The sequence below is a fragment of the Sphingomonas sp. P2_B6 genome, assembly GCF_056404755.1.
Window position 1 is genome coordinate 1 of record NZ_JBFUDK010000008.1, and the last position, 113,349, is coordinate 113,349.

The following is a 113,349-nucleotide window of genomic DNA, read 5'->3' on the forward strand; positions in this document are numbered from 1 at the left end:
ACCGGTACAGCAGATTATCCCTGATCCCCAACTCGAGCGACAAGGCTGACACCCGCTCGCCCGACTCAATCCGACCCAAAACCCACAGCTTGAACCCCCGGTCGTGCCGTCGTCGATGGTCCTTCGACATTCTTGCCCTCCATCCAGAGAGCTCTCTCTTATTTCATGTCTCAGTCTAGGGGGTCATTCCAGGGTAGCATCAGCTGATCAGCCGCCGCAGCGCCGCGACGGTATCGGCTTCCGCCGCAGGCTTGTCGTTGCGGATTCGGGCGATCCGGGGGAAGCGCATCGCGACGCCCGATTTGTGGCGCTTGGATTCGTGGATCGAATCGAACGCGATCTCCAGCACCAGCGTCTTCTCCACTTCGCGCACCGGGCCGAAGCGGTTGAGCGTATGGCCGCGCACAAAGCCGTCGAGCATCTTCAGCTCCTCGTCGGTGATGCCCGAATAGGCCTTGCCCACCGGCAGCAGCTCGCCCTCGTCGGTCCAGCAGCCGAAAGTATAGTCGGAATAGAAGGAGGACCGCCGGCCATTGCCGCGCTGGGCGTACATCATCACGCAATCGGCGGTCAGCGGATCGCGTTTCCATTTGTACCACAGGCCGACGCGCCGGCCGGTGACATAGGGCGAATCGCGGCGCTTCAGCATCACGCCTTCGATCGAGGCGTCGCGCGCGCCGGCGCGGATGCCTTCCAGCGCCGTGAAATCGGCGGCGTCGATCACCTGGCTGACATCGAACCGCTCGGAGTCGAGCTGTGTGGCGAAGGTCTCCAGCCTAGGGCGCCGCGCCGACCAGGGCAGCTCGCGCAGATCCTCGGCGCCGTCGAACAATATGTCGTAGAGCCGGACAAAGGCGGGATAATCGGCCAGCATCTTCGCCGAGACGATCTTGCGGCCGAGCCGCTGCTGCAGCGCGTTGAAGCTCGCCGCGCCGCCGCCTTCCTCCAGCGCGCCGCCCTGGAAACTCCCCTTCACCATCAGCTCGCCGTCGAGCACGCCGGGCGTGGTGAAGTCCCGCGCGACCTCGGGGAAGCTGCCGGTGATGTCGTCGCCCGCACGGCTGTAGAGCCGGGTCTCGCCAGCGACATGGACGATCTGGACGCGGATGCCGTCCCATTTCCACTCCGCCGCATAATCGTCGAGGCTGAGGCGCAGATCATCGAGCGGATGGGCGAGCATGAACGGGCGGAACACCGGCACGTCCGCGGCGGTCGGCTGCGTTCCGCGGCCCTCGGCCCAGGCGAACAGCGACGTATAGGGCGGGGCGATGCCGTGCCACACTTCCTCGACGGCCTCGACATCGAGCCCGAAGGCCTGGGCGAGCGCGGTCTTGGCGAGGCGCGCCGAGACGCCGATGCGCAGCGCCCCGGTCGCCATCTTGAGCAGCGCGAAACGCTCGTCCGCATCGAGCCGGTCGAGCATGCCCGCCAGCGCGGCCGGCGCGTCGGAGCGGGAAAGCGCGCCCAGCCGGTCGACCACCTGCGCGACGGTCAGCGGCTCCCCGTCCTTCGGCGGTGTCTCGGGCGCGGGCCAGAGCAAAGCGACGGTCTCCGCGCTGTCGCCGACATAGTCGCGGCTCATGCGGAACAGCACGGGGTCGACGCGCTCCTCGATCAGCGCGCGGATCATTGCCGGCTTGATCGCGGGGAGGTCGAGATCGCCGGTCAGCGCCGCCATCGCCCAGCCGCGATCGGGATCGGGCGCCGCCGCCAGATAATCGGCGATCAGCTTCAGCTTGGCATTGCGGGACCGGGTGTAGATCAGCCGGTCGAGAAGGTCGGCAAAGGCACGCATCAGGTGCGGAACATGGCGCGGGCGTCGGGGTTCCGCCAGCATCATCGCGCTGGCGCCGCGCGGCGGCTCGTTTATGCTCGGGCGGTGCGCCGTCTCCTGCTCGTCCTCGCCTCGCTCCTTGTCCTTGCGCTCCTGCTGTTCGGCTGGGGCCTCCTCAACGCGCGGGCCGACCCCGTCGTCCGCCGCGCGACGCTCGCCCTGCCGGACTGGCCGGCCGGCGCGCCGCCGGTGCGCGTGATTCTGTTCAGCGACGTGCATATCGCCAGCGCGACGATGGACTCGGCTCGGCTGGCACGCATCGTCGGGCGGGTGAACGCGCTGAAGCCGGATCTCGTGCTGATCGCCGGCGATTTCGCTTCGGGTGACGATCCGGCGCGCGCCGCGGCGATGGCGAACGGGTTGTCGCCGCTGGCCGGTCTGCGCGCGCGCCTGGGCGTGATCGCAACGCTCGGCAATCACGACCATTGGACCGATCCCGCGCTGATCGGCCGCGCCCTTGAAGCGGCCGGCGTGACGGTGCTGGACAATCAGGCGGTGCAACGCGGGCCACTCGCGATCGGCGGCGCCGGGGATGCCTATACGCGGCATCAGGACCTGCCGGCGCTGCGCGCGGCGATGCGTCCTCTCGCCGGCGCCCGCATCATCCTGACTCACTCGCCCGACCTCGCGCCTCAGCTACCGGCCGACATGGCCCTGCTGCTCGCCGGCCACACGCATTGCGGGCAGATCGTGCTGCCGCTGTACGGGCCCGTCACGCATGTTGCGGCACCGCGCTATCGTTGCGGCATCGTCCACGAAAAAGGCCGCACGGTCGTGGTGACCGGCGGCCTTGGCACCAGCGCGGTGCCGCTCCGTTTCGGCGCGCCGCCGGACCTGTGGGTGCTGACCCTGGGCCCGGCGCCGCGAGCCTGATCTAGTCGATCGCGTTCTTCACGCCCTTGCCGGCGAGCAGACCGAGCACGAGCAGCACGACGAACACCGCGATCGCGACGAAGAACAGCAGCTTGGCGATGCCGATGAAGGTGCCGCCCAGCCCGCCAAAGCCGAGCAGGGCGAGAACGACGCCGATGACGAGGAAGATGATGGCCCAGCGAATCATGTCACTCTCCTTGAGTATGAGAGCGAAACGATCCGCCGGGCCGGCTTGTTCCGCGATCAGCCCTTCCGGCTTGCCTCGAACAGGAACCAGGCGCGCTCCTCGGCCTCGTCGGTCCAGGTGTCGAGAATGCCGCTGGTCGCATTGTCCTTGGCGGTGTCGACGATCTCCTTCGCCTCGCGCAGGCTCTCGACCAGCTTGAGATTGTCCTCGCGCAGTTCGGCCAGCATGTCCTCGGCCGAAACGAAGGGCGCGTCATTGTCCTTGATCGTCTGGTGGCGCGAGATGTCGCCGATCGAGCGCAGCGTGGTGTTGCCGGTCTTGCGCACGCGCTCGGCAATGGCGTCGGTCGTGGCGAAGATCTGCGCCGCCTGGGCGTCGAGCATCAGATGGTAATCGTGGAAATGCGGCCCCGACACGTGCCAGTGGAAATTCTTGGTCTTGAAATAGATCGCGAACGAATCGGCGAGAATGCCGTTCAGCGCCTCGGCGACGGTCTTGGCGGCGTTGCTCTTGATGTCGGTGGGGGTTTTCAGCGGAGCGGCGGGATCGGCCATGGTGTCTGTCCTCGGTTCGGTTTCGTTGCGAGAACGGTCCGATAGCGCAAACGCTCCGCGTTCGCTTCCGTATTTGTACCGATCAATGCAATCGATACGCTAGATAAGACGCGGCGCCCGAATCCCATGGCCCTCGTCCCGTTCGGGGAGAAAACGCGTCCCGATCGCCCCGAACAGGGTGTCGGGTCCCGTCTTAGGGTTGACATATCGACGACTCTCCGCCATCGGGCAGGGCTTGAGAGCGGCGGCTTGTTCGCCGCTTTTGCTTTTTCAGCATACAGGATTTCAGGTCATGGCAAAGCCGACCACCGTCAAGATCAAGCTGCTCAGCTCGGCAGACACCGGCTTCTTCTACGTCACGAAGAAGAACCCGCGTACCAAGACCGAGAAGCTCAGCTTCAAGAAGTACGATCCCGTCGTGCGCAAGCATGTCGAGTTCAAGGAAACCAAGATCAAGTGATCTTGCCGGCGGCGTAAGCCGCCGATCGGTCATCCCGGCGCTGGCCGGGATCCAGAGCCGCGAGGGGTGCCTTCGCGGCTTTTTCCGTGTCTACAGCAAAGCCGCCACCGCATCGACGAAGCGGACCAGCGAGATCGGCTTGGACACATAGGCGTCGGCGCCCACTGCGCGGATGCGTTCCTCATCCTCGCGGCCGGCATAAGCGGTCACCGCCATGATCGGGATCGCCTTGAGCGTCGCATCGGCCTTTAGCTGGCCGATCAGCTCGAACCCGCTGACATGTGGCAGCTGGATGTCCATCACGATCAGATCGGGCATGAAATCGCGGGCGCGCTCGACCGCCTCGCGGCCGTCGCGCACGGGCTCGGTCACATATTCATGTGCGCGGAGCAGGTCGCAGAAAAGCTTCAGGTTGAGTTCGTTGTCCTCGACAACGAGCACCTTCTTTGCCACGTGCGCGCATTCCCCATTGTTCCGGATCGCTGATAGGCAATGCGCGCGCCAGAGACAAATCACGATGCCGCCGCCCTTGCGCTGCAGGCGCTTGTCTGGACCCTAGGCGAGCCGGCCCGGGCGGAGCGGCTGCTCGACACGACCGGTCTCGACCCGGCCGAGCTGCGCGTCCGGGCGACCGACCCGGCGGTGCTCGCCGCGACGCTTGTCTTTCTCGAAGCCTATGAGCCCGATCTTGTCGCCTGCGCCGCGAGCCTCCAGGTGAAGCCCGAAGCGATCGTCGCCGCCCGCCGCGCCCTGGAGTCCGAATGAAACCCCTGCTGATCTGCGATTGCGACGAAGTGCTGCTCCACATGGTCCGCCATTTCGGCGTATGGCTGGGCGAGACGCACGATATCGAGTTCACGCCCGATGGCGCCGATTTCGCGACGAACATGAAGCGTCGCGACGGCACGCCCGCGCCTAGCCGCGAGGAGATGTGGGGCATGCTCGACCAGTTCTTCCCCGCCGAGATGGACCGCCAGACCCTGGTGCCGCACGCCCGGGAGGCGCTGGCCGCGCTGTCGGAGATCGCCGATGTGGTCATCCTGACCAACCTCACCGATATCTGCCGCCAGCCGCGCATCGAGCAATTGGCGAAGTTCGGCATCGCGCACCGCGTCGAATGCAACCAGGGCGGCAAGGGCGGCCCGGTGGCGCGGCTGGTCGCGGAGCATGGCGATCCGGTCACCGTGTTCGTCGACGATCTGGGCGTGCATCATGATTCGGTCGCGAAGCACGCGCCGCAGGTCCACCGGCTGCACATGATCTCCGAGCCGGCGATGGCGCCGAACGTGCCCAAGGCGGCGGCCGCGCATGCGCGGATCGACGACTGGCGCGAGGCCGAGGCATGGATCGCGGCGCGATTCGCCGCCGGGTTGCCTGCGGACTGATCGCGTCGAGGCTCCCGGCTTGTCGCGGCGGCGTCTTTCCTGCATCCGCGGAGGCGATACTCCAGACTGAAGGGGCGTTGTTTATGACCGATCGAATCGACCGCAAGCTGGCTGAGCTCGGCCTCAGCCTTCCCGCCCCGGCCGCGCCGGTCGCGTCCTATGTCCCTGCGGTCGAATCGAACGGCATCCTCTACGTATCGGGGCAGCTGCCGTTCAGGGACGGCGCGCTGATGACCGGCCGGCTCGGCGAGGATGTCGATCTGGCGTTCGGGCAGGAGGCGGCGCAGCGTTGCGCCCTGATGATCGTCGCGCAGATGAAGGCCGCACTGGGCGGGCTTCACCGGGTCGAGCGGATCCTGAAACTCGGCGTGTTCGTCAACTCCGCGCCCGGTTTCACGGACCAGGCCAAGGTAGCGAACGGCGCCTCGGACCTGTTGTTCGCGCTGTTCGGTGAGCCGGGCCGTCATGCCCGCAGCGCGGTCGGGGTGCCGGTCCTCCCGCTCGGTGTGGCGGTGGAGATCGACGCGATCGTGCAGCTCGCCCAAGCCTAGGGGCGGGCCGGGCTCAACGCGGCTCGGGCCGCAAATCGCCGGCCGCGATCGTTGCGTCGGCGCCTTTCGGGATGACGAGCTCGAAGCTGGTCTTGTCGGTATCGGTCAGCGTGATCCGCCAACGCCCCGGCGCCAGCCCGGTCGCGCCGAACCGGCCCGCGGCGTTGGTGAACAGGGCAATCGGTTCGCGTTCGGGATGCGCTTCCTCGGTCGCGGTGCCCGCCACCAGCGCGATCGGTGCGCCGTCGGCGCCGAGCAGCCGCCCAACCGCGCTGGCCATATAGTCCGAACCCACCGTCAGCCGGTATCCGCCGCGATAGGGCGGCAATAGCCGGAACGATCCCTCGCCGAGATTGGCGCCGAGCGGCGCATCGGGCGCGGTCACCTGTACATTACGTTCGCTATAGCTGCTGAGGCTGGACTGGAGTGCGGTGCCGAGCGCGCCCGTTTCCGCGGTGGAGAATTTGCCATAGGCATCGACCAGCACGTCGGCGCCGCGCAGCGAGGGGTGCGCGCGCACGATGGCGAAGCCGTCCTGGACCGGGCGGCCGATCGAAAAGGCGCCATCGGCCATCGCCAGGGCGGTGCCGAAGCGCAGCGAGGATCGCTGTGCCGTGGAACGCGCGAGATCGGGCGCGAACGTGCTGAAATGACTGAACCCCAGCTCGGCCCGATTGGTGTAATAGGAGCCGTTGACGCTCGCCCCGGCACCGCTGTCGCTATGCTCGATATCGGCGTTCAGATTATACGCGCCGGTGCCCGATCCGCTATAGGTCTGGTAGGTCAGCCGGCCGCGGTTGTCGCGGCTGTCATAGTCGGATCGCAGGCTGGAGGCGCGGTCGAGCCGGTAGGTGAGCGAGAGAAACGCGCCGATGCGATGGCCGCGACCATCGCGCTCATAGCTCAGGTCTCCGGTGAAACTGAGGTCGGGGCTGATCCGCCAGCCGCCGGTCGCGCGGATGCTGCCGACATTGGGCTCGCCGTCGCGCCCCTTTGAATAGCGCAGGTCCAGCCCGGCATAGACCGCGTCGCTGATCGCGCTGTTGTAGCTCATGCCGGCGATATAGCGGTAGGGATTGAATGGCACGCCGGTGCCGATCGGTGCGAAATGGCGGCTTCGCGCCTCGAACGACACCGACAGCGCATCGGCCCGGTCGCCGCCGCGGGTGATCGTCCGCTGGAAGGTCATGATCCCCGCCCAGCCCGGCCCCACGCCCTTGACCCGGGAGGCCGAGGCGAAGCCGCCGAACGACCCGACCGGAGTCGCCACGACCGTCTCCACCCCGCCCATCCATCCGCGGTTGTCGGCCTGAGCGTTGGCGCCGAGCGTCAGCCGGTCGCTCACGCCGCGGCGGTAGAAACCGCTAAAGGCAAGGTCGCCGCTATAGACCGGGCCTCGTGCGCCGGTGGGCGCGAGCGTCCCGGCATAAAGGCCGAACTCGCTCAGGCCAGTGGCAAGCTGCGCCTGATCGAGGAAGATGTCGAAGTCGAACGACTGCGTGCGCCCGGCATCGTCCGTGATGGTGAGCCGGACATCGTTCGCGCCCTGGGTGAAGGGGAAGTCGCGCAGGTCGAAACTGCCCGGATCGAGTTCGAGCCGCCGCACCAGCTGGTTGTTGACGCGCACCTCGACGGTCGATCGCCGGTCGAGCTGGAAGCTGCGATTGCCGCGCGGCCGAATGATCGTCTGCGGATCGAGCAGCGAATAGAACCGGGAGATCGACAGGCCGGCAATCTCGGGCGCCGATTGAAAGCCGCGTGCGAGCGTCTGCAGGTCGCCGCCGCTCCAGCGCACCAGATTGTGCCGGTCGTCATAGACCAGCCGCGTGCCGCGCCGCTGCAGGTCGGGGCCGGCCCCGCCCGCGCGCCAGTTCGCCTCGCTCTCCAGCACCACGCCGCCGGCGCGGATCGCCCCGTCGAGGAAGGTGACCGGCGCGGCAATGCCCGAATCCGGTCCCTGCTCCACCCAGTCAAGCGATCCCCGGATGTTGAGATAGGCGCTGAGGCCGGCCGGCGCGACATAGGTTACCGGTCCGCGCGCGTCGCTGTCGCGCAGGGCGACCGACCGGCTGGCGCGGCTCGCCGCGGCGATCTCGAGCGTGATCTGCAGGGCCTGCGGATCATAGCGAATGCCCACACCGATACCCTGGAGATCGGTGCGGTCGAGCGCGTGCCGCGCGGCGAGCCGGGCGCGCAGCGTCGCGATCAGCGCCGCTGCGATGCGCGGTTCGATCAGGGCCAGCAGTCGATCGGCGGAGAAGCTGGCGCGGCCGGCCGTATCGAGCGTGACGGTGGTGTCGCCGAGATAGGCCTGCCCGTCCATCACCGGCGCGGTCAGCACGATCGCCCGGCCGGTCGGGTTGATCGCGCTCGCGTCCGCCCCGGGATCGAGGACCACGCGCGCCTGCGCCGGATCGGCGGTCTGGGCACGCGCCGCAGCCGGGAACACGAGCGCGGCGAGCATGAGCGCTCCCGCGGCAACCATCGGGTTCATGCGGTAAGCGATGCCTCAGGCATCGGGCGTGAACTGCGCTTCGACTCGCCCGTCCGCCTGCGGCAGCCGGACGGCGAGGGTCATGCGCCGCGTCTGCCCGCCACCGATCAGGCCATAGCCGATCGTCTGCTGGAGATCGGGGCCGGTGAGCTGGGTGCGAAACACTTCGCGACCGTCAGGGGCGAACTGCACGATGCGGACTCGTCCATGCGAGAGATAGCCATGCGCCGCCGAGCTGTTGGTGACCGTGATCACGGGCGCGGGGCTGCCGTCGGCACCCTTGCCGATCTCGGCCGAGGCGATCGTCAGCGCCGGCTTGGCGCCTTCGGGCGAGACGCTTACCAGGACCTGGAAATTGTACAGCAGCTGGATGTTCGACTGCGTTTCGTTGGTCTGGACGGGGAGCTGAGCGACGGTGAGGAAATAGTGCTTGCTCTGCGCGAGCGCGGGATCTCCGACATATTGCACGCGGAAATTCTGGCGTTGGCCGGGCTGGATCAGCGCCTGGGGCGGGAAGGCGGCAAGCTCTCCTGAGTCATGGCCGGTCGCCTTCACGCCATCGGCATTGAGCTCGAGCGTCTCGATGCGGAGTTCGACCGGCAGCGGCTTGTCGAAGCTGTTCTCGACCGTCACCACCTGGCTCATGCCCCGGCCCGAGGTGGTGAGATCGATCACCACTGGCTGAACGGTCATCGCATAAACGGCCGTGGAGATGCCCAGCACCGCCAGCAGGGCGATCAGCCCGCCGATGAAAGATCTACGCTGCAACGTCACGAGCCTACTCCTACACGCTTCGCACCCTGTCGTCGGACGCGGCGGCGGGATGATGGACCCATGCGCCGTCGCCGCCAAGGCAGGAAAAGCGCGGGTCTTGCTTGAGGTGTCTGCGGGGGCGGTTTTCACCGCCCCCGGCAGGATGTCATTTCGGCAAAACGACCCGGACCTTGTCCGGCGGAACGCCGGCGTCGAGCGTCGTCGCCAGCCGCTCATATTCGGCGGCCAGGAAAAGAAGGTCGGCGCGTTCCTCACCGGTGGCGCAGAGCGCCCGTGCACGAAGTTCGGCCGCCAGGGCCTCGGGGTTTTGCAGATCCATTCGACAGACGGGGTTTCCGGCAAGCCCCGCCCCTGGAAGGGCTTGCCGGAAATACCCGATCACGCGGTCGGAGCGATCGTGATCTCGACCTTGCCCGCGTAGGTGCCGGCATCGAGGACAGCGGTCGAGTCAGCGGTGACGCCGCTGCCGACGGTCAGCGAGATGTTGTTCGACACCGAAGCGAGGCGGTCGCCGACCTGGCCCGACGTGGCGCCCGTGCTGAGCGACTGGTCGGCTACGCTGGTGGTGCCGCCCTTGGCGCCCATCGCAACGACGGTCGCGGTGTAGTGGACGGTGTTGGTGTAGCCGTTCGGCGAGTTGGTCGCGGCAGCGTTCACCAGCGGCTTGGCGTCGACCGAGATCTTCGGGTTGGAGCCGTTGCACTTGATGGTGAAGTTGCGGGTCAGGCCGCCCGTATTGCCGGCGAAGGCGGGGTCGACGGTGCCGTCGGTCTTGGCGAGTTCGCCCAGCGTGATGGCGCCGGAGATCGGGGTGGCCGCCGAGCAGCGTGCCGCAACGGTGCCGGTCACGTCGACCGAACCGGTCGCATCCGCAAAGGCAGGTGCCGCAGCGAAAACCGAACCGATGGTCAGGGCGGAAAGAACGAGCTTCTTCATGTCAAATCTCCTTGATCACTTGGGGCCCCTCGCCCCGACAAGGCTCATTTGCCCGGGATCGACCCGCGACCCCATTTAGCTGGCGGTGAAAAGCGACCTAACTTCCAGCGCAACCGGCTATACCCAAGGATATAACAGGGGCGTTCAGAGACCCGCGCAGTTGGTCGCGGCAGAGGCGGTGACGATCGGCGTGAAGGTGATGCTGATCACGTCGCCATAATTGGGGGCGGGGGTCTTGCCGGCGCCGCCTTCCTGCAATGTCGCGCGCAACGCGAGCGTGCCCGCCTCGCCGCCGATCCCGGCCCGGGCGCAGGTGCGCGCGCCGAACGCGGCGTTGGAGGCGACGTCGCGGCCGAGGAAGCGGGCGCTGTAGCGGATCGTCTGGGCCGAATCGGCGAGGTTGCCGCCCGGGAAGGTCAGCCGGAAATCATTCTGCGAGCGCATCTTCACCTCGAATGGGCCGGAGCTGCGCACGCGCAGCGCGTTGGCCGCCGAGGTGGTGAAGCGTTCGGGTGCCGCCTGGACCGCGGCGGTGGTCGCATCCCCGATCTCGCCGAAGTCCAGCGCCGATCCGGCATAATAGGCCTGGAGCGCACTGACGGTGTTGACGTTGATTCGGATCGCCGCGCTGTCGCGCACCGGTACCGGCAAGCTCAACAGCCCCCCTTCGCCCGAGCAGATATAGAGAATGTCGAAGATGATCGGCTCGCCGGCCGACAGATCGGTCCCCGGCGGGACGGAGACCCGCAGGTTGAGCGGCGTCGACAGATCGGACGCGAACAGGTTCCCGAAGTCGTAGCGGATCTCGCCGGCCGCGCCGGCGCCATTGTCCTTCGAATCGAGCGATCGCGGCCGGCCGGCGGTCGACCCTTCCGAATAGAGCACCGGATAGCCGCGATAGGTCACGTCGAGGGGTGGCGTCCCGGACGGGGCGGTCAGGATCAGGCTCACTTCGTTGGTCCGGCCCGTAAGCAGCCCGCGGTTGCGGCGGAGTATCAGCGGAATCGTCACCTCGGACAGCCCGGTCGGCGAAAAGGGATCATAGGTGATGCTGGCGGGCGCGGTCGCGCTGCCGGTCACCCCACAGACGATCGAAAGCTGGCTGTCGGCGCTTGCCGGCGAGGCATATGCCAGCGCGGACATCAGGCCCGTAATCGCAATTCCCGCCGTCCGAACCCTCATAAGGGAGGTGATACGAGAATCTCCAGCGCGGTGCGACCCGATAGTTGTGCAGCGGTTGCGAGGTCCGTCTCGATCGCCCGGACGGTGCCGTCGGCGTCGAGTATCCGGATCAGCAGCCGGGGCATCGTCTGATTGCATGTCACGGCGAGCCCGGGTGAGCGCGCGACCGAGCCGGGCAACGCTATCGCCGGGGCCGTCGCCCAGCATCGCGGCGCGACATGCCCATAAATATCCACACGATCGTTCGCCCGGGCCGAGCCGGGCAATGCCAGAGCCGGTAAGCACGGCGCGACAATGGAGAGTGCCCAACTTGCGTAGGGCAGGGTGCGACCTCGACGAGAAGGGCCCCATTTCATACTGCGACATCATACACACCTGAAGCCGTAAACAAACCATCGCGCGCGATACTTACCCGAATCTTAAGGAGCGATGCCGACCGTGATCGTCAGCGTGTCGGAATAGCGTCCTGCCATCAGCTGGGCATTGCCTGCATAGGCGGGCGCGCTGACCCGCAGATAGGATCCATTGGCCTTGGTGGAGGCAGCCCCCAGCCGCAGGCCGGCGGCGCTGGCCGTCCCGGCGAAGCTGCACGTGCCGCCTGCGGCGAGGTTCGCCGCGTCGCACGATGCCGAGGCGCTGGTGCCGTTGTCGGCGACGACGCGCAGCGCGACCTGATAGGGCGCCCTGGTTTCATACCCGGCCGTGGCGGTGCCCGCCTGCATGGTCATCCCGCCATTGGCCGATGACACCGCGATCCGCGAGGCACCGCTGCAACTGAGCTGAATCGCGAAATCCTTGCTGAACCCGGTCTGGTCGAAATCGGCGCGGTCGATGCTGCCCGTGGGCGCGCCCCCGGCGGCAAAGCCGCAACGGCCGCGCACGGAAGCCCGGACCTCTACCCCCACTTCGACGCTGTTTACCGCGCCCTGCCCGGCGGCATAGGCGGTAACCTGGGCATGCGCCGGCTGGATGATGGCGCACAGCGCCACCAGCATCGCCAGTCCGAACATGCAAAACCGAGTCATCAACCGCCTGTCGAGGGGCGGTTCGATACCGCCAGTCTGGCGGCAGATGGGCCGGCCCCGCGCGTGAGGCCATTCAACCGGCGGTACGAAGCGCGCTTACCAACGGGCGAAAGCGCCTATCTCTTTCGATATAGTCGCCCGGGATTCTCCCTATCCCTCGCGCCCCTGCACCAACAGGATCAGCTCGGTCCGGCTGCGCACGCCGAGCTTCTCGAAGACTTTGTGGAGATGGACCTTGACCGTCCCCTCGGTCAGCCCGAGTTCGTCGGCGATCTCCTTGTTGCGCAGGCCGCGCTGGGCAAGCGAGGTCACCGCCCGCTCGCGCCCGCTCAGCGCTTCCAGCGGATCGCGCGCCGTATCGGGCGACATCGCCAGATCCATCGCCCGCTGCATCACCTCCTGGTCGAGCCAGCGCCGCCCCTGCACCACCGTCTCGAGACAGGTCAGCAGGTCGCGCGGTGCGGTCGATTTGATGACGATGCCGTTCACACCGAGCTGCATCGCCTCTTTCGCGGCCTGATCGTTCATGCCGCTGGTCAGCAGGATCACGGGCCGGTTGTCGCCGCGGTTCCGCAGGATGCGAAGCACGTCGAGCCCGGTGCGCTCCGGCATGCTGTTGTCGAGGATCAGCATGTCCGGCCGCGCGTGCGCCAGCGCGTCGAGCGCCGCCACACCGGTATTCACGGCGGCGACCACGTCGAAATTTGACTTGTCGAGGAGGATCTCGATGCCTGAGAGAGTGAGCGGATCATCCTCCGCCACCAATACCTTGGTCATCCCACCCTTACGCTTATACTTATTCTCGGGTGCCGTTCTTAACACCGACTCCGGTCAACGAGCGAGCGCAAATCTTCATCCGTTCCCTGAACGGGGAAAATGGTGCCCAGAAGAGGACTCGAACCTCCACGGCCTTGCGACCGCCAGCACCTGAAGCTGGTGCGTCTACCAATTCCGCCATCTGGGCACGGGGTAGGGCGCGGGCCTTAGGGGACGCTTGTGCGGCTTGTCAACACGGGTGTCGCACGGCATGGGGGCGGCTCACGCATGGCAAGGCACTGAGGCATGAAGAACAGGCTGGTTACGCTGATCGGCGGCGGGGGTTTTCTCGGCCGCTATGTCGCGCAGGAACTGCTCGCCGCCGGCGCGCGCCTGCGAATCGCGCAGCGCGATCCGCGCGAGGCGCTGTTCCTGAAGCCGCTGGGCGGCCTCGGTCAGACCCAGTTCGCCGCAGTCGACGTGCGCAAGCCCGCCAGCATCGCGCGGGCGGTGCAGGGTGCCGATGCGGTGGTGAACCTGGTGGGCGTGCTCAAGGGCAATTTCCAGGCGGTGCATGTCGACGGCGCACAGGCCGTCGCCGAAGCCGCAGCCGCGGCGGGCGTGCCGGCGCTGGTGCACGTCTCCGCGATCGGCGCCGATCCCGCGAGCCCGTCGGCCTATGGCCGCTCCAAGGGCGAGGGCGAGGCGGCGGTGCGTGCTGCCTTCCCGGCGGCGACGATTCTGCGGCCGTCGCTGATATTCGGCCGCGAGGACCAGTTCGTGAACCGATTCGCCGGCATGATCGCCTTGCCGGTGGTGCCGGTTCTGCGCGCGGGCGTGAAGCTCCAGCCGGTCTATGTCGCCGATGTGGCGCGGGCCGTGGTCAACGCGCTCGGCGGCGAGGGCGCCCAGGGCAAGACCTTCGAGCTGGGCGGGCCGGACGTCCTGACCATGGGCGCGCTGATTCGCTGGATCGCCCGCGCGGTCGGCCGCGAGCCGTCGATCGTCGAGGTGCCGGATGTTGTCGGCGGCCTGATCGCGATGGGGGGCTTCCTGCCCGGCGCGCCGATCACGCGCGACCAATGGCAGATGCTGCAGCAGGACAATGTCGTCGCGGCGGACGCCGAAGGGCTTGCCGCACTCGGTGTGTCGCCGACGCCGATGGATGCGGTCGCGCCGGCCTGGCTCGTGCAATATCGCCGTCATGGACGATTCGGAACGCGCGCCGCCGCGTGACCTGATTCTGGCCGGGTAATCAGTCGCGGCAGGCCGCCGCAAAAGGGGGAATGCGCGTGGACCTGATCATCATCATCCTGCTCGGTATCGTCGAGGGGGTGACCGAATTCCTCCCCGTCTCCTCGACCGGGCATCTCATCCTCGCCGGGCGGCTGTTCGGCCTGCCCCAGGCGGATGCGACCTTCGACATCGTCATCCAGCTCGGCGCGATCCTGGCGGTGGTGGTGCTGTTCTGGGGACGCTTCATGGGCGTGTTGCAGGGGCTGCTGAAGCGCGATCCGGGTGCGATCCATTTCACCCGCAACGTCCTGCTCGGTTTCCTGCCTTCGGCGGTGGTCGGCGCGCTGGCTTATGGCTCGATCAAAGCAGTGCTCGAGGCGCCGGTGATCGCGCCGATCGTGGTGTGCGTCGCGCTGATCGTCGGCGGCGTGCTGATCCTGATCATCGAACGGCTGTCGAAGCGCGTCACCGCCGCTTCGGTCGAGGCGATGACCTGGCGGACCGCGCTTGGCATCGGCGTCATCCAGTGCGTCTCGATGATCCCCGGCGTCAGCCGTTCGGGGGCCACGATCATGGGCGCGCTGATGCTCGGCGTCGATCGCGAGACGGCGGCGGAATATAGTTTCTTTCTGGCGATTCCGACCATGCTCGGGGCGACCACGCTCGCGCTCTACAAGGGGCGGCATGAACTGGGCGACGCACACCTCACCGCGATCGCGATCGGCTTCGTCGTGTCGTTCATCGTCGCGCTACTGGTGATCCGCTGGTTCGTCTCCTTTGTCGGCAGGCATGGCTTTGCGCCCTTTGCCTGGTACCGAATCATCGTTGGCGCCGCGGCGCTGGCGTGGTTGTTGATATAAGGCCGATACGGAACAAATATTTGCAATTACAGTTTAGAATGGGGTCAACGCAGCAATAAATGCGGCAAGATAGGACAGTATAGCTTACCTATATAGCGGATTCTACGTGACATTCGCCTGGAGAAACGCTAGCGCCACCTCGATTTTACGAGGCGGGCGAGCATGGCTGACGGCAACACATTGAAGTTCGTGGACCGGGCACAGTCCTATCCGGGCAAGCGCCCGGCCAAGCCGCGCGCGGAGGATTTCCGCGAGATCGCCGATCGCTATGCGCCGATCGCCGCCGAGGAACAGGCCGGGCGCTGCTCGCAATGCGGCGTGCCCTATTGTTCGGTGCACTGCCCGCTGCACAACCATATCCCCGACTGGCTGCGCCTCACCGCCGAGGGCCGGCTGCGCGAGGCCTATGAGCTGAGCAACGCAACCTCGACCATGCCCGAAATCTGCGGCCGCATCTGTCCGCAGGACCGGCTGTGCGAAGGGAATTGCGTGATCGAATTCTCCGGCCACGGCGCGGTGACGATCGGGTCAGTCGAAAAGTTCATCACGGACACAGCCTGGGAAGAAGGCTGGGTCGAGCCTCTGGTGCCGGGTCCATCGCGCGGCCAGTCGGTCGGCATAATCGGGGCCGGGCCGGCCGGGCTCTCCGCCGCCGAATATTGCCGGGTGATGGGTTATGACGTGCATGTCTACGATCGGCACGATCGGGCGGGCGGTCTGCTGACCTATGGCATTCCCGGCTTCAAGCTGGAGAAGCATGTCGTCACGCGCCGGGTCGATCGGTTGAAAGCCGGCGGCATCGTGTTTCACGAAAGCTTCGAGGTCGGCCGCGATGCGACCTTGGACCAGCTGCGCCAGCGTCACGACGCGATCCTGATCGCAACCGGCGTATACAAGCCTCGCGCGATCAAGGCGCCGGGCGTCGGCAGCGCGGGCGTGGTCGAGGCGCTCGACTATCTCACCGCATCCAACCGCAAGGGCTTCGGCGACGCGGTGCCGGACTTCGACAATGGCAAGCTCGATGCCGCCGGCAAGAATGTCGTGGTGATCGGCGGCGGCGACACGGCGATGGACTGCGTCCGCACGGCGATCCGCCAGGGCGCGACGTCGGTGAAGTGCCTGTACCGCCGCGACCGCGCCAACATGCCGGGGTCGCAGCGCGAGGTCGCCAATGCCGAGGAGGAAGGCGTCGAATTCGTCTGGCTCTCCGCACCCCAGGCGTTCGACGCCGGCGAGGCGGTGACGGGCGTGCACGCGACGAAGATGCGGCTCGGCGCCCCCGACGCGAGCGGCCGCCGCGCGCCCGAGGCGGAGCCCGAGAGCGGCTTCACGCTGCCGGCCGACCTGGTGATCAAGGCGCTCGGTTTCGACGCCGAGGAACTGCCGGCGCTGTTCGGTGCGCCGGAACTCGGCGTGACGCGCTGGGGCACGTTGCTGGTCGACAACAAGACCTTGATGACCTCGCTCGATGGCGTGTTCGCGGCGGGCGACATCGTGCGCGGCGCGAGCCTGGTGGTGTGGGCGATCCGCGATGGTCGAGATGTCGCGACGACGATGCACAGCTGGCTGAAGGCGAAGGCCAAGGCAGGGAAGAAGGCGGCATGACCAAGATGGATACCGAACGCGCCCGCCTCGCCGAGGTCGGCATGTACCGCCCCGAATTCGAATCGGATGCCTGCGGCGTCGGCCTGGTCGCCGCGACTGACGGCACGCCGTCACGCCGCGTCGTCCAGTCGGCGATCGATGCGCTGAAGGCCGTGTGGCACCGCGGCGCGGTGGATGCCGACGGCAAGACCGGCGACGGCGCCGGGCTGCATGTCGACCTGCCGGTCAAGTTCTTCGACGACGCGATCAGCGCCTCGGGCCACAAGACCATGTCCAACCGGCTCGCGGTCGGCATGATCTTCCTGCCGCGCACCGATCTCGGCGCGCAGGAGGATTGCCGGACGATCGTCGAGAGCGCGATCATCGAGGAAGGCTATACCATCTATGGCTGGCGCCAGGTGCCGGTCGACGTGTCGGTGATCGGCCAAAAGGCGCAGGCGACCCGCCCCGAGATCGAGCAGATCATGATCGCCGGGCCGCTGCCGGAGGAGCAGAGCGCCGCCGAGTTCGAGAAGAATCTCTATCTCGTCCGCCGCCGGATCGAGAAGCGCGTGATCGCCGCGCAGATCCAGGGCTTCTACATCTGCTCGCTGAGCTGCCGCTCGATCATCTACAAGGGCCTGTTCCTCGCGGAGAGCCTTTCGGTCTTCTATCCCGACCTGACCGACCAGCGCTTCGAAAGCCGCGTCGCGATCTTCCACCAGCGCTATTCGACCAACACCTTCCCGCAATGGTGGCTGGCGCAGCCGTTCCGCTGTCTTGCGCACAACGGCGAGATCAACACGATCCGCGGCAACAAGAACTGGATGCTCAGCCACGAGATCAAGATGGCGAGCCTCGCGTTCGGCGAATATTCAGAGGACATCAAGCCGGTGATCCCGGCCGGTGCGTCCGACACCGCCGCGCTCGACGCCACCTTCGAGGCGATCTGCCGCTCCGGCCGCGACGCGCCGACCGCGAAGCTGATGCTGGTGCCCGAAGCCTGGGGCCCGAAGGGCGAGATGCCCAGGGCGCATCTCGACATGTACAAATATCTCGCGAGCGTGATGGAGCCGTGGGATGGCCCGGCTGCGCTGGCGATGACGGATGGCCGCTGGGCAGTGGCGGGCATGGACCGCAACGCGCTCCGCCCGCTGCGCTACACCCGCACCTCGGACGGCCTGCTGATCGTGGGTTCGGAGAGCGGCATGGTGGTCGTGCCCGAATCGACCATCATCGAGAAGGGCCGGCTCGGGCCGGGCCAGATGATCGCGGTCGACCTGGACCGGGGCGTCCTGTTCAAGGACCGCGAGATCAAGGACCAGATCGCCGGCGAGGCCGATTACGCGACGATGATCGGCAATTTCCTGGGCGTGAACGATCTGCCGCCGGCACCGAGCGATTCGACCGTGCGGTTCGAGCGCGCCGACCTCACCCGCCGCCAGGTCGCGGCGGGGCAGACACTCGAGGACATGGAGCTGATCCTGTCGCCGATGGTCGAGGGCGCCAAGGAAGCGATCGGGTCGATGGGCGACGATACGCCGCTCGCGGTCATCTCGGACAAGCCCCGGCTGATCAGCCAGTTCTTCCGGCAGAATTTCAGCCAGGTCACCAACCCGCCGATCGATTCGCTGCGCGAGCGGCACGTGATGTCGCTCAAGACCCGTTTCGGCAATCTCGCCAACATCCTAGACACCGAGGACCGGCGCGACGGTGTGCTGGTGCTCGATTCGCCGGTGCTGACCGGGGCCGACTGGGCGCGGCTGAAGAGCTTTTTCGGGCCGAAGGTCGCCGATATCGACTGCACCTTCGAAAGCGGCGGGGGGCCCGAGACGCTGCGTGCCGCGATCGCGCGCATTCGTGCCGAGGCCGAACAGGCCGTGCGCGAAGGCAAGAGCGAGATCTTCCTGAGCGACATGAACATCGGGCCGGACCGGGTCGGCATCGCCGGCGTGCTCGCGGCGGCGGCGGTGCACACGCATCTCGTGCGCCGCGGCCTGCGCTCCTATGCCAGCATCAACATCCAGACCGCGGAATGCCTCGACACGCATTATTATGCAGTGCTGATCGGCGTCGGCGCGACGACGGTGCATGCCTATCTGTCCGAAGCGTCGATCGTCGACCGGCACCAGCGCGGGCTGTTCGGCGACCTGAGCATCGAAAAGTGCCTCGCCAACCATCGCCATGCGGTCGACGAGGGGCTGCTCAAGATCATGTCGAAAATGGGGATCGCGGTGATCTCCAGCTATCGCGGCGGCTATAATTTCGAGGCGGTCGGGCTGTCGCGCAGCCTGGTCAACGATCTCTTCCCGGGCATGCCCGCGAAGATCTCGGGCGAAGGCTATGCCTCGCTGCATCTCAACGCGGCGCTCAGGCACGAAGCCGCCTATGACGAAGTGGTGGTGAATCTGCCGATCGGCGGCTTCTACCGCCAGCGGCATACCGGCGAGACTCATGCCTATTCGGCGCAGCTGATGCATTTGCTGCAGACCGCGGTCGCGACCGACAGCTATTCGACCTATCTGCAATTCTCGCGCGGGGTGGAGGCGCTGCCCCCGGTCTATCTGCGCGACCTGTTCCAGTTCAACTACCCCAATGAGGGTGTGGCCATCGACCAGGTCGAGGCGATCACCGAGATTCGCAAGCGCTTCGTCACGCCGGGCATGTCGCTCGGCGCGCTCAGCCCCGAGGCGCACGAGACCCTGGCAATCGCGATGAACCGCATCGGCGCCAAGGCCGTGTCGGGCGAGGGCGGCGAGGACAAGGCGCGCTACGCGCCTTATCCGAACGGCGACAATGCCAATTCGGGTGTGAAACAGATCGCGTCGGGCCGGTTCGGCGTGACGGCTGAATATCTCAACGCCTGCGACGAGATCGAGATCAAGGTCGCGCAGGGTGCCAAGCCCGGCGAGGGCGGGCAGTTGCCCGGCTTCAAGGTGACCGAGTTCATCGCCAAGCTCCGCCATGCGACGCCGGGGGTTATGCTCATCTCCCCGCCGCCGCATCACGACATCTATTCGATCGAGGATCTGGCGCAGCTCATCTACGACCTGAAGCAGATCAATCCGGTCGCGCGCGTCTGCGTGAAGCTGGTCTCGTCGGCCGGTATCGGCACCGTCGCGGCGGGCGTCGCCAAGGCGCATGCGGACGTGATCCTGGTGTCCGGCCATGTCGGCGGCACCGGCGCTTCCCCCCAGACCAGCATCAAATATGCCGGCACGCCGTGGGAAATGGGCCTGAGCGAGGTCAACCAGACTCTGACGCTCAACGGGCTGCGCGGGCGGATCAAGCTGCGGACCGATGGCGGGCTGAAGACCGGACGCGACATCGTGATCGCCGCGATTCTGGGCGCCGAGGAATTCGGCATCGGCACGCTCAGCCTGGTCGCGATGGGCTGCATCATGGTGCGGCAATGCCATTCCAATACCTGCCCGGTCGGCGTGTGCGTCCAGGACGAGCGGCTGCGTGCCAAGTTCACCGGTACGCCGGAAAAGGTCATCAACCTGATGACCTTCATCGCCGAGGAAGTGCGCGACATTCTGGCCCGGCTGGGCTTCAAGAGCCTGGATGAGGTGATCGGCCGCACCGAGCTGCTGCGGCAGGTCAGTCGCGGCGCCGAGCATCTCGACGATCTCGATCTCAACCCGATCCTCGCCAAGGTCGATGCGGATGACGACCAGCGGCGCTTCAGCCTGTCGGCGTGGCGCAACGAAGTGCCCGACAGCCTCGATGCGCAGATGATCAAGGATGCGGCGGCGGTGTTCTCGCGCGGCGAGAAGATGCAGCTGACCTATTCGGTGCGCAACACGCACCGCGCGGTCGGCACGCGGCTGTCGAGCGAGATCACGCGCACCTTCGGCATGTCGAAGCTGGCCGACGGGCATGTCCATGTCCGGCTGCGCGGCGCCGCCGGCCAGTCATTGGGCGCGTTCCTGTGCAAGGGCATCACGCTCGAAGTGTTCGGCGACGCGAACGACTATGTCGGCAAGGGCCTGTCGGGCGGCATCATCGCGGTGCGCCCGGTGGTGAGTTCACCGCTGGCCAGCCAGGACAATACGATCATCGGCAACACCGTGCTGTACGGCGCGACGTCGGGCAGCCTGTTCGCGGCGGGCCAGGCAGGCGAGCGTTTCGCGGTGCGCAATTCGGGCGCGACCGTCGTGGTCGAGGGCTGCGGCGCGAACGGGTGCGAATATATGACGGGCGGCACCGCAGTGGTGCTGGGGCCGGTCGGCGCGAACTTCGGCGCCGGCATGACCGGGGGCATGGCGTTCGTCTATGACGCGGACGGCAGCTTCGAACGTCGCGCCAACCCGGAGAACATCGTGTGGCAGCGCCTGTCGTCGATGCATTGGGAGGCAGTGCTGCTCAACCTGGTGCGCGCGCACCATGCGGCGACCGACAGCAAATGGTCGGCGGCGCTGCTCGACGATTGGGGCCGGGCGATCGATCGCTTCTGGCAGGTCGTGCCGAAGGAAATGCTGACCCGCCTGGCACACCCGCTCGACGACCGGTCGGAGATGGTGGCGGCGGAATAGGCGCCGGGACGCCCAACTTGTGCTCACGTGGCCGGGCTCGGTTTTCGTCGATAGCCAGTATCGACGGAAGGATTGCGGTTTCGGGATGGGTTTAGACGATCGCCACCGCCTCGACCAAATCGTCCGTCATCATGCCTTCCCCCGCCCGGCCTGTCGGCCTAACAGAGCCATATGTGGCAGCTTTATCAATTCCCCCTGTGCCCCTTCTCGCGCAAGGTCCGGCTCCTGCTCGGTGAAAAAGGCGTCGGGTACGATCTCGTCCTGGAGAACCCGTGGGACCGGCGCGACGAATTCCTCGACATGAATCCGGCCGGCCAAGTGCCGGTCATGGTCGATCCCAAGCGCAATATCCTGCTCATGGATTCGATGGCGATCTGCGAATATCTCGAGGAGACGGTCGACAAGGCGGCGATGATCAACGGCACCGCGGTCAACCGGGCCGAGATCCGCCGGCTGGCCGCATGGTTCGATACGCAATTCTTCCAGGACGTGACCGCTCCGCTGCTCGGCGAGCGGATGATGAAGCGGATCGTGACCAGGGACGCCCCCGACGCGCGCGTGCTGCGCGAAGCGATGAAGGCGGCCGAGCGGCATCTCGACTATACCGATTATTTGCTCGACCATCACAATTGGGTGGCCGGCGCGACGATGAGCCTCGCCGATCTCGCCGCCGCCGCGCAGATCTCGGTCGCCGATTATCTCGGCGGGATCGACTGGAAGGGGCATGAGCAGACCGCGCGCTGGTATCGCGGCTTCAAGAGCCGGCCGAGCTTTCGTCCATTGCTGTCCGAGCGGATGACGGGGATCAACCCGCCCAAGGAATATGACGACGTGGATTTCGACTTCTAGGTCTGATCCGGCCGGGAGCGGGGTCGTTCTGCTCAGCCCGAGCGTTCTCTTCCTCAATGGCGGCAGGCTCTTCCAGGCAGCGGATTCGCATCGGCACGGCGGGCTGGTCGCTGTACAAGCCGCCTGCCGGGCGCTTCCCGGACACGGGCAGTCATCTCGAACGCTATGCCGCGATCTTCGACGCCGTCGAGATCAATTCGAGCTTCTACCGGCAGCACAAGCCGGAGACCTATGCGCGCTGGGCGGCGAGCGTGCCGGCGGGCTTTCGGTTCGCCGTGAAGCTGCCCAAGGCGATCACGCACGAGCGGCGGCTGATCGATTGCGACGACCTGCTTGCACGTTTCGCCGGAGAGGTTGCTGGGCTCGGGGAGAAGCGTGGGCCGCTCCTTGTCCAATTGCCGCCCACGCTCGCCTTCGACGCCATGGTCGCGGATCGGTTCTTCAGCCTGGCCCATGACCTGCTGGGCGGAACGATGGCGTGCGAGCCGCGCCACGCCGACTGGTTCACGCCCGAGGCCGATGCGCTGCTCGTCGAGCACCGCGTGGCCCGAGTCGCCGCCGATCCCGCGCCGGTAGCCGGGGCGGGCGAACCGGGCGGATGGACTGGTCTCCGCTACACGCGGCTGCACGGCGCGCCGCGCGTCTATTGGTCGGCCTATGACCTGGCGGCGGTCGAGCGGCAGGCTGTCGCGGCCCGCGCCGCGGACGTCGAGAGCTGGACGATCTACGACAATACCGCGTCAGGCGCTGCGCTCGGCAATGCGCTGGCGATGCGCGATCTCGTGACCAGTTAGCCGTCGAGGCTGCGCGAGGCCTGTTCGAACATGTCCTTCGACAGCCCCGGCGTCGCCACGATCCGCTCGAGTTCCGCGCGCATCAAGGTGCCGCGTGCCTCGTCGAAACGGCGCCAGCGGCCGAGCGGCGGGATCAGCTTCGCCGCGGTCTGCGGGTTGAGCTTGTCGAGCGCGATGAGCTGGTCGGCGACGAAACGATAACCCTCGCCCGAAACGGCGTTGAACGCCCGCTGGTTGACACTGAACGCCCCGACCAGGGAACGGGCGCGGTTCGGGTTGGCGAGGGTGAAGTCGCGGTGCCGCGCCAGTTCCCTGACGCTCGCCAGCGTGTCGTCGCGTGACGACAGCGCCTGAGTCGAGAACCATTTGTCGAGAACCAGACCATTGTCCGAATAGCGATTGTAGAAGATGTCGAGCGCGGCGATCCGCCGGTCCGAATTGCCGTTGACGAGCGTGGTCAGCGCGCCCTGGCGATCGGTCATGTTGTCGGCTGCCTCGAACTGGGCAAAGGCGAGCGCGGCGGCCTCGTCGCCGCCACCCGCCGCGATATAGCCGAGTGCGACGGTGCGCAGCCGGCGCAGGCCCTTGGCGAGCGGCGAATATTCGAACTTCGTTGCCCGGGCGCGCTCATATTCGGCGCGCCATTTCGCCTCGAGCGTACGGCCGATGTCGCGGCGCAGCGCTTCGCGCGCGGCATAGATCGCCTCGGGATCGACCAGCTTCATCTGGTCGCCGATGAAGCTTTCCGACGGCAGCAGCACTGCCTCGGCCACAAAGGCGCGGTCGAGATGGGGGTCATCGAGCGTATTGGCGATGGCGGCGATGACCGGCGCATGATCGGCGCGACCCTGGCTGACCGAGCTGACCAGGGTGTCGAGCATCAGCTGCTGCATCGCCTCGTAGCGCGCGAAAGGATCGTCGTCATGTGCCGAGAGAAAGGCGAGATCGGCGGCGGAGCGATCGGTCTCGATGACGACCGGCGCGGTAAAGCCGCGGTTGATCGACAGGACCGGGCGTTCCGCGACGGTCTCGAAGGTGATGCGCTCCTCGGCATCGGTCAGCTGGATGAGCTGCTCCGGACCGATCGGGCGCGCACTGTCGGCACCGAACAGCTTGAGCTTGAGCGGGAGGACCATCGGCAGCTTGTCGGGCTGGCCCGGGGTCGGGAGGACGCGCTGCGACAGGGTCAGGGTGGCGCGGCCGCTACCGGCGTCATGCGCCAGCGACGCCGTCACGCGCGGCGTGCCGGCCTGGCTGTACCAGCGGCGGAACTGAGTCAGGTCGATCTCGCCGCCTTCCTCCATGCACGCGACGAAATCCTCGCAGGTCGCGGCGGTGCCGTCGAAGCGATCGAAATAAAGGTCGGTGGCGGTCCGGAAACGCTGGGGCCCGAGCAGGGTCGCCATCATGCGGATGACTTCGGCGCCCTTGTTATAGATCGTCGCGGTGTAGAAGTTCGAGATTTCGAGATATTCGTCCGGCCGGATCGGGTGCGCGAGCGGGCCGGCATCCTCGGGAAATTGCGCGGCGCGCAGGCCGCGTACGTCTTCGATGCGCTTGACCGCGGCGGAACCCTGGTCGGCGGAGAAGCTCTGGTCGCGAAAGACGGTGAAGCCTTCCTTCAGCGAGAGCTGGAACCAGTCGCGGCAGGTGACGCGGTTGCCCGACCAGTTGTGGAAATATTCATGCGCGACGACCGCGGCGATCGCGTCGAAATCATAATCGGTCGCGGTATCGGGATCGGCCAGGATGTAGCGCGAATTGAAGATGTTGAGACCCTTGTTCTCCATCGCGCCGAAGTTGAAGTCGTCGACCGCGACGATGTTGAACACGTCCAGATCATATTCGCGGCCATAGACCCGCTCGTCCCAGGCCATAGCGGTCTTGAGCGCTTCCAGCGCATGGCCGGTCTTGGCGACGTCGGCGGCGCGCACCCAGATGCCGAGCGCGACCTCGCGGCCCGACCCTGTGACGAAGCTGCCGCGATTGGCGACGAGGTCGCCCGCGACCATCGCGAAGAGATAGCAGGGCTTGGGGAAGGGATCGTGCCATTCGGCCCAATGGCGTCCGTCGCCGAGATCCCCCTCCTCGACCGGATCGCCATTGGCGAGCAGCACCGGGAAGCGTGCCTTCTCCGCCGTCATGCGCACCTTGTAGCGGCTGAGCACATCAGGCCGGTCGGGAAAGAACGTGATGCGGCGGAACCCTTCCGCCTCGCACTGGGTGCAGAGATTGCCGCCCGAGGCATAGAGCCCCATCAGCTGGGTGTTGCGATCGGGTGCGATCTCGACCTCGGTCTCGATCGTATGCGCCGAGCCGGAGAGCGGGATGACGAGCGTGTCGTCGTCGAGCGCCCAGTCATTGATCGTCTTGCCGTCGACCTTGACCGACAAGGGGGTCTGGCCGCCGCCATCGAGGCGGAGCGGCGCGTCATGCGCGCCGTTGCGGATGATGTGCAGCACGGCCTGTACGCGCGTCTTCTCCGGCGCGAGGTCGAAATCGAGCGAAATTTCCGGCACCAGCCAGTCGGGCGCCTCATAATCCTCGCGGCGCGTGACATGGGGCAGGGCGGTGGCGGTCTGGACGTCGAGCATGTCGCTGGATGTAGGGGCGCGCTTTCGCTCGTGCCACCGAAATCGCCGCCCGGCCTGCCGCACTTGCGCAGGCGCATGGCGGTGCTAGGCCGTCGTTCATGATCCTGACGGTACAAGGAAAAGGCATGTTTCGTTCGGTTGGCGCGATCGCGCTGATGAGTTTTGCGGGCGCTGCGCCGGCCCAGACGACCCCGGCACCGACGCCTCCCACCGCCCCGGTGAAGGATGCGAAGGCCATCAACGATATCGTCAACGCGGTGCTCCCCGACGACCAGGCGGCGATGAAGGCGCATGTCATGTTCCTCGCCTCCGACGCGATGCGCGGGCGCGAGGCGGGCAGCCCGGAATTCGACATCGCGGCCGAATATGTCGCGGCGCAATTCTACGCGGCGGGCCTGCGCCCGGCGGGCGACAATGGGGGTTATCTGCAAAAGGTGCCGCTCGTCACCTATCGCGCCGCCGACAAGGGCGATCTCGTGCTGACCCGCAAGGATGCCGAGCCGCTACGGCTGGTGTTCGGCGACGATTATGTGCCCAGCGCCTATGCCGGCGCCGCGTCGACCGTGATCGACGCGCCGGTGGTGTTTGTCGGCTTCGGCATCGTCGCGCCGCAATATAAGCGCAACGACTATGCCGGTGTCGATGTGAAGGGCAAGATCGTCGCCTATCTCGGCGGCGCGCCCTCGAGCTTCCAGAGCGAGGAGCGCGCGCATTTCTCCGGCGGCACGACCAAGGCGATATACGCCCAGTCGCGCGGGGCGATCGGCACGATCCTGATCCAGCCGCGCCCGCTCGGCGCGGCGGCGCAGAATCTTGACCGCCCGCGCGTGACCTGGGGCAAGCCCGATGGCACCGGCGATGCGCCGGGCGCGCCGCAGCTGGCGACGATCAGCGACATGGGTGCGGCCAAGCTGTTCGCGGGCGCGAAGACGCCCTGGGACGCCATCGTGAAGCGCGCCACCAATGCCGAGACGAAGTTCAAGGCGGAGCAGCTGCCCGGCAGCCTGGCGATCGCGGTGAAGACGGCGTTCCAGCAGGGCATGAGCAGCAATATCGCCGGCATGATCCCCGGCAGCGACCCGAAACTCGGGTCCGAAGTGGTCGTGCTCTCCGCCCATCTCGACCATCTCGGCGTGCGCCCGGACATGAAGGGCGACAATATCTTCAACGGGGCGGAGGACAATGCCGTCGGCATCGCCTCGCTGATCGAGGAAGCCAGGCGCTTCAAGGCGAGCGGTAAGCCGCCGCGGCGTAGCGTGATGTTCCTGGCCGTCACTGGCGAGGAAAAGGGGCTGGTCGGTTCCGACTATTTCTCGAAGCACCCGACGGTGCCGATGAACCGCATCGTCGCCGATGTGAATCTCGACATGCCGATCCTGACCTATCGGTTCGAGGACATGACGGTGTTCGGTGCCGATCGGTCGACGCTCGGGCCGATCGTGAGCAAGGCAGTCGCTTCGGTGGGCGTGACCATGTCGCCGGACCCCGATCCGGCGCAGGGCATCTTCGTCCGGTCGGACCATTATCGCTTCGTCCAGCAGGGCGTGCCCTCGGTGTTCCTGTGGCCGGGCCAGGCCGGGCCGGGCAAGGCCGCGACGGCCGAGTTCTTCGCCAAGCGCTATCACCAGCCCTCCGACGAGGTGTCGCAGCCGATCGACTGGAGCCAGGGCATCCGCTTCGTCGACGCGAACTATGCGATCGCGCGCGAGATCGCCGATGGCGACCAGCGGCCGCGCTGGAACAGGGGCGATTTCTTCGGCCTGCTCTATGACGGGTACGGCGCGAAATAACCGCGCTGCTCGTCTTCGGCCTCGGCTATTCGGCCCGGGCGCTGGCCGCCCGGCTGGGCGCCAGGGGCTGGCACGTGACCGGCACCAGCCGCGATGGCCGGCCCGGAACGATCGCGTTCAGCGACCGGGCGGCGGTGACGGCGGCGATCGCCGGGACGGATTATATCCTGTCCTCGGTGCCGCCCGAGGGTGAGGCAGATCCAGTGCTGGCTGCCTATGGCCCGGCGCTGGCCGGGGCCGACGCATGGCTCGGCTATCTCTCCTCGACCGGCGTCTATGGCGATGCCGGCGGCGCCTGGGTGGACGAGGGTTCGCCGATCGGCGGCGGGCGGCGCGGCGCCCGGGCGACGGCGGATGCGTCCTGGCTGGTGATGGGGGCTCGTGTGTTTCGCCTGCCCGGCATCTATGGCCCCGGCCGCTCGCCGCTCGACCGGATCGCCGAAGGGCGGGCGCACCGCATCGACCTGCCGGGACAGGTGTTCAGCCGGATTCATGTCGACGATCTCGTCTCGGGCGTGATCGCCGGGTTCGACGCGCCGGCCGGGGCGTATAATCTCGCGGACGATCTGCCGGCGAGCCAGAATGCGGTGATGGCGTGCGCGGCGCGGTTGCTGGGGCGCGATCCGCCACCCTTTGTGGCGATCGAGACCCTGTCGCCCCCGGCGCGCGCCTTTTACGACGAGAACCGCCGGGTCGCGAACGGCAAGGCAAAGCGGGTACTCGGCTGGCGCCCGCTTTACCCGGATTACCGGGCAGGCCTGCGCGCCCTCAATGCGATAACCAGCCCGGCACCGGTCAGCGCCGCGCCGCCTCCGGCGAGCAGTGACCAGCGATAGCCCTCGAACAGGGTCGAAAAGAACATGGCGATCACCGGGATGATCACGCTCGAATAGGCGGCCTTGGCCGGGCCGATCACGCGCAGCACCCCGTAATAGAGCGTGAAGGCCAGAGCCGAGGCGACGATGCCGAGATAGAGCAGCCCCAGCAGATAGAAGAGGCGCGGCTCGATCACCGGCGGGCCCGCGACTGCCCAGGCGATGACGGCCTCCATCGCTGCGCCGAGCAGCATGGCGATGCCGAGCGTCGGCGCCATGGGATAGCGCCGGGCGGTCTCGGTGCCCTGCAGGACATTGGCCGTCGAGGCCGAGAGCACCGCCAGCAGGGCGACGCCGATGCCGGTCAGCGCCGCGCGCGGTCCATGCGGATCGAATCGGGCCTCATGCACGAACAACAGCGCGACTCCCGCCATTGCGATGATCGATCCGATGATGAGCTGCCGACCCAGCCGCTGGCCCAGGAAGACGCGGCCGAGCACGGCGTTGGGGACGAGCAGCAGGGCGAACACCACGGCGACGAGGCCGGAAGTGATATAGGTCTCAGCACGATAGACGAAGTTGAAGTTGAGACAGAACTGGGTGAAGGCCAGTGCCGTGACGAACAGCCAGCCGCGTCCGTCGAGGCGCACCGTCTCGCGCTTCCATGCCGCATAGGCCAGCATGGTCAACCCGCCCACGGTGAAGCGATAGGCGACCGACCAGTTGAGCGGCACCACGCCGAGCTGGTCGTTGATCACGATCCAGGTCGAACCCCAGATCAGGGTGACGATGCCGAACGGGATCAGCACCGCGAGGCGCGTCGATTGCGGGGCGGGCTGATCGGACATACGCCTGCCCTAGCGCCGGCGCGATAGGGGCGGCACCGGCGATTTCCTTGTCGGATGATAAGCTGCGTCTATCAAAGCGCCGCGATCGCGTCGGCGAGCGGCCGGATATCCTCTTCGCGCTGGTTCCATGAAATGACCAGCCGCGCCTCGCCGGGACCCCAGTCGTAGAAATCGAAGCCCAGCGCGCGGAGACTCGCCGCTTCCTCGGGCGAGACGCGCAGGAAGACCTCGTTCGCCTCGACCGGATTGACCAGCCGGTCGCCGGCGGCGCGCGCCAGCAGCGCCGCGCCGGCATTGGAGGTGCGGGCATTGTCGAGCCACAGATCGTCGGCGAGCAGCGCGAGAATCTGCGCCGCGAGATAGCGGCCCTTGGACAGCAGCAGCCCGGCGCGCTTGCGGCGATACAGCGTCGCGGCGGCGAGATCGGGTTTGAAGAAGATCAGCGCCTCGGCGCTCATCCCGCCATTCTTGACGAAGCCGAAGCTCAGCGCATCGACACCTGCCCGCCAGGTCAGGTCGGCGGGCGAGCAGCCGAGATGGGCGACGGCATTGGCGAAACGCGCGCCGTCCATGTGCAGGCCGAGACCACGGGCTTTCGCCAGATCGCCGATCGCGGCGACGTCGTCGGGCGAATAGACCAGGCCATATTCAGTCGCGTTGGTGATCGAGATGGCGTGCGGCTGGACCTGGTGCACGTCGTCGCGGGTGGCATCGAGCACGGCCCGGATCGCGACGGGATCGAGCTTCGCGCCGGGCCCCTCGGCGAGCAGCAGCTTGGCGCCGTGGGTATAGAATTCCGGCGCGCCGCATTCGTCATTCTGGATATGTGCGTCACGGTGGCAGACGATCGCGCCGTGCGGCGGGCACAACGCGGCGAGCGCGAGGCAATTGGCCGAGGTGCCCGACGGCACCCAGAGCGCACGGACATCAGCCTCGAACAGGTCGGAGAACAGCCCGTCGAGCTGCTTGCTCCAGGCATCGCCGTCATAGGCGGTGTCGAGCACATTGGCCTCGGCCAGCGCGGCGATGACGGCCGGATGGACGGGAGCGGCGTTGTCGGAAAAGAAGCGCATGCCCGGTGCCTTGCTGCGCGTCGGGCGACGCGTCAACTCACCTTAGACCCAGCCGACTTCGTCGAGCAGGGCGCGCCGTTCATTTTCGCTGAGGCGAAGTGCAAGACGGCCCAGTGTCGGTAGTTTCTTGCGGATCGCGATCACCCCAAGCAGTGCATTCAGCAGGGTCTCGTCCGTTGCCGTCGCGAGCATGCTGACGGCGGCCGCGAAGATCGACTGCCAGGCCGCCTCATAGTCTTCGATCAGCCATGCCGGAAGCGGTGGGTTGCCGTCCACGCCGCGCCGTTCCTCGATCGTCGCGACCAGGGCAAAGCCGTTCCAGTCCGCGGTCCGGCCGTCCATGATCAACCGGGCGATCTCGGGCACCGCGGCATAGGATGCCTCGCCGACATCTTCCTGATGGAATAGCTCTTCCCACAATTCGTCCCAGGCCGGACCCGGTGGCTCGCCCGTTTCAATGCGCCGCAGGGCAGGGCGCGGGTCATACGGGACACGATAGCCGCCCTTTAGTGACGACCATCGTTCATCCGACGGATCAAGGCTCATTGCGGCTCCTCGTCCTCGGGATCGCGGGGCGGGGCGCGGTCGTCGCGGCGCGGGCGGGGATCGCCATTGTCGCGGTTCGAGCGATTGATCTCGATATTGCCGTCGCGGCCGATATGCAGGTCGAGCCCAAGCCCCTGCAGCTGCCCCTCTACGGGAGACAGGATCGCGTCGGGATCGATGACATTCTCCGCGTCCGGATCGACCTCGTCGGCGGCCGGTTCGGCGGCCTGGGCCGGGCCGACGCCGAGCGCCTGCTGCATGAAGTCGCGCCATACCCGTGCGGGGATGCCGCCGCCCGACAGGCCGGGATTGGGCGTGTTGTCGTCATTGCCGACCCACACGCCCGTGATGAGCCCTCCGGCAAAGCCCAGGAACAGCGCGTCGCGATTGTCCTGGGTGGTGCCGGTCTTGCCGAAGGTATCGACCGACAGCGCCGCCTGGCGCCCGGTGCCCGATTCGGCCGAGGCCGAGAGCAGGTCGAGCATGTCGTCGCGGATGCGGCCGGTCAGCGGACGCGACCTCGTGGTCAGCGCCGCATACCAGCTCTGGTCGCGCACTTCCTCCAGGCCGCGGGCAGCGATCGGATAGGATTCGGCCGCGAACGCCGCATAGGCGGAGGTCAGTTCGAGCAGCGACATGCTCGAGGTGCCGAGCGCGATCGTCGCCTCGCTGGGAATAGGGGTGGTGATGCCGAGGTCGCGCGCGGCCTTGATGACGTTCGCCACGCCGACCTTCTGGATCAGGCGGGCCGCCGCGACGTTGCTCGACCTGGCAAAGGCCTGGCGCAGCGTGATCGGGCCGAGATAGCGGCCGTCGCTGTTCTTGGGGGACCAGTCGGCGATGGTGATCGGCGAATCGTCGATCATCGAATCCGGGGTCATGCCGCTGCGCAGCGCCGCCAGATAGACGAACAGCTTGAAGGCGGATCCGGGCTGGCGCCGCGCCTGGGTGGCGCGGTTGAACGGGCTGTCGGCATAGGATTTGCCGCCGACCATCGCGACCACCCGGCCGTCGGGGCGCATCGCCACCAGGGCGATCTGGGCCTGGCGCAGGCCGGCACGCCTGACCGCGCGCTCGGCCGCATTCTGCAGGCGGCGGTCGAGCGTGGTCTTCACCGTCGTCTCGGTGACAATCTCGCCGGCGCGGTCGCGTGCCTCGGGCAGGACCCAGTCGGCAAAATAGGTGCCATCGGGCAGCGGCTTGATCCGGTCGACGGCGAGGCGCGCCGGGCGGACATCCGCGGCGGTCGCCTTGTCGATGAAGCCGGCCGCGGCCATGGCGCCGACCACGAGCTTTTGCCGGTCGCGCGCGCCCTTGAGGTTGACGGTCGGGGCAAGCTTCGACGGCGCCTTGACCAGCCCGGCAAGCATCGCCGCCTGACCGATCGACAGCGCGCGCGGATCGCGGTTGAAATAATGCTTCGCCGCGGCGCTCAGGCCATAGACGTTGTCGCCGAAATAGACGTTCGACAGATAGCGCGAGAGGATCTCGTCCTTCGACAGCCATGCTTCGAGCCAGAAGGCGATCATTACCTCTCGCACCTTGCGCGCGGCCGTCCGGTCCGAATCGAGAAAGGCGTTCTTGGCGAGCTGCTGCGTGATGGTGCTGCCGCCCTCGCGCACCCGGCCCCGGCTCATATTGTGGACGAAGGCGCGGATGATGCCCTTGGGGTCGATGCCCCAATGCGAGCGGAAGCGCCGGTCCTCGATCGCGAGAAAGGCGTTGGTGACGTTCCTGGGCAGTTTCGCCGCGTCGACCGGGGCGCCGATGATCGCGCCGCGCCGCGCGATCGGCGATCCGTCATCGGCGAGCAGGGTGATGCTCGGCGGGGTCAGGGGCTTCAGCGACTGCGACAGCGGCGCGGTGACCGCGAGCCAGCCGACCGCCAGCACGAACAGGATGATGAGCGCGCCGATGCCGCGGGTGAACCAGCGCCAGTAATTGCGTCGCGGCGCCCCTGGCAGGTCGGTCGGGCGAGGCTCGGCCTGCTCGGGATAGTCGAACCGGCCGGAATAGGCAGGCGGGGGCAGGTCCTCGGTCAGGTCCAGCGAGGAATTGCCCTGCGACGACGCGGGTTCGAAAGGATAAGGACGCATGGCTCCTGTCAGTCCGTTCCCGGTTACGCCGCCCGGAGGTGTGTTAGCGTAATATGACAGTTGCCGCAAGCGTTCGACATGATGCGCATCCTAGCAGGCGCGGCCCGGTCATGCGAGCGTCGACCATAGGGGCATTGAGGCCGTACCGTGCAGCGGCTATCTGGATGCGGTGCAGCGCCGCACCGACAAGGATGCCGAATGACCGATATCGCCACCGCCGCATCGCCGCTCGTCGTGGGGATCGGCGGCACGATCGGCGGCACCTCCTCGACCGAGCGGGCGCTGCGCATCGCGCTCGACGCGGCGTGCAAGGAGGGGTTTCGTACCCGCATGTTCGGTGGCGCCGACATGGCGCGGTTGCCGCTCTACGATCCGCGCGCGACCGAACGGACCGAGCAGGAGCGCGAGTTCGTCGATACCGTGCGCCAGGCCTCGGCGCTGATCATCGCCAGCCCGGGCTATCACGGCAGCATCTCGGGCGTGGTCAAGAACGCGCTCGACCTGCTCGAAGAGACGGCCAAGGACGAACGGCCCTATCTGGCGGACATGCCGGTCGGGCTGATCGCGACCGCTTATGGCTGGCAGGCGACGGGCAGCACGATCGCGGCGCTGCGCTCGATCGTCCATGCGCTGCGCGGCTGGCCGACGCCGTTCGCCGCGGCGATCAACACCCAACTGACCAAGTTCGACGATGACGGCGGGAGCAGCGACCCCGCGGTGTTCGAGCAGCTCTGCCTGGTCGGTCGCCAGGTCGCGCGGTTCGCCCCGATCGCGCAAAACGGCTGAGGGTGGGTGGCTGAGGGCATCCACTGGCCGAAAGGCTTGGCGCCGGCCGACGCGCCGATCCATGTCGTCAACCGCATCGAGACGGTGACCGCGCCGGAGATCGTCTGGCGCCGGCTGATTCATGCGGCCGGCTGGCCGGCCATCTATGCCAATGCGAGCGACGTGGCGATCGAGGGCGGCGGCGCGGACCTGTTCGCGGGCGCTCGGTTCAGTTGGAAGACCTTCGGCGTGGCGCTGCGCAGCGAAGTGAAGGAATTCGAGCCGGAGACGCGGATCGCCTGGGTGGCGGAGGGGATCGGCGTGACGGCCTATCACGCCTGGCTGATCACGCCGTCCGGGACGGGGTGCTCGATCCTGACCGAGGAGACTCAATACGGGCTGGTCTCGCGGGTCGGGCGGCTGCTGTTCCCGACGCGGATGGAGCGCTGGCACCAGCGGTGGCTGGAGGCGCTGGCCTCTTAAAGCCCCTCCGCTGAAGGGAGGGGCTTGAGAAGTCACCGCGTCGGCACGGGCTCCTCGCCCGAGTAATCGTAGAAGCCSCGKCCSGTCTTGCGGCCRARCCAGCCGGCYTCGACATATTTCACCAGCAGCGGCGCGGGGCGGAACTTCGGGTCGCCGGTGCCTTCGAACAGCACCCGGGTGATCTCCAGGCAGGTATCGAGGCCGATGAAATCAGCGAGCGTCAGCGGGCCCATCGGGTGGTTGAGGCCGAGCTGGCAGGCGAGATCGATATCGGGAATGGTCGCGACGCCCTCGCCCAGCGCGAAGCAGGCCTCGTTGAGCATCGGCATCAGCACGCGGTTGACGATGAAGCCCGGCGCATCATTGGCGCGGACGACCTTCTTGCCGAGCGCCCTGGCGTATTCCTCGACGAGATTGACCGTCTCGTCCGAGGTGGCGAGGCCGCGGATCAGCTCGATGAGGCCCATCACCGGCACGGGATTGAAGAAATGCACGCCGACGAAGCGCTTCGGGTCGGGCGAGGCCTGGGCGAGGCGCGTGATCGGGATCGACGAGGTGTTCGAGGCAAGCACCGCCTGATGGCCGAGCACCTTGCCGACCTCGGCGAAGATCGAGCGCTTGATCTCCTCGCGCTCGGTCGCGGCCTCGATCACCAGCCCGCAGGAGGACATGCCGTGCACGCCGTCGATCGGCTCGATCCGGGCCAGCGCCTGGTCCCGCGCGGCGGCATCGATCTTCTCCTTGGTCACCAGCCGATCGAGCGCCTTGGCGATGCCCGCCTTGCCGGCCTCGGCGCGCTCCTTCGAGACGTCGGTGAGCAGGACATGGAAGCCTGCCTGCGCCGAGACCTGCGCGATGCCCGCGCCCATCTGCCCCGCTCCGATCACGCCCACCGTCTGCATTGCCTGCTCTCCGAATACCGAATTTGCACCGCTCCTATCGACTCGCGCGCCGTGCCGCTAGGATGATGGGATGATCGGATTGTTCCTCCTCTTCGCCGCGGCCGATGCCGCGACACCGCGCGCCGGGCCCATCAACAGCTTCGGTGACTGGGCCGTCGCCTGCGACAATGTCCGGGTGTGCGAGATGACATCGCTGATCCCGGAGGACGAGGAGTCTGACGGCAGCGATTCGGGCGCTTCCTTCTCGGTTGCGCGCGCGGCAGGCCCCGGCGGCGGCTTTTTCTTCGAGCTATCGACCAATGGCGGCGTCGCCGGACCGGTATCGGTGCGGATCGACGGCAAGCGGATCGTCGATGGCAATGTCGCGAACGATGGCATGACGCTGGCCGGCGACGCCGCGGAGCGGATCGTCGCGGCAATGGCCAATGGCAAGAGACTCACCCTGAACAGGAAAGCGGGCAAGGAAGTGGCGCACGCCTCTCTGGCGGGTTCTGCCGCCGCGCTGCGGTTCATCGATGCCGAACAGGGCCGTGCGGGAACGGTGACGGCGGCGGTCGCCAAGGGCACGAAGCCGGCCAGCGCCGTGCCGCCCGTCGCAGCGTTGCCGAAAGTGCGCTCGATCGCACCGTCGGGCGTCGCGACAAAGGTCACGCCGGCCCTGATCAGGACGATGCGGTCGTTGTCGGGGTGCGAGACCGAGGACGGGCAGAGCAACGATCCGATCATCGGCAATGCGATCGGCGGGGGCAAGACGCTGGTGCTGCTGCCATGCGGGGCGGGGGCGTATAATTTCTCGACCGTGCCGTTCGTCGTCGCCGCGGGCAAGCCGGTGATCGCGCGCTTCGATTCGCCGCCCGGATGGACGCTGGCCGAGGGCACGCCGACTCTGGTCAATGCCGATTGGGACGCGAAGCTCGGCCGGCTCGGCAGCTACACCAAGGCGCGAGGCCTGGGCGATTGCGGGTCGAGCGAGACCTATGTCTGGGACGGGACGATGTTCCGGCTGATCGAGGCGACGCAGATGGGCGAGTGCCGCGGGTCGATCAACTGGCTGACGATCTGGCGGGCCACGCCCGTTCGCTGACCCGTTTCACCTGATTCATCGGGCGGATTTTTCTTCATCTGTTATGTTGGACTCGGGGTCCGGATTTTCGTTGCTGATTCAAGGCTCTAACCTGCTTCACCTGTTACCGGCATAACAGGTGAGGAACAGGTGGATAAGAGGTGCCGGACCAGGCTCTGTTACGCATACCGACGATGAGAAAGATCCAGCACCGGTCGGTTGGGACTGGCCGGCTGGATCAGGATGCTAGCGGATTTTCGAGGCAGTTGAATCGACGAGAGAACGACGCAGCACGCACACCCCTCCCGCTTGCGGGAGGGGCTAGGGGAGGGCCTGTCCTCCCAGTCAGGTTTATCGATCGTGGACAGGCCCTCCCCCGACCCCTCCCGCAAGCGGGAGGGGAGAGTCAGGGCGCGAAGCGCGCCGGCTGGGCTTCGGCGAGGATCACCGCGAACAGGCCGTCCGGGTCAGTCCATTCGGCGATCGGCGTCCAGCCACCTGCGCGGAGCAGGATGCGGCCGTCGCGCCGGCCGTATTTGTGGCTGTTCTCGGTGTGGATCGTCTCGCCCGCCGCCATGGAGAAGGGGCGGCCCTCAATGGTGAAGCTGATGTCGCGGGTCGCTTCGAGATGCATTTCGATCCGGGCGCGATCGTCGTTCCAGATCGCGCGGTGGCGAAAGGCCTCGATCGGCAGGGTGCCGTCGAGCTCGCGGTTGATCCGCTCGATCAGGTTCAGGTTGAACGCAGCGGTTACACCCTGGGCGTCGTCATAGGCCGAGACCAGAACCTGCTCGTCCTTGATCCGGTCCATGCCGATCAGCAGCATCGATCCCGTGCCGAGCGATTCCTTCATCGCGCGGAGCAGGTCGACCGAGCTGTGCGGGATCATGTTGCCGATGGTCGAGCCCGGGAAGAAGCCGAGCTTGGGCAGGTCGGCGACCGAGGCGGGCAGGGCGATCGGGCGGAGGAAGTCCGCCTCGACCGGCAGTACCGGCAGGCCGGGAAAGGCGGCGGCAAGGCCCGCCGAGGATTCGCGCAGGAAATCGCCGGAGATGTCGATCGGCACATAGGCGGCGGGGTTTACGCTGCGCAGCAGGATCGGCGTCTTGGTCGAGGAGCCCGAGCCGAATTCGACCACGGCGCGGCCTTCGCCGGCAAGCGTCGCGACTTCCGGGCAGGCGCGGCGCAGGATCTCGGTCTCGGTCCGCGTCGGATAATATTCGGGGAGTTCGGTGATCGCCTCGAACAGCTCCGAGCCGCGCCGGTCGTAGAACCAGCGCGCAGGGATGGCGCGGGGCCGAGTCTCGAAGCCGCGCAAGACGTCGGCGCGAAAGGCGGGGTCGGCAAGGGTGACGTCGCCGTCCTCGATTTCCTGTTTCAGCATGTCAGAGATCCTTGGCCAGACGCACGCCGGTGAATTGCCAGCGCTGGTGGGGATAGAAGAAGTTGCGGTAGCTCGCGCGGCCATGGCCGCGCGGCGTGGCGCAGGAGCTGCCGCGCAGGACGAACTGCCCGCTCATGAACTTGCCATTATATTCGCCGACCGCGCCCTCGGCGGGTTTGAAGCCGGGATAGGGACGAAAGGCGCTGCCGGTCCATTGCCAGACATCGCCGAAAAAGGCCGGGCCTTCGGTGGCCGGACGCGGTTCGATCGGGCCCGCGCCGTCGAGCTGGTTGCCGCCCGATGGATCGAAGGCGGCAGCGGCTGCTTCCCATTCGAATTCGGTCGGCAGGCGGGCGCCGGCCCAGCTCGCATAGGCATCCGCCTCGTAGAAGCTGACATGCGTGACCGGCGCGGCGGGGTCGATCGGGCGGCGGCCATCAAGGCCGAACCGCGTCCATACGCCGTCCTGCTGTTCCCAATAGAGCGGCGCCGTAATTCCCTGCGCCTTCACCCAGGCCCAGCCGTCGGACAGCCAGTGGCGCGGATCGGCATAACCGCCATCGGCGATGAAACTGGCCCATTCGCCATTGGTGACGGTGCGGTCGGCGATGGCGTGCAGGGTGAGCAGCGCCTCGTGGCGCGGCCCTTCGCAATCGAAGGCGAAACCGTCGCCGCCATGGCCGACCTCGACGATCCCGGCCTTGCCCTCAAGCCAGCCGATCGGGCCGGGCATCGCGACCGGTACCTTGCGCCCGGCGGGCCAGATCGCCGGTTCGAGCGGGTTCTGTGCCATCAGATGGAGCATGTCGGTGACCAGCAGCTCCTGATGCTGCTCTTCATGATGGCAGCCGAGCGTCAGCAGATCGAGCGCGGCATCGGGCAGACCGGGCAGCGCGACACGGATCGCGGCATCGACATGGGCGCGATAGGCCAGCACTTCGGCGAGGCTCGGCCGGGTGATCATGCCGCGGCGCGCGCGGCTGTGGCGCTGGCCCTCGGCCTCGTAATAGCTGTTGAACAGGAAGGGGAAACGCTCGTCGTGCAGCCCATAGCCGGCGACGAAATCGCGCAGGATGAAGGTTTCGAGGAACCAGGTGGTGTGCGCGAGATGCCATTTCGCGGGGGACGCATCGTCCATCGACTGGACCGTCGCATCTGCGTCGGAAAGCGGAGCGACCAGCGCTTCGGTCAGCGCACGGACCTTCGCGAAGCGCGTCGCGAGGGCGTCCGTTTCGGCCTGAGGCTCCGAGTTTGTTCGCATTCTGTTCCCTTTCCAGAACGCATCGGCCAAAGTCAAGCCAGGCTAGGGCTCCTTCGGATCGCGGGACGCACCCGGAATCCACAGAACGTCGCCACCCGCGTCTTTGTTCACGCGCCTCGCAGCGACGAACAGATAGTCAGACAGGCGATTGAGATAGGAAAGCGCGAGCGGATTCAAAGGGACAATCTGCCCAGCGGCAACGGCGGTACGCTCAGCGCGCCGGGAAATGGCGCGGGCGAGGTGAAGCGCGGCGGCCCCTGCGGTGCCGGCGGGCAGGATAAAACTGGTCAGCGGAGCGAGATCGGCGTTCATCGCATCGATCTCCTCCTCCAGCCGCACCACCTGCGCCGCGACGATGCGCAAGCTCATGTCGGTCGGTGCGAAATCCTCGCCTGGGGTGGCGAGATCCGCGCCGAGATCGAACAGGTCGTTCTGGATGCGGGTCAGCGCGGTCGCATATCGGCCCGGCCCGAGCGCCGAGATCGCCACGCCGATCGCGCTGTTCGTCTCGTCGACATCGCCGATCGCGGCCATGCGCGGATCGTTCTTGGCGACGCGCGACCCATCGACCAGGCCAGTGGTGCCGTTATCGCCGGTGCGGGTGTAGATCTTGTTGAGCTTGACCATGCCGGTCGACCGACGGTCAGGTCTTGCCGGCGAGGAACAGGATCAGCACGACGATCACGATGGCGATCGCCTGGAAGAAGATGCGATATTGCATCGCCTTGTTCGACTGGAGCGCGGCCTTGGATGGGCCACCATCACCCTTCACTTCATTACTGGCATTGAGCAGGAAGACCGCAAGGCCGCGGACCAGCATGGCGAGGGTCGCGAGCATCGCCGCGATCAGCAGGATGAAAAGGAAGGTGCTCATCGGCTTTATCTAGGCTTCCGACACCCGAAAGCCAATGGGCAGGTGCCCGGCGCGCAGGTCGTCGGCGAGCGCTCGCCCATCCACCCCCGCCGCCCGCATCGCCTCGAGCGTCGGCGCCTTGTTGCGCTTGGCCAGCCGTTCGCCACGATCGTCGGCGAGCAGGGCGTGGTGGCGATAGACGGGCACCGGCAGGCCGAGCAGCGCCTGGAGCAGCCGGTGGACATGCGTCGCGGCAAACAGGTCGCGCCCGCGCACCACATGCGTGATGCCCTGCGCCGCGTCGTCGACGGTGACGGCGAGATGATAGCTGGCCGGCGCGTCCTTGCGCGCGAGGATCACGTCGCCATGGATCTCCGGCGTCGCGACCACGTCGCCGATGAGCTCGTCATGCCAGACCAACCGACCGTCGTGACGGAACTGGTCGGGCATTTCCTCCGCCGCCGGGGAGAGCAGGTCGAGCGCGCGCGCCATGTCCAGCCGCCATGCATGCTGCTCGTCCGCCTGCCGCCGCGCGCGCACATCCTCCGCAAGATGGCGGCAGGTGCCGGGATAGAGCGACCCGGCGTCGCCGTGCGGGGCGGACAGGCTCGCGGCGATCTCGGCACGGGTGCAGAAACAGGGATAGAGCAGCCCCAATGCCTTCAGCCGGTCGAGCGCCGCGGCATAGACACCGAGCCGTCCCGACTGGAGCAACACCGGCCCGTCCCAATCGAGCCCGAGCCAGGCAAGATCGCGCTCGATCGCGTCGATATAGTCGGGCCGGCTGCGGGTGCCGTCGATATCCTCGATGCGCAGCAGAAAGCGCCCACCTGCCCCTTTCGCGCGGTCGTGCGAGAGGATTGCCGACCAGGCGTGGCCGATGTGCAACAGCCCCGTAGGGCTGGGCGCGAATCGGGCGACGATTTCGCTCAAACCGGCTCTTGACCGCGAGTCGCGGGCTGTGCTGTCATCACGGCGTCATCCTAGTCGGCAATGGCCGCGCCAGGAAGCAAAGGGGGTCGTTCGCGTGTACCATCCCGATCTGATCCGTCATCCGGACAGTTGCCCTGCGCTTGTGTTGAACGCCGATTACACGCCGCTCAGCTATTATCCGCTCAGCGTATGGCCGTGGCAGACCGCAATCAAGGCAGTGTTCCTCGACCGGGTCGACATCGTCGCGGAATATGAGCGCGAGGTGCGTAGCCCGAACCACAAGATCAAGCTGCCTTCGGTCATCGCGCTGAAATCCTATGTCCGGCCGAGCGCCTTTCCGGCTTTCACCCGGTTCAACCTGTTCCTGCGCGACAAGTTCGAATGCCAATATTGCGGGGCAGGCAACGACCTGACCTTCGACCATGTCGTGCCGCGGGCGCAGGGCGGGCGCACGACCTGGGAGAATGTCGTCACCGCCTGCGCGCCGTGCAATCTGAAAAAGGGCGGGCGCACGCCGAAACAGGCGGGCATGCCGCTGCACATCGGCGCGATCCGGCCGACCAGCTGGCATCTGCAGGAACATGGCCGGCGCTTCCCGCCCAACTATCTGCACGATACCTGGCATGACTGGCTCTATTGGGACGTGGAGCTGGAGGCCTGAGGTCGGTTCCGCTTTCATTGGCACAAGCGTCATGCCGGACTTGTACCGGCATCCATTTCTCCTCCCGCGCTGACGGTGTTGGTTGCACGATGGACCCCGGAACAAGTCCGGGGTGACGGAGGATGGGCCGATGTTTTGGGCCCCTGGCTTCGTCTCTGGTTGACCCCGGCTCTACCGCGCTGCAGCATCCGCTCATGGCCGATCTCCCCTCCATCGCGAACAATCCCGACATCCGCTTCCTGGGCAAGCTGCTCGGCGACGTGATCCGCGCCTATGGTGGGGAGACGCTATTCCGGCGCACCGAATATATCCGCGCGGCCTCGGTCGACCGGCATCGCGGGGTGGCGGGCAAGGATGCGGTCGATCTCGGGCTCGACCGGCTGAGCCTGGACGAGACGCTCGATTTCGTGCGCGGCTTCATGCTGTTTTCGATGCTCGCCAATCTCGCCGAGGACCGGCAGGGCGTCGCCGCGGAAAAGGGGGCGGATGTCGAATCCGCGCTGAAGCGGCTGGCGGACGAGGGGATCGATCACGACGCGGTGATGGCGCTGCTCGACCATGCGCTGATCGCCCCAGTGCTGACCGCCCACCCGACCGAGGTACGGCGCAAGAGCATGATCGACCATCGCAACCGCATCTCCGAGCTGATGACGCTCAAGGATGCCGGCCTCGCCGAGACGCCCGAGGGCGATGCGGTGGACGAAGCGATCCTGCGCCAGATCGCCTTGCTGTGGCAGACGCGCGTGCTGCGCAAGGAGCGGCTGTTCGTGGCGGACGAGGTGGAAACGGCGCTGAGCTATCTGCGCGACGTGTTCCTGCCCGCGCTGCCGGCGCTCTATCAGCGCTGGGACCGGGCGCTTGGCGAACGCGCGCCGAGTTTCCTGCGACCGGGGAGCTGGATCGGCGGGGATCGCGACGGCAATCCCTTCGTCACCGCCGACTCGCTCGAGATCGCGCTGGCCAAGGCGTGCGAGGCCGTGCTCGGCCATTATCTCGACGCCGTGAACGCGCTCGGTGCCGAGCTGTCGATCTCGACCGGCATCACCGAGGCCGATGACGGCGTGCAGGCGTTGGCCGCTGCGAGCGGCGACAGCGCCCCCAGCCGCGAGGACGAGCCCTATCGCCGGGCGCTGTCGGGCATCTACGCGCGGCTCGCGGCGACGCATCTGGCGCTGACCGGCAAGCCCGCGCCGCGCCCGGGGGCATTGCATGGCGAACCCTATCCCGATCCCCAGGCCTTCCGTGCCGATCTGGTCACCATCGCCCGGGCGCTGCGCAAGGGCGGCGGCGGGGCGCTTGCCTCGGGCGGGGCACTGGGGCGGCTGATCCGCGCGGTCGAGACCTTCGGCTTCCACCTCGCCACGCTCGACCTGCGCCAGAACAGTGCCGTGCTGGAGCGGGTCGTGGCGGAGCTGCTCAAGGTATCGGGGGTCGAATCCGACTATCTCGCGCTCGGCGAGTCCGAGCGCGTCTCGCTGCTGCGCCATGAACTGTCCAACGCACGGCCGCTGTCGAGCCCGTTCGAACCCTATTCGGACGAGACCAATTCCGAGCTGGCGATCATTCGCGCCGCGGCTGACGCGCATGCGAAATATGGGCCGAGCTGCATCACCCAGCATATCGTCTCGATGGCGCAGTCCGTCTCGGACCTGCTCGAGGTCAATGTGATGCTGAAGGAATTCGGCCTGTACCGGCCCGGCAAGGTACCCACCGCCGCGATTATGGCGGTGCCGCTGTTCGAGACGATCGGCGATCTGGAGGCGGCGCCGGGCATCATGACGGAGTGGTTCGCTTTGCCCGAGGCCGGTGCGATCACCCGTGCGCGCGGTTTCCAGGAAGTGATGATCGGCTATTCGGATTCGAACAAGGACGGGGGGTACATCACCTCGACCTGGTCGCTGTCCAAGGCATCGACTGCGCTGAAGCCCGTGTTCGACAAAGCCAGGGTGGGCATGCAGCTGTTCCATGGCCGCGGCGGCGCGGTGGGGCGCGGTGGCGGATCGGCCTTTGCGGCGATCCGCGCCCAGCCGACCGGCACGGTGCAGGGGCGCATCCGCATCACCGAGCAAGGCGAAGTGATCGCCGGCAAATATGGCACGCGCGAGAGCGCGATGACCAATCTGGAGACGATGGCTTCGGCCACTCTGCTCGCCAGCCTGGAGCCCGATGCGCTGTCACCCGCGGAAGCCGCGCGGTTCGGCGCGGCGATGGATGCCCTGTCGGGGAGTGCCTTCAAGGCCTATCGCGACCTGGTCTATGGCACCGAGGGTTTCCGTACCTTCTTCCGCCAGATGACCCCGATCGCCGAAATCTCCGGCCTCAAGATCGGTTCGCGCCCGGCGAGCCGCACCAAATCGGACCGGATCGAGGATCTGCGCGCCATTCCCTGGGTGTTCAGCTGGGCGCAGGCGCGGGTCATGCTGCCGGGCTGGTACGGCGTCGGCCAGGCGATCGCCGGGTTCGAGGACAAGGGGTTGCTGGCGGAGATGGCGCAGGGCTGGCCGTTCTTCGCCGCGACGCTCGACAATATGGAGCAGGTGATCGCCAAGTCCGACATGGACATTGCCGAGCGTTATGCCGCGCTGGTCGAGGACCGGGCGCTGGCGGATTCGGTGTTCGGGGCGATTCGCAGCGGCTGGCAGCAGACGCATGACGGGCTGCTGGACGTGACGGGCCAGTCGCGCCTGCTGGAGAAGCATCCCGCGCTTGATGCGTCGATCCGGTTGCGGCTGCCCTATATCGAGCCGCTGAACCTGTTGCAGATCGAGCTGATGAAGCGGCATCGCGCCGGGGAGACGGACACGCGGATCGGCGAGGGGATTCTCCTGTCGATCAACGCGATCGCCACGGCGCTGCGGAACAGCGGGTAAGGTTTCCCTCTCCCCTTGTGGGAGAGGGAAGGGGCCCATCGCTCTTGCGATGGGAAGGGTGAGGAGGACACGAGAAGCTCGCGAGCCTCACTCCCCCTCACCCTTCCGTCGCTTCGCTCCTCCTTCCCTCTCCCACAGGGGGAGAGGGATTCAAGAACGGCGCCGCCAGCTCCGGCCGCACCCTGAGCAAGCGCCCCGTCGCCCGGTCGAGCAGCGCCCAGGTCGATACCGCCTCCACCTTCACCTTGCCGTCGGCGCCGGTGAACCGCACATGGCGGTCGAAGCGGGCGCCCCGGGGCGGTTCAGGCACCCAGGTTTCGCCCGTGACCGTCTCGCCCGGACCGACATTGCCGCGGTAATCGATCTCGTGCCGGGTCACGACCCAGATATAGGCTTGCTGCTGTTCGGCGGTCGCGATCGCCGCCCAATGCGCGACCGCGATGTCCTGAATCCACTTCACCCACACCGCATTGTTGACGTGGCCGAGCTCGTCGATGTCGGCCTCGGTCGCGGTCCTGGCGAGGGTGAAGACCACTATCCCTCGACCCCCATCTGCCACAGCACGAAGGCATGCTCCTCGGCCGCTTCCCGCAGACTCTCGAACCGGCCCGATTTGCCGCCATGGCCGGCGCCCATATTGGTCTTGAGCAGCAGCAGATTGTCGTCGGTCTTGGTAGCGCGGAGCTTCGCCGCCCATTTGGCCGGCTCCCAATAGGTCACGCGCGGATCGTTCAGCCCGCCCGAGATGAACATCGGCGGATAGGCCTGGGCCTTGACCTGGTCATAGGGCGAATAGGAGCGGATCAGCTCGAACGCTGCCTTGTCCTCGATCGGGTTGCCCCATTCGGGCCATTCGCCCGGCGTCAGCGGCAGTGACTCGTCGAGCATGGTGTTGAGCACGTCGACGAACGGCACGTCCGCGATCACCGCCCCCCATAGCTCGGGATCGCTGTTGACCACCGCGCCCATCAACTCGCCGCCGGCCGAGCGGCCGGCGATGGCGATCCTGCCCGCGCTGGTCCAGCCGCCGGCGATCAGGCCCTTCGCCACATCGACGAAATCGTTGAAGCTGTTCTCGCGCTTCTCCAGCTTGCCGTCGAGATACCATTGCTGGCCGAGATCGTCGCCGCCACGGATATGCGCGATGGCATAGGCAAAGCCGCGATCGAGCAGGCTCAGCCGCCCGGTCGAGAAACCCGGCGGGATGGCATAGCCATAGGCGCCATACGCATAGAGGAAGAGCGGGGCTGAGCCGTCCCTGGGGAAATCCTTCGGGTAGACGATCGAGACCGGCACCTCGGTACCGTCGCGCGCGGTGATCTTCAGCCGTTCGGTGCGATATTTGTCGGCGTCGTAGCCCGAGGGGATTTCCTGCACCTTGAGCGTAGTCAGGATGCCGGTCGCGACGTCATAATCATATTCGGTGCCGGGCGTGACCATGGATTCATAGCCGACGCGCAGCACGTCCATCGCATATTCGGGGTTGTTGCCGAGGCCGGCGTCATAGCTCGCCTCGGGGAAAACGATGCGCTGCGGGGCGATCGACGAATCGTAGCGGTGTATCTCGATCTGATCGAGACCGTCCTCGCGCCCGTCGACGATGAAGAAGTCGCGGAAACAGTCGACGCCGGTCATGTAGAAATGCGCCGACGGGCCGATCAGCTCGGACCATTCGCCTGGATTGTCGATCGATGCGGTGCACAGGCGGAAGTTCGGATCCAAGTCATTGGTGTGGATGAACAGCGTGCCGTCATGCTCGTCGACATCATATTCGCGGCCGGCCTTGCGCGGCGAGACGCAGATTGGCGTGGCGAGGACATTGTCGGCGGAAAGCAGATAGACTTCGCTCGTCACATGGTCGCCGCTGGCGATGACGATGTATTTGCGCGAGCTGGTTTCGCTGACGCCGACGCGGAAACCCTCGTCCGCTTCCTTGAACAGCTCGATATCGTCGGCGATGGGCGTGCCGAGCTTGTGCAGTCGGGCATTGTCGGTGCGCCATTGCTCATTGGCGAGGCCGTAGAGGAAGCCGCTGTCGTCGGCGGTCCAGACGATCTCCGACAGCATGCCGGGGATGACGTCGGGCAAATGCTCGCCGGTTTCGAGATTCTTGACCCGGACCTCGAACCGTTCCGAACCGTTATCGTCGATCGCATAGGCGAGCAGCCTCGCGTCATTGCTGACCGAAAAGGCGCCGAGACGGAAATATTCCTTGCCCTCGGCCAGGGCCGGCTCGTCGAGGATCAGCTCATCGGGGCCGCCGGCGACGGGCTTGCGCCACCATTTGCGATACTGGCCGCCAGTCTCGAACGCCGTCCAGTAGAGCCAGTCGCCGTCCTTCTGTGGAACCGAGGAATCGTCTTCCTTGATGCGGCCCTTCATCTCTTCATAGAGTCGGTCGGTCAGCGGCTCGTGCGGCGCCATCACTGCCTCGAAATAGGCATTCTCCGCCTCGAGATAGGCAAGCACCTGCTTGTCGGTGACCTCGGGATAGCCGGGGTCCTTGATCCAGGCATAGGGGTCTTCGATCGTGATGCCGTGCGTGGTGAAGCTGTGCGGACGGGTCTCGGCGACGGGGGGTGTGGGCGTATCGGTCAAGTCAAACTCCGTTCGGGCTGAGCTTGTCGAAGCCCTGCCCTTTCTTCTAACCGTCTAAAGAGGAAGAACAGCCCTTCGACAAGCTCAGGGCGAACGGAGACTGCAATGTCCAGCTACCAGGATCGCCTTGCCGCCCTTCGCGACCAGCTGAAGCGCGATCGGCTCGACGGGTTCGTCGTGCCGCTGACCGACGAGCATATGAGCGAATATGTCGGCGCCTATGCGCAGCGGCTCGCCTGGCTGACTGGTTTCCAGGGATCGGCCGGGAGCGCGGTGGTGCTGCCCGAGGAAGCGGCGATCTTTACGGACGGGCGCTACACCTTGCAGGTGCGCGAGCAGGTCGATGGCCGGCACTGGGACTATGTCTCGGTGCCTGCGACGAGCATCGCGATGTGGCTCGGCGCGCATGCCGCGGCCGGTGCGCGCGTGGGTTATGATCCGTGGCTGCACACGCGCGGCTGGGTCGAGGAAGCGCGCAAGGCGCTGGCCGAGCGCGGGGCGGAGCTGGTCGCGGTCGACACCAATCCGGTCGACGCGGTGTGGCCCGACCGGCCGCAGCCGTCCGATGCGAAGCTCGCGGTGCAGGACGATGACCGCGCCGGCAAATCCTCGGCCGAGAAGCGCGCGGCAATCGCCGACTGGCTGGCCGAGCGCAAGGCCGATGCGGTCGTGCTGTCCGCGCTCGATTCGATCGCCTGGACCTTGAACGTGCGCGGGCAGGATGTGGCGCATACGCCGGTCGCGCTGGCCTATGCGATCGTCGATGCCGATGGCACCGCCGACCTGTTCGTCGCGCCGGAAAAGGTGGGCGACGCAATGCTGCACCACCTCGGCAATGCGGTGCGGGTAAGGGATCGCTCGGCGTTCGCCGAGGCGCTCGGTGCCTATGCCGGCAAGCGCGTCGCCGCCGATCCGGAACGCGCGGTGTCGGCGATCTTCTCGCGGCTGGAGGCCGGCGGCGCCACCGTGTTGCCGCTGCGCGATCCGGTGGTGCTGGCCAAGGCAATGAAGAACCCGGTCGAGATCGCCGGGCACCGCGCGGCTTCTGTGCGCGACGGCGCGGCCCTGGCGCGCTTCCTGAAATGGGTCGAGGAGGAAGCGCCCAAGGGTGGGCAGACCGAACTGTCCTGCGTCGCGAAGCTTCAGACATTCCGCGAGGCGACCGGCGAGCTGCGCGATACCTCGTTCGACACGATCTCGGCGACGGGGGCGCATGGGGCAAGCCCGCATTATCATTCGACGCCCGACTCGAACGCGCCGCTCGAACCCGGCCAGCTTTATCTGGTCGACTCGGGCGGCCAATATGCCGACGGCACCACCGATGTGACGCGCGTCCTGCCGATCGGTACGCCCAGCGAGGAAATGCGCGACCGCTTCACTCGCGTGCTCAAGGGGCATATCGGCCTCGCCACCGCGATCTTCCCGCCGGGCACCAATGGCGGGCAGCTCGATTCGTTCGCGCGCCGGCCGCTCTGGGAAGCGGGACTCGATTTCGCGCATGGCACCGGCCACGGCGTCGGCGCCTATCTGGCGGTGCATGAAGGGCCGCAGCGCATCGCCAAGCCCAATTATCCGGGCGGCGGGCCGTCCGAGCCCTTGCGCGTCGGCATGATCATCTCGAACGAGCCGGGCTATTACAAGGCGGGCGAATACGGCATCCGCATCGAGAATCTCATCCTGGTCGAGGAGCGGCTCATCCCGGGTGGCGACGAGCCGATGCTGGGTTTCGAGACGCTGACCTTCTGCCCGATCGAGCGCGCGCTGATCGTACCCGGCCTGCTGACGGTGGCCGAGCGCGACTGGCTGGACGCCTATCACGCGAAAGTGCTGCAGATTCTGGGGCCGGAGATGACGGGCGACGAGCTGGCATGGCTCCAGGCGAAATGCGCGCCTATCGGCTAGGCTCGTCCTCGCGCGGTGCGGGCGGCGAATCGCTTGCCCGTGCCTGGGCCTTCCGCTTCCGCAGATTCTCGCGCAACGCGGCGGCCAAGCGCGCCGCTTTCTCGTCCTTGTCGGCCATATCGCCTTATCCAGTGGCCGCTTCGCCTTGACAATCCCGCCGCCCTCGTCTCTTAGGCGCGCTCCGCCGATGGCCGTGAAGGCTCCCGGACCGGAAATGCTGCCGTAGCTCAGTGGTAGAGCGCATCCTTGGTAAGGCTGAGGTCGTGAGTTCAATCCTCACCGGCAGCACCATTTTTCCCTTTGGCATGACCTGTTGAACGCCCCTCAAGGGACCCCGCCGATGAGATCCGTCGCACCCGTTGTTGCGAATGAATCGCAAGCCGCTTAGCGTGGCGGAAATAGCTGGCGGACAGGCATTTTGAACGAACAGGAACCATCGCACCGGACCTTTGGCGCGCTGCGTGTCGGTTGGCTGCTGCTCGGATTCCTGTTCGTCGCGCTCGGTATCGTCGGCGCGCTCCTGCCGTTGATGCCGACCACCATCTTCCTGATCCTGGCGGCGGGCTGTTTCGCCCGTTCGTCGCCGCGGCTCGAGGCTAAACTGCTCGATCATCCCCGGTTCGGCCCGGGGCTGCGTGCCTGGCGCGCGGAGCGGGCGATTCCCCGGCGGGGCAAGATCGCGGCATGTGTCGGCATGGCCGTCGGACTCGCGCTGTTCGTGGTCGGCGTCCATCCCGGACTGGTCGTGCTCGGGCTGGTCTCGATCGCGCTTCTGCTCTGCGCGGCCTGGATCCTGTCGCGCCCGACGGCGCGCCAGTCTTCGTGAGCAACAAGGGAGGACCTGTGATGACCCCTCGTCTCTTTTCCGCATTGCTCGCATGGGGACTTATCGCGTCGACGCCCGCGGCGGTCGCCACGCCGGCTGAGGCCGGTCAGGCCGCCCAGCAGGACGAGGCCGCGCGCGCCGGGATCAGCCAGGCGATCGGTTCCTATTTCCAGGGCCATGCGACGGGGGACCCGTCGCATTTCCGCAAGGCCTTCCTCCCGACCGCGCATATCGAGGGAATCCGGAACGGCGCCTTCACCTCCTGGACGCTCGACGCCTATTGCGCGCTGTTCAAGGGAAGTCCGGCGAGCGACGAAGCGGCACGGACACGCACCATCGATATCATCGACATATCGGGTAACGCCGCCATGGCCAGGGCGACGCTCGATCACGGCGCGATGGTCTTCACTGACTATTTCGTGCTGCTAAAGGTCGATGGCGAATGGCGGATCGCGAACAAGGTCTATTACGGCCATCCGGGGCGCGGCACCGGCTGAGGATTGGGAAGAGGACCGGGCAGCGATGGGCGACATCTGGCTCCGATCGCGTCTCTATTGGGCTGTTACGGGCAACCGCTCGACCCGGAACCAGTCGGCATCGATCCAGCCGCGCGCGCTTCCCGGCGCGGCCCGGCTGAAGCTGAACAGCGCCGGGCGCGATCCCTTCCACCAGGAGAAACGCGCGAGCGGAATGGCGCCCCCCATCGAAGTGAAAGCCTTGCCGTCAAGGCTGTAGCTGTAGTGGACCGTCTGTTCGATCCCGATCTCGGCGCGCAGTTCGATCGCGTTTGCTGCGATGGCCGGACCCGGCACCTCGTCGCCTTCGATGGCGAGTGTGACGTGCGCCGCGCTTTTGTCGCGCACCACGCCGATCCAGCTCGGGCGGACGCCGAACAGCGCGAGGCCGGCGCGCTGGCCGTCCTTCATGCCCGTGATGTCGATCCTTGTGGTGATGCGGCTCGGGCCTTGCAGGATCTGGGTCAGCGTATTGCGCGCCGTGACGAGATGCTCGGCGGGGCCTGCACCAAGGCGGAGATAGCCAGCGCGTTTGGTGAGGCTCCAGGCGCTGTTGTCGGGGTTGTGGTTCCACTCCCATTGCGGGCCGAGCCTGGCGCCCGCGAATTCGTCCGAATCCTGCAGCCGGTCGCGGGTCGGCGGGCTGCCGGTGTCGGGCATGGCATGAGTCGCGACTGGCTGGCCGCTGGTCTTGCCGGGGATCGGATCGCCCATCACCGGCCAGTCGTCGACCCAAGTCACGGGCTCGAGATGCACGATGCGCCCGAACGCGCCGGTCGAGTTGAAATGGGCGAACCAGCCTTGGCCCGACGGCGTCTCTACCCAGCCGCCCTGATGCGGCCCTTCGAGTCTGGTCGAGCCCTGTTCGAGCACGACGCGCTGTCCATAGGGGCCGCGGATGTTGCGCGCCCGCAAGGCGACCTGCGCGCCCTTCTCCACCCCGCCGAACGGCGCGAAGATGTAGTAATAGCCGTTGCGCTTATAGAATTTGGGGCCTTCGAGGATCGGCAGGTTGACCTTGTCCTCGACGATCACCTGTCCCGCATCGAGCACGCGCGTGCCGTCCGGGCTCATCCGGTGGAGGATCAGCGGCCCCGCGCCGTGGCGCGAATGGACCAGCCAGGCCTGGCCGTCATCGTCCCAGAAGGGGCAGGGATCCTCCAGCATCTTCTGGTCGATCACCTTGACCGGCGCGCTCCATGGCCCCTCCGCGCGCGTCGCGGTCGCCATGAACACACCCTCGTCGATCGTCGCCCAATAGACGTAGAATTTGCCTGCATGATGCCGGATCGACGGTGCCCAGACGCCGCCCCCGTAACGTGTGCCGCCAACCGGCTTGGAGATCTTGTCGGTCAGCGTGTGCGGACCGGGCATGTCATAGTCGGGTGCGAAGGGCAGTTTCGGCAGGACATGGCCGATGATCGTCCAGTGGACGAGATCGCGCGACTTCAGGATCGGAATGCCCGGCGAGAAATGGAAGCTCGAGGCAATCAGATAATAGTCGCGGCCGACCCGGATCATGTCCGGATCCGAATAATCGGCGAACAGGATCGGGTTGGTGTAGGTCGCCCGCGGGGCGGCCGCTCCCGCCAGCGACGATAGCAGCCCGGCGGCCGCGAAGGAGAGCAGGCGCCTCATAGCGCGAGGCTGTTGCCATATCCGATGACGATCGTCGCCAGCACCAGCAGCCCGACGCCACCCCATACGGTCGCCCGAATGCGCGGCGCGGCATCCTTCCATTCGCGAAACGCAAAGCCCCAGAGCGTGCCGAAGATGATGATCGACGCCATGTGCAAGGTCCAGGACGAGAAGCCGAAGCGCCCCATCTGGCTCTCGCCCATGGTGTAGAAGAAGAACTGGAAATACCAGGCCGTGCCCGCGACCGCGCAGAGCAGGAAATTGACCAGCAGCGGCGCGCCGACCGCGTCGCCGCCACCGACCCATTGGTTCGCGCTGCGGTTCTTCAGGATCAGCCAGGCGCACCAGATCGCGTTGGTGATGAGCCCGCCGAACATGACGAGGCACAGGATCGGCAGGCCGGTCCAGAGCGGCCCGGTGCCGGCCGCGGCCGACAGCGCCTTGATTGGCTCGCCCGCGGCGAGGCCGAACGCGAAGCAGGAGGACATGATGCCGGAAAAGACCGCGACCGCGATGCCCTTGCGGAAATCGAATTCGGCGACCGCGGCGGCCTTTTGCTCGGGAGAGAGCGCGGCATCCTTGCGCGCGCCAGCCATGGCGACGACGATGATGCCGGCCATGGTAATGACGAGGCCGAGCAGGACGATGTTGCCGCTCGGCGTATCGAGCAGCTTGGCGGCGAAATCGCCTTGGAACAGCGGCGGGATCAGGGTGCCGAACACGGTACACAGGCCCAGCACTACCGCCATGCCGAGCGACAGGCCGAGATACCGCATGGTGAGACCATAGGTCAGGCCGCCGAACCCCCAGAGCATCCCGAAGATGATCGGCCAGACGATCACCGGGGTCGGCGCGGCGCCGAGCACGCCCAGCAGGTCGTTCGTCTGGATGCTCGCGAAGAACCACGGCGCGAGCAGCCAGGAAAAGATGCCGCCGGTCAGCCAGTAGATTTCCCACGACCAGCGCTTCACCGCGCGATAGGGCACGTAGAAGCTGGCTGAGGAGAGCCCGCCCAGCCAGTGGAACAGGACGCCGAGGAGCGGGTTCGCGTTCATGTGGTTCTCCCGGTGGCCTGGCTGGCCGATCCATAAATCATCGTCGTTCCAGCCTTCTTCCTTCCCCGGCGAAGGCCGGGGTCCAGTGGGGAGGCACAAGGGAACGGACGGCGCACGTCGCCACCAACGTCCCTCAACTGGACCCCGGCCTTCGCCGGGGAAGGAGTGGTGGCGGTGCTAAACATCCAGCCCAAGCCGATAAATCCGGTTGGCATTGCGCGCGAACAGCGCACGCTGCTCGTCCTCGCTGAAATCCGCGACCGCATCCGCCAGCGCACCCAGGGTCGTGTCGAAATCGGCGAACAGCCGGTCGGTCGGAAAATTGCTCGCGATCATCGCGCGGTCAGTGCCGAAAATGTCGATCGCCTCGCGCACCCGGTCCCGCACCGCGCCCGCGGTGAAAGGCCGATAGACGAAGCCGAGGCCGGAGATCTTGATCGAGACATGCGGCAGCCCCGCGACCGTCTTCATCGCCGCGCGCCAGCTCTCATCGCAATCGACGCCCATGCCGGTGTGGTTGACGATCACCGGCGTCCCGGGATGCCGCTCGATCAGCCGGGAAAGGCCGGCAAACTGGTCGGGATAGGCCTGGAGGTCGAACGACAGCCCGTACTTCGACAATAGTGCAAAGCCCCGAGCCCAGGCGCCGTCGCCGGTCACGTCCCGCGCGGTATAGGTCCGGTCCGGGTCGCTATGCCAGTTCACGATATGCCGGATGCCGCGCACGTTGCCCCGGCGGGCATGGTCGGCCAGCAGCGCCTCGACGCCCGGATCGTCCAGGGCGGCATTGGCGACGATGCCGTTGGGCATGCCGCGCACATCCGCCATATCCTGCAGCCAGTCGGTCTCGGCGAGCGGATTGGCGGCGCCGGCATCGAGATGCACCATCCCGACGACATTCCACTGCGCTGCCTCGGCCAGATAATCGTCGAGCAGCTGGTTGCGCGCGATGCGCTGCGTGTTCCCGTTGGGCCCGCTGTCCGCAAACGGCGGCGACAGCCATGCGTAGCGATCCCGGGACAGGTCCCAGAGATGCACATGCGGGTCGATGAACGGCAGGTCGCGCACTCTATTCCTCTCCCGGGTTGCTCATGGGCCACGCCGGCTATTGCCGGTCGCGGGGCTGGCCGAAAACGATCAGAAAGTGGTCCGTCCGCCCGAGGTGTCGAAGGTCGACGCAGTGGTGAAGCTGCATTCCTCCGAAGCCATGAAACAGACCATCGCTGCGGTCTCCTGCACTTCGCCGAGCCGGCCCATCGGGATCTTGGACAGCATATACTCGACCTGGCTCTTCGGGAGCTGCTCGAGGATCGGGCTTTCGAAGGTCGCCGGCGTCACCGCATTGGCGATCACGCCGCGCGTCGCCAGCTCCTTGCCGAGCGATTTGGTCAGGCCGATCACCGCTGCCTTGGATGCGGAATAGGCCGAGGCGTTGGGATTGCCTTCCTTGCCCGCGACCGAGGAGACGTTGACGATCCGGCCATAGCCGTTCGCCACCATGTGCGGCACGACCGCGCGGCAGCAATAGAACAGGCCGTTGAGGTTGACGTCGATCACATTCAGCCAGGAGTCGATCGGATAAGCGTCGACCGGCGCGGTCGCGCCGGTGATGCCGGCCGAGTTCACCAGGATGTCGATCCGCCCGAGCAGGCTCATGCTCTCCTCGGTCGCGCGCTCCACCGCTGCATTGTCGGCGACACTGAAGGCGATGGCGGCGACCGCACCGACATCCTCCTTCGCTTCGTTCGCCCAGTCCGCCTGCATATCCCATAGCACGACGCGCCCGCCCTCGGCGACGATGCGGCGCGCGACCTCACGGCCGAGCCCCGACGCGCCGCCGGTGACGATCGCGGTCCTTCCTTCGAATCGGCCCTGGTACGATGTCACGCGGCGGCTCCGTTCGGGTTCCAGGCCACCACGTCCTGGCGCTGCCGGCCGAGCTTCTCGATGCCAAGCTCGATCACGTCCCCCGCCTTGAGGAACCAGGGGGTCGGCTTCTGCCCCATGCCGACGCCCTTGGGCGTGCCGGTGGTGATGATGTCGCCGGGTTCCAGGGTCATGAACTCGCTGACATAGGAGACGAGCTTGGCCACGCCGAAGATCATCGTGCTGCTGCTGCCATCCTGGACGCGCTTGCCGTTGACCTCGAGCCACATGCCGAGATCCTGGACGTCACCGACCTCGTCCTTCGTCACCAGCCAGGGGCCGACCGGACCGAAGGTGTCGCACCCCTTGCCCTTGTCCCAGGTGCCGCCGCGCTCGAGCTGGAAGGCCCGCTCCGACACGTCGTTGATCGTGCAATAGCCGGCGACATGGTCGAGCGCCTTGTCCTCGGTGACATAGGAAGCGCGCGTGCCGATCACGACGCCCAGCTCGACTTCCCAGTCGGTCTTTTCGGATCCGCGCGGGATCATCACCGGATCGTTCGGGCCCTGCAGGCAGGAGATCGCCTTGGTGAAGAAGATCGGCTCGGCCGGCTCGGGCAGGTTGGATTCGGCGGCGTGCTCGGCAAAGTTCAGGCCGATCGCGATGAATTTGCGCGTGCCGGCGACGGGCGTGCCGTAACGCGGCGATCCTTCGACCAGCGGCAGCGACGCCGGGTCGATCGCGGCGAGCTTTTCCAGGCCGGCGGGCGAGATTTCGGCGCCGCCGATATCGGTGACATGGGCGGAAAGGTCGCGGATATGTCCGTCGCTATCGATCAGACCGGGCTTTTCCTGGCCGATAGGGCCGTAACGCAGCAATTTCATGGGGAGGATTCCTCAGTGAGTATAAGGGCGGTGGAGCGGGATATCGCGATTGAGCTCCACACCAAAGCCGGGTTTGTCGAGCGCCGAGGCGCGCATACGGCCCTTGTCCGGAATCGGCTCGCCGAGCAGCTGCGGGGCGAACATCGGCACCACCTCGGTCGGGCCGGGGTGCATCATCAGGAACTCGGCGAACGGGCTGTTATGCCGCGTGATGACGAAGTGATAGGAATAGACCGAGGAACCGTGCGGCACGACCATCTTGCCCGCAGCATCGGCCAGCGCCGAGATCTTGAGCAGCTCGGTCACGCCGCCGCACCAGCCGACATCTGGCTGGATGATGTCGCAGCAATCCATCTCGAGCAGCATGCGGAAGCCCCAGCGCGTCGCTTCATGCTCGCCGGTAGTGACCAGCATGCCCTTGGGCACGTTGCGCTTCAGCTCGGCATAGCCCCAATAATCGTCGGGGCTGATCGCTTCCTCGATCCATTTCAGGCCGTGCTCGTGCGCGCGGATGGCGAGGCGGGTCGCGTAGTTTACGTCGAGCGCCATCCAGCAATCGAGCATCAGCCAGAAATCGGGCCCGCATTTCGCGCGCATGTCGGCGAGCGCGGCGATGTTCTTGTCGAGCCCTTCCTCGCCCTCGGCCGGGCCGTGGTGGAGCGGCAGCTTGCCGCCGATGAACCCCATCTCCTTTGCCAGATCGGGCCGCGCGCCGGTGGCGTAGAATTGCAGCTCGTCGCGCACCGCGCCGCCGAGCAGATGATAGACAGGCTCCTGCCGCAGCTTGCCGAGCAGGTCCCACAAGGCGAGGTCGACGCCGGAGATGGCGTTCACCACCAGCCCCTTGCGGCCATAATATTGAGTCGAGAAGTACATCTGGTCCCAGATCTTCTCATAGTCGGTGGGCGAGCGGCCTTCGAGGAAGCGGGCGAGATGCTTCTCGACGATGAACGCCGCGGGCTCGCCGCCGGTCGTGACCGCAAAACCGATCGTGCCGTCAGCGGCTTCGATCTCCACCACCAGGGTACCGAGCACGTTGATGCCGAAGCTGCGCCGCGACTGGCGATATTCGGGATAGCGGCTCATCGGCGTGGCGATGTGATCGTCGATCCAGTGGCCGTCGCCCTGGTCGTGATAATCGGCGCCGCCGCCGCGCAGTACGAAGGCGCGGACATGCTTGATGCGGGGCAGGGTCATGCGGGCTCCACCGACAAACAAGCGCGCACCGTGTCGAGGATAGCTATAGGCGCGGCGTACCAGCATTTGGTACGCAAACACGCCGCCTGAAGCGGATCAGATTGCACGCCTGCTTCCTCTCTCGCGTTTTACCGCTTGATAAATTCCAGAATATGGGAAAGAATATTATTAGATGAGAAACGCTCCGTCAAATGCTGATTTGGCCGACAAGGCATCGGATGCGACCGGCGACGCCAAATCCCAGCCGGGCAGCCAGACCTTGCTGCGTGGCCTCGACGTGATCGACGCGGTCATCGACGGCCCGATCACGCTCGCCGATCTCGCCGCCAGGCTCGGCCTCACCCGCTCGACCACGCACCGCCTGGCGACCGCGCTGATCGACCGGCGCTATCTGACGTTCGTGCCGCGGCTCGGCTATCATTTCGGGCCCAAGCTGCTCGAACTCGGTTTCCATGCGCAGCAGCAGACCGATCTCGTCCAGGTCGCGCGGCCGCATCTGGAGGATCTTGCTGCCGCGACCGAGGACACGGTGCATCTCGGCGTGCTCGACAGCGAACGCGCGCTCTATCTCGACAAGATCCCCGGCCGCCGCCGCGTCGAGATCAGCAGCCGGGTTGGCGATCGCCAGCCGCTCACCTCGACCGGCCTCGGCAAGGCGCTGCTGCTCGACGACGATGCCCGGAACTGGCGCACGCTGTTCGAGGAGGATCAGGCCGCCGGCTCGCCGCCCGCCGATTATGCGGTGTGGGAAGAACGGATGCGCGACTATGTCGCCGTCGGCCGCGCGTTCGATCTCGAAGAGAATGAGGATCTGATCCGCTGCGTGGCGGCGCCGATCCGCGGCGTCAGCGGGCAGATCGTCGCGGCGATCAGCGTGTCGAGCGCGGCGCAATATATGGCGGACGATCGCATGCAGGCGCTGTCGGACGATGTCCGCGCCACGGCGATGGCGGTCAGCCGCGATCTCGGCTGGTCCGAAGGCGCCGTCCGCCGCACCCCGCCGCGCTCGCGTCGATAGATCGAACAGGAGAGTTTCGTGCTGCTTCAGGGCAAGACCATGCTCGTCACCGGCGGGTCGGCCGGGATCGGCCGCGCCGCCGCGATCGGCGCCGCGCGGCACGGTGCCGATGTGGCGATCAACTATCTGCACGACGATGAGGGTGCGGCGAGCTGCGTCGCCGAGATCGAGGCGCTGGGCCGCCGCGCCTTCGCGCTGCACGGCGACGTCGCCGATCCGGAGACGGCCAGCGCCTTTGTCGACGGTGCGGTGGCCGCGCTGGGCAAGGTCGACATCTTCGTCAACAATGCCGGCATCTGCCCGTTCCACGCCTTTCTCGACATGCCGGTCGAGACGTTCGAACGGACCATGAAGGTCAATCTCCACGGCGCCTATTTCATGGTCCAGGCAGCGGCGAACCAGATGGTCGCGCAAGGGACGGGCGGGTCGATCGTCGCGGTCTCGTCGATCTCGGCACTGGTCGGCGGCGAGTATCAGACGCATTACACGCCGACCAAGGCCGGCGTGCATTCGCTGATGCAGTCCGCCGCCATCGCGCTCGGCCGCCACGGCATCCGCTGCAATTCGGTACTGCCCGGCACGATCCTCACGGACATCAACAAGGACGATCTCGCCGATCCGGCCAAGCGGGCCTATATGGAAGGGCGAATCCCGCTGGGCCGGCTCGGCCAGCCCGACGACCTTGCCGGACCGATCGTCTTCCTCGCTTCCGATCTCGCGAACTATGTGACCGGGGCGGCCTTGCTGGTCGACGGCGGCGCGTTCGTGAACCTGCAATAAGGCCCGATAGCATGACCCTGTCGCTGTTCCGCATCGATCCCCGGGACGGGGTCGCCACCGCGCTCCACGATCTGGACGCCGGCACCGTCGCGACGGTCGGCGATGTCGAGGTTATCCTTCCCCAGGCGATCGGGCGCGGCCACAAGGTCGCGTTGCGCGCGCTTCACGCCGGCGATCCGGTGCTGAAGTTCGGCTTCCCGATCGGTGTCGCCACGGCCGAGATCGCGCCGGGCGAGCATGTCCATGTCCATAATGTCGCGACCGCGCTGGCGACGAGCGACGACTATGTCTGGCGCCCGCATGTCCATCAGGCGGAGATCAAGGTGCCCGCCACCGGGTTCGCCGGGTATCGCCGCGCCGATGGCCGGGTTGGCACGCGCAACGAAATCTGGATCATCCCGACCGTCGGCTGTGTCGGGCGCACCGCGCAGAAGATCGCCGAGATCGCCGGGCGGCGCCATGCCGATCGCGTCGACGGCGTGCTCGCGCTCGCCCACCCGTTCGGCTGCTCGCAATTGGGTGACGATCTGGACGGCACGCGCTCGATCCTCGCCGCGCTGGCCGCGCATCCCAACGCCGGCGGCGTGCTGCTGGTTGGGCTCGGCTGCGAATCCAACCAGCTCGACCGGCTGCTCAAGGAGATCGATTCCGCGCTGCACGGCAAGATCCGCAGCGTCGCCGCGCAGTTCGCCGGCGACGAGATCGAAGAAGGCCTGACGCTGGTCGACGAACTGGTCGAGGAAGCGGCGAAAGTTGCGCGGACCGAGGTGCCTCTGTCGGACCTGGTGCTCGGCGTGAAATGCGGCGGATCGGACGGTTTTTCGGGGCTCACCGCCAATCCGCTGGTCGGCCGGATGAGCGATGCGGTGACGCGCGCCGGCGGCACCGCGATCCTGACCGAGATCCCCGAGATCTTCGGCGCCGAGCAATTGCTGATGGACCGCGCCGCGGACGAGCAGGTGTTCGACGGCATCGGTGCGCTGGTCAACGATTTCAAACGCTATTTCACCGAGCATGGCGAGCCGGTGTCGGAGAACCCCTCGCCCGGCAACATCGCCGGCGGCATCACCACGCTCGAGGAGAAGTCACTCGGCGCGGTGCAGAAGGCCGGACATGCGACCGTCACCGACGTCCTCCATTATGGCGAACAGGTCCGCCGCACCGGCCTGACCCTGCTCGAGGCGCCGGGCAACGACGCCGTCTCTTCGACCGCGCTGACCGCGGCGGGCGCGACGATCATCTTGTTCACCACCGGCCGCGGCACGCCGCTCGGTTTCCCCGCCCCGACGATCAAGATCGCCTCGAACACACCGCTCGCCGAGCGCAAGCCCAACTGGATCGATTTCGATGCCGGCCAGGTGCTCGACAAGGGCATGGACCAGGCCGCCGACGCGCTGCTCGACACGATCCGCGCTATTGCCTCAGGCAAGCAGACCGCGTCCGAACGCAACGGCGAGCGCGAGATCGCGATCTGGAAGCGGGGCGTCACGCTTTGAAGCGCCTCTTGCTGGTTGCCCTGGCGCTGCTCGTGGCCGCGCCGGCCACCGCGCAACCGATCGACCGCCTGGCGTTGGTCAAACGCCACGACGTGACGCTGACCAAGGTCGATCCGCATGCCCCGCTGATGCTGGGCAATGGCAGCATCGGCTTCACCGCCGACATCACCGGGCTGCAGACCTTCCCTGATCGCTACGCGAAGACCGCCCCGCTGCTGACCATGGCGCAATGGGCCTGGCACAGCTTCCCCAACCCGAATGGCTATACCGAGGCGAACGGGCTGGTGCAGGTGCCCGTGCCCGGCGGCGGCACGCAGCCCTATTCCTATATGCGCGACTTCGACCTGCTGAAGACCAACCCCTCGCTGGTCTGGCTGCGCGAGAATCCGCATCGCTTCTCGCTCGGCCGCGTCGCGCTGGCGCTGAAGGGCAGGGGCGGCAAGCCTGCGCGGTTCGAGGCCTTGTCCGCCACGCGCCAGCATCTCGACCTCTGGACTGGCGCCCTGTCGAGCAGCTTCCGCTTCGATGGCCAGCCGGTGACGGTGACGACACGCGTCCATCCCGACCGCGACATGGTGGTGGTCGAGATCCGCTCGCCGCTGGTCGCGAGCGGCCGGATCGGTGTCGACGTCCGCTACCCCGGCGTGTCGCACAATCTCAATCCGGATCCGTCGGACTATGGCGACGCGGCGAATCGGCAGACGACCGTGCTTGCGCGGGGCCGCGGCACCTTGCTGCTCAGCAACCGGATCGACGACACGGTCTATTATTCGGCGATCGCCGCCACCGGCGCGACCATCACGCAGGCAGGGCCGCACGCCGTCCATGTCGCCGCGCGACAGGGCGACCGGCTGGTCGTGTTCGTCAGCTTCGACCGGACCCGCAAGCCTACGCCCCGCGTAGATTACGCCGTCGCCACCGCCGCCGTCTCGAAGCATTGGCGCGATTACTGGTCGAACGGCGGCATGATCGACTTCACCGGCAGCACCGATCCGCGGGCGCCGGAACTCGAACGCCGCATCGTGCTGTCGCAATATCTCGCGGCGATCAACCAGGCGGGCGATGTGCCGCCGCAGGAGGAGGGGCTGTTCTCCAACAGCTGGAACGGCAAGTTCCATCTCGAAGTGCATCCCTGGCACGCCGGGCATTTCGCGCTCTGGGGCCGGCCGGCGCTGCTCGAACGCTCGATGGCCTGGTATCTGGATCGCCTGCCCCAGGCGAAGGCCGAGGCCGCGCGCCACGGCGTGCAGGGCGCCTGGTGGACCAAGATGTCGGGACCGGAAGGGCGCAACAGCCCCAGCCCGATCAACCCCTTCATCATGTGGCAGCAACCGCACCCGATCTACATGGCGGAGCTGCTTTACCGCGCGCATCCCGATGCCGCGACGCTCGCCCGCTATGGCGGGCTGGTCGACCAGACCGCGCGGCTGCTTGCCACCTGGCCGCGCTGGGACGAGACGGGCAAGCGTTTCGTGCTCGGCCCGCCGATCATCCCGGTGCAGGAAAATCACGATCCAATGACGACGGTGAACCCGGCGTACGAGATCGAATATTTCCGCTGGGGGCTGAAGACGGCGCAGGCCTGGCGTGAGCGGCGCGGGCTGAAGCGCGTCGCCGAGTGGGACAAGGTGATTGACCTGCTCGGCCCGGTGCCGCAGCGTGACGGCCTGTATCTCCCGGTCGAGAGCGAGCCCGATTTCTGGAAGAAGGTCGCCTCCGCCGAATGCCGGCGCAATGCGATCGGGCATGATTGCCTCAACCGCGACCATCCATCCTTCCTGATGGCCTATGGCGCGATCGGCGGCGACCATGTCGATCCCGAGACGTTGCGCCGCACGCTTCGCGCGGTCGAGGACGACTGGGATCTGCGCCAGACCTGGGGCTGGGACTATCCGATGATCGCGATGACCGCGGCGCGGCTCGGCGAGCCCGACAAGGCGGTCGACTGGCTGTTCCGCGATACCGCCAACAATCACTGGGGCATCAGCGGCATGACGCCGCGCGCCGGTTTCGATCCGGCGGCGACGGGCGGCCCGGACGGCCCTGGCTATACCCGTGTCGCCGACACTTATTTCCCCTCCAATGGCGGCCTGTTGCTGGTCACTGGCATGATGGCGGCGGGCTGGGACGGTTCGACCGGCGCGGCGCCGGGGTTCCCGAAGCGTGGGTGGCGCGTGCGGGCCGAAGGCATTGCGCCGCTGCCCTGACGTCCGGGACAATCTGTGTCCTGCGGGACACGCAATTCCAAACTTTGAACACGCGTCCCACAGGATCGCGAATTGCGATTGACGCCCCACTTCTCATTCTGTAATATTCAATCCCACAATATGAGAAATAATGACGTTCGAAAATGGTAGCGCTACCTTGGAGGCCAGCTTCGAGGTTCGGGACTCGGCAGAACGGCATCGCGGATCGAACGGACGAACAAGACCGGTAATCGGCGAACGGCAGGGCCGCGCAAGCGGACCGGGACAAACAAGCGCTTCCCTTGGGGAGGCCGCAAGAGGGGATGGAACCTATGAAAGATACCCAGATCATCAGCCGCCGCGCGCGCTTCCTGTGCGGATCGGCGCTCGTCGCCGCCGGCCTGAGCTTTGCCTCGATCGCTTCGGCGCAAACGGCGCAGCCGGTCATCGACCAGAGCGCGGCGCCCGCCGTTCCGGCCGATGAAGCCACGGTCGGGCAGGAGCAGGAAATCACCGTCACCGGATCGCGCATCAAGCGCGCCGAGTTCGACGCTTCGACGCCGGTCAGCGTGATCAATGCCGAGGACGTCAAGCTTGCCGGCACGGTCAATATCGAGAAGCTGCTGAGCGATTCGCCGCAGTTCGTCGGGTCGCAAAATGGCGGCGCGACTTCGAACACCGTTCCGGGCGGCACCGCCGACGTCAATCTTCGCGGCTTCGGCGCGACCCGCAACCTGGTGCTGGTCAACGGCCGCCGCTTCGCGATCTACGGCCCGGATCAGGTCACCGATCTCAATACCATCCCGACCTCGCTGATCGCGCGGACTGAAGTCGTCACCGGCGGGTCGTCGGCGGTCTATGGGTCGGATGCGATCACCGGCGTCGTCAACTTCATCATGCGCGACGATTTCGAAGGCGTGGAGGCCAAGGCGCAGCTGAACTATGCCGCGCCGACCAGCACGCCGACCTATACGTTCGACGTCACGCTCGGCGGCAATTTCTCCGAAGGCCGCGGCAATCTGGTCGTGTCGGGCAACTATCTGAAGCGCGGCGCGATCACCCGCGGCGAGCGCGGTGACTTCGCCTATGATTCGCTGTCCGACGGCTGCATCGTGCCCGGCACCGGCAACGCCAATCACGCCGGCACCCCTTTCGCGATCCCGGGCGGCCAGACCTGCACCTCGGCCGGTGGTCAGCTCGGCTTCATCGCCGGCGGCAGCGGCGACATTCCCAATGGCCGTTTCTCGGGCCTGCCGACCTTCGGTGCGGCCAGCCCGGCCCTTCAGGCCGCCTATACCGCGGCGGGTCTTGGTGGCCTTGGCTCGCGCGGCTTCACCTTCAACAATGAAGGTACGACCGCGCGCCCGGCGCTGACTCCGCAGGACGATTTCAACCTCGGCCCCGACAATTACCTGATCATCCCGCAGGAGCGCTGGATGATCAACAGCTTCGGTCATTACGACTTCAGCGACAACATCACCGGCTATATGGAGCTGCATTACTCCAACAACCTGGTGAGCGCGCAGCTGGCGCCGAGCAATGTCGGCGTGCCGACCCTGTTCAACACCAACAACCCCTATCTGACGCCGCAGCTGCGCGAAGTGTTCCGCCAGCTCGATCTGGCCGAGACCGGCACGACGACGGTGACCAGCGGTTCCGCCTCGCGCACCACGGTCGCCGGCGACGGACTCGCCGTCGTCACCGCCGGGCGTCGCTATCTCGAAGTCGGCCGCCGTCAGGCCGATGCCCGCCGCAACACCTTCCGTGGCGCCTGGGGCTTCCGTGGCGATCTGGGCAGCGCGTCGGACAGCTTCCTGACCGACCTCTCCTACGACGTCTATTACACCTATGCCCGCACGGAGGAGACGACCCTCCTGCGCAACGCTATCTCGCGTAGCCGCCTGCAGGCGTCCCTGCTCTCGGTCGGCGGCGCGGCGCCGGTCTGCAACATCTTCGGCCAGAACATCACGGCCGCCTGCGCCAGCGCCATCTCGATCAGCGCGACCAATTCGACCACGGCGGAACTGCAGGTCGCCTCCGCCAACCTCACCGGCAATCTCTTCTCGCTGCCGGCGGGCCCGGTCGGCTTCTCGACCGGCGTCGAGTGGCGCGAATCGAGCGCGAAGTTCAATCCGGATTCCTTCCTCTCCTCGGGTGACGTCGCCGGGTTCAACCCGGGCCTGCCGACCACCGGCAAGGTGTCGGCGAAGGAAGTCTTCGGCGAAATCCGCGTGCCGCTGATTCACAACACGCCGTTCATCCAGAACCTGACCGCCAATGCCGCCTTCCGCTATTCCGATTACAGCCTGACGGGCATCGGCGGGGTCTGGACCTATCTCGGCGGGCTCGACTGGCGCGTGAACCGGGACATCGCGTTCCGTGGCCAATATCAGCGCGCGATCCGTGCGCCGAACGTCAACGAGCTGTTCGGCGGCACCAGCCGTGTCGTCGGCACGGCGACCGATCCCTGCTCGGATCGCGTGCCGGTGGCGCAGCAGACGGCAGCGGTCCGCGCGGTCTGCGTCGCGAACGGCGTGCCCGCGGCGGCGGTGTTCACCGCCGGCGTCCAGCCGAACAGCATCATCCCGGCCGATTTCGGCGGCAATCCGAATGTCGGCGAGGAGAAGTCGGATACCTTCACCGCGGGCGTCGTGCTGACCCCGAGCTTCATCAAGGGGCTCTATCTCAGCATCGATTATTTCAACATCACGCTGGACGGCGCGATCTCGCCGCTCGGCGGCGGCCTCGCCAACACGCTGAACCTTTGCTTCAACGTGATCCAGGACGCGACCAGCGAATATTGCCAGGCGATCAAGCGCGATCCGAACTCGGGCGCGATCAACGATCCGTATGTCGCGCAGATCCGCAACGCCAATACCGGCTCGCTCAAGACCTCGGGTATCGATTTCGCCGCGCGCTATCACCTCAATGTCGGCTTCGGTTTCCCGGGGCTGAGCGAGACGAGCTCGTTCGATTTCAGCACCAACTATACCTGGCTCAACGATTTCACCTCGACTCCGGTCGCGGCCTTCCCGAACATCCAGAACCATTGCGCCGGCGCGTTCGGCACCACCTGCGGCCAGCCGCTGCCGACCTGGCGCGGCTCGTCGCGGGTGACCTGGAACCTGGACAAGCTGAGTCTCAGCGTCCGGCATCGCTATATCGGTTCGGTCACGACCGACCGCTATCTGCTGCCGTTGCGCTCGGGTGCCGCCAACGCACCGGCACTGAGCAGCTTCGCCTATCCGAAGCTGGGGGCGCAGAATTATTTCGACGTCTCGTTCAACCTCGATGTGCTGAAGAACCTGACCTTCTTCGGCGGCGCGAACAATGTGTTCGGCAAGCAGCCTCCCGTCTCGACCCAGGGCCCCGGCGCGAATACCTTCGCCGCGACCTATGACGTGATCGGCACCGAGCTCTTCATCGGCGCGACGGTGAAGTTCTGATAGGGACAGGGCAGCCGCCCCGGCGGCTGCCCTCTTCCGTGCCCACCATGAGGAAACTCGATGACGCTCGATCGCCGTTCGATGATCCTGGGCGGCTCGGCCGCCCTGACTGCGGCGGCTGGCGCCAGCCCCGCGCTCGCCGCTGAGCGCCAGGGCGCGCTGCCCCTCGCCGGGACGAGCGGCTGGGTCGATGTCCGCCAGTTCGGTGCCAAGGGTGACGGCACGACGATCGATTCGATCGCGATCAACAAGGCGATCGATTTCGCCGCGGCGCGCGGCGGCGGCACGGTGTTTTTCCCGGCCGGCACCTATGCCTGTTTCACCATTCGCCTGAAGAGCCGGATCACGCTCCATCTCGATCAGGGCGCGACGATCCTCGCCGCGCCCGCACCGACGACCGGCAGCGGCGGCTACGACCATGCGGAGCCGATCGGCGATCACGGCGCCTATCAGGATTTCGGTCATGGTCATTGGCGCAACAGCCTGATCTGGGGCGAAGGGCTGCACGATATCGCGATCGTCGGATCGGGCCTGATCTGGGGCAAGGGCCTGGGCCGCGGCGACGGCAAGGACAATTATCTCAGCGACCCGAACGGCCCCGGCACCGGCAACAAGGCGATCGCGCTGAAGCTGTGCCGCAACGTGCTGCTGCGCGATTTCCAGGTGCTCGAAGGCGGCTGGTTCGCGCTGCTTGCGACTGGCGTCGACAATCTGACGATCGACAATCTGCTGGTCGACACCAACCGCGACGGTTTCGATATCGATTGTTGCCGCGGCGTGCGCGTCACCAATTGCACGATCAACTCGCCCTGGGACGATGCGATCTGCCCCAAGAGCAGCTTCGCGCTCGGCTACCGTCGCGATACCGAGGATCTGATGATCGCCAATTGCCTGGTCACCGGCAATTATGTGATCGGATCGGTGATCGACGGCACCTGGGAGAAGATGCCGGCTTCCTTCGCCAACACCGTGCACGGCCGGATCAAGTTCGGCACGGAATCGAATGGCGGCTTCAAGAAGATCACCATCAGCAATTGCGTGTTCGACGACAGCCAGGGCCTCGCGCTGGAAACCGTCGACGGCGCCAGTTTCGAGGATGTGACGGTCACCAACGTCACGATGCGCGGCAGCTTCAGCTCGCCGATCTTCATGCGGCTGGGCCGGCGCATGCGCGGGCCCAAGGGCGCGCCGATCGGCACGTTGAAGCGGGTGCTGATCAGCAATATCGTCAGCTCGGGCGCGGGCTGGCTGCCCTCGATCCTGGCCGGCATTCCCGGCCATCCGATCGAGGACGTGAAGATCAGCGACGTCTTCCTCCACCAGATCGGAGGGGCGCCCGAGGCAATGGCGACGCTGCGCCCGCCGCTCAACGAGCTCGCTTATCCCGAGCCCAACATGTTCGGTGACGTGCCCGCGACCGGATTCTTCATCCGCGACGTGCGCAATATCGAAATGAGCAATGTCGAGATCGCCGTCGAGAAACCTGATCCTCGCGCAGCCTTCTATCTCAACGACGTGATGGAGGCGGATTTCTTCCGCCTGCGCGTGCCCAGGGGGGAGAGCTTCGTGCTCGACCGCGTCACCAATTTCCGCAGCTTCGGCAGCCGCTGGCTGAAGGACCGGACCATCGATGGGCTCGTTTCCGACCGGTTCTGAGAAGCTTGCGGGCGCGGCGCCATATCCCTTGATGGCGCCACGCCCGCTCACGCGGCTCAGGCCGCAACGGCCTCACGATAGCGCGGCGCAACCTCGCGGTTGGAAAGCTTGCCGTCCATCGCCAGGCGCGCGGCCTCATAGGCGTCCCACTGGCCGTCATCGGCAAGCGGCGGGATGGTGATCGTCTCGCCGCGATCGAAGCCGAGCAGCGAGGCATCGACCAGGTCGCCCGCTTCCATCACCCACTCGACCGGGAAGCTGTCGACGTCCTTGCCCGAGCGCTCCCAGATCTCGGTGCGGGTCGCGCCGGGCAGCACGGCCTGGACGCGCACGCCCTGTGGCTCGAGCTGCTTGGCCAGCGACTTGCTGAGGTTCAGCACATAGGCCTTGGAGCCGCTATAGACGCCGTCGAACATCTCCGGGAGCAGCGCCAGCACTGAGGCGATGTTGATGATTCCGCCGCTCTTGCGCGCGGCGAAGGCCTTTCCGGCGGCACCGGCGAGCAGGGTCGGCGCCGTGATGTTGAGCGCGATCAGCTTCTCGACCTGGGCCACCTCGCTGTCGAGCAGGCCGCCATTGAGCGACATGCCGGCATTGTTGACCAGCAGCGTGATCGCGGCGTCGGAGGTCAGGCGATCCTCGACCTTCGCCACATCGGCGCGGTCGGTCAGGTCGGCGGGCAGCACGTCGATCGAACGGCCGGTCTCGGCGGTCAGCTTGGCGGCCAGCGTCTCCATCCGTCCGGCATCGCGCGCGACGAGGATCAGGTCGTAGCCGCGACGGGCGAGGCGGTCGGCATAGACGGCGCCAAGGCCAGTCGATGCGCCGGTGATGAGGGTAGTGCCCAAGGTCGAAGTCGTCATGGTGTGTCTCCTTGCTCCGCCGGCGCCTGAAAGAGGGGTAGTGCCGGTGACTTGCATAATGATAGGAACGTGACTATCATTGTGCAATGGACACCGAAAAATATTCGAACGGGCCCTGCCCGGTCGCTCGCGGCCTCTGCCATGTCGGCGATGCGTGGAGCATGCTGATCCTGCGCGACGCTGGCGGCGGCGCGACGCGTTTCGACCAGTTCCAGAAGAATCTGGGTATCGCGCCGAACATCCTGACGCGCCGCCTGAGCGCGCTGGTCGAAGGCGGACTGTTCGAGCGCCATCGCTACAGCGAACATCCGCCGCGCGATGAATATCTGCTGACCGATAGCGGCCGCGATTTCTTGCCCGTGCTGTTCGCCTTCGGTGCCTGGGGCGCCCGGCACTTCGGCGACGCGCCCGTCTCGCACCTGGTCGAAAAGGGCAGCGGCGCGCCGGTCGAGGCGGTCGTGGTCGATCGGGCGACTGGCACGCCGCTGTCCGATCTCGACCTTCGCGTGGTGCAGCCCGGCGCCTGACGCCGGGCTGGTCAGGCCGCCCGCGATCCGCCATCAGTCGGGGGCATGACGATCGAGTCCCTCATCGCCGACTATGGCGCGGCTGCGATCTTCCTCGGCGCGGGGATCGAGGGAGAAACCTGCGTGGTCGCCGGCGGGGTGCTGGCGCACCGTCATTTGCTCCCCTTATGGGCAGTGTGGCTTGCCGCCGCGTCCGGGTCGTTCGTCGCCGACCAGCTCTTCTTCGCCTCGGGCCGCTATTTCCGCGATCATCCGCGCGTCAAGCGCTTGGCCGCGAAGCCCGGCTTCGCCAAGGCGCTGGTCACCCTGGAACGGCATCCCGTGCTGTTCGTGATGGGCTTCCGCTTTCTCTACGGCCTGCGCACCATCAGCCCGATCGCGATCGGCACCTCGCATCTCCGCACGCGCACCTTCCTGCCGCTCAACGCGCTCGCCGCGGCGATCTGGGCGGCCCTGTTCACCGGCATCGGCTATGGTTTCGGCCAGGGGATCGAGCGGCTGTTCGGCGATGCCCTGTCCGCCGGGCGCTTGCTGCCCATGCTGGCGGCCGGCCTCGTCCTGATCTTCGTCCTGTCGAAAGCCGTGCAATGGCTGCACCACCGCTATGCCGACCGGTGCGAGCGCATTGCCGCCGCCGGGCGTGAATCCCGCGCCTAGCTGATCAGCATGCCCGCCAGCGCGGCGCTCATCAGGTTCGCCAGGCTACCCGCGATCAGCGCGCGGATGCCGAGCTTGGCGATCATCGAGCGCTGGTTGGGGGCAAGGCTGCCGGCGGAGGCCATCTGGATCGCGATCGAGCTGAAATTGGCGAAACCGCACAGCGCGAAGGTCACGATCGCCGTGCTGCGGGGCGACAATGTCTTGATCTGGCTGAGATCGGCAAAGGCGACGAACTCGTTGAGCACCACCTTGGTGCCGAGCAGGCCGCCCGCGGTACCGGCCTCGCTCCACGGAATGCTGATCAGGAAGGCGACCGGCGACAGGATCGTACCGAGAATCGCCTGGAAGCTCAGAGTCGGATAGCCGAACCAGCTGCCGACCTCGCCGAGCAATCCGTTGGCGAGCGCGACCAGCGAAACGAAGGCCAGCACCATCGCCGCGACCGCGACCGCGATCTTCACGCCGGTCTGCGCCCCCATCGCGGCGGCCATGATGATGTTGGCTGCACGTTCCTCCTCGATCGAGGCCTCGGCGACGCGGATCACCTGCGCCTCGATATCGTCACCGAGCGGCAGTTCGTCTTCGACGACATGGGGATCGTCGGGCATGATGATCTTGGCCATCAGCAGGCCGCCCGGCGCGGACATGAAGGAGGCGGCGAGCAGATAGGGGAGGGACGCGGGCCCGAGCAGCGCGGCATAGGCGGCCAGGATCGTGCCCGCGACGCCGGCCATGCCGACCGTCATTACCGCGAACAGCTGCTGCGGCGTAAGCGACGCGAGATAGGGTCGGATCACCAGCGGGGCTTCGCTCTGGCCGACGAAGATGTTGGCGGCGGCGCAGAGCGATTCGACCTTGGAGACGCCCGTCACCCATTCGATCGCGCCGCCGATCCAGCGCACGATCACCTGCATGATGCCGAGATGATAGAGGACGGAGACCAAAGCGGCGAAGAAGATCACGACCGGCAGCGCCGAGATGGCGAACGACGTGCCGAAGCGCGGATCGGTGGCGAGCGGGCCGAAGATGACCTTGGTACCCTCTCCGGCATAGCCGAGCATCGCCGCGACGCCGTGCGACAGGCCCAGGATGGCGGCCTTGCCGGCGGGCACATAGAGCACCAGCACGGCGACGCCGGCCTGCAGCGCGAAGGCCGCGCCGACGACGCGCAGCCGGATCGCGCGCCGGTTGGTCGACAGCAGGAAGGCCAGCGCCAGGATGACGGCGATGCCGATGATACCGATCGGAAAACTGTTCATGAAGGGCGCCCGCCTGCGAATAAGACAACGCAGTCCCGGGGGGACGGCGCGGGAACCCACCATACAGGCCGGACGCGATTGGGCTAGTGGCGGTTTGACGTGCGCGTAAAAGGCGGTAGCGTCCCGGCGATGACTCAGACCCCTCCCGCGATCCCGCGTTCGCTCTTCGTCTATTCGATCTTCTATGGCGGCATGGTCTGCATCGCGGGCGTGCTCGGGGTCAAACAGGTTCAGCTCGGTCCGCTCGCGGTCGAGGCCGGGATCTTCGGCTTCCTGCTGCTGGTCGTGATGGGCAGCGCGGTGACCGAACTGCACGGCCGCAAGGCGGGCGACATGCTGGTCCGCTTCGGCTTCGTGCCGCTGATCGTCTCGGCGGCGCTGATTCAGGTCGTGCTGGCGTTGCCGACCGATCCGGGCATGTACCCGCCGGCGATCGAGGCCTTTCCGATCGTGGTGGGGCAAAGCGCGCGGATGATGATCGCGGGGCTGATCTCCTACGGCATCTCGCAGACGCTCAACATCTTCATCTTCTCGAAGCTGCGGGAGGGCACCGGCAAGCTGCTCTGGCTCCGCGGCATGATCGCCAGCATCGTCAGCCAGGTGGTCGATACCGTGCTGTTCATCTCGATATCCTTCTACGGCGAACGCCCGATCCTCGGCCTGATGGGCGGCCAGATGCTCGCCAAGGTCGTGCTGTCGATCGTGCTGGTGCCGTTCCTGATCACCTTCTTCGTCTGGCTCGGCCGCCGCCTGGACGCAGCGCGCTCTTAAACCCCTCCCGTAGGGGAGGGGACGCACGGCGAAGCCGGCGAGGGGAGGGCTCGGTCGGAACGGCCGGCTTTGGTCCCATGGCCCGTTCCGACCGAGCCCTCTCCTTCTCGCTGCTGCTCAGCTTGCCTCTCCCCGAAGGGAGAGGGGTAGTAGCTTTCACCAAGCTGACGTTCCGGTTATGGGGCCCGCATGACCGATCACTCCCCCGATCCCGCCCTGCTCGCCAAGGCCGAAACGCTCGTCGAGGCGCTGCCCTATATGCAGCGCTATGCCGGCGCGACCTTCGTCGTGAAATATGGCGGCCACGCCATGGGCGATCCCGAGGCGGCGCGCGATTTTGCCGAGGATGTGGTGCTGATGAAGGCGGTCGGGATCAACCCGGTGGTCGTCCATGGCGGCGGGCCGCAGATCGGCGCGATGCTGAAGCGGCTGGGCGTCGAATCGCGCTTCGTCGACGGGCTTCGCGTCACCGATGCGGAGACTGCGCGGATCGCCGAGATGGTCCTGGCCGGATCGATCAACAAGGAAATCGTCGGCTGGATCGGCCAGGCCGGCGGCCGCGCGGTCGGCATCTCCGGCAAGGATGGCGGTTTCGTCACCGCCGAGAAGGTCGGCCGCAACACCCCCGACCGGCTGCAGGGCATCGAGCGCCATGTCGATCTCGGATTCGTCGGCGAACCGGTCGGCGTCGACCGGCGGATCATCGACACCCTGTCGACCGCCGGCATCATCCCGGTGGTCGCGCCGATCGCGCAAGGGGCGGACGGCCAGACCTATAATATCAATGCCGATACCATGGCCGGCGCGATCGCCTCGGCACTGGGCGCGCAGCGCCTGTTCATGCTGACGGACGTGGTCGGCGTGCTCGACAAGTCGGGCGAGCTGATGACGGACCTGAATCCCGACGCCATCGCTGCGCTGCGTGCCGACGGCACGATCAGCGGGGGCATGATTCCGAAGCTCGAGACCTGCGTCGCCGCGGTCGAGGGCGGGGTCGACGCCGCGGTCATCCTCGACGGCCGGGTGCCGCATGCGATGCTGCTGGAAATCTTCACCCGGCGCGGTGCGGGCACGCTGGTTCGGCGCTGAACGGCCTGTTCGAAACGACCGCGTTTCGCTAGGCTTGGCTTCCACTCGACCCGGAGACCCGCCTTGGCCCTTTTGCTCGTCCTTCTTCAGATCGTTCAGGTGCTTCTCAACGTCGCCACCTGGATCATCCTGATCCAGGCGATCCTGTCCTGGCTGATCGCCTTCAACGTGATCAACACCCATAACGACACGGTCCGTCAAATCTGGGAAGCGCTGCGGAAAATCACCGAGCCCTTCTATCGCCCGATCCGGCGGATCCTGCCCGATTTCGGTGCGCTGGACCTGTCGCCGCTCGTGGTCCTGCTCATCCTCTACATCCTGTCCAACATCATCGTGCCGGCCATCTATGCCCAACTCGTCGCGGCGCCGGTCGTCTGAACCATGCCCGCCTGGGCGCTCCGGCCGGACGGCATCGCGATCGCGGTTCGTGTCACGCCCAGGTCCTCCCGCGACATTCTCGTGGCTGGAACCGACGATCATTTCGCGGCGCGACTGAACGCGCCGCCGGTCGAGGGCGCGGCCAATGCGGCGCTGGTCGCCCTTGTCGCCAGGGCGTTCGGCGTGCCGAAGCGCGATGTCAGCCTGGTCGCCGGGGAGACCGCGCGGCTGAAGCGGCTCGCCATATCGGGCGAGCCCGCGCTGCTGGCGAAAATCGCCGCCAGTCTTTATGAGGCGGCGCCATGAGCGCTGATATCATCGACGGAAAAGCCTTTGCCCTGGCCCTGCGCGGTCGCATCGCCGAGCAGGTGACGGCGTTTGTCGCCGCCGCCGGCCGCCCGCCCGGGCTCGCGGTGGTGCTGGTCGGCGACGATCCGGCCTCCGCCGTCTATGTCCGCTCTAAGGGCCGGGCGGTGAAGGACGCCGGCATGGCGGGTTTCGAATATCGCCTACCCGCCGATGTCCCGCAGGACGAACTGGTCGCGCTGGTCGACCGGCTCAATGCCGATGCGAATGTCGACGGTATCCTCGTCCAGCTGCCCTTGCCGGCGCATATCGACGAGCGGGTCGTCACCACCCGGATCGACCCGGACAAGGATGTCGACGGATTCCACCCGGTCAATGCCGGCCGGCTCGCGACCGGCCTTTACGGCTTCGTGCCCTGCACTCCGCTCGGTTGCATCATGCTGCTCAAGGACCGGCTGGGCGATCTCGGCGGGCTCGACGCGGTGGTGATCGGCCGCTCCAACATCGTCGGCAAGCCGATGGCGCAGCTCCTCCTCAAGGAAAGCTGCACCGTCACCATCGCGCATTCCAGGACGAAGGACCTGTCGAGCGTGGTGCGCCGCGCCGATATCGTCGTGGCGGCGGTCGGCCGGCCCGAGATGATCCGCGGCGAATGGATCAAGCCCGGCGCGACCGTGATCGATGTCGGCATCAACCGGACCGAGGATGGGCTGGTCGGCGATGTCGATTTCGCCGGTGCCGCCAGCGTCGCCGGCGCGATCACCCCGGTGCCCGGCGGGGTCGGGCCGATGACGATCGCGGTGCTGCTGCGTAACACGCTGGTCTCGGCGCATCGCCGCATGAAGGTGCCCTACGACAAGGACGCGCTGTGATCGTCCTGCTCCTCGCCGCGGCGGTGCCGCAGACCGCGGCGCAGGCCGAGCGCGCCTTTGCCAACGCCGCCCAGGCCGAGGGGCAATGGACCGCGTTCCGCCGCTACGCGACCGAGGATGCGGTGATGTTTGCGCCCCAGCCGGTGAAGACGCAGGACTTTCTCAGGGACCGCAAGGATCCGCCGGCCGCGTTGATGTGGTGGGCGGCTGACAGCTATGTCTCGTGCGACGGCGCGCTGGCGGTCAATACCGGCCCGTGGATCAGGCCGAAGGGCGACGCGTTCGGCTATTTTTCGACCGTCTGGCAGCGTCAGGCCGATGGCGGCTGGAAATGGACGATGGACGGCGGCGATGGCCTCGCCAAACCGCGCCCCGCCGGCGACGCGCCGAAGATTCGCCGCGGCTCGTGCAAGGGCAGCCCTTCCACCGTCGCCGCGGTGCGCTACCGCGACGGTGAGACCGCCGAGGGCCAGTCGGAAGACCGCACGCTCGCCTGGCGCTGGCACGTCGCCCCGGATGGCGCGCGCAGCTTCGACGTCTGGCTGTGGGACGGGCGCGTCATGAAACCGGTCATGACCGACCGGATCGCGGCGCAGTGAGCACGTCAGGCCTGATCGCGCTCTACGTCTCCTCGCTGATCACCTTCTTCGTGGTGATCGATCCGCCGGGCTGCGCGCCGATCTATGCCGGCCTGACCAAGGGCGCGTCGCCGGCGCATCGCCGCGCCATGGCGGTCCGCTCGGTTCTGGTCGCCTCGGCGATCCTGTTCGTCTTCGCGCTGTTCGGCGAGGATCTGCTGCGCGCGCTCGGCATCAGCCTGGCGAGCTTCCGCATCGCGGGCGGCATCATGCTGTTCCTGATCGCGCTCGAGATGGTGTTCGAGAAACGCACGCAGCGGCGCGAGGACCGAGCGGCGAAGGTCGCCGAGACGCCCGAGGTCGAGGACGTCTCAATCTTCCCCATGGCCATGCCGATGATCGCCGGCCCCGGCTCGATCGCCTCGGTCATGCTGCTGATGAGCCGCAATGACGGGATCGAGCGCACCCTCGTCGTGCTCGCCGCGCTGGCGACGATCCTGGCGCTGACCTTGCTCGCCCTGCTCGCGGCGGGGCCGATCATGCGCGTGCTCGGCGTCAAGATCGAGGCGGTGATCACTCGGCTGCTCGGCGTGCTCCTCGCGGCGCTCGCCGTGCAGTTCGTGATCGACGGGGTACGGATCAGCCTGTTGTAGAACCGCTTCGCTCAGGCGGTTGTACCCTTCACCGTTCGTTTCGAGCGCAGTCGAGAAACCTGGCATGCGATACCGCCAGCCAATGTGTCTCGACGTCGCTCGACACGAACCGAAATGGGGCTAGTCGGGGCGTTCAGCCCCATCCTCATAATGGATCCGGAACAGGCGCAGCGGCGATTTCTTCGGCAGCGGCAGCTGCTCGAGCCAGGCGGGCACCTTGTCGTGGGCGAGCTGGTCGTAAAAGCCGCCGGGCGCGCGCGAGCGATAGATCGTCGATTCCGCCATGTTGGGGCAGATCAGCAGCAAGCTGGCGCCGTGCCGCTTCGCGATCGCGCGGAAATTCTCCGGCGTGCCCTTGAAGGCGTGCTGCACGTCGAGGATCGCGTCGCCATTGCGGTGATAAGGGCCGGCGATCGCGCTGTGGTGCGTGATGGTGATCAGCCGCGGACCGAGATCGACAAAGGTGAAGATCGTCTGCGCCGGCAGCTTGTCGAGCGGGGCGAGCGCCGGGATGGTCGGGCAGCGGCCGCTGGCATTGTTGACGATCTGCACGCGCGCGCTTGGCGGATCGATCCTGAAATATTTGATGACGAGGCCGGAAAACAGGCCGGACACCGCCAGCAGCCCGGTGACGGTGCCAAGTACACGCACCAGGACGGAGCGATGGCCCAGGCACCAGGGCAGGATGATCCAGGCAAGCGCGGTCGCGCCCGGCACCGCCAGCAGCTGCGCGGCCGGCCCGGCGCGCGCCTGCCACAACAGCATCAGCGCGGCGAAGCTGCAGAACAGCAGCACCGGCATCCAGCCGTTGAACCGGGGCGTGCCGCGCGCGCGCCAGGTGGCGATGCAGGCACCGATGATGCCGATCACCGGCAAGGTCACGATCGGGAAGGCGGTGCGGAAGGCGTGCTTGTAGATCGGCCGGGCCTCGCGGACATTGTCCAGCCAGTTGCGGGCAAGCTCGGGCGAGACCTGTTCGGGCCGCCCCAGGCATTGCGGGAAGACCAGGGCGAAGCCGATGGCGATGATCAGGCCCGCCACCACGGCGAGTGCCAGCCGGGCCATGCGCTGTTCGGGGTTGATCCGGCCGAGCACGAACAGCAGCGCCCCCGCCGCGACCATCACGCTCAGCCAGACCGGCGTGAGCGCGTCGCAGCGCAGCACTTCGTTCGCATGGGAGGCGAACAAGGCATAGCCGAGCGCGGAGCCGCCGCCGAGCGTCAGCGCATAGACCGTCATGCGCTGCACGTCGCCGCGGTCCTGGATCCAACGCAGCGCGATGATCGCCCCGGCCATCGCCGCATAGGGCAGCAGCTCGAGCCCGATGGTCAGCGAGACCGCGCTGGCGACACCCACCATCGCCCCGCCGCGCGCGCCCTTACGGTCGGCAAGGCCGGCGACGGTCAGGCTCAGCATGGCGAGCTGCCAGCCATGGTGATCGATCCGGTCGGGCATGAACATCAGGATGGTCGAGGTGCAGCCCGCCACCAGGAATACCAGCGCGAGCGGCCAGGAAATCCCACCGACCAGCCGGCGCACGGTGGCGGCGATGCCGATCATCGCGATCGACAGTGGCAGGATCGGCGCGATGCCGCAGGCCAGCTTTTCCGCCTCCGCCACGCCGAAGAACGGCTTGAGCAGCAGGATCAGCGCGGCGATCGGCAGGTCGACGATCCGGCTCCAGTGAATGTCGAACCCGCCCGGCGGATTGAGCTTGTACTGGCGCAGATCGTACCAGCCCTGGCCGTTCAGCAGCGCGCGCACCTGGGCGAGCCGCATATTGTCGTCGGTGTCGCCCAGCGACAGCCAGTGGATCGCGTTCCACCGGTCAATCATGAACCAGATGCCGACCGCCAGCCAGGCGATCAGGGTCAGCCGCAGCCAATATCTGTCCAGCTCGCGGACAAGAGGACGATCGGTCGTGTTTTGCAAAGGGCTTCCCTCGGTCACGTTCGCGCTCTAGTGCGGCGCGCGTAAAGGGCAAGGTACGCGTGACGGCGATTATCAGACAGATCGAGACCTGGCGGACGAGCGGCATGCTCGGCCAGCTCATTCGCTTCGGCATTGCCGGGGGCATTTCGACCGTCATCTATTCGGCGGTCTATCTGCCGCTGACGCATTGGGTATTCCCCGCGCGACAGGCGGTCTATGCGGTCCCCTTCGCTTTCGCCGTCGCGGTGACGGCGGGTTTCTTCCTGCATAGCGCCTGGAGCTTCAAGGGGCACGGCACGCGCGATTCGAGCGGGCGCCAGCATGCGAAGTTCGTCGCGGTGCAGGGTTTCGGCCTGGTGCTGAACGCGCTGCTCACCTGGCTGATCACTGGCCTGCTGCATCAACCGGTCTGGGTGCCGCTGATCCCCGTGGTCTTCGTGATTCCGCTCGCGACCTTTGCGCTCAATCGCTGGTGGGTGTTCGGCTGATATGGACAGAATCGTCTATGACCGCATGGCGGCGCACGATTCCACGCATTGGTGGTACCGGGCGCGCCGCGACATCCTGGCCGAGTATCTGGCGCGCGAGGGCCATCTGCCTGCCAATGCCCGCATCCTGGAGATCGGTTGCGGCACCGGCCACAATTTGCCGATGCTCGCCGCCTTCGGCCGCATCGACGCGATCGAGATCGATCCCGCCGCGCGCGAGATCGCGAGCGCCCGGCTCGGCCGCGAGGTCGGCGCGGCGCCGCTCCCGGCGCTGACCGGGGTCGAGCGCGGCGCCTATGACCTGATCGCGGTGCTCGACGTGGTCGAGCACATCGAGGACGATGTCGCCGCGCTGAAGGCCATGGCCGAGTGCCTGAAGCCGGGCGGCAAGATCCTGATCACCGTGCCGGCGCATCAATGGATGTGGAGCGCGCATGACGTGGTCAACCATCATCATCGCCGTTATTCCAAGGCGGGGCTGGTCAAGGTCATCCGCGCGGCGGGGCTCGAGCCCCGCAAGCTCGGCTATTTCAACTCGCTGCTCTTCCCGCTCGCCGCGGCGGCCCGGCTGGCCGGCCGGCTGACCGGCAAGGACGACAGCGACGATTCGCCGCCGCCGAAGATCGTCAACACCCTGTTCGAAAAGATCTTCCGCTTCGAACGCCACCTCGTCGGCCGCGTGCCGCTATCGCCGGGCGTCTCGATCATCACCCTGGCGTCGCCGGCGAAATAGGCGCTCCGGCGACCATCCCCTGATCGTCACCCCGGACTTGTTCCGGGGTCCGTCGCTCCGCACACGCAACGACTGCGGCGCTTGCGGAACGATGGATGCCGGAACAAGTCCGGCATGACGAAGAAGTGTTTTGGTCTGACCGTGTCGATCCGGCCTTACTCGCCCTTCGGCGGGCCCTCGGCGACATCGGGTCGCCCGGCTGGCGCAGCCACCTCCGCCCGGTACCCGAGCGTCGCCCGCCCCTGCACCGGGCCGGCGATGTCGGCGACCAGATACAATGGCCGCCGCTTCGATTCGACATAGAGCCGGCCGAGATATTCGCCGATCATGCCAAGCACGAACATCTGCACCGCGCCGAGCAGCACCACCACCAGCATGGTCGAGGTCCAGCCCTGCACGGCGCTGCCGGTGAAGAAACCGATCGCGATATAGACGAACAGCAGCAGCGAGGCGCCGGTCAGCGCCAGCCCGACATGGCTCGCGAAGCGCAACGGGGCCGTCGAGAAGCCGGTCACCGCGTCGAGCGCGAAGCGGACCATCTTGCCGAGCGGATATTTGGTTTCGCCGGCATGGCGCTCGGCCCGGTCATAGACGAACGGGATCTGGCGGAAGCCGATCCACGCGACCATGCCGCGGATGAACCGCGCCTGTTCGGGCAGCGACAGGAAGGCGTCGAGCGCCCGCCGGCTCATCAGCCGGAAATCGCCGGTGTCGAGCGGGATCGGCGTGTCGGTGATGCGGTCGAGCATGCGGTAGAAGATCGCGGCGGTCGCTTTCTTGAAGATGCTCTCGCCCTCGCGCTTGCGGCGCACGGCATAGACCACGTCGGCCTGTTGCTCCGTCATCGCCTTGCGCATGTCGGTGAGCAGCTCGGGCGGATCTTGCAGGTCGGCGTCGATGATCAGGATCTGCTCGCCGGCGCAGAGATCGAGGCCGGCGGTCAGCGCGAGCTGATGGCCATGGTTGCGCGACAGGTTGATCGCGACGAGGCGCGGATCGGCGGCGGCGATCCGCTGCATTACCTGCCAGCTTTCGTCGCGCGAGCCGTCATTGACGAACAGGATTTCGAAATCCTCGCCCACCGCCGCGCGCGCCGCCGCGGCGACGCGGGCATGCAGGGCATCGAGACAGGCTGCCTCGTTATAGCAGGGGACGACGACGGAAAGGGCGGGACGATGCATGGGCGCGCTGTTTAACGGCAACTCATCCCCCCGTCATCGGAAGATTGCGCTGGATCAAGCGGAGCCGGATCGCCGCCTTTCAAGAACGGTCGTCGCCACGCTCGACGAACCGCTGTCCTGGAACGAGGCCTGAGGATCAGCCTCCGGGGCGCCATATCCCTTGCACGGGCCGTGGGATGATCACACTGTGCTCAGGCCCATGAGCATGCGGCTGCGGTCGGGAAACATGCGATAAATCTTGGCCGTCGAACTGGGGATCATGATGTCTCGATCGGATGAAGGCGCGCCCGGCGCTACACGACCCTGGGGCTTTGCGCCGGCACTGGTTTCGACGCGCTTGTTGTCGGGAAGCGTGGCGGTGCGCAGCTATGGGGACGATTGGGTCGGCGACAACAGCGATATCCGGTCGCCCGATCCTGTGCATGTCTTCACCGACATCGACATGACGGCCTGGGCCGCCATCTTCCTCGACGCCGTCGACGGGTTGTTCGCGCCGGACATGCGCGCGGCGATCGTCGCGCTCGATCCCGATCGCGCGGCCTCGCTCGCCGGGCACAAGCAGCAGCTCGCCGACATCCTCGCATCGACTCTGCTCCCCGTCCTTGTCGTCCCCGGTCAGGTGCCCGCGATGCAAGAGGCACGCGCGCTCTTCCGCCAGGCCCTGCTCGACCGTCTCGGCACTGCCTATGCCCCGGATGGAGACGGCGCCCCATTGCCGTTCGGGCCGCGACCGCCCTCGATCCGCGCCATGGGCGCCGTCACCGCGCCGGCGCCGGTGTCGATCGCGGCGGCACTTTTATGGGACTGCGTGGTCACGATCGAAACCTCGCAGGCCGCCCAGGACGAGATGCTGCTGTCGCTCATCATGAATGATCCGTCTCCGGCCGATCCGGCGACGGGGCCGGCTATCGGGGCGATAATGCCCCGGACGGCCGCGGCCACGACCCTGTTCGACGCGCTGGCCCGGACAATCGTCGAGTGGCCGCAGATCGCACCGCAGTTCGCGGCGGCATTGGCGGGCGGCAGCGCGACCGTGGCGCGCGCCGCGCTGGAACGATTGGACGCGCTAATCGGCGATGTCGTTTCGACATGGCCGGACTGGGTCGCGCAGGCCTTGCCGCTCGACGGCGCGGATGCCGGTGCGGCATCCACCGCTGGCCGGGCCATCTGGAGTTACGCCGTCGATTTCCGGACGCTGCCGGACCTTCGCGTCACGCGCCTTCCAGGCGACGATGGGATGCCGCCGCCATGGCCCGCGATCACCGGATTCATCGCGCCGGCCGGGCCCGGCCAGGCCTGCGACAGCTATCGGGCCTCAGCCGACCATCCGGCGGACGCACCGCTGACCTTCACCTGGGCCATGCCGGCCATGGTCCAGGCGCGAAAGGTCGATGTCGCGGCTCAGGCGCGGCGCAACGCCAATCTCGTGCCACCCGATTCGCCCGGCGGCACCCTGGTCGATCCGGCGTTCATCCACACCACACAGCTGGCGAAGGGGCTGGTACCCCTGGTTCCACTGGCCGATCTGCCATCGCACCCTTTCCGGATCGGGGCTGGGGCGGCGACTCTGTCGGAGGCGATGGGCGATCTGTTCGCGTCCTTGCTGCCCGAGCCGGTGCCGACGGGGCCTGCGCTTCGCGATATCCATATCGACATCGAAGCGTCCTGGCGGGTCTCGCTGGGCATCGGCGACAGTCAGGCGGACGTCGGCGTTCCGATATGCCTGGCGGACGCCGTCCTCGCATTGTCCCCGGACGTGTCGGAAGGCTCAGTCCCGGTCGACGCATTCCGCCGGAAAGTGACCGACGCGCTGCTTGACTGGCATGCCGCCACCCCGCCGCAGGACGATCCGGCCGTCCTCCGCTTCGCCGTCACGCTGGCGCTGCCAGGCGAGGAGCGCCGCATACCGCTGGTTCGTCTCGGCCAGCTCGATGTCGCTGTTCCGGTCGCACCGACAGACTGGTGGCGATGAGGGGCCTGACGGCACGCTGCTCCGATCCCCACCGCTTTCGCGACTGCTGGTCGTTACGTCCTGGCGTAATTCAAGACATTAAAATATAACATAAATATCTGGACTTGATCGTCCAAGCGCGCGTCGCCGATCGTCAGACCCGCTCCACCATGTTCACCGCGTCGGCCGCGCGCAGCGCTGCGATCAGCCGGGTCAGGTGATGCAGGTCGTGCACCTCCACATCGATCGTGTTGGTGTGGAATCCGGTGTCGCGATTGTCGAGCCGCATGTTGACGATATTGGCCTTTTGCGCGCCGATGATCGTCGCGATCACGCCCAGCGCGCCGGGCTCGTTCTTCACCTCGACCGAGATGCGCGCGGTCGCGCCCTCGGTCTTGTCGCCCCAGGCGATATCGACCCAGTCGGCATCGTCGCTGTCGGCGAGCCGCGGGCAGTTGATCACATGAATCTCGATGCCCTCGTTCGGGCGGCGCAGCCCGACGATCCGGTCGCCCGGCACCGGGTGGCAGCATTCGGCCAGGTCGAACGCGACGCCCGGGGTCAGTCCCTTGATCGAGATCGCGCTGGTCTGGATCGGCGTCGCCCGTGCTGTCGCGGTGCCGCCGGAGCCGGGCATCAGCGCCTCCATCACTTCGGGGTCGGTGATGCGGCGGCGTGCGATCGCCTCCAGCAGCGCGGCTTCGTCGGGCAGCTTCAACCGCTTCAGCGCCGCGCCGATCGCCCCTGCCGCCAGCGGCGCGGGCAGGTGCGACAGGATCTCGTCATAGATTTTGCGGCCGAGCGCCTGAGTCTCCTCGCGCTCCTTGTACCGCAAATGGCGGCGGATCGCGGCGCGGGCCTTGCCGGTGATGGCGAAGCTCAGCCAGTTGGCCTGGGGCTCCTGCGCCTTGGAGCGCAGGATCTGCACCTGGTCGCCATTCTCGATGCTGGTCTTGAGCGGCACCACGCGCCCGTTGATCTTCGCGCCGACCGCCTGGTCGCCCAGATCGGTATGCACGGCATAGGCGAAGTCGATCGGCGTCGCGCCCTTGGGCAGCTGGTGCAGCTCGCCCTTGGGGGTGAAGGCGAAGATCCGGTCCTGGTACATCGCCATGCGCGTATGCTCGAGCAGCTCTTCCGGGCTCTCGGCATTGTCGAGAATCTCGACCAGGTCGCGGATCCAGCTCACCTGAGTCTCGGGGCGTACCTTGTCCTGTTTGTACGCCCAGTGCGCGGCGAGGCCGAGCTCGGCCTCCTCATGCATCTCCTCGGTGCGGATCTGCACTTCGACCCGGGTATTGTCGGCATGGATCACGCTGGTGTGGAGCGAGCGATAGCCATTGCGCTTGGGGGTCGAGATATAGTCCTTGAACCGCCCCGGCACCATCGGCCAGCGGCGATGGATCACGCCCAGCGCCTGGTAACAGGCCTCCTCGGTCGGCACGATTGCGCGGAACGCCATGATGTCGGAAAGCTGCTCGAAGCTGATGTGCCGCTCGGCCATCTTCTTCCAGATCGAATAGGGGTGTTTCTCGCGGCCCGAGACGTCGGCGTCGATGCCGTGGCGGGACAGCAGCAGTTTCAGCCCCGATCCGATCTTGGCGATCCGGTCACCGCCGCCTTCCTTGAGCCGGGTCAGCCTTTTGGTGATCGATTCATAGGCTTCCGGCTCGAGCTCCTTGAAGGCGAGCGTCTGCATCTCCTTCATGAACTCGTACATGCCGATCCGCTCGGCGAGCGGGGCATAGATGTCCATCGTCTCGCGCGCGATGCGGCGGCGCTTGTCGGGGTTGGGGATGTAGTGGAGCGTCCGCATATTGTGCAGCCGGTCGGCCAGCTTGACCAGCAGCACGCGGATATCGTCCGACATGGCGAGCAGGAATTTGCGCAGATTCTCCGCGGCGCGCTCATTCTCGGTCTGCGCCTCGATCTTCGACAGCTTGGTGACACCGTCGACCAGCCGCGCGACCGCGGGGCCGAACAGCCGTTCGATCTCCTCGATCGTCGCGACGGTATCTTCGACCGTGTCGTGCAGGATCGCGGTCGCGATCGTCTCGTCGTCGAGATGCAGCTCGGTCAGGATGCCGGCCACCTCGATCGGATGGCTGAAATAGGGGTCGCCCGAGGCGCGCTTCTGCGTGCCGTGCGCGTTGACCGAGAAGACATAGGCGCGATTCAGCAGCGCCTCGTCGGCTTGCGGGTCATAGTCGAGGACCCGGTCTACAAGTTCATATTGGCGCAGCACGCCTTAAGATGGGGCCGCGAACTGTTGCTTTGCAACAAAAAGCTGGCCGCGGCAGTACGATTGCCGCGGCCGAGGGGATATCACTTCGCGCGGGCGTTGCACTTGGCGAGCGCCTCGGCGTYGAACGCCTGGCCGCCGGCGGTGAACTCGCTCAGCGCGCCGGCGCGCTGCACGATCATCTGGCAGACGATGTTGTCGCGCGCGCTGGTCTTGTTCGCGGTGAAATTGGTGTCGCGCCATTTCCACATCACATTGTTGGTAATGAAGCTGGTCTTGGCCGGCTGCGCGACCGGGGTCGCGGTGTAATAGCCGCCCGGGCCCTGCGCGATGCCGACGGTCGGCGACAGCGCCATGACGGAACCGGCGAGCGCGGCAGCGATTGAAAGAATGCGGGTCATTGTTAGTCCTCCTTGAATCCAGTTGCGAATCACTACCTACTGCATTAGGTAGTAAGTTGCAACTGAAAACTTATATGTCATTTCCATGACGAGCGATTTGGGTTAGGCTCCATGGGTCGAGAGGAACGAGATGGGCGGTAAAATCCGTGAAGTACTGAGCGTTTGCAGCCTGCCTGCCGCGCTCGAGGCCATGGGCGAACGCTGGAGCTTCATGATCCTGCGGGCCGCCTTCAACGGCCTCCATCATTTCGAGGAGTTCCAGTCGGAGCTCGGCATCGCGCGCAATATCCTCGCCAATCGGCTCGCCCGGCTGGTCGAGCACGGCATCCTGACGCGCGAGGCGATGCCGGAGGATCGGCGCAAGATCGAATATCGCCTGACCGAGAAGGGCGCGGCGCTGCTGCCGACGATGATCGCGCTCCGGCAATGGGGCGAACGCTGGGAGACCGGCATGCCCGCCACCCCGGTGCTGGTCGACGCGCGCGACATGCGCCCGATCGGCCCGATCGAGGTGCGCGCCTGGGACGGGCGGGTGCTGACCAAGCAGGACCTGCTCTGGGCACTCGCCGAGGATGTCGTGCACGAACCCGAGATGCGCGCGGCGGAATAGGGGGCGGGGACTTAAACCACCCGTTCGCCCCGAGCTTGTCGAAGGGCTGCACTTCTTCGTTTCAGAGAAAGGGCAGGGCTTCGACAAGCTCAGCCCGAACGGAACATGTTCCTACTCCTGCCGCAACCCTTCCAGGAACGCCCGGATTGGGGCGCCGATCGCGACCGGTTTGCCGGTCGGCAGGTGCACATTGACGACGACCATGTCGATCACCGTGTGCAGATCGCCCGTCACCGCATGGCACAGCTCGAACCGCTGAGTCATGCTCGACGTGCCGATCCGCTCGATCCGTACGAAGGCGTCGAGTGAATCGCCGAACACGAACGGCTTCAGATAATCGATCTCGGTGCGGCGGACATGGAATTCGGTCTCGGTCCAGGCGGCCCCCAGCGTGTCGCTGATCCCGGTCCAGTCCCAGAATTCGGTTGCCGCGACATCGGCATATTCCAGATAGCGCGAGTTGAAGACCACTTTCTGCCCGTCGATCTCGGCATAGCGGACCTTGAGGCGGGTGGAGAAGGCGAAGCCGGGGCGAGTCATGCGGCGGCGATGGCCCGCGCCGGCCCCGCCGTCAATCCGATCGCCCCCGGCCCCGCTCCCCCGCCCTGCTCGCCGGCGGTCAGCCGGTGCGCGCCGGCGTGTTCACGCCCATGCTCTGGAGATAGCGCTTCACGTTGCGCGCCGCCTGGCGCAGCCGCTGCTCATTCTCCACCATCGCGATGCGCACATAGCCTTCGCCATTCTCGCCGTACCCGACGCCCGGCGCGACCGCGACCTTGGCATGGGTGAGCAGCTGCTTGGAGAATTCCAGGCTGCCGAGATGCGCCAGTGCCGGCGGCAGCGGCGCCCAGGCGAACATCGAGGCGCGGGGCGCCGGAATGTCCCAGCCGGCGCGGCCGAAGCTCTCGATCAGCACGTCGCGGCGGCGCTGATAGAGCTGGCGATTCTGCTCGACGATATCCTGCGGCCCGTTGATCGCGGCCACCGCGGCGGCCTGGATCGGGGTGAAGGCGCCGTAATCGAGATAGGATTTCACCCGCGTCAGCGCCGAGATGAGCTGCGGATTGCCCACCGCGAAGCCGATCCGCCAGCCGGCCATGGAATAGGTCTTGGACAGCGAGGTGAACTCGACCGCGACGTCCTTCGCGCCCGGCACCTGCAGGATCGAGGGTGTCGGCTTGCCGTCATAATAGAGCTCGGAATAAGCGAGGTCGGACAGTACCCAGAGCTTGTGCTCCTTCGCGAACGCCACGACCCGCTCGTAGAACGCCAGGTCGACCACTTCGGCGGTCGGGTTGGACGGATAGCCCATCACCAACACGCTCGGACGCGGCACGGTAAAGGCCATGGCCCGCTCCAGCGCCTCGAAATACTGCTCGTCGGGCGTGGTCGGCACGCTGCGGATCGTGGCACCTGCGATGATGAAGCCGAAGGTGTGGATCGGATAGCTCGGGTTCGGCGCGAGCACGACGTCGCCCGGCGCGGTGATCGCCTGGGCGAGATTGGCCAGGCCCTCCTTGGAGCCGAGCGTGACCACCACTTCGGTATCGGGATTGAGCTCGACGCCGAAACGCCGCTGGTAATAGCCGGCCTGGGCCTTGCGCAGCCCGGGGATGCCCTTCGACGCCGAATAGCCATGCGCATCGGGCTTGCGCGCCACTTCGCACAATTTGTCGATGACGTGCGGCGGCGGTGGCAGGTCCGGATTGCCCATGCCCAGGTCGATGATGTCCTCGCCTGCCGCGCGCGCTTCCGCCCGCATCGCATTCACTTCGGCGATGACATAGGGGGGCAGGCGCTTGATGCGGTAGAAATCGTCGGACATGGCTCACTTCCGGTTGGAGGAGCGACGACCCTTAGTTTATTTGCGCCCGCTCGGGAATGACGGACATCGCCTCGTGCGTTAGGGTGGTCGAAATTCGCCACCCGAGGAACCCATGGCCGAATCCGACGCCCCCCAACTGCCCAGCCTCGCGGAACTCCAGCACTGGACCTGGGTGATGGGCCGCGCGCAGCAGATGATGCTGGAAAGCGGCCTCTCGACCGCCGCGGCCGAGCAGCGCGATCTCGGTGTGCCGGTCATTCCCGGCCTCAACGATCCCGCGACGATCGCGCGCGCGGAAGCCTTCTGGACGGACAGCCTCACGCTCTGGCAGCGCTTCCTCGATCCCCAGGCGCCGCCCGCCGATGACGGCAGGCATGCCCGCGACAAACGCTTCGCCGCCCCGCAATGGCGCGACAATCCGCTGTTCGACTGGATCCGCCAGAGCTATTTCCTGATCTCCGATCACATGCTCGCCAATGTCGATGCGCTGGCGGGGGTGGACGATCGCCAGAAGGAGCAGCTCCGCTTCGCCGCCAGGGGTTTTCTCGAGGCGATGAGCCCGAGCAATTTCCCCGTCACCAACCCGGTGGTGCTGGAAAAGACGATCGAGACGGGCGGGGAGAATCTGCTCAAGGGCCTGCAGAACATGCTGGCCGATCTCGCCAAGGGCCAGCTCACCCACACCGATCCCAACGCGTTCGAGCTTGGCCGCAACCTCGCGACCACGCCGGGCAAGGTGGTCAGGCGCACCCCGCTCTACGAACTGATCCAATATTCCCCGACGACCGAGACCGTGCTGGCCGTCCCGCTGGTCATCTTTCCGCCCTGGATCAACCGCTTCTACATCCTCGATCTCACGCCGGAGAAGAGCTTCATCCGCTGGGCGGTCGACCAGGGCATCACCGTCTTCATGGTCTCCTGGAAATCCGCCGATGCCAGCATGAGCGACGTGGTATTGGACGATTATGTCGCGGCGCAGATCGACGCGATCGATTCGGTGCGCGAGGGGCTCGGGGTCGATGCGGTCCATGCCATCGGCTATTGCGTCGCCGGCACGACGCTCGCCGCAACGCTTGCGGTGCTCGCCGCGCGGGAACAGGCGGACAAGGTGAAAAGCGCGACCTTCTTCACCGCCCAGGTCGATTTCTCTCGCGCTGGCGAACTGCTCAACTTCGTCGACGACGAACAGCTCAAGACCATCGCCACGCTCTCGCCCGAGGGTTTCCTCGACGGCCGCTATCTCGCGCTGACCTTCAACCTGCTGCGCGGGCGCGACCTGATCTGGAATTACGTCACCAACAATTACCTGCTCGGCCAGGATTATACGCCGTTCGATCTGCTCCACTGGAACGGCGACACCACCAACCTGCCGGCCAAGTGGCATATGAGCTATCTGACCGATCTCTACCGCGACAATCTGCTGGTGAAGCCGGGCATGCTGTCCGCCGGCGGCACGCCGATCGATCTGACCCGGGTGAAGACGCCCGCCTATGTGCAGGCCGGCCGTGACGATCATATCGCCCCGGCCGAAAGCGTGTGGAACATCACCCATATCTTCACCGGCCCGGTGAAGTTCGTGCTGGCCGGGTCGGGGCATATCGCCGGGGTGGTGAACCCGCCGGCGCTCGGCAAATATCAATATTGGCTCAATCCGAAGCCCGCCGAAACGCTCGCCGAGTTCGTTGCGGGCGCGTCCGAGACCAAGGGCAGTTGGTGGCCCGACTGGCTCGGCTGGCTGCACGATCAGAGCGACTCGACGGTGCCCGCCAGCGGCGCGCGCCAGCCCGGCAAGGGCGTGCTGAAGGCGATCGAGGACGCGCCCGGCAGCTATGTAAGGGCACGCTAAGTCTCTCGAATCATTACGCTACACCTGCAGCATGACGCATATGTTGCGGTGCAACAAAAAGTCTTGCGGAACGCGCAGCATGCGCTATATTGCAGTGCAACAAGTAACGTGAGGGAGGCCTTTATGGCCAGCAAGGGTCCCAAGCCCGGAAGTCCGGCCAAGGCGGCAGCGCCGAAGCCGAGGGCAACAGCCCCAAAGGCGGCAGCGGCGACGAAGACTGTCGCGAAGCCCGCCACCAAGCCCGTCGCTCCGGCTGCCGCGAAGGCAGTCGCCGCGCCGGTACTTGTCGCGGCCCAGCCGGTTCCGCCGGTCGCCGCCAAGATCGAGCTGCCCGCGCCCGTCGCCGCCGTTGAACCGGCGGTGGAACGGGCGATCGAAAAAGCAGCCGACACCGCAGTGAAGACTATCGAACCCATCACGCCCGTCGTCGAAACGCCGGTCGCCCTGATCCAGAAGGAAGTGAAGACCATGGAAGCCAATCTGAAGAATGCCGCCGAAAAGGCGCAGACCCTGTTCGCTGAAGCAAACGAGCGCGCCAAGGCCGCCGTCGAGAAGGGCACCAAGCTGTTCGAGGAAGCCAATGAGTTCTCGAAGGGCAACATCGAAGCAATCGTCGAGTCCGGCAAGATTGCCGCCAAGGGCCTCGAGACCTTCGGCCAGGACGCTGCGGAATACAGCCGCAAGCAGTTCGAAGGTGCGACCGCCGCGCTGAAGAGCCTGTCGACGATCAAGTCGCCGACCGACTTCTTCAAGCTGCAGAGCGACTATGTCCGCTCGTCGTTCGACTCGATCGTCGCGCAGACCTCGAAGAACACCGAAGCGATGCTGAAGCTCGCCGGCGAGGTCGCTCAGCCGATCTCGAACCGTGTCGCGCTCGCCGCCGAGAAGGCGAAGATCGCCGCGTAATGTCGCGCACGATCGTCGAATAGGAACAGGGCGGTCCTTCGGGGCCGCCCTTTTTCGTTTATTGGTGCCGTGCGTCGGCAAGGGCAGCGCCAGCGCGTCGAAAGACGCCACAAACGAGGTTGATCGCGCGCACCCTCTTGCCCTTGGGCCGCGGCATGCCATATTTTCGCTTCTCATGATCAACCAGCTTAGCATCACGGCCATGGCCGAGCGCCGCGACGGCGAAGGGGGCGATGACGACGGCACTGGCCTCGGCATCGCCACCCGCACCCGCACGCGGACCAAGCAGCCGACTCCCTACCGGGTACTGCTGCTCAATGACGATTACACGCCGATGGAATTCGTCGTGCTGGTGCTCCAGCGCTTCTTCCGCATGGACATGGAGGCTGCGACGCGAGTGATGCTCCACGTCCACCAGAAGGGCGTCGGGGTGTGCGGCGTGTTCAGCTACGAAGTGGCGGAAACCAAGGTCGCCCAGGTCATCGAATTCGCCCGGCAGAACCAGCACCCCCTGCAATGCACCCTGGAAAAGGCGTAAATCTTTAGTTCCTCAGTTCCTCCCCGGCACGGGGAGGGGGACCGCCCGCCTTTTTCAGGCGGGTGGTGGAGGGGCTTGGAGCGCGGGGCAATTGTTCCGCGCTCCAAGCCCCTCCACCACTTCGTGGTCCCCCTCCCCCTGCGGGGGAGGAATTAGATAGAAGCGCTCACCGCGCCGCCGGCAACCAACCCAGATCCAGCCCGGCATAACGATCCACGAAATTCGCCGCCCGCTGCAACGCCCGCTCTTCGGTCAGGGTCACCCGGCCGCCCTCGCGGGCGATGATGCGTTCCTCTTCCAGCTGCCGCAGCATGCGATTGACGTGCACCGCGGTCAGTCCGGTCGCGTCGCCGATCTCCTCCTGGGTCAGGCCCAGGATGAAACTGGTGTTGGTCGCCTTGTCGAGCATGCGCATGCGGTTGCGCATCTCGAGCAGGATCCCCGCCACCCGCGCCTTGGCCGAGGTGCGGCCAAGCGCTGCCAGCCGGTCGGTCAGCGCCGCGCGCTCGATCTGGTTATAGACCATGATCAGCGCGGCGAGCCGGGGATGGTCGCTGATCAGCTTGCTCATCGCGGTGCGCTCGAACGGGCAGACCACGGCATCGGTCAGCGCGGTGATCGTCTCCGGCGCTTCGCTGTACACCAGCGACGAGACCCCCATCATGTCGCCGGGGAACAGGAATCGCAGGATCTGGCGGCTGCCGTCGTCGAGCAGCACGGAGCTCATCATCGTGCCCTTGCGCAGGATGAACAGCTCGCTGCAGCGATCATTCTCGCGCTGCAAGGTCGCGCCGCGACGCAGGCTGCGCTCGCGGTCCTCCAGCTGCTCCAGTGCGCGGTGTTCGCCAGGAGTCAGCGCGACCATGCCGCTCAATCGTTCAGCGAAACAACTACCCGGCACGCGAACATTCCCCCAAACCCCGACAAGCCAGAGCATTGCAGGAGAATCAGTGCATTAAAGTCGATCAAGCGCTGTCACCGGGACGCAACATCTTCCGCTTAGGCGAAGGCGCTACTTGCGCGGGCACGCGCAGGCGATAGAAGCCGCCAATGGACCGTATCCTCATCCGCGGCGGCAACCGGCTTTCGGGCCGCCTCCCCATCTCCGGCGCCAAGAACGCAGCGCTCACCCTCATGCCCTGCGCGCTCCTCACCGAGGAGCCGGTGACGCTGAGGAACCTGCCGCGCCTGGCCGATGTCGACAGCTTCGGGCATCTGCTCAACCAGCTCGGCTGCTCGACCCAGATCGAGGGCGCGCGGCCCGAGGATTTCGGCCGGGTGATGACGATCCGCGCCGGCAAGCTGACCGCGACCGAGGCGCCCTATGACATCGTGCGCAAGATGCGCGCCTCGATCCTGGTGCTCGGCCCGTTGATCGGCCGCGCCGGCGAGGCGACCGTGTCGCTGCCGGGCGGCTGCGCCATTGGCAACCGCCCGATCGACCTTCATTTGAAAGCGATGGAAGCGCTGGGCGCCGAGATCGAACTGGCCGCGGGTTATGTGAAGGCGACTGCGCCGGGCGGCCGGCTGTCGGGTGGCCGCGTGACCTTCCCGATCGTGTCGGTCGGCGCGACCGAGAATGCGGTGATGGCCGCGGCGACCGCGAAGGGCGGCTCGATCATCGAGAATGCCGCGCGCGAGCCGGAGATCGTCGATCTCTGCAACATGCTCGTCGCGATGGGCGCGTCGATCTCGGGCATCGGCACCGAGACGCTCGAGATCGAAGGCCGCGACCGGCTGCACGGCGCGACCTATGCAGTGATGCCCGACCGGATCGAGGCGGGCAGCTATGCCTGTGCCGCCGCGATCACCGGCGGCGCGCTGGAGCTGGTCGGCGTCGCGATGGACGATATGCGCGCGACCGTCGCGGCTCTGGTGGAAGCGGGCGTCACGGTCGAGGAACGCGGCAACAGTCTGTTCGTCGAGGCGACCGGCCGGCTCGGCCCGCTCACCCTCTCGACCGCGCCGTTCCCGGGTTTCGCCACCGACATGCAAGCGCAGTTCATGGCGATGCTCGCCCTGGCGGACGGCGCCAGCGTGTTGACCGAGACGATCTTCGAGAATCGCTACATGCACGTGCCGGAACTGGCGCGCATGGGCGCCGACATCCAGGTGCGCGGCCGCACCGCGGTGGTGCGCGGCGTGGAGAAACTGGTCGGCGCGCCGGTAATGGCGACCGATCTGCGCGCCTCGATGAGCCTGATCCTCGCCGGCCTCGCCGCCGAGGGCGAGACTCAGGTCCAGCGCGTCTATCACCTCGATCGCGGATACGAGCGGCTCGAAGAGAAACTGAGCGCGGTGGGTGCCGATATCGAGCGCGTCAGCGACGGCTGAGACTTTCTACCCGCCTCATCCCCACGCCGTTCGTGCCGAGTAGGGACCGAGTAGGCAAAGCCGTATCGAGGGCCCGTATCGAGGTATCGGTGAGGCGCGGCACGCTTGTCCCTCGATATGCCATCTCGACAAGCTCGATGGCTACTCGGGACGAACGGCGGGTTTATCGCTCTCCCTAAGCCTCGTTCCACCAGCCCTCGGTGCGCGGCGTCCACCACGGCGCTGCCGCCACGATGCGGTCGCCATAATCGGGCCAGTCGGGGCAAACCAGCGGCAGGCCCGTGCCCTCGATCAGCCGGACGATCCCCTCCCGATCCAGCCCCTCCGGTACCCCGCCCGCCTCCCGGCAGGCCAACCGCCACAATTCCATCTCCTGTCCCCAGAAATAGAGGCTCGCCGCGCCGATATTCTCCTGCATGCGGCGGACATCGTCCCATTTCTGCGGCTCGACGACCTTCGCCCAGATGTCCGCCTGGATGCTGTCGACCGGCGCATCGGGGCGCCATTCGAGCGCATCGGCCTGCTCGATGCGAATCTTCGCCCGGGCTTCCTCCGGCAATTGGGCGAAGATCCCCAGCGCCTCGATCAGCGCGATCACCTGCGGGTCGCGCTCCACCACCGTCACTAGGTCGACTGCCGGATTGAGCGCGACATTGGCCGCGCACCAGCCCATGCCCAGCCCCAGCACCACGGTGTGGCCGCGCGCGGCGGCGATGCCGATCTCCTGGCTCTCGACCTCCATCGGCACGATCGACATCCAGCTTGCCTCATCCTGCTCGACGGGCCCGGTCAGGATCACGGTGCCCATCATGCGATAGACTTGGCCCCAATAACCCCGCGTGGAAGGCATCGCGATGATCCGCACTGACCAGGGGCCCCAGACACCCGGGGCATAATGCGGGAACCAGAGGTCGCTGGTGAAGTCGCCGAGCAACGGACGAGGGTCGATGCCCGGCTGATCGGCTGATGTCATGCTGCTCCCCCGCGTCGTCGCCGAACGCTGGCCGCCTTTCCGGCGAAGTTCAAGGGCAGGCCTTCAGAGCCAAATCTTCCTCGCCAGCTGCGGGCCGGCTGCTATCGTGCGGCTTCGGCCGGGCATCCGGGGGACAGGAATGACCGAGCGCAAGATTCAGATCGTGATCGTCGGGGGCGGGGCCGGCGGGCTCGAGCTCGCCCGGCGGCTCGGCGCGAAATATGGCCGCAAGCGCCACGACATCATCCTGGTCGAGCGCAACCGCACCCATATCTGGAAACCGCTACTGCACGAGGTCGCGGCCGGATCGCTCGACGCCAATCTCGACGAGGTCGGCTATCGCAGCCATTGCTATCGCTGGGGCTATCGCTTCTTCCTCGGCACGCTCGAAAGCATCGACCGGGACAGGCGCGAGCTATGGGTCGCGCCCCTGCTCGACGAGGACGGCAGCGAGCTGATCGGCCGCCACGCGATCCGCTATGATTATCTGGTGCTGGCGGTGGGGTCGGTCACCAATGATTTTGGTACCCCGGGGGTGCGCGAGAATTGCATGGTGCTCGATGATCGCGCCCAGGCCGATCGCTTCCGCAACCGGCTGCTCAACCATTGCCTGCGCGTGTCCCGCGCGATGAGCCTCGATCCGGCCTCGGACGAGCATGTCCGCATCGCGGTGGTCGGCGGCGGCGCGACCGGCGTCGAGCTCACCGCCGAATTGTTCAATTCCGCCGCCGCGTTGCGTTTCTACGGGCTGGAGACGTTCGACGAGAAACGGCTCGAGGTGACCTTGATCGAGGCGGGGCCGCGCATCCTGCCCGCGCTTCCCGAGAAGCTCGCGGCGGCGGCGCAGGCCGAGCTGGAGACGCTCGGCGTGCGTGTGCTGACCGACACGCGCGTGACCGAGGCGACCGACGAGGCGATCGTCACCGCGAGTGGTGAGCGCATCGTCAGCGAGCTGCGCGTCTGGGCCGCCGGGGTCAAGGGCGCGGCGACGCTCGATCATATCGGCGGGCTGGAGACCAACCGGAACAACCAGCTGCTGGTGAAGCCGACGCTGCAGGCCACGCTCGACGACCGCATCTTCGCGCTGGGCGATTGCTGCTCCTGCCTCGATCCCGCGACCGGCCGCCCGGTCCCGCCGCGCGCCCAGGCCGCGCACCAGATGGCGACCGCCGTGTTCCACAATCTCGTGCGGCTGATGAACGACCGGCCATTGAAGCCGTTCGAATATCACGATCATGGATCGCTGGTGTCGATCAGTCGCTTCTCGACCGTGGGCAGCCTGATGGGCAATCTCGTCGGCGGGCGCATGGCGATCGAGGGACGGCTCGCGCGCTTCGTCTATGTCTCGCTCTACCGCATGCACCTGATCGCGATCCATGGCTGGCTGCGCGGCATCGGCCTGATCGTGATCGGCCGGGTCAACACGATCATCCGGCCGCGGCTGAAGCTGCACTGAGTCGGGACGTCTGCCCCACCACTGCCGTCACCCCGGACTTGTTCCGGGGTCCATCGTCCCGCAAACGCAACCACTGCGGCGCTTGCGGAGCCATGGATGCCGGAACAAGTCCGGCATGACGAAAATAGGGGCGGCCGACTCTTAGATCGCGTCCAGCGCCTGCCGGAAATCCGCAATCAAATCGTCCGCATCCTCGACCCCGATCGAAATCCGCACCAGATTGTCGGTAATCCCCAGCGCCTGTTTGCGCGCGTCGGGCACCGACAGATGCGTCATCGCCGCCGGATGGCTCGCCAGCGTCTCCGTCCCACCCAGGCTCACCGCCAGCTTGGCGATCTTCAGTGCGTCGAGGAACGCGAAGGCTTCCTTCTCGCCGCCCTTCACGATCAGCGAGAAGGTCGATCCGGCGCCGGTGCAATGGCGGCGATAGATATCGGCCTGGCGCTCCATGCCCGGCGTGCTGTCGAGGAAGCCGAGATAGCCGACGCGCTCGACCTTGGGGTGGCTGCGCAGGAATTCGCAGACCTTCACCGCATTCTCGCCCGCGCGGCTCATGCGCAGCTCCAGCGTCTCCAGGCTGCGCATCAGCATCCACGCCGTATGCGGGTCGCAGATCGTGCCGATCGTGTTGCGCATCAGCCTTATGGTGTTGATATGCTCCTTCGAGCCGAGCACGCCGCCCGCGACCAGGTCGCTGTGCCCGCCGGCATATTTGGTCAGCGAATAGACGACGATGTCGGCGCCATGCTCCAGCGGCTTGAGCCAGAGCGGGCCGAGGAACGTGTTGTCGATTGCGATCGGCGGCTTTTCCGCGGCGTTCTTGAAGATCGCATCGCGGCTCGCGGCGACCGCCTGGATGTCGACCAGCGCGTTCGTCGGGTTGGCCGGGCTTTCGAGATAGATCAGTGCGACGCGGCCGGCCGCGGCCTTGCCCAGCACGGCGTCGATCTCCTCGCGGGTCGCGCCCGCCGGGAAGTCGAGCCAATGGACGCCGAAGCGGCCGAGGATGCGCGCGATCAAGGTCTCGGTTGCGGCATAGAGCGGGCCCGAATGGACGATCGTGTCGCCCGGGCGGACCATCGACAGGAACAGGGTGGCAATCGCCGACATGCCCGAGGAGAAGGCAAGCGCGTCCTCGGCATCTTCCCAGATGCCCAGCCGGTCTTCGAGGATCTCCTGGTTCGGCCCGTTGAAGCGCGAATAGACCAGACCCTCGGCGCCGCCGGGACGCTTGCCGGTCACGCCCTCGAAATGGCGCTTGCCCGCCGCGGCATTGGGGAAGACGAAGGTCGAGGTGAGGAAGATCGGCGGCTTCAGCGATCCTTCCGACAGCATCGGGTCATAGCCATGGCCCATCATCAGCGTCGACGGCTTCAGCTTGCGGTCGCCGATCTTCTCGACCGAGGGCTTGGGCTTGGTGCGGGGCGCGACGCCGGTCAGATCCGCTTCGTCTTCGTTCTTGATCGCCATGGATGCGTCCTGGGTAAGAGAGTGCGCCGTCCGACGCGAATAGTCGCATTTGATACTTTCCTGCGCGGCAGGCAAGGCGACGTCATTAGCCCGTCGTTGCGGTAACGGATCGATACGGCGCTCGTTCCGTCACAGGCGGGAAGAATGTCGCCGATTCAAGAGACGCGGCGATCGCGGCATCAGGGGGCCGGAGGGTGGCGTTCAACGCCCTCCTGCTCTTTCGCATCGTGACAGAGGAATGTTGGACGGTTTTCGCTGTTCGATCAGCGGAAAGTTATGGCCGGAACAGCGGAAAGGCGCGCATTTTTTCCGCTGTTACGCGTAACAGGGAAAACGGTCCGCAACGCACTGAACTACCGGGGGAAAGGGCCCCGAAAATCCAACATAACAGCGGAAGAAAAAAGCTGCCGGAAAAACAGCCTGAGTGTTGGACGAAAGGCGAAGGTCAGCCGGCGATGCCGATGATCGAGATCTGCCGGCCATAACCCGGCTCGCCTCGATGAGTCGCGCGGCGGAAGCTGAAGAAACGGTCCGCATCGCCATAGGTGTCGAGACCGAGCATCTCGATGCGGGTGAGCCCGGCCCTGGCGAGGCGGTGCGCGACATAGGCTTCGAGGTCGAACTGGTGATGGCCGGGCTTGCCGGGCGCGAAGAAACGCTCATTGGCGGGGTCGTCGCTCTCGAAGCGCCGGGCGAACGCATCGTCGACCTCATAGCTCGACCGGGCGATGCACGGGCCGACCGCGGCGGCGATGCGCTCGCGCCGCGCGCCGATCTTCTCCATGGCCGCGATCGTCGCATCGGTCACGCCGCCGATCGCGCCCTTCCAGCCGGCATGCGCCGCGCCGACCACGCCGGCCTCGCGATCGGCCAGCAGCACCGGCGCGCAGTCCGCGGTCAGGATGCCCAGCGCCAGGCCCGGCCGTTCGGTCACCAGCGCGTCGCCCGACGGACGGTCGTCGAACGCGGTCAGCGCGCGGACGACATCGGCGGAATGAGTCTGGTACAGCGTCAGGAGCCGCGCGCCGGGCAACACGGCCTCGCTCGCGCGCCGGCGATTCTCCGCCACGATCTCGGCATCGTCGTCCGATCCGATCCCGACATTGAGCCCGGCATACAGCCCGGTCGAGACGCCGCCACGCCGCCCGAGAAAGCCATGCGCGACGCCGTCGAGCGTCTTGGCCCGGATGACCTCGACGCTCATAGCGAGCGCCGCCAGATCCGGTCGTCATGGACCTGCGGCCCGGTGACGAAATCGCAGCGCCCGACCTCGGCAAAGCCGTGCCGCGCATAGAATCTCTTGGCGCGCTGGTTATGGTCGAACACCGCGAGGTAGATTTCCGGCGCGCCGCGCGACCGCGCCGTGTCGATCAGCCATTCGGTCAGCGCATCGGCCACGCCCCGGCCCTTGCAGGCTTCGACGACATAGAGCTGGCGTAATTCCATCGCGTCCGGATGTGCTGCCTCGAACGGCAGAGTCATCGCCGAGAGCTTGATATAGCCCGCCGGCACGCCGTCGAGATAGGCGGCGCGCCAGTCGATCGCGGGGTCGCCGAGGTCGCGCTGCATCTGGCCGGCGGGGCCATAGGCCTGCTCCAGATAGATGGCGAGCGGCTCGGGATCGATCACCGAGGTGAAGCTGTCGACGAACGCCTGGCGCGCCATCGCCGACAGCGCCGGGCCGTCCGCTTCGCCCGGAGTGCGATAGCTGATCGTCACAGCACCAGCCGCATGATGCGGTCGTCGTCGATCGTCTCGCCGACCCGGAAGGCGTAGCGGCCGATCTCCTGGAAACCGTAGCGCTCGTAGAAACGCCGGGCGCGGTGATTGTCGACATAGACGCTGAGGATGATCTCCTTCGCGCCGTGATCGCGTGAATGCTGGAGCGCCCAGTCCATCAGCTCGGGCGCGACGCCCTGGCCCTGCCAGGGGCCGAGCACATAGAATTGATAGAGCTCGATCGCGTCGGGCCGCCATTCGCCGGGAAAGGTCACCGGCCCCATCTTGGCGAAGCCGATGATCTTCCCGTCCTCCAGCGCCAGCCGCACGGTGAAGTCGGGATCGGACAATTGCGAGGGCAGGCCATTCGCCCCGAAAGCATCGTCGAGGAACGCCGCGAGATCCGACTGGCGATAGAGATTGCCGAAAGTCTCGGTGAAGGAGCGCCGCGCCATGGCGGACAGCGCCGGGCCGTCGATCGTCCGGGCATCGCGATAAGTGATCATGCGAAAGCCGCCGGAATCGGCCATTCGGGGCCGGTGACCGCCAGCGCCTTGAACAGGCTGCCCATCGCGACGGTCAGCCGCGCGCGATCGGCCGCAATCGACTCGGCGCGGTCGGGCGAGGCCTTGGCGAGCGCGGCGGCGCGCGCGTCCACGCCGAGCGCGGTCAGCAACGCGCCCTGGCCGATCGGGCCATAAGCGGAAACGCCCTCGATTCGGGCGGCGGCGGCAAGCGTCGCGAAATCGACATGGGCGGTCAGGTCCTGCTCTCCCGGGGCATCGAACGGATTGGCGAAACGGTGGCCGCGCACTGCCTGGAGCGTGTCGCCGATCGCGGGCCCCTCATAGCCATAATCGATCGCCAGCATAGCGCCGCCCTGCCGCGCGATCGTCGAGGCCAGCGCGCGCATCACCGCGACGCTGGCGGGCGAGGTCTCGATCACGGAGCCCGGCGGCGCGTCGCGCAGTGCCTCGGGAATGATCTCGCCCGGCACCGGCTTGCCCGCGATCGGCAGGAACAGCACGTCCTGGCAGGCCACGAAGCGCTCGTGCCACACGTCCAGCGCGCGGACGAGCTGGCGGATCGGCAGCGCATCGAAGAATTCATTGGCGACGACGATCAGCGGCCGGTCGCCGGGCAGGGTGGAGACATCGTCATGCCAGGTCGCGTCCGGCACCCGCTCCGCCTGCGCCGCGCGGAGCGTCGGACTAGTCTCGACGAAATGCGCCGGCGGCGTCAGCCCGGCCCTGGCCATTGCGCGCAGCGCATCGCTGGCGAGCGTGCCGCGGCCGGGCCCCAGCTCGACCCATCCGATGTCGGGCCGCCCCGCACGGTCCCACAAATCGGCGCACCACAGGCCGATCAGCTCGCCGAACATCTGGCTGATCTCGGGCGCCGTGGTGAAGTCGCCCGCCGTCCCCAGCGGGTCGCGCGTCGCATAATAATGCGCGTTGGCGGCCGACATGAACTGGGCGATCGAGATCGGCCCCGCCAGCGTTATCGCGCGGGCGAGCCGATCGGCGAGCGGGGCTTCAATTCCCCTCCCGCTTGCGGGAGGGGTTAGGGGAGGGCTTGTGGGTTCCATTGGTTCAGTGGCGACATGCCCTCACCCGGCCCCTCCCGCAAGCGGGAGGGGAGAAAGATCACGCGACGCTCTCGCTCCCCGCGATCGGTTCGACGCGCTGGCGGCGCTTCTGCGAGGTCGCGATCAGATAGATGCCGCCGACGATCATCGGCAGGGTCAGCACCTGGCCCATATGGATCGTCGTGGCGAAGAAGGTCCCGGCGAACTGCGAATCGGGTTCGCGGAAGAATTCCACGGTGAAGCGGGCAAGGCCGTAGAACAGCAGGAACAGGCCGACCAGCTTGCCCGGATCGTAGCGCGCCTTGGTGCGCCAGAAGGCGAACCACAGGATCGCGAACAGCACGATTCCCTCGAGCCCCGCCTCGTAGAGCTGGCTCGGATGGCGTGCCGGGTCGAGGCCGCCGACCACGGTGCGCGGGAAGACGATCGCCCAGGCGACGTCGGTCGGCTTGCCCCACAGCTCGCCGTTCACGAAATTGGCGAGGCGTCCGAAGAACAGGCCGAAGGGCACGCAGCAGGCGAGATAGTCATGGATGCGCAGCCAGTCGAGCTTGTGCCGCCGCGCGAACAGGATGATGCCGAGCGAGGTGCCGATCATCCCGCCATGGAAGGACATGCCGCCGTCCCACAGCTTCAGGATCTGCAGCGGATTGGCGAACATCGACGGCGCGTAGAAGATCGCATAGCCGAGCCGCCCGCCGAGAATGATGCCGAGCGTCGCGTAGAACACCAGATCGTCGGCATGGCGCCGCGCCATCGGGCTGCCGGGCTGCGCGATCAGCTTGAGCAGATACCACCAGCCGAGCAGGATGCCCGAGATATAGGCGAGCGAATACCATTTGATGTCGAAAAAGCCGAGCGACAGCGCCACCGGCTTGAGGCCGAGGCTGTCGAAATGGATATGGTTCGATGCGCTCGCGAGCGTTGTCAGGATCAAGGCTTTTCCCCAAGGGTTCGCGTCTCCATAAAGGCCAGTAACGACAAACCCAAGGGGAGAGAGCATGCGCACCGAGCTTGACCGCCGAATGGACGAAGGGCTGGCCGGGCTCACGGGAGAGGGGGCGCCGCTGGCGCTCGGCACGATCGCGCTGAACGGCGTCGATCTGCCGCTGATCGCGACCGTGCCGCCCGCCTTGCCGCATTATTTCGCGCATTATTCGGCCGAGCATCGGGACAAGACCTTCCTCGTCGCGGGCGAGGAACGGCTGACCTTCGCCGAGGTCCATGCCGAGGCCGACAAGGTGGCGCGGAGCCTGGTCGGCAAGGGGCTGAAAACGGGCGACCGCGTCGGCATCGCGATGCGCAACTCGCCGTCCTGGATCACGCTCTATATGGGCATCGCCATGGCGGGCGGAGTCGCCACCCTGCTCAACGGCTGGTGGCAATCGGCCGAGCTGGCCGAAGCGATCGCCGACGTCGACTGCGCCCTGGTGTTCGCCGATCCGCCCCGCGCGAAGCGGCTCGCGGCGATCGAGGCTATGACGGTGCCGGTGGTCGAGATCGACGATGCGCTGCCGCTGGCCAGGGCGATGGACGCCGTCACCCGCGACGCACCCGATGTTGCGCTGCCCGCGCTGAGCGAGGACGACAATGCGACGATCCTGTTCACCTCGGGGTCGACCGGCCAGTCCAAGGGCGCGCTCAGCGATCACCGCGCGGTGCTGCAAGCCGTGTTCAACTATCTCGCCCAGGCGCTGGTCATGCTCGGTATCGCGACGAAGGACGGCAACCCGCCCCAGGGCCAGCCCGCGACCCTGCTCAACGTGCCGCTGTTCCATGTCACGGCCGAGGTGCCGGTGTTCCTCCAGAGCTTCGCCATGGGCCGCAAGCTGGTGCTGATGCCCAAATGGGATGCCGAGGAAGCGATGCGACTGATCGAGGCCGAGGCGATCAGCTATTTCGTCGGCGTGCCGCTGATGAGCTTCGAGATCCTGACTCATCCCAACCGCCCCAATTACGACCTGTCGACCGTCACCGACTTCGCCGCCGGCGGCGCGCCGCGCCCGGTCGAGCATGTCCGGCGCATCAAGGAGGAGATGGGCGGCGGCGCGCCGTTGCTCGGTTACGGCCTGACCGAGACCAACGGCATCGGCTGCGGCAACTGGCGCGACAATTATCTCGCCAAGCCCAATTCGACCGGCCGCGCCTCGGCGCCCCTGGTCGATCTCGCCATCCTCGATGCGCTGGGCCGGCCCGTCGCGGCGGGCGAGCGGGGCGAAGTGGCGATCCGGTCGGTCGCGAACTTCAAGGAATATTGGAACCGGCCCGAGGCGACCGCCGCCGCCTTCACCGCCGACCGCTATTTCCTGACCGGGGACATCGGCTATCTCGACGAGGAAGGCTATCTCTTCATCGTCGACCGCAAGAAGGACATCATCATCCGCGGCGGCGAGAACATCTCCTGCCAGGAAGTGGAGGCGGCGATCTACGAACATCCCGCCGTCGCCGAGGCGGCGGTGTTCGGCCTGCCGGACGAGCGTTTCGGCGAAGTGCCGGGCGCGGTCGTGAAATATCGCGACGGCGCGGAACTGACGCCCGACCAGCTCTGCGCCTATCTCTACGCGCATATCGCCGCATTCAAGGTGCCGCAGCGCATCTGGACCTCGGCCGATCCACTGCCCCGGCTGGGCACCGAGAAGATCGACAAGGTCGGGCTACGGGCCAAATACCAGGCAATCGCGGCGGCCGAGGCGGCGGCCTGACTCCCCTTCCGTTCGTGTCGAGCGAAGTCGAGACACCCTGGAAAGCACCTGGGGCTGTTTCTCGACTGCGCTCGAAACGAACGGGTGAGGGGGCGGGCCTTTCCCCAATACTCGCCGCACGATAGAGCAGCATGATGGCGGTCCGCGACGCACTCCCCGACATCGACCGGCGCACGCTGCTGATCGGGGGTGGCGTTGGCGTCGGCCTGCTGGTCGCCTGGGGCGTCTGGCCGCGCAGCTACGCGCCGAACCTCACCGCGACGAAGGGCGAGACGATCTTCGGCGCCTGGCTGAAGATCGGCACGGACGGGCATGTCACCGTCGCGGTGCCGCAGGCCGAACATGGCCAAGGCGTCTATACCACCCTGCCGCAGATCCTCGCCGACGAGCTTGGCGCCGACTGGCGCACCGTCGCGGTGCAGCCGGCGCCGCTCAACCCGCTCTATGCCAATGCGATGGCGGCGGACGTGCTGTTCGAGGGCGTGTTCGACGCGCTGCCGGCGCCGCTGCGCTCCGGCCATGCGGCGCGGACCGCGCTGGTGCTGACCGGCGGCTCGACGTCGATCCGGGCGTTCGAGAATGATCTGCGCGATGCCGGGGCCGCCGCGCGCGTCCTGTTGTGCAAGGCGGCGGCGAAGCGCTGGAAGGTCGACTGGCAGGCCTGCGGCACGGCCGGCGGCTTCGTCATCCACGGCGCCGACCGGCTGCGTTTCGGGGACCTCGCCGCCGAGGCGGTCGGCGGATCGCTGCCCAACCCGCTGCCGCTGCGCAGCGGCGACACGAATCGCCTGCTCGGCCAGTCGCTGCCCCGGCTCGACGTGCCGTCGAAGGTCGATGGATCGGCGAACTTTGCCGGAGACGTCCGCCTGCCCGACATGGTGTTCGCCGCGATTCGTCAGGGGCCGGTCGGCGATACGAAGCTGCTCAGCGTCGATCTTGCCGCCGCCGATCGCATCCGGGGCGTGCTGTCCGTCGCGACCAACGACGATTGGGTCGCGGCGATCGCCAACAACTGGTGGGCGGCGAACCAGGCGCTGGGGGCGATGCGCCCGCGCTTCGAGACGCGCGGCGCGATCGTCAATTCGACCAGCATCGACGATGCTCTGACCGCGGCGCTCGATGGACCCGGCGAGCGTATGGCGACCGCGGGCGATCTCTCGGCCGCGTTCAAGGGCGCGCGCCTGGTCACCGCCGAATACCGCGCCGGGCTCGCGGTCCATGCCGCGGTCGAGACGATGACCGCCACCGCGCATTACAGCGACGGCCGGCTGCAATTGTGGCTACCGACTCAGGCGCCGGGGCTCGCCCGCGCGGCGGCGGCGGCGGTGCTCGGCATCGCCGAGGACAAGGTGGTCGTCCACCCGATGCTGATCGGCGGCTCGTTCGGCGCCAATCTCGAACATCTCGCCGCCGAACAGGCAGCGATCCTCGCCGAGAAGCTCAAGCGCCCGGTCCAGCTCGTCTGGTCGCGCAGCGAGGATCTGACGCATGACCGCTATCGTCCGCCCGCCGCGGCGCGCATGTCGGCGCGGCTCGGGCCCAATGGGCAGATCCTCGGCTGGCTTGCCAAGATCGCCGCCCCGACCACCGGGCGCGAGCTGGCCGGGCGGCTGATGGGCGCCGACAAGGCCGCGCGGGCCGCGCTGGCGCTGCCGGGCGTGGGTGACGCCTATGCCGTCGCCGGGGCCAGGCCCTTCTACCGCATCCCGTCCTACGCGGTCGATCATCACCCGGCCGAGATCGGCGTGCCGACCGGCCATTGGCGCTCGGGCGCGCACAGCTATACCAGCTTCTTCACGGAATGTTTCCTCGACGAGCTGGCGCATGTCGCGGGGACGGAGCCGCTGTCGTTCCGCATCGGCATGCTCGGCGGCGATGCGCGGCTGGCGCGGTGCCTGTCGACCGCCGCATCGCTTGGCGGCTGGGAAGGCGGCATCCAGGGCAGCGGCCAGGGCATTGCCTGTCACAGCTTCCGCGGCAGCCATATCGCGGTGCTGGCCGAGGCGCATATCGACGAGGGCCAGCGGCCGGTGGTCGACCGGATCGTCGCGGCGGTGGATTGTGGGCGCCAGATCAACCCCGACGTGGTGCGCCAGCAGATCGAAGGCGGGCTGATCTTCGGCATGGCGGCGGCGCTGGGCGGCGCCACGACCTTCACCGAGAATGTCGGCGATGCCCGCAGCTTCGGCGATCTCGGCCTGCCGCGCCTCGCGGATACCCCCGACATCACGATCGAGATGATCCGCAGCGAGGCCGATCCCGGCGGCGTCGGCGAGCTGGGCGTGCCGCCGGTCGCCCCCGCCATTGCCAATGCGCTCCAGGCCTCTACGGGTTTCCGCATGCGCACCCTCCCCCTGATGCCCGGCGAAGCATGACCCTCCCCACCGCACACCCGGCGATTCCCGAGCCCAGGATCGGCGTGCTGCTGATCAACCTTGGCACGCCCGACGCGCCGGATGCGGGGGCGGTGAAGCGCTATCTGGGCGAATTCCTCTCCGACCGCCGCGTGGTGGAGATATCGCCTGTCCTGTGGCAACCGATATTGCGCGGTATCATCCTGAATACACGGCCGAAAAAGTCGGCGCATGCCTATGGTATGGTCTGGCGCGAGGACGGCTCGCCACTCGCCGCGATCACCCGGGCGCAGGCGATGGCGCTTCAGGGTGCGTTCGGCCCCGACGTGATGGTCGACTGGGCGATGCGCTACGGCAATCCCGCGATCGCCGATCGGCTGAAAGCGCTGAAGGACGCGGGCTGCGAGCGGATCCTGCTGGCGCCGCTTTATCCGCAATATTGCGCAGCAACGACGGCGACTGCGAACGACAAGGCCTTTTCGGTCCTTGCCGGCATGCGCTGGCAGCCGGCGATCCGCACCCTGCCGCCCTATCATGACGATCCGGCCTATATCGCCGCGCTCAAGGCGTCGGTCGAGGCGTCGCTCGCCGCGCTCGATTTCGAACCCCAGGCGATCGTCGCCAGCTTCCACGGCATGCCGCAGCGCACGCTCGAGCTGGGCGATCCCTATCATTGCCACTGCCGCAAGACGGCGCGGTTGCTGGGCGAGGCCATGGGGCGTGAGCTGATCGTCGCGTTCCAGTCGCGCTTCGGCCGGGCCAAATGGCTCGAACCCGCGACGGACCGCACGCTCGAGGCATTGCCGGCCAAGGGCGTGATGAAGGTCGCGATCGTCTCGCCGGGCTTCTCCGCCGACTGTCTGGAGACGCTGGAGGAACTGAATATCCGCGGGCGGGAGAGCTTCCTGGCGGCGGGCGGGACCGATTTCGCCTATCTGCCCTGCCTCAACGACAGCGCGGTGGGCATGGAAATGTTGCGCACATTGCTGCAACGGGAGCTTGAAGGCTGGAACCGGCCCGCCTAGCCTCCGCCACGGTATCTGAACCCCAGGAGATCTATATGGCACGCGTCGCGATCGTCACCGGCGGCACCCGAGGAATCGGCGAGGCGATCAGCCTCGCGCTCAAGGACATGGGGATGACCGTCGCGGCCAATTACGCCGGCAATGACGAGCGCGCCCGGGAGTTCACCGAACGCACCGGCATCGCCGCGTACAAGTGGGACGTGGGCGATTACGATGCCTGCCAGGAGGGCTGCGCCAGAGTCGCCGAGGAGCTCGGGCCGGTCGACGTCGTGGTCAACAATGCCGGCATCACCCGCGACGGCACGATCCTGAAGATGACCTACCAGATGTGGAAGGAAGTCATGGACACCAATCTGGGTGGCTGCTTCAACATGGCCAAGGCGGTGTTCCCCGGCATGCGCGAGCGCAAATGGGGGCGGATCGTCAATATCGGGTCGATCAACGGCCAGGCCGGCCAATATGGCCAGGTGAACTATGCCGCCGCGAAATCGGGCATTCACGGCTTCACCAAGGCGCTGGCGCAGGAAGGCGCGCGCGCCGGGGTGACGGTCAACGCGATCGCGCCAGGCTATATCGACACCGACATGGTGGCGGCGGTGCCGGCCGATGTGCTGGAGAAGATCGTGGCGAAGATTCCGGTAGGGCGGCTCGGCCAGGCCCACGAGATCGCGCGGGGCGTTGCCTTCCTGTGTTCGGAGGAAGGCGGGTTCGTGACGGGGTCGACGCTGTCGATCAATGGCGGGCAACATATGTACTGACGGGCGCAGGGGTCGTTACGACGACCCCGATGCGCGAAGCGCAGCGCCCGGCACGGCCGGCGGGTGGGCTCGCCCAACCCGACCGACGGCGGCTTTGCCGCCGGCGCGCGCTTCTTGTTCGCGGGAACACAAGGGACTTCCAGCGGGCAGTTACGATCAGGTGCCGGTCAGATGCCTGGACCCGGCACCCCCAAAAGTTGAGGGCCGGCACCTTCCGGCACCGGCCCTCGCCCTCGTTACACCACGCGAGGGATTCCGTTAGCGGCGGCAGTAGCGCGGATCGTCCGAGCGATCGATCGCGCGGCCGGCGAGCGCGCCGGCACCGGCACCGAGCACCGTGCCCAGCAGGCGGTCGCCACGGCCGGCGACGGTGTTGCCGAGCAGGCCGCCGGCGATCGCGCCGACCACCGTGCCGGTGTCGTTGTTGCAGCGCGCGCGGTAGCTGCGGTTATAGCCGCGATAGCTCCGGCGATTGTCGTAGCCGCGATCGTCGCGATAGCCGCGATCGTAATCGCGATAGCCATTGTCGTAACGGTTGTCGTAGCGGTCGCCGCGATAATGGCGGTCGTAATTCTGCGCGGCGGCGGGCGTCGCGGGGATCAGGGCGGTGGCACTCATCGCGAGGGCCGCACCGGCCAGGGAAAGTTTCTTGAACATGGCGAGTCTCCTCTGAATGCCGTGTCGTTGGAGCCCTTATGGGTGAGTCGGTTTGAGCTCGTCCTGAATGGAGTCGTTAGCGGACGTTCAGGTGCCGATCGCGGTTGCGCCGGTGCGCCGGGTCGATCAGGGCGGCGGCGATGCGCATCCTCACTTCCGTCCTGCTGCTGCTGTTCCTGACGCCGCCATGGATGGGGGAAAAGAGGCTGGCCCTGCTCGGCGGCGACCCGGCGTTCGAAGCAAAGCGCGTTTCCCTGGACCCGGCAAATCCCGCACTGAACCGCGTGGGACAGTTGACCTGGCTCGGCGGCGTGGAACTGACGAGCCCTGACCCGGCCTTTGGCGGGTTCTCGGCGATGGCGGTCCTGGGCGATCGCGTCACCCTGCTCAGCGACGGCGGCAATGTGGTGCGCTTCCGCCTGGATTCGCATGGGCGCCTGAGCGAGCGATCCTTTGCCAATCTTGCTGCCGGGCCCGGTACTGGTTGGCTGAAGGAAGACCGCGACAGCGAATCGATGACGGCCGACCCGATCACCGGCCGGCTCTGGGTCGGGTTCGAGCGGGCGAACGCGATCTGGCGCTTTGCACCGGGGCTGGCGCGGGGCGAGGCGCATGCCGTTCCGCGCGCCATGGCCGACTGGCCGGTCAATTCGGGGGCGGAGGCCATGACGCGGCTGCCCGATGGCGGATTCATCGTGATCGGGGAGCGGGAGTCCTGGCCGGGCCGCAAGGGCAGGGCGGCGATTCATTTCTCGGGCGATCCGACCGACCGGCCCGATCGCGGCTTTCGTTTCAGCTATATCCCGCCGGCCCATTATGATCCGAGCGACATGGCGGTGCTGCCCGATGGCAGGCTGCTCGTGCTCAACCGTCGATTCGCGGTCCCGTTCGCCTTTTCGACCAAGCTGGTCCTGATCGATTCACGGGCGATTCGCCCGGGCGCTGTCGTGCGCGGACGCGAGATCGCGACGTTGGCCAGCCCGATGGTCCACGATAATTTCGAAGGGATGGCGGTGACGCGGGAGGGCAAGGCGACGATCGTCTGGATCGTGTCCGACGACAATAAGCTGTTCCTGCAGCGCAGCCTGTTGCTCAAGTTCAGGCTCGAGCCCGATTTGCCGACCCCGAGTCGGCCGCCCCGATTCGACGGGGGGCTGGGCTGAAACGCAACGGGCCCGCTCCCCGAGGGGAAGCAGGCCGGCGTTTTTCGATTCGATCGAAAAGGTTAAGCGGCCACCGCGACGGTGCCAAGCTTCTTGCGGACGTCGCGCTTCAGGCGACGGGCACGAAGCGACAGCTTGTCGTCCGAGGTCTTGACCAGCCAGTTGTCGAGGCCGCCGACATGCTCGACCGAGCGCAGGCCGTGCGTGGAGACGCGCAGCTTGACGCTGGTGCCCAGCGCTTCGGACATCAGCGTGACGTTCTGCAGATTCGGCAGAAAGGTACGCTTGGTCTTGTTGTTGGCGTGGGAGACGTTGTTTCCCACCAGCCGGCCCTTGCCGGTCAGTTCGCAAATGCGCGACATGAGTCGTATTCCTGAGTTTCGGCCAGACCGTGCTGGCTGGTCCCGTAAAGGCGGCGCGGATAGCCGCAACGGGACGATGCGTCAACCGATTCAGGCATTCCCGTGCATCCTGATGCGCCGATGCAACCTAGTGCGCCCCCGTCAGTTGATTACGGTATCGATTCGATTGCCTCGTTTTTGGAGAATGCCAATGCGCGCCTTGTTAGCTCTGGTTGGAATCGCCGCCGTCGTCGTCGTCGTGATGTTGTCGCTCGGCCTGTTGACGCTCAAGACCACGCCGGGCTCGCTGCCCCAGGTCAGCGTCAATGGGGGCGCCGCGCCAACGGTCGATGCCAATGTCGCGACCGTGAGCGTCGGCACCGCGAACAAGACGATCGAGGTGCCGAAGGTCACCACCGTGGAGAAGACGATCAGCGTGCCGACGGTGAATGTGAACAAGCCCGTCGACGCGTCGACCAACACCGCGCGGTAAGCGTCGGCGCCCCTTGAGCATCGCCGCCGGGCTGGCCCGGGCGGCGATGCTGAGGCAAAGGGGCGGCATGTTCCCGATTCCTGCCCCGATGCGCGCCGCGCTCGACGCCGCCGCCCAGGCTGCTGCCGCCGGGGAAGTGCCCGTCGGCGCAGCGATCGTCTGTGATGGAAAGATCCTGGCGGTCGCGGCCAACGCGCCGCGCGCGCTTCACGATCCCACCGCCCATGCCGAGATGCTGGCGATTCGCGCGGCGGCCGAGGCGATCGGCGGCGATCGCCTGTCCGATTGCGATCTGTGGGTGACGCTCGAGCCCTGCGCGATGTGCGCGGGCGCCATCGCCCATGCCCGCATCGCGCGCCTCTATTACGGCGCCGGCGACCCCAAGGGCGGGGCGGTCGAACATGGCCCGCGGCTGTTCGCCCAGCCGACCGTGCACCACCGGCCCGAAATCTATCCCGGGATCGGCGAAGGCGAGGCGGCCACGCTGCTCAGGGATTTCTTCGCGGCACGTCGCTGATCATCGCCCTCTCCCTTTCGGGAGAGGGCGATGATCAGCAGCGAGGGAGAGGGCTCGGTCGGAACGGCCAGTTCGAGCCTCACGACCGGTTCCGACCGAGCCCTCTCCCTTCTCGAAAGACGGTTCTCGGCCTCTACCGGGCGGGAGAGGCAGTCTTTTACCGCACATCGCTCTCGGAGATCGGCACGATCTTGATCTCCACGCGCCGATTCGCCGCGCGACCTGCCTCGGTATCGTTCGAGGCGATCGGCTGCAGCTCGCCGAAACCGCGGATGCCGATTCGCGCCGACTTCACGCCGCGCGTCTCGAGATAGTCGGCGACCGATCCGGCGCGGCGTTCCGACAGGTCCTGGTTATAGGCTTCGCTGCCGGTCGAATCGGTATGGCCGTAGATATCGACATAGGTGCGGTCATATTGGCCGAGCACCTGCCCGACCTGATCGAGCGTGCGCTGGAACTGCGGCGCGACCGCCGCGCTGTTATAGGCGAAATTGATGCCCGACGGGATGTTGAGGATCAGGTCGTCGCCCTGCCGGATCACCTGCACATCGGTGCCGGCGGTGCGTGCGCGCAGATCGCGTTCCTGCTTGTCCATATAGGCGCCGATCCCGGCACCCGCGATGCCGCCGATGCCGGCGCCGACGATCTTCTCGGTCCGGTCGTGCCGGCCGCCGACGATATCGCCGAGCAGATAACCGCCGAGCGCCCCTCCGATTCCGCCAATCGCCGCCTTGGAGATGCGGCGTTCGCCCGTGACCGGGTCAGTGGTGCAGGCGCTCGTCGCCATCAGGGCGGCAAGGGCGGTGGCGGCGAGCGCCCGATGTGACAGCGTCATGATTCTCTCCCTGTCGCGGCGCGCTGAGGCGCCGCTTTGCCCCGTTTCAACACGCCTGGCCGCCCGCTTGTTCCGCCTCCGATTCGAACTTCCGTGTCACAGGCGGTTGTGCAGGCGCGAGAAACCCGCCAAAGACTTGGAGCGCGCCATGGCACCGCTTCCCCCCTTCCCCTGGATCGACGTCGCGATCATCTTCGCGCTGATCGTGTTGAACGGCGTTTTCGCGATGTCGGAGCTGGCGATCGTCTCGTCGCGCAAGGCGCGGCTCGAGGCGATGGCACGCGCGAAGAAGCGCGGCGCGCGTACGGCGCTGGCCCTGGCGGCCGATCCCGGCAAGTTCCTCTCCACCACGCAGATCGGCATCACGCTGATCGGCATCCTCGCCGGTGCCTATTCGGGCGCAAGCCTGGGTGGGCCGGTGGCGGCGCGCCTCGGCTTTCTCGGCCTGTCGGACGAGATCGCGCAGACGGTCGGTTTCGGCATCGTCATCGCCATCACGACCTATGCCTCGCTCGTCGTCGGGGAACTGGTACCGAAGCAGATCGCGCTGCGGGCCCCCGAACCGATCGCCGCGCTCATGGCGGGTCCGCTCCTGACTCTCGCCTGGTGCACCGCCCCGGTGGTCTGGCTGCTCGATTCGTCGAGCGGCGCGCTGTTCCGCCTGATGGGGCTGAAGCGCGAGACCGAGGATCATGTGACGGCCGAGGAGCTTCATCTGATCGTCGCCGAGGCCAGCAAGTCGGGCGTGATCGAGGAACATGAGCGCTCGATCATCTCGGGCGTCGTCCGCCTGGCCGACCGGCCGGTACGCGAAGTGATGACGCCGCGCACCGATGTCGAATGGATCGACGCGACGCTCGACGATGCCGGCATCCGCGCCGCGCTGATGGCGGCGTCGCACAGTCGCATGCCGGTCGCCGACGGATCGGTCGATGCGGTGATCGGCGTGGTCCAGGCGCGCGACATCGCGGTGGCGCTGTTCAAGGGCGAGCCGCTCGATCTGCGCGTGCTGATGCGCCAGGCGCCGGTAGTGATCGACCAGATCGACGCGATGGACGCGCTCGATGCCCTGCGCCAGGCCGAAGTCCCGATGGCGCTGATCCATGACGAGTACGGCCATTTCGAAGGCATCGTGACGCCCGCCGATCTGCTCGCGGCAATCGCCGGTGAGTTCGCGTCGGACACCGATCCGGACGAAGCGCCGTCGGTGGTCGAGCGCGACGACGGGTCGCTGCTCGTCGCGGGGCAGATGGCGGTCGATGCGCTGGCCGAACGGCTCGGCATCGATCTGCCCGAGGATCGCGACTATGCGACCGTCGCCGGCCTCGCGCTCGCGGTGTTCCGCCACCTGCCGGGCGAGGGCGAAAGCTTCATCGAGCAGGGCTGGAAATTCGAAGTGGTCGATCTCGATGGCCGGCGCATCGACAAGCTGCTGGTCAGCGAGGCGAAGAAGAAGCGCTAGGCCGGGAAGGCTTTCAGCTGGGCTGCCCGTCTCCTCGTCCGTTCGTGCCGAGTAGAGACCGAGTAGCGCCGCAGGCGCGTATCGAGGGCTCGTATCGAGGCACCGTTCCGGGCGGCACCACCTGTCTCTCAAGACGAACGGACGAGTGGATGAACGGGTCGACCTGAATTTATCTTGTTCTAACCCAGCTTGCCGAACTCGGCTTCATAGGCCGCGCGGTCGCCCGCGGCGAGCAGGCGGGCCTGCTCGATCCAGCGGTCGCGCGCCAGCCGGCCGCGGAAATTGCCCAGCCGCGCGTCGAGATCCTGCGCCTCCTCGGGGGTCAGCGCGGCGATCTGGTCGATCCGGGTGATGCCGAGCTCCGCCAGGGTGGCGACCAGCTTGGGGCCGAGCCCCTTGAGCTGAGTCAGGTCGGCGGAGGCAGGTGCCGGTGCGGGAGCCGGGGCAGGTTCGGCTACCGGTTCGGCCATCTCCACCGCGATCGAGGCGGGCGTCGCATCGAACGCGGCGGCCGCCACGATCGGCTCGTCGGCGAGCGGCGGCGGGCTGGGCACGACAGCAGGCGGCACGGTCGATCCGGGCGAGCCCTGTTCGGCCGCGGCGCGGTTCTTGGTGACGATATCGTCGGCGGCGCGGCGCTCGCGCCGGAGCTTGATACCCCAGATGATGCCGGCGATCACGACGATCGCGAGCAGCGCGATCAGGATCAGGGGGGCGGTCGTTTCCATGCTTCGGCTCCGTGGGTTGCCGCCCATCCCTATCGCAGGATGGCCGGGCAACGCCACCGGATCGTCAGTCGCCCGCGCGCTTCCTGTCGGCAAGGCGGGTCAGCCTGACGAATTCCTGCCGCCAGATGTCCTGCTGGATGCCCGCCAGCGCGCGTGCATCGGCCAGGCTGAAGCTGCCGAGAAAATTGTCGCCGCGCAGTCTCTGACCATAGGCGGCGACCGCCGCGACGAACGCCATGTCGCCGGCCGGTGCGGCGGCGTTCCGCATCAGGCTGGCGGGGACCGCGCGGGTGACCAGCCGCGATTGCTTCCCGTCCGGCAGCTTGTAGCGCAGCTTGACGAAGCCCAGCTCGGTGCCGCTTCCTGCGGCAGCGGTGCGCTTTTGGGCATAGCGCCGCTCGTCGGCCCAGCCCTTCGCGCTGGCCGGCATCACTTCGTACAGCGCGGTCACCTGGTGCCCGGCGCCGATATCGCCCGCGTCGACCGAATCGTTGTTGAAATCCTCTTCGGCCAAAGCGCGGTTCTCATAACCGATCAGGCGATATTGCTTCACCTCGGCCGGGTTGAACTCGACCTGCACCTTCACGTCCTTGGCGACGGTGACGAGCGTCGCGGACAATTGCTCGTCGAGCACTTTCCCCGCTTCCGTCGCACTGTCGATATAGGCGTAATTGCCATTTCCGAGATCGGCGATGTGCTCCATCATCGCCTCGTTGTAATTGCCTTCGCCGAAGCCGAGCGTGGTGAGGGTGATGCCGTCGTCGCGGTTGGACTTGACCAGGGCCTCGAGCGCCCTCGTGTCGCTGATCCCGACGTTGAAATCGCCGTCGGTCGCCAGGAAGATACGGTTGACGCCGTCCTTCATGAAGCTGGACCGGGCGGTGTCATAGGCGAGCTGGATGCCTGCGGCGCCCGCTGTGGATCCGCCGGCCTCCAGGCGCGTGAGCGCTGCCTTCACCGCATTCTTGTTGGCCGTGGGCTTCAGCACCATGCCCGCATTGCCCGCATAGACGATGATCGAAACCCGATCGTCGGGGCGGAGCCGGTCGGCGAGCCCGGTCAGCGCCGCCTTGACCAGGGGCAGCTTGTCGGCATCCTCCATCGACCCCGATACATCGACGAGGAAGACCAGGTTGGCGCGGGGCCGCGCGGCGGTGGTCACGTCCCAGGCACGCAGCCCGATGCGGAGCAGCCGCGATTCCCGGTTCCACGGCGTGGTCGAGACATTGGTCGTCACGCTGAACGGCTGGGCGCGATCGGTCGGGCGCGGATAGTCATAGCGGAAATAATTGA

General features: G+C 66.8%; 105 protein-coding genes and 2 tRNA genes (1 of these 107 only partly in view). 55 read left to right on the top strand and 52 right to left on the bottom strand.

The genetic code is table 11. From position 1 onward, the window contains the following. Positions 1–199: 199 nt before the first annotated feature. A complete protein-coding gene (locus AC1DX5_RS12780; protein ID WP_478016058.1) occupies positions 200–1,795 on the bottom strand; it encodes a cisplatin damage response ATP-dependent DNA ligase in 1,596 nt (531 codons plus the stop codon). Between the two features lie 84 nt (positions 1,796–1,879). Here AC1DX5_RS12780 and AC1DX5_RS12785 point away from each other — a divergent pair, with 84 nt between their 5' ends. Continuing rightward, positions 1,880–2,707, top strand: a complete 828-nt coding sequence (locus AC1DX5_RS12785) for a metallophosphoesterase (RefSeq protein WP_478015813.1) — start codon at positions 1,880–1,882, stop codon at positions 2,705–2,707. A gap of 1 nt (position 2,708) precedes the next feature. On the opposite strand, the gene AC1DX5_RS12790 is transcribed toward AC1DX5_RS12785, so the two are convergent. Continuing rightward, entirely contained in the window at positions 2,709–2,894 is a 186-nt protein-coding gene (locus AC1DX5_RS12790) for a DUF1328 family protein (RefSeq protein ID WP_465171375.1), read from the bottom strand. A 56-nt stretch (positions 2,895–2,950) separates the two neighbouring features. Beyond that, the gene (locus AC1DX5_RS12795) at positions 2,951–3,448 is read right to left on the bottom strand and encodes a Dps family protein (protein WP_465171376.1); all 498 of its coding nucleotides are present in this window, start codon (positions 3,446–3,448) and stop codon (positions 2,951–2,953) included. A gap of 292 nt (positions 3,449–3,740) precedes the next feature. Here AC1DX5_RS12795 and rpmG point away from each other — a divergent pair, with 292 nt between their 5' ends. Further along, positions 3,741–3,908 carry a 50S ribosomal protein L33 gene (gene rpmG / locus AC1DX5_RS12800; protein WP_034157855.1) on the top strand — a complete coding sequence of 56 codons (168 nt, stop codon included), beginning with the start codon at positions 3,741–3,743 and terminating at the stop codon, positions 3,906–3,908. Positions 3,909–3,998: 90 nt separating this feature from the next. On the opposite strand, the gene AC1DX5_RS12805 is transcribed toward rpmG, so the two are convergent. Then, positions 3,999–4,361, bottom strand: a complete 363-nt coding sequence (locus AC1DX5_RS12805) for a response regulator (RefSeq protein WP_465171377.1) — start codon at positions 4,359–4,361, stop codon at positions 3,999–4,001. Positions 4,362–4,400: 39 nt separating this feature from the next. Here AC1DX5_RS12805 and AC1DX5_RS12810 point away from each other — a divergent pair, with 39 nt between their 5' ends. The 3 genes from AC1DX5_RS12810 (at position 4,401) to AC1DX5_RS12820 (ending at position 5,844) form a co-directional block, all read left to right on the top strand. Next, positions 4,401–4,673 (top strand): DUF3572 family protein, encoded by a 273-nt coding sequence (locus AC1DX5_RS12810; protein ID WP_465171378.1) that lies wholly within the window; start codon positions 4,401–4,403, stop codon positions 4,671–4,673. Next, positions 4,670–5,293, top strand: a complete 624-nt coding sequence (locus tag AC1DX5_RS12815) for an HAD family hydrolase (protein WP_465171379.1) — start codon at positions 4,670–4,672, stop codon at positions 5,291–5,293. Before AC1DX5_RS12810 ends, AC1DX5_RS12815 begins: the two co-directional genes overlap by 4 nt. 83 nt (positions 5,294–5,376) lie before the next feature. Then, entirely contained in the window at positions 5,377–5,844 is a 468-nt protein-coding gene (locus AC1DX5_RS12820) for a RidA family protein (RefSeq protein ID WP_478015815.1), read from the top strand. A 13-nt stretch (positions 5,845–5,857) separates the two neighbouring features. On the opposite strand, the gene AC1DX5_RS12825 is transcribed toward AC1DX5_RS12820, so the two are convergent. The 8 genes from AC1DX5_RS12825 to AC1DX5_RS12860 form a co-directional block, all read right to left on the bottom strand. Beyond that, entirely contained in the window at positions 5,858–8,308 is a 2,451-nt protein-coding gene (locus AC1DX5_RS12825; RefSeq protein WP_465171381.1) for a fimbria/pilus outer membrane usher protein, read from the bottom strand. A gap of 45 nt (positions 8,309–8,353) precedes the next feature. Next, on the bottom strand, positions 8,354–9,112 hold the full coding sequence (locus AC1DX5_RS12830; protein ID WP_465171382.1) for a fimbria/pilus periplasmic chaperone: 759 nt from the start codon (positions 9,110–9,112) through the stop codon (positions 8,354–8,356). 145 nt (positions 9,113–9,257) lie between these two features. After that, the gene (locus tag AC1DX5_RS12835) at positions 9,258–9,494 is read right to left on the bottom strand and encodes a hypothetical protein (RefSeq protein ID WP_465171383.1); all 237 of its coding nucleotides are present in this window, start codon (positions 9,492–9,494) and stop codon (positions 9,258–9,260) included. Continuing rightward, entirely contained in the window at positions 9,491–10,048 is a 558-nt protein-coding gene (locus tag AC1DX5_RS12840; protein ID WP_465171384.1) for a hypothetical protein, read from the bottom strand. Before AC1DX5_RS12840 ends, AC1DX5_RS12835 begins: the two co-directional genes overlap by 4 nt. A gap of 144 nt (positions 10,049–10,192) precedes the next feature. Further along, a complete protein-coding gene (locus AC1DX5_RS12845; RefSeq protein WP_478015817.1) occupies positions 10,193–11,191 on the bottom strand; it encodes a hypothetical protein in 999 nt (332 codons plus the stop codon). A 458-nt stretch (positions 11,192–11,649) separates the two neighbouring features. Beyond that, complete coding sequence (locus AC1DX5_RS12850; RefSeq protein ID WP_465171386.1) at positions 11,650–12,255, bottom strand: hypothetical protein; 606 nt, start codon at positions 12,253–12,255, stop codon at positions 11,650–11,652. A 150-nt stretch (positions 12,256–12,405) separates the two neighbouring features. Beyond that, positions 12,406–13,032, bottom strand: a complete 627-nt coding sequence (locus AC1DX5_RS12855) for a response regulator transcription factor (RefSeq protein ID WP_465171387.1) — start codon at positions 13,030–13,032, stop codon at positions 12,406–12,408. A gap of 100 nt (positions 13,033–13,132) precedes the next feature. After that, positions 13,133–13,219, bottom strand: a tRNA-Leu gene (locus tag AC1DX5_RS12860). 98 nt (positions 13,220–13,317) lie between these two features. Between AC1DX5_RS12860 and AC1DX5_RS12865 the strand changes: the two genes are divergently transcribed. The 6 genes from AC1DX5_RS12865 to AC1DX5_RS12890 all read left to right on the top strand — a co-directional run bounded on the left by AC1DX5_RS12865 (position 13,318) and on the right by AC1DX5_RS12890 (position 22,872). Next, complete coding sequence (locus AC1DX5_RS12865) at positions 13,318–14,247, top strand: complex I NDUFA9 subunit family protein (protein ID WP_478015819.1); 930 nt, start codon at positions 13,318–13,320, stop codon at positions 14,245–14,247. Positions 14,248–14,303: 56 nt separating this feature from the next. Continuing rightward, positions 14,304–15,107: an undecaprenyl-diphosphate phosphatase gene (locus AC1DX5_RS12870; protein WP_465175431.1), complete on the top strand. Its 804-nt coding sequence runs from the start codon at positions 14,304–14,306 to the stop codon at positions 15,105–15,107. A gap of 162 nt (positions 15,108–15,269) precedes the next feature. Beyond that, on the top strand, positions 15,270–16,712 hold the full coding sequence (locus AC1DX5_RS12875) for an NAD(P)-dependent oxidoreductase (protein WP_478015821.1): 1,443 nt from the start codon (positions 15,270–15,272) through the stop codon (positions 16,710–16,712). Further along, positions 16,709–21,229: a glutamate synthase large subunit gene (gene gltB / locus AC1DX5_RS12880; protein WP_465171454.1), complete on the top strand. Its 4,521-nt coding sequence runs from the start codon at positions 16,709–16,711 to the stop codon at positions 21,227–21,229. The genes AC1DX5_RS12875 and gltB overlap by 4 nt, the downstream gene beginning before the upstream one ends. Before the next feature lie 171 nt (positions 21,230–21,400). Beyond that, a complete protein-coding gene (locus tag AC1DX5_RS12885; RefSeq protein ID WP_465171455.1) occupies positions 21,401–22,078 on the top strand; it encodes a glutathione S-transferase family protein in 678 nt (225 codons plus the stop codon). A 56-nt stretch (positions 22,079–22,134) separates the two neighbouring features. Continuing rightward, entirely contained in the window at positions 22,135–22,872 is a 738-nt protein-coding gene (locus tag AC1DX5_RS12890; RefSeq protein WP_478015823.1) for a DUF72 domain-containing protein, read from the top strand. On the opposite strand, the gene pepN is transcribed toward AC1DX5_RS12890, so the two are convergent. Next, positions 22,869–25,466 carry an aminopeptidase N gene (gene pepN, locus AC1DX5_RS12895; protein ID WP_478015825.1) on the bottom strand — a complete coding sequence of 866 codons (2,598 nt, stop codon included), beginning with the start codon at positions 25,464–25,466 and terminating at the stop codon, positions 22,869–22,871. The genes AC1DX5_RS12890 and pepN overlap by 4 nt on opposite strands. A 125-nt stretch (positions 25,467–25,591) precedes the next feature. Here pepN and AC1DX5_RS12900 point away from each other — a divergent pair, with 125 nt between their 5' ends. Both AC1DX5_RS12900 and AC1DX5_RS12905 read left to right on the top strand, forming a co-directional pair. Then, entirely contained in the window at positions 25,592–27,256 is a 1,665-nt protein-coding gene (locus tag AC1DX5_RS12900) for a M28 family metallopeptidase (protein ID WP_478015827.1), read from the top strand. 5 nt (positions 27,257–27,261) lie between these two features. Next, entirely contained in the window at positions 27,262–28,092 is an 831-nt protein-coding gene (locus AC1DX5_RS12905) for a Rossmann-fold NAD(P)-binding domain-containing protein (RefSeq protein ID WP_478016059.1), read from the top strand. Here the strand turns inward: AC1DX5_RS12905 and AC1DX5_RS12910 are convergent. The 4 genes from AC1DX5_RS12910 to AC1DX5_RS12925 all read right to left on the bottom strand — a co-directional run bounded on the left by AC1DX5_RS12910 (position 28,002) and on the right by AC1DX5_RS12925 (position 32,634). After that, entirely contained in the window at positions 28,002–28,919 is a 918-nt protein-coding gene (locus tag AC1DX5_RS12910; protein WP_465171459.1) for a DMT family transporter, read from the bottom strand. The two genes, AC1DX5_RS12905 and AC1DX5_RS12910, sit on opposite strands and share 91 nt — an antisense overlap. Before the next feature lie 71 nt (positions 28,920–28,990). Next, a complete protein-coding gene (locus AC1DX5_RS12915) occupies positions 28,991–29,992 on the bottom strand; it encodes a threonine aldolase family protein (protein WP_465171460.1) in 1,002 nt (333 codons plus the stop codon). 42 nt (positions 29,993–30,034) lie between these two features. Beyond that, positions 30,035–30,538, bottom strand: a complete 504-nt coding sequence (locus AC1DX5_RS12920; RefSeq protein WP_465175438.1) for a hypothetical protein — start codon at positions 30,536–30,538, stop codon at positions 30,035–30,037. Further along, positions 30,535–32,634: a transglycosylase domain-containing protein gene (locus AC1DX5_RS12925; protein WP_478015829.1), complete on the bottom strand. Its 2,100-nt coding sequence runs from the start codon at positions 32,632–32,634 to the stop codon at positions 30,535–30,537. The genes AC1DX5_RS12920 and AC1DX5_RS12925 overlap by 4 nt, the downstream gene beginning before the upstream one ends. Before the next feature lie 198 nt (positions 32,635–32,832). Between AC1DX5_RS12925 and AC1DX5_RS12930 the strand changes: the two genes are divergently transcribed. Together AC1DX5_RS12930 and AC1DX5_RS12935 are read left to right on the top strand one after the other, a co-directional pair. Further along, entirely contained in the window at positions 32,833–33,420 is a 588-nt protein-coding gene (locus tag AC1DX5_RS12930) for an NADPH-dependent FMN reductase (RefSeq protein ID WP_465171463.1), read from the top strand. 6 nt (positions 33,421–33,426) lie between these two features. Next, positions 33,427–33,882, top strand: coding sequence for an SRPBCC family protein (locus AC1DX5_RS12935; RefSeq protein ID WP_478015831.1), 456 nt, complete (start codon positions 33,427–33,429; stop codon positions 33,880–33,882). Positions 33,883–33,914: 32 nt separating this feature from the next. Here AC1DX5_RS12935 and AC1DX5_RS12940 read toward each other — a convergent pair whose 3' ends face one another. Next, positions 33,915–34,784: a 3-hydroxybutyryl-CoA dehydrogenase gene (locus tag AC1DX5_RS12940; RefSeq protein ID WP_478015833.1), complete on the bottom strand. Its 870-nt coding sequence runs from the start codon at positions 34,782–34,784 to the stop codon at positions 33,915–33,917. 70 nt (positions 34,785–34,854) lie between these two features. Between AC1DX5_RS12940 and AC1DX5_RS12945 the strand changes: the two genes are divergently transcribed. After that, positions 34,855–35,868, top strand: coding sequence for a DUF1176 domain-containing protein (locus AC1DX5_RS12945; RefSeq protein ID WP_478015835.1), 1,014 nt, complete (start codon positions 34,855–34,857; stop codon positions 35,866–35,868). Between the two features lie 385 nt (positions 35,869–36,253). Here AC1DX5_RS12945 and egtD read toward each other — a convergent pair whose 3' ends face one another. Genes egtD through gluQRS form a run of 5 tightly spaced genes read right to left on the bottom strand, consistent with a single transcriptional unit; the run spans position 36,254 to position 40,278 of the window. Continuing rightward, complete coding sequence (egtD, locus tag AC1DX5_RS12950) at positions 36,254–37,231, bottom strand: L-histidine N(alpha)-methyltransferase (protein ID WP_478015837.1); 978 nt, start codon at positions 37,229–37,231, stop codon at positions 36,254–36,256. A gap of 1 nt (position 37,232) precedes the next feature. Continuing rightward, on the bottom strand, positions 37,233–38,492 hold the full coding sequence (egtB, locus tag AC1DX5_RS12955) for an ergothioneine biosynthesis protein EgtB (protein ID WP_478015839.1): 1,260 nt from the start codon (positions 38,490–38,492) through the stop codon (positions 37,233–37,235). 42 nt (positions 38,493–38,534) lie between these two features. Beyond that, positions 38,535–39,119, bottom strand: coding sequence for a cob(I)yrinic acid a,c-diamide adenosyltransferase (locus tag AC1DX5_RS12960; protein WP_465171469.1), 585 nt, complete (start codon positions 39,117–39,119; stop codon positions 38,535–38,537). 16 nt (positions 39,120–39,135) lie between these two features. Next, positions 39,136–39,366 (bottom strand): twin transmembrane helix small protein, encoded by a 231-nt coding sequence (locus AC1DX5_RS12965; protein ID WP_465171470.1) that lies wholly within the window; start codon positions 39,364–39,366, stop codon positions 39,136–39,138. 9 nt (positions 39,367–39,375) lie between these two features. Continuing rightward, positions 39,376–40,278, bottom strand: a complete 903-nt coding sequence (gene gluQRS, locus AC1DX5_RS12970; protein WP_478015841.1) for a tRNA glutamyl-Q(34) synthetase GluQRS — start codon at positions 40,276–40,278, stop codon at positions 39,376–39,378. 94 nt (positions 40,279–40,372) lie between these two features. Here gluQRS and AC1DX5_RS12975 point away from each other — a divergent pair, with 94 nt between their 5' ends. Continuing rightward, complete coding sequence (locus tag AC1DX5_RS12975; protein ID WP_465171472.1) at positions 40,373–40,939, top strand: HNH endonuclease; 567 nt, start codon at positions 40,373–40,375, stop codon at positions 40,937–40,939. Between the two features lie 194 nt (positions 40,940–41,133). Next, positions 41,134–43,809, top strand: coding sequence for a phosphoenolpyruvate carboxylase (ppc, locus tag AC1DX5_RS12980; RefSeq protein WP_478015843.1), 2,676 nt, complete (start codon positions 41,134–41,136; stop codon positions 43,807–43,809). A 97-nt stretch (positions 43,810–43,906) separates the two neighbouring features. Here ppc and AC1DX5_RS12985 read toward each other — a convergent pair whose 3' ends face one another. Further along, positions 43,907–44,347, bottom strand: a complete 441-nt coding sequence (locus tag AC1DX5_RS12985; RefSeq protein WP_478016061.1) for an acyl-CoA thioesterase — start codon at positions 44,345–44,347, stop codon at positions 43,907–43,909. Then, on the bottom strand, positions 44,344–46,407 hold the full coding sequence (locus tag AC1DX5_RS12990) for a S9 family peptidase (RefSeq protein WP_478015845.1): 2,064 nt from the start codon (positions 46,405–46,407) through the stop codon (positions 44,344–44,346). The genes AC1DX5_RS12985 and AC1DX5_RS12990 overlap by 4 nt, the downstream gene beginning before the upstream one ends. Positions 46,408–46,512: 105 nt before the next feature. Between AC1DX5_RS12990 and AC1DX5_RS12995 the strand changes: the two genes are divergently transcribed. From AC1DX5_RS12995 to AC1DX5_RS13010, 4 genes are all read left to right on the top strand, one after another. Next, on the top strand, positions 46,513–48,309 hold the full coding sequence (locus AC1DX5_RS12995; protein WP_478015847.1) for an aminopeptidase P family protein: 1,797 nt from the start codon (positions 46,513–46,515) through the stop codon (positions 48,307–48,309). A 216-nt stretch (positions 48,310–48,525) separates the two neighbouring features. Beyond that, a tRNA-Thr gene (locus AC1DX5_RS13000) sits at positions 48,526–48,600 on the top strand. 127 nt (positions 48,601–48,727) lie between these two features. Beyond that, entirely contained in the window at positions 48,728–49,135 is a 408-nt protein-coding gene (locus AC1DX5_RS13005; protein ID WP_465175447.1) for a YbaN family protein, read from the top strand. 20 nt (positions 49,136–49,155) lie between these two features. After that, entirely contained in the window at positions 49,156–49,632 is a 477-nt protein-coding gene (locus tag AC1DX5_RS13010; protein ID WP_478015849.1) for a nuclear transport factor 2 family protein, read from the top strand. A 54-nt stretch (positions 49,633–49,686) separates the two neighbouring features. Here AC1DX5_RS13010 and AC1DX5_RS13015 read toward each other — a convergent pair whose 3' ends face one another. The 6 genes from AC1DX5_RS13015 to rhmD form a co-directional block, all read right to left on the bottom strand. Next, positions 49,687–51,288, bottom strand: coding sequence for a glycoside hydrolase family 43 protein (locus AC1DX5_RS13015; RefSeq protein WP_478015851.1), 1,602 nt, complete (start codon positions 51,286–51,288; stop codon positions 49,687–49,689). Further along, positions 51,285–52,343: an L-rhamnose/proton symporter RhaT gene (gene rhaT, locus AC1DX5_RS13020; RefSeq protein ID WP_478015853.1), complete on the bottom strand. Its 1,059-nt coding sequence runs from the start codon at positions 52,341–52,343 to the stop codon at positions 51,285–51,287. The genes AC1DX5_RS13015 and rhaT overlap by 4 nt, the downstream gene beginning before the upstream one ends. Before the next feature lie 177 nt (positions 52,344–52,520). Then, positions 52,521–53,411 (bottom strand): amidohydrolase family protein, encoded by an 891-nt coding sequence (locus tag AC1DX5_RS13025; RefSeq protein ID WP_478015855.1) that lies wholly within the window; start codon positions 53,409–53,411, stop codon positions 52,521–52,523. Between the two features lie 69 nt (positions 53,412–53,480). Continuing rightward, positions 53,481–54,230 carry an SDR family NAD(P)-dependent oxidoreductase gene (locus AC1DX5_RS13030; RefSeq protein WP_478015857.1) on the bottom strand — a complete coding sequence of 250 codons (750 nt, stop codon included), beginning with the start codon at positions 54,228–54,230 and terminating at the stop codon, positions 53,481–53,483. Further along, the gene (locus AC1DX5_RS13035) at positions 54,227–55,093 is read right to left on the bottom strand and encodes a fumarylacetoacetate hydrolase family protein (protein ID WP_478015859.1); all 867 of its coding nucleotides are present in this window, start codon (positions 55,091–55,093) and stop codon (positions 54,227–54,229) included. The genes AC1DX5_RS13030 and AC1DX5_RS13035 overlap by 4 nt, the downstream gene beginning before the upstream one ends. A 12-nt stretch (positions 55,094–55,105) precedes the next feature. Beyond that, positions 55,106–56,290 carry an L-rhamnonate dehydratase gene (rhmD, locus tag AC1DX5_RS13040; RefSeq protein ID WP_478015861.1) on the bottom strand — a complete coding sequence of 395 codons (1,185 nt, stop codon included), beginning with the start codon at positions 56,288–56,290 and terminating at the stop codon, positions 55,106–55,108. Between the two features lie 172 nt (positions 56,291–56,462). Here rhmD and AC1DX5_RS13045 point away from each other — a divergent pair, with 172 nt between their 5' ends. The 6 genes from AC1DX5_RS13045 to AC1DX5_RS13070 all read left to right on the top strand — a co-directional run bounded on the left by AC1DX5_RS13045 (position 56,463) and on the right by AC1DX5_RS13070 (position 66,872). Then, positions 56,463–57,308, top strand: coding sequence for an IclR family transcriptional regulator (locus AC1DX5_RS13045; RefSeq protein ID WP_478015863.1), 846 nt, complete (start codon positions 56,463–56,465; stop codon positions 57,306–57,308). A gap of 18 nt (positions 57,309–57,326) precedes the next feature. Continuing rightward, complete coding sequence (locus tag AC1DX5_RS13050) at positions 57,327–58,088, top strand: SDR family NAD(P)-dependent oxidoreductase (RefSeq protein ID WP_465171487.1); 762 nt, start codon at positions 57,327–57,329, stop codon at positions 58,086–58,088. Between the two features lie 11 nt (positions 58,089–58,099). Continuing rightward, positions 58,100–59,584, top strand: coding sequence for a UxaA family hydrolase (locus tag AC1DX5_RS13055; protein ID WP_478015865.1), 1,485 nt, complete (start codon positions 58,100–58,102; stop codon positions 59,582–59,584). Then, positions 59,581–61,791: a hypothetical protein gene (locus AC1DX5_RS13060; RefSeq protein ID WP_478015867.1), complete on the top strand. Its 2,211-nt coding sequence runs from the start codon at positions 59,581–59,583 to the stop codon at positions 61,789–61,791. The genes AC1DX5_RS13055 and AC1DX5_RS13060 overlap by 4 nt, the downstream gene beginning before the upstream one ends. Before the next feature lie 311 nt (positions 61,792–62,102). Further along, a complete protein-coding gene (locus AC1DX5_RS13065; protein WP_478015869.1) occupies positions 62,103–65,216 on the top strand; it encodes a TonB-dependent receptor domain-containing protein in 3,114 nt (1,037 codons plus the stop codon). Between the two features lie 60 nt (positions 65,217–65,276). Next, entirely contained in the window at positions 65,277–66,872 is a 1,596-nt protein-coding gene (locus tag AC1DX5_RS13070) for a rhamnogalacturonidase (protein ID WP_478015871.1), read from the top strand. 56 nt (positions 66,873–66,928) lie between these two features. On the opposite strand, the gene AC1DX5_RS13075 is transcribed toward AC1DX5_RS13070, so the two are convergent. After that, positions 66,929–67,735 carry an SDR family NAD(P)-dependent oxidoreductase gene (locus tag AC1DX5_RS13075; RefSeq protein WP_478015873.1) on the bottom strand — a complete coding sequence of 269 codons (807 nt, stop codon included), beginning with the start codon at positions 67,733–67,735 and terminating at the stop codon, positions 66,929–66,931. 86 nt (positions 67,736–67,821) lie between these two features. On the opposite strand from AC1DX5_RS13075, the gene AC1DX5_RS13080 reads away from it, so the two are divergent. Both AC1DX5_RS13080 and AC1DX5_RS13085 read left to right on the top strand, forming a co-directional pair. Next, positions 67,822–68,262, top strand: a complete 441-nt coding sequence (locus AC1DX5_RS13080; RefSeq protein ID WP_478015875.1) for a winged helix-turn-helix transcriptional regulator — start codon at positions 67,822–67,824, stop codon at positions 68,260–68,262. A 45-nt stretch (positions 68,263–68,307) separates the two neighbouring features. Next, positions 68,308–68,919: a DedA family protein gene (locus tag AC1DX5_RS13085; protein WP_478015877.1), complete on the top strand. Its 612-nt coding sequence runs from the start codon at positions 68,308–68,310 to the stop codon at positions 68,917–68,919. Here AC1DX5_RS13085 and AC1DX5_RS13090 read toward each other — a convergent pair. Further along, positions 68,916–70,181 carry a NupC/NupG family nucleoside CNT transporter gene (locus AC1DX5_RS13090; protein WP_478015879.1) on the bottom strand — a complete coding sequence of 422 codons (1,266 nt, stop codon included), beginning with the start codon at positions 70,179–70,181 and terminating at the stop codon, positions 68,916–68,918. The two genes, AC1DX5_RS13085 and AC1DX5_RS13090, sit on opposite strands and share 4 nt — an antisense overlap. 129 nt (positions 70,182–70,310) lie before the next feature. On the opposite strand from AC1DX5_RS13090, the gene AC1DX5_RS13095 reads away from it, so the two are divergent. From AC1DX5_RS13095 to AC1DX5_RS13125, 7 genes are all read left to right on the top strand, one after another. Further along, positions 70,311–70,952, top strand: a complete 642-nt coding sequence (locus AC1DX5_RS13095) for a queuosine precursor transporter (protein ID WP_465171496.1) — start codon at positions 70,311–70,313, stop codon at positions 70,950–70,952. Between the two features lie 189 nt (positions 70,953–71,141). Further along, a complete protein-coding gene (argB, locus tag AC1DX5_RS13100) occupies positions 71,142–72,041 on the top strand; it encodes an acetylglutamate kinase (RefSeq protein ID WP_465171497.1) in 900 nt (299 codons plus the stop codon). 72 nt (positions 72,042–72,113) lie between these two features. Further along, the gene (locus tag AC1DX5_RS13105) at positions 72,114–72,419 is read left to right on the top strand and encodes a YggT family protein (RefSeq protein WP_465174027.1); all 306 of its coding nucleotides are present in this window, start codon (positions 72,114–72,116) and stop codon (positions 72,417–72,419) included. A gap of 3 nt (positions 72,420–72,422) precedes the next feature. Next, positions 72,423–72,725: a DUF167 domain-containing protein gene (locus AC1DX5_RS13110; RefSeq protein WP_478015881.1), complete on the top strand. Its 303-nt coding sequence runs from the start codon at positions 72,423–72,425 to the stop codon at positions 72,723–72,725. Beyond that, the gene (gene folD, locus AC1DX5_RS13115; protein ID WP_465171499.1) at positions 72,722–73,597 is read left to right on the top strand and encodes a bifunctional methylenetetrahydrofolate dehydrogenase/methenyltetrahydrofolate cyclohydrolase FolD; all 876 of its coding nucleotides are present in this window, start codon (positions 72,722–72,724) and stop codon (positions 73,595–73,597) included. The genes AC1DX5_RS13110 and folD overlap by 4 nt, the downstream gene beginning before the upstream one ends. Beyond that, positions 73,594–74,196 (top strand): Cif family virulence factor, encoded by a 603-nt coding sequence (locus tag AC1DX5_RS13120; RefSeq protein ID WP_465171500.1) that lies wholly within the window; start codon positions 73,594–73,596, stop codon positions 74,194–74,196. Before folD ends, AC1DX5_RS13120 begins: the two co-directional genes overlap by 4 nt. Before the next feature lie 11 nt (positions 74,197–74,207). Next, the gene (locus AC1DX5_RS13125; RefSeq protein ID WP_465174028.1) at positions 74,208–74,828 is read left to right on the top strand and encodes a MarC family protein; all 621 of its coding nucleotides are present in this window, start codon (positions 74,208–74,210) and stop codon (positions 74,826–74,828) included. Positions 74,829–74,948: 120 nt separating this feature from the next. On the opposite strand, the gene AC1DX5_RS13130 is transcribed toward AC1DX5_RS13125, so the two are convergent. Then, positions 74,949–76,760 (bottom strand): AcrB/AcrD/AcrF family protein, encoded by a 1,812-nt coding sequence (locus tag AC1DX5_RS13130; RefSeq protein ID WP_478015883.1) that lies wholly within the window; start codon positions 76,758–76,760, stop codon positions 74,949–74,951. 104 nt (positions 76,761–76,864) lie between these two features. Between AC1DX5_RS13130 and AC1DX5_RS13135 the strand changes: the two genes are divergently transcribed. Both AC1DX5_RS13135 and AC1DX5_RS13140 read left to right on the top strand, forming a co-directional pair. Continuing rightward, positions 76,865–77,248, top strand: a complete 384-nt coding sequence (locus tag AC1DX5_RS13135) for a GtrA family protein (protein ID WP_465174029.1) — start codon at positions 76,865–76,867, stop codon at positions 77,246–77,248. A 1-nt stretch (position 77,249) separates the two neighbouring features. After that, a complete protein-coding gene (locus tag AC1DX5_RS13140; protein WP_478015885.1) occupies positions 77,250–77,981 on the top strand; it encodes a class I SAM-dependent methyltransferase in 732 nt (243 codons plus the stop codon). A 155-nt stretch (positions 77,982–78,136) separates the two neighbouring features. Here the strand turns inward: AC1DX5_RS13140 and AC1DX5_RS13145 are convergent, their stop codons facing one another. Then, complete coding sequence (locus tag AC1DX5_RS13145) at positions 78,137–79,162, bottom strand: glycosyltransferase family 2 protein (RefSeq protein WP_465175459.1); 1,026 nt, start codon at positions 79,160–79,162, stop codon at positions 78,137–78,139. Here AC1DX5_RS13145 and AC1DX5_RS13150 point away from each other — a divergent pair. Together AC1DX5_RS13150 and AC1DX5_RS13155 are read left to right on the top strand one after the other, a co-directional pair. Then, complete coding sequence (locus AC1DX5_RS13150) at positions 79,161–79,295, top strand: hypothetical protein (RefSeq protein ID WP_465175460.1); 135 nt, start codon at positions 79,161–79,163, stop codon at positions 79,293–79,295. The two genes, AC1DX5_RS13145 and AC1DX5_RS13150, sit on opposite strands and share 2 nt — an antisense overlap. A gap of 126 nt (positions 79,296–79,421) precedes the next feature. After that, the gene (locus AC1DX5_RS13155; RefSeq protein WP_478015887.1) at positions 79,422–81,134 is read left to right on the top strand and encodes a hypothetical protein; all 1,713 of its coding nucleotides are present in this window, start codon (positions 79,422–79,424) and stop codon (positions 81,132–81,134) included. Positions 81,135–81,267: 133 nt separating this feature from the next. Here the strand turns inward: AC1DX5_RS13155 and AC1DX5_RS13160 are convergent, their stop codons facing one another. Beyond that, the gene (locus AC1DX5_RS13160) at positions 81,268–83,358 is read right to left on the bottom strand and encodes a RelA/SpoT family protein (protein WP_465171505.1); all 2,091 of its coding nucleotides are present in this window, start codon (positions 83,356–83,358) and stop codon (positions 81,268–81,270) included. An 80-nt stretch (positions 83,359–83,438) separates the two neighbouring features. After that, complete coding sequence (locus AC1DX5_RS13165) at positions 83,439–83,756, bottom strand: CC_3452 family protein (protein ID WP_478015889.1); 318 nt, start codon at positions 83,754–83,756, stop codon at positions 83,439–83,441. A gap of 130 nt (positions 83,757–83,886) precedes the next feature. Between AC1DX5_RS13165 and AC1DX5_RS13170 the strand changes: the two genes are divergently transcribed. After that, a complete protein-coding gene (locus AC1DX5_RS13170; RefSeq protein ID WP_465171507.1) occupies positions 83,887–84,366 on the top strand; it encodes a winged helix-turn-helix transcriptional regulator in 480 nt (159 codons plus the stop codon). Positions 84,367–84,477: 111 nt separating this feature from the next. Here AC1DX5_RS13170 and AC1DX5_RS13175 read toward each other — a convergent pair whose 3' ends face one another. Together AC1DX5_RS13175 and AC1DX5_RS13180 are read right to left on the bottom strand one after the other, a co-directional pair. Continuing rightward, positions 84,478–84,906: an acyl-CoA thioesterase gene (locus AC1DX5_RS13175; protein ID WP_465171508.1), complete on the bottom strand. Its 429-nt coding sequence runs from the start codon at positions 84,904–84,906 to the stop codon at positions 84,478–84,480. A gap of 79 nt (positions 84,907–84,985) precedes the next feature. Then, positions 84,986–86,191, bottom strand: a complete 1,206-nt coding sequence (locus AC1DX5_RS13180; protein ID WP_465171509.1) for an LL-diaminopimelate aminotransferase — start codon at positions 86,189–86,191, stop codon at positions 84,986–84,988. 112 nt (positions 86,192–86,303) lie between these two features. Between AC1DX5_RS13180 and AC1DX5_RS13185 the strand changes: the two genes are divergently transcribed. From AC1DX5_RS13185 to clpS, 3 genes are all read left to right on the top strand, one after another. Then, on the top strand, positions 86,304–88,037 hold the full coding sequence (locus AC1DX5_RS13185) for a PHA/PHB synthase family protein (RefSeq protein WP_478015891.1): 1,734 nt from the start codon (positions 86,304–86,306) through the stop codon (positions 88,035–88,037). 123 nt (positions 88,038–88,160) lie between these two features. Next, positions 88,161–88,943 carry a phasin family protein gene (locus AC1DX5_RS13190; protein ID WP_478015893.1) on the top strand — a complete coding sequence of 261 codons (783 nt, stop codon included), beginning with the start codon at positions 88,161–88,163 and terminating at the stop codon, positions 88,941–88,943. A 202-nt stretch (positions 88,944–89,145) separates the two neighbouring features. Continuing rightward, the gene (clpS, locus tag AC1DX5_RS13195; RefSeq protein ID WP_465174030.1) at positions 89,146–89,481 is read left to right on the top strand and encodes an ATP-dependent Clp protease adapter ClpS; all 336 of its coding nucleotides are present in this window, start codon (positions 89,146–89,148) and stop codon (positions 89,479–89,481) included. 166 nt (positions 89,482–89,647) lie between these two features. On the opposite strand, the gene AC1DX5_RS13200 is transcribed toward clpS, so the two are convergent. Beyond that, entirely contained in the window at positions 89,648–90,346 is a 699-nt protein-coding gene (locus AC1DX5_RS13200; protein WP_478015895.1) for a Crp/Fnr family transcriptional regulator, read from the bottom strand. A gap of 185 nt (positions 90,347–90,531) precedes the next feature. On the opposite strand from AC1DX5_RS13200, the gene murA reads away from it, so the two are divergent. Beyond that, entirely contained in the window at positions 90,532–91,815 is a 1,284-nt protein-coding gene (murA, locus tag AC1DX5_RS13205) for a UDP-N-acetylglucosamine 1-carboxyvinyltransferase (RefSeq protein ID WP_478015897.1), read from the top strand. Between the two features lie 175 nt (positions 91,816–91,990). Here the strand turns inward: murA and AC1DX5_RS13210 are convergent, their stop codons facing one another. Beyond that, positions 91,991–92,788 (bottom strand): hypothetical protein, encoded by a 798-nt coding sequence (locus AC1DX5_RS13210; protein WP_478015899.1) that lies wholly within the window; start codon positions 92,786–92,788, stop codon positions 91,991–91,993. A 139-nt stretch (positions 92,789–92,927) separates the two neighbouring features. Between AC1DX5_RS13210 and AC1DX5_RS13215 the strand changes: the two genes are divergently transcribed. After that, positions 92,928–94,244: an NAD(P)/FAD-dependent oxidoreductase gene (locus tag AC1DX5_RS13215; RefSeq protein WP_478015900.1), complete on the top strand. Its 1,317-nt coding sequence runs from the start codon at positions 92,928–92,930 to the stop codon at positions 94,242–94,244. A 141-nt stretch (positions 94,245–94,385) separates the two neighbouring features. Here AC1DX5_RS13215 and AC1DX5_RS13220 read toward each other — a convergent pair whose 3' ends face one another. From AC1DX5_RS13220 to lgt, 6 genes are all read right to left on the bottom strand, one after another. After that, positions 94,386–95,714 (bottom strand): cystathionine gamma-synthase family protein, encoded by a 1,329-nt coding sequence (locus tag AC1DX5_RS13220; protein ID WP_478015902.1) that lies wholly within the window; start codon positions 95,712–95,714, stop codon positions 94,386–94,388. Between the two features lie 445 nt (positions 95,715–96,159). Beyond that, complete coding sequence (gene pgeF, locus AC1DX5_RS13225) at positions 96,160–96,918, bottom strand: peptidoglycan editing factor PgeF (protein ID WP_478015904.1); 759 nt, start codon at positions 96,916–96,918, stop codon at positions 96,160–96,162. Next, complete coding sequence (locus AC1DX5_RS13230) at positions 96,915–97,433, bottom strand: GNAT family N-acetyltransferase (protein ID WP_478015906.1); 519 nt, start codon at positions 97,431–97,433, stop codon at positions 96,915–96,917. Before AC1DX5_RS13230 ends, pgeF begins: the two co-directional genes overlap by 4 nt. Then, positions 97,430–97,939, bottom strand: coding sequence for an N-acetyltransferase family protein (locus AC1DX5_RS13235; RefSeq protein WP_478015907.1), 510 nt, complete (start codon positions 97,937–97,939; stop codon positions 97,430–97,432). The genes AC1DX5_RS13230 and AC1DX5_RS13235 overlap by 4 nt, the downstream gene beginning before the upstream one ends. Beyond that, positions 97,936–99,021: a class I SAM-dependent methyltransferase gene (locus AC1DX5_RS13240; RefSeq protein WP_478015909.1), complete on the bottom strand. Its 1,086-nt coding sequence runs from the start codon at positions 99,019–99,021 to the stop codon at positions 97,936–97,938. Before AC1DX5_RS13240 ends, AC1DX5_RS13235 begins: the two co-directional genes overlap by 4 nt. 58 nt (positions 99,022–99,079) lie before the next feature. Beyond that, positions 99,080–99,958 (bottom strand): prolipoprotein diacylglyceryl transferase, encoded by an 879-nt coding sequence (lgt, locus tag AC1DX5_RS13245; RefSeq protein WP_478015911.1) that lies wholly within the window; start codon positions 99,956–99,958, stop codon positions 99,080–99,082. A gap of 64 nt (positions 99,959–100,022) precedes the next feature. On the opposite strand from lgt, the gene AC1DX5_RS13250 reads away from it, so the two are divergent. The 4 genes from AC1DX5_RS13250 to phbB all read left to right on the top strand — a co-directional run bounded on the left by AC1DX5_RS13250 (position 100,023) and on the right by phbB (position 105,860). Further along, positions 100,023–101,723, top strand: coding sequence for a class I adenylate-forming enzyme family protein (locus AC1DX5_RS13250; protein WP_478015913.1), 1,701 nt, complete (start codon positions 100,023–100,025; stop codon positions 101,721–101,723). A gap of 131 nt (positions 101,724–101,854) precedes the next feature. Next, on the top strand, positions 101,855–104,098 hold the full coding sequence (locus AC1DX5_RS13255; RefSeq protein WP_478015915.1) for a xanthine dehydrogenase family protein molybdopterin-binding subunit: 2,244 nt from the start codon (positions 101,855–101,857) through the stop codon (positions 104,096–104,098). Further along, positions 104,095–105,102 carry a ferrochelatase gene (gene hemH / locus AC1DX5_RS13260; RefSeq protein ID WP_465175474.1) on the top strand — a complete coding sequence of 336 codons (1,008 nt, stop codon included), beginning with the start codon at positions 104,095–104,097 and terminating at the stop codon, positions 105,100–105,102. The genes AC1DX5_RS13255 and hemH overlap by 4 nt, the downstream gene beginning before the upstream one ends. Before the next feature lie 35 nt (positions 105,103–105,137). After that, positions 105,138–105,860, top strand: coding sequence for an acetoacetyl-CoA reductase (gene phbB / locus AC1DX5_RS13265; protein WP_465171525.1), 723 nt, complete (start codon positions 105,138–105,140; stop codon positions 105,858–105,860). 258 nt (positions 105,861–106,118) lie between these two features. Here the strand turns inward: phbB and AC1DX5_RS13270 are convergent, their stop codons facing one another. Then, positions 106,119–106,517, bottom strand: a complete 399-nt coding sequence (locus tag AC1DX5_RS13270) for a glycine zipper 2TM domain-containing protein (RefSeq protein ID WP_465171526.1) — start codon at positions 106,515–106,517, stop codon at positions 106,119–106,121. Positions 106,518–106,657: 140 nt separating this feature from the next. On the opposite strand from AC1DX5_RS13270, the gene AC1DX5_RS13275 reads away from it, so the two are divergent. Continuing rightward, on the top strand, positions 106,658–107,680 hold the full coding sequence (locus AC1DX5_RS13275; protein WP_478015917.1) for an esterase-like activity of phytase family protein: 1,023 nt from the start codon (positions 106,658–106,660) through the stop codon (positions 107,678–107,680). Between the two features lie 62 nt (positions 107,681–107,742). Here the strand turns inward: AC1DX5_RS13275 and rpmB are convergent, their stop codons facing one another. Beyond that, positions 107,743–108,042, bottom strand: a complete 300-nt coding sequence (gene rpmB, locus AC1DX5_RS13280) for a 50S ribosomal protein L28 (RefSeq protein ID WP_272624386.1) — start codon at positions 108,040–108,042, stop codon at positions 107,743–107,745. A gap of 190 nt (positions 108,043–108,232) precedes the next feature. Between rpmB and AC1DX5_RS13285 the strand changes: the two genes are divergently transcribed. Both AC1DX5_RS13285 and AC1DX5_RS13290 read left to right on the top strand, forming a co-directional pair. Further along, entirely contained in the window at positions 108,233–108,514 is a 282-nt protein-coding gene (locus tag AC1DX5_RS13285) for a hypothetical protein (RefSeq protein ID WP_465171528.1), read from the top strand. Positions 108,515–108,602: 88 nt separating this feature from the next. Continuing rightward, positions 108,603–109,031, top strand: coding sequence for a nucleoside deaminase (locus AC1DX5_RS13290; protein WP_465174031.1), 429 nt, complete (start codon positions 108,603–108,605; stop codon positions 109,029–109,031). A 157-nt stretch (positions 109,032–109,188) separates the two neighbouring features. Here the strand turns inward: AC1DX5_RS13290 and AC1DX5_RS13295 are convergent, their stop codons facing one another. Beyond that, positions 109,189–109,866: a YiaD family glycine zipper/OmpA-like lipoprotein gene (locus AC1DX5_RS13295; protein ID WP_465171529.1), complete on the bottom strand. Its 678-nt coding sequence runs from the start codon at positions 109,864–109,866 to the stop codon at positions 109,189–109,191. Between the two features lie 148 nt (positions 109,867–110,014). On the opposite strand from AC1DX5_RS13295, the gene AC1DX5_RS13300 reads away from it, so the two are divergent. Then, entirely contained in the window at positions 110,015–111,328 is a 1,314-nt protein-coding gene (locus AC1DX5_RS13300; protein WP_465171530.1) for a hemolysin family protein, read from the top strand. A 179-nt stretch (positions 111,329–111,507) separates the two neighbouring features. On the opposite strand, the gene AC1DX5_RS13305 is transcribed toward AC1DX5_RS13300, so the two are convergent. Further along, on the bottom strand, positions 111,508–112,056 hold the full coding sequence (locus tag AC1DX5_RS13305) for a helix-hairpin-helix domain-containing protein (protein WP_478015919.1): 549 nt from the start codon (positions 112,054–112,056) through the stop codon (positions 111,508–111,510). Between the two features lie 64 nt (positions 112,057–112,120). Then, positions 112,121–113,349, bottom strand: partial view of a vWA domain-containing protein gene (locus tag AC1DX5_RS13310; protein ID WP_478015920.1) — the 3' portion only. Its footprint extends 220 nt past the window's final position; the window shows 1,229 of its 1,449 coding nt (coding positions 221–1,449); the start codon falls outside the window, past its right edge — the gene reads right to left on this strand; it ends in the stop codon at positions 112,121–112,123.

Excerpts from the sequence above, each read along its gene's own strand:
- AC1DX5_RS13135 (WP_465174029.1), top strand. The coding sequence starts at position 76,865 with ATGCTCGGCCAGCTCATTCGCTTCGGCATTGCCGGGGGCATTTCGACC.
- AC1DX5_RS12900 (WP_478015827.1), top strand. The coding sequence starts at position 25,592 with ATGTTTCGTTCGGTTGGCGCGATCGCGCTGATGAGTTTTGCGGGCGCT.
- AC1DX5_RS13275 (WP_478015917.1), top strand. The coding sequence starts at position 106,658 with ATGCGCATCCTCACTTCCGTCCTGCTGCTGCTGTTCCTGACGCCGCCA.
- AC1DX5_RS12945 (WP_478015835.1), top strand. The coding sequence starts at position 34,855 with ATGATCGGATTGTTCCTCCTCTTCGCCGCGGCCGATGCCGCGACACCG.
- AC1DX5_RS13255 (WP_478015915.1), top strand. The coding sequence starts at position 101,855 with ATGATGGCGGTCCGCGACGCACTCCCCGACATCGACCGGCGCACGCTG.
- AC1DX5_RS12930 (WP_465171463.1), top strand. The coding sequence starts at position 32,833 with ATGACCGATATCGCCACCGCCGCATCGCCGCTCGTCGTGGGGATCGGC.
- AC1DX5_RS13065 (WP_478015869.1), top strand. The coding sequence starts at position 62,103 with ATGAAAGATACCCAGATCATCAGCCGCCGCGCGCGCTTCCTGTGCGGA.
- rpmG (WP_034157855.1), top strand. The coding sequence starts at position 3,741 with ATGGCAAAGCCGACCACCGTCAAGATCAAGCTGCTCAGCTCGGCAGAC.
- phbB (WP_465171525.1), top strand. The coding sequence starts at position 105,138 with ATGGCACGCGTCGCGATCGTCACCGGCGGCACCCGAGGAATCGGCGAG.
- AC1DX5_RS12910 (WP_465171459.1), bottom strand. The coding sequence starts at position 28,919 with ATGTCCGATCAGCCCGCCCCGCAATCGACGCGCCTCGCGGTGCTGATC.
- AC1DX5_RS12965 (WP_465171470.1), bottom strand. The coding sequence starts at position 39,366 with ATGAGCACCTTCCTTTTCATCCTGCTGATCGCGGCGATGCTCGCGACC.
- rpmB (WP_272624386.1), bottom strand. The coding sequence starts at position 108,042 with ATGTCGCGCATTTGCGAACTGACCGGCAAGGGCCGGCTGGTGGGAAAC.
- AC1DX5_RS12855 (WP_465171387.1), bottom strand. The coding sequence starts at position 13,032 with ATGACCAAGGTATTGGTGGCGGAGGATGATCCGCTCACTCTCTCAGGC.
- AC1DX5_RS12865 (WP_478015819.1), top strand. The coding sequence starts at position 13,318 with ATGAAGAACAGGCTGGTTACGCTGATCGGCGGCGGGGGTTTTCTCGGC.
- AC1DX5_RS13090 (WP_478015879.1), bottom strand. The coding sequence starts at position 70,181 with ATGAACAGTTTTCCGATCGGTATCATCGGCATCGCCGTCATCCTGGCG.
- pepN (WP_478015825.1), bottom strand. The coding sequence starts at position 25,466 with ATGCTCGACGTCCAGACCGCCACCGCCCTGCCCCATGTCACGCGCCGC.
- AC1DX5_RS13250 (WP_478015913.1), top strand. The coding sequence starts at position 100,023 with ATGCGCACCGAGCTTGACCGCCGAATGGACGAAGGGCTGGCCGGGCTC.
- AC1DX5_RS13145 (WP_465175459.1), bottom strand. The coding sequence starts at position 79,162 with ATGCATCGTCCCGCCCTTTCCGTCGTCGTCCCCTGCTATAACGAGGCA.
- AC1DX5_RS13045 (WP_478015863.1), top strand. The coding sequence starts at position 56,463 with ATGAGAAACGCTCCGTCAAATGCTGATTTGGCCGACAAGGCATCGGAT.
- AC1DX5_RS12825 (WP_465171381.1), bottom strand. The coding sequence starts at position 8,308 with ATGCTCGCCGCGCTCGTGTTCCCGGCTGCGGCGCGTGCCCAGACCGCC.
- AC1DX5_RS13285 (WP_465171528.1), top strand. The coding sequence starts at position 108,233 with ATGCGCGCCTTGTTAGCTCTGGTTGGAATCGCCGCCGTCGTCGTCGTC.
- pgeF (WP_478015904.1), bottom strand. The coding sequence starts at position 96,918 with ATGAGCGTCGAGGTCATCCGGGCCAAGACGCTCGACGGCGTCGCGCAT.
- AC1DX5_RS12820 (WP_478015815.1), top strand. The coding sequence starts at position 5,377 with ATGACCGATCGAATCGACCGCAAGCTGGCTGAGCTCGGCCTCAGCCTT.
- AC1DX5_RS13155 (WP_478015887.1), top strand. The coding sequence starts at position 79,422 with ATGATGTCTCGATCGGATGAAGGCGCGCCCGGCGCTACACGACCCTGG.
- AC1DX5_RS12850 (WP_465171386.1), bottom strand. The coding sequence starts at position 12,255 with ATGACTCGGTTTTGCATGTTCGGACTGGCGATGCTGGTGGCGCTGTGC.
- AC1DX5_RS13015 (WP_478015851.1), bottom strand. The coding sequence starts at position 51,288 with ATGAGGCGCCTGCTCTCCTTCGCGGCCGCCGGGCTGCTATCGTCGCTG.
- AC1DX5_RS13110 (WP_478015881.1), top strand. The coding sequence starts at position 72,423 with ATGCCCGCCTGGGCGCTCCGGCCGGACGGCATCGCGATCGCGGTTCGT.
- ppc (WP_478015843.1), top strand. The coding sequence starts at position 41,134 with ATGGCCGATCTCCCCTCCATCGCGAACAATCCCGACATCCGCTTCCTG.
- AC1DX5_RS12840 (WP_465171384.1), bottom strand. The coding sequence starts at position 10,048 with ATGAAGAAGCTCGTTCTTTCCGCCCTGACCATCGGTTCGGTTTTCGCT.
- AC1DX5_RS13010 (WP_478015849.1), top strand. The coding sequence starts at position 49,156 with ATGACCCCTCGTCTCTTTTCCGCATTGCTCGCATGGGGACTTATCGCG.
- AC1DX5_RS13210 (WP_478015899.1), bottom strand. The coding sequence starts at position 92,788 with ATGACATCAGCCGATCAGCCGGGCATCGACCCTCGTCCGTTGCTCGGC.
- AC1DX5_RS12795 (WP_465171376.1), bottom strand. The coding sequence starts at position 3,448 with ATGGCCGATCCCGCCGCTCCGCTGAAAACCCCCACCGACATCAAGAGC.
- AC1DX5_RS13035 (WP_478015859.1), bottom strand. The coding sequence starts at position 55,093 with ATGAAATTGCTGCGTTACGGCCCTATCGGCCAGGAAAAGCCCGGTCTG.
- hemH (WP_465175474.1), top strand. The coding sequence starts at position 104,095 with ATGACCCTCCCCACCGCACACCCGGCGATTCCCGAGCCCAGGATCGGC.
- AC1DX5_RS13300 (WP_465171530.1), top strand. The coding sequence starts at position 110,015 with ATGGCACCGCTTCCCCCCTTCCCCTGGATCGACGTCGCGATCATCTTC.
- AC1DX5_RS12815 (WP_465171379.1), top strand. The coding sequence starts at position 4,670 with ATGAAACCCCTGCTGATCTGCGATTGCGACGAAGTGCTGCTCCACATG.
- AC1DX5_RS12925 (WP_478015829.1), bottom strand. The coding sequence starts at position 32,634 with ATGCGTCCTTATCCTTTCGAACCCGCGTCGTCGCAGGGCAATTCCTCG.
- AC1DX5_RS13220 (WP_478015902.1), bottom strand. The coding sequence starts at position 95,714 with ATGGCGATCAAGAACGAAGACGAAGCGGATCTGACCGGCGTCGCGCCC.
- rhmD (WP_478015861.1), bottom strand. The coding sequence starts at position 56,290 with ATGACCCTGCCCCGCATCAAGCATGTCCGCGCCTTCGTACTGCGCGGC.
- egtB (WP_478015839.1), bottom strand. The coding sequence starts at position 38,492 with ATGCGAACAAACTCGGAGCCTCAGGCCGAAACGGACGCCCTCGCGACG.
- AC1DX5_RS12995 (WP_478015847.1), top strand. The coding sequence starts at position 46,513 with ATGTCCAGCTACCAGGATCGCCTTGCCGCCCTTCGCGACCAGCTGAAG.
- egtD (WP_478015837.1), bottom strand. The coding sequence starts at position 37,231 with ATGCTGAAACAGGAAATCGAGGACGGCGACGTCACCCTTGCCGACCCC.
- AC1DX5_RS13240 (WP_478015909.1), bottom strand. The coding sequence starts at position 99,021 with ATGGAACCCACAAGCCCTCCCCTAACCCCTCCCGCAAGCGGGAGGGGA.
- AC1DX5_RS12780 (WP_478016058.1), bottom strand. The coding sequence starts at position 1,795 with ATGCGTGCCTTTGCCGACCTTCTCGACCGGCTGATCTACACCCGGTCC.
- clpS (WP_465174030.1), top strand. The coding sequence starts at position 89,146 with ATGGCCGAGCGCCGCGACGGCGAAGGGGGCGATGACGACGGCACTGGC.
- AC1DX5_RS13180 (WP_465171509.1), bottom strand. The coding sequence starts at position 86,191 with ATGTCCGACGATTTCTACCGCATCAAGCGCCTGCCCCCCTATGTCATC.
- AC1DX5_RS13185 (WP_478015891.1), top strand. The coding sequence starts at position 86,304 with ATGGCCGAATCCGACGCCCCCCAACTGCCCAGCCTCGCGGAACTCCAG.
- AC1DX5_RS13095 (WP_465171496.1), top strand. The coding sequence starts at position 70,311 with ATGACTCAGACCCCTCCCGCGATCCCGCGTTCGCTCTTCGTCTATTCG.
- gltB (WP_465171454.1), top strand. The coding sequence starts at position 16,709 with ATGACCAAGATGGATACCGAACGCGCCCGCCTCGCCGAGGTCGGCATG.
- AC1DX5_RS13200 (WP_478015895.1), bottom strand. The coding sequence starts at position 90,346 with ATGGTCGCGCTGACTCCTGGCGAACACCGCGCACTGGAGCAGCTGGAG.
- AC1DX5_RS13270 (WP_465171526.1), bottom strand. The coding sequence starts at position 106,517 with ATGTTCAAGAAACTTTCCCTGGCCGGTGCGGCCCTCGCGATGAGTGCC.
- argB (WP_465171497.1), top strand. The coding sequence starts at position 71,142 with ATGACCGATCACTCCCCCGATCCCGCCCTGCTCGCCAAGGCCGAAACG.
- AC1DX5_RS13070 (WP_478015871.1), top strand. The coding sequence starts at position 65,277 with ATGACGCTCGATCGCCGTTCGATGATCCTGGGCGGCTCGGCCGCCCTG.
- folD (WP_465171499.1), top strand. The coding sequence starts at position 72,722 with ATGAGCGCTGATATCATCGACGGAAAAGCCTTTGCCCTGGCCCTGCGC.
- AC1DX5_RS13190 (WP_478015893.1), top strand. The coding sequence starts at position 88,161 with ATGGCCAGCAAGGGTCCCAAGCCCGGAAGTCCGGCCAAGGCGGCAGCG.
- AC1DX5_RS13085 (WP_478015877.1), top strand. The coding sequence starts at position 68,308 with ATGACGATCGAGTCCCTCATCGCCGACTATGGCGCGGCTGCGATCTTC.
- rhaT (WP_478015853.1), bottom strand. The coding sequence starts at position 52,343 with ATGAACGCGAACCCGCTCCTCGGCGTCCTGTTCCACTGGCTGGGCGGG.
- AC1DX5_RS13075 (WP_478015873.1), bottom strand. The coding sequence starts at position 67,735 with ATGACGACTTCGACCTTGGGCACTACCCTCATCACCGGCGCATCGACT.
- AC1DX5_RS13305 (WP_478015919.1), bottom strand. The coding sequence starts at position 112,056 with ATGGAAACGACCGCCCCCCTGATCCTGATCGCGCTGCTCGCGATCGTC.
- AC1DX5_RS13215 (WP_478015900.1), top strand. The coding sequence starts at position 92,928 with ATGACCGAGCGCAAGATTCAGATCGTGATCGTCGGGGGCGGGGCCGGC.
- AC1DX5_RS13235 (WP_478015907.1), bottom strand. The coding sequence starts at position 97,939 with ATGATCACTTATCGCGATGCCCGGACGATCGACGGCCCGGCGCTGTCC.
- murA (WP_478015897.1), top strand. The coding sequence starts at position 90,532 with ATGGACCGTATCCTCATCCGCGGCGGCAACCGGCTTTCGGGCCGCCTC.
- AC1DX5_RS13055 (WP_478015865.1), top strand. The coding sequence starts at position 58,100 with ATGACCCTGTCGCTGTTCCGCATCGATCCCCGGGACGGGGTCGCCACC.
- AC1DX5_RS12810 (WP_465171378.1), top strand. The coding sequence starts at position 4,401 with ATGCGCGCGCCAGAGACAAATCACGATGCCGCCGCCCTTGCGCTGCAG.
- AC1DX5_RS12885 (WP_465171455.1), top strand. The coding sequence starts at position 21,401 with ATGTGGCAGCTTTATCAATTCCCCCTGTGCCCCTTCTCGCGCAAGGTC.
- AC1DX5_RS12920 (WP_465175438.1), bottom strand. The coding sequence starts at position 30,538 with ATGAGCCTTGATCCGTCGGATGAACGATGGTCGTCACTAAAGGGCGGC.
- AC1DX5_RS12790 (WP_465171375.1), bottom strand. The coding sequence starts at position 2,894 with ATGATTCGCTGGGCCATCATCTTCCTCGTCATCGGCGTCGTTCTCGCC.
- AC1DX5_RS13150 (WP_465175460.1), top strand. The coding sequence starts at position 79,161 with ATGGGCGCGCTGTTTAACGGCAACTCATCCCCCCGTCATCGGAAGATT.
- AC1DX5_RS13080 (WP_478015875.1), top strand. The coding sequence starts at position 67,822 with ATGGACACCGAAAAATATTCGAACGGGCCCTGCCCGGTCGCTCGCGGC.
- AC1DX5_RS13290 (WP_465174031.1), top strand. The coding sequence starts at position 108,603 with ATGCGCGCCGCGCTCGACGCCGCCGCCCAGGCTGCTGCCGCCGGGGAA.
- AC1DX5_RS13170 (WP_465171507.1), top strand. The coding sequence starts at position 83,887 with ATGGGCGGTAAAATCCGTGAAGTACTGAGCGTTTGCAGCCTGCCTGCC.
- AC1DX5_RS12960 (WP_465171469.1), bottom strand. The coding sequence starts at position 39,119 with ATGGTCAAGCTCAACAAGATCTACACCCGCACCGGCGATAACGGCACC.
- AC1DX5_RS12890 (WP_478015823.1), top strand. The coding sequence starts at position 22,135 with ATGGCGGCAGGCTCTTCCAGGCAGCGGATTCGCATCGGCACGGCGGGC.
- AC1DX5_RS13295 (WP_465171529.1), bottom strand. The coding sequence starts at position 109,866 with ATGACGCTGTCACATCGGGCGCTCGCCGCCACCGCCCTTGCCGCCCTG.
- AC1DX5_RS12915 (WP_465171460.1), bottom strand. The coding sequence starts at position 29,992 with ATGCGCTTCTTTTCCGACAACGCCGCTCCCGTCCATCCGGCCGTCATC.
- AC1DX5_RS12845 (WP_478015817.1), bottom strand. The coding sequence starts at position 11,191 with ATGTCCGCGCTGGCATATGCCTCGCCGGCAAGCGCCGACAGCCAGCTT.
- AC1DX5_RS13175 (WP_465171508.1), bottom strand. The coding sequence starts at position 84,906 with ATGACTCGCCCCGGCTTCGCCTTCTCCACCCGCCTCAAGGTCCGCTAT.
- AC1DX5_RS13140 (WP_478015885.1), top strand. The coding sequence starts at position 77,250 with ATGGACAGAATCGTCTATGACCGCATGGCGGCGCACGATTCCACGCAT.
- AC1DX5_RS12875 (WP_478015821.1), top strand. The coding sequence starts at position 15,270 with ATGGCTGACGGCAACACATTGAAGTTCGTGGACCGGGCACAGTCCTAT.